The following is a 115,343-nucleotide window of genomic DNA, read 5'->3' as shown; positions in this document are numbered from 1 at the left end:
CGCGCGTGAAACTCGTCGAGCAACTGCATCCGGAAGTACAGAAGGCCTACCAGTTGCTGGCTCCGGCGTCGCGGCCCGCCGCGATCCGCTACCGCAGTTCGGTCGAGGCGATCGAGAATGCACCCGGTCCGGAATCGGTCGAGTTCTACGAGGCCGCACTGCTGGACGGGCTGGCCCGCCGCCGCGACGCCGAACTCGAGCGCGGGGTGTGTCTGGTCGGCCCGCACCGCGACGATCTAGAGTTGCGGCTCGGCGACCAGCCCGCGAAAGGCTTTGCCAGCCATGGGGAATCGTGGTCGATGGCGTTGGCACTGCGGCTCGGGGCCTACGAGCTGTTGCGCGCCGACGGCGCGGAGCCGGTGCTGCTGCTCGACGACGTCTTCGCCGAGCTCGACGTGTCGCGGCGCCGCGCGCTCGCCGGTGTCGCCGCCGCAGCCGAGCAGGTGCTCGTCACCGCCGCGGTGAGTGAGGACATTCCGGAGGACTGGGATGCCCGCCGCGTCGAGATCCGGATGATCGATGGCGAAAACGGACGAATTTCGGTGGTGCAGCAGTGACTGACGACGACGCGCCCGACGACGCCACTCCGTTCCCGCCCGAACATCTCGCCGGTCTGCGCGGCATGGACCTGGTGCGGCGCACACTCGAGGAGGCGCGCGGAGCGGCCCGCAGCCAGGGCAAGGATGTCGGGCGTGGCCGCGCGGCGCCGGTACGTCGCGTGGCCGGTGGTGGCCGGTCGCGGCGGAGCTGGTCGGGGCCGGGCCCGGACCGCCGTGATCCCCAACTCCTCGGGGTGGCGTCGCAGGATCTCGCGAAGTCCCGCGGCTGGTCGACGCGGGTGTCCGAGGGTGCGGTGTTCGGCCGCTGGCGTGCGGTGGTCGGTGACCAGATCGCCGATCACGCCAATCCCACCGGGCTCAACGACGGGGTGTTGACGGTGTCGGCGGAGTCGACGGCGTGGGCCACGCAGCTGCGGATGGTGCAGGCCCAGCTGCTCGCCAAGATCGCCGCGGCGGTCGGCGACGGTGTGGTGAAGTCGCTCAAGATCGTCGGGCCGGTGGGTCCGTCCTGGCGCAAAGGCCCGCGCAGCGTTCCGGGCCGCGGTCCGCGCGACACCTACGGCTGAGGCTCCCGGGTGTTCCGCTGAGAGCGCCGAGGCGGTGCGAGACGAGCACCGGGGGCGTCCTCACGCACCCGATGCCGTGAAATTCAGCGCACGGCGCATATAGATAGGTGAAAACATCGCCGTAGGATCGGTGCTGGCGTCGGTTGACGGTAGACTGTTCGAGGATCTGAGGTGGTGCATCCACCGCCTCCCGTGAACCCCAAGGAGACCCGTCCAACGTGGCTGCCCAAGATCAGTACGGTGCCGATTCGATCAAGGTGCTCGAGGGCCTCGAAGCGGTCCGCAAACGGCCCGGTATGTACATCGGTTCCACCGGTGAACGCGGTCTGCACCACTTGGTGTGGGAAGTCGTGGACAACGCCGTCGACGAGGCGATGGCAGGCTTCGCGACCAAGGTTGACGTGCGCATTCTCGAGGACGGCGGCGTTCAGGTCACCGACGACGGCCGTGGTATCCCCGTCGCGATGCACGCCACGGGTGTGCCGACCGTGGACGTCGTGATGACCGTCCTGCACGCGGGCGGAAAGTTCGAAGAAGGCGCCTATCAGGTGTCCGGTGGTCTGCACGGCGTCGGTGTATCTGTGGTCAACGCCCTGTCGACGCGGCTAGAGGCCGACATTCGGCGCGACGGCTTCGAGTGGTTCCAGACCTATGAGAATTCGGTGCCCGGGACGCTCAAGCAGGGTGAAAAAACCAAGAAGACCGGAACCACCATCCGCTTCTGGGCAGATCCCAATGTGTTCGAAACCACTGACTACGATTTCGAGACCATCGCCCGGCGGCTGCAGGAGATGGCGTTCCTCAACAAGGGTCTGACCATCGAGCTCACCGATGAGCGGGTCACCCCGGAACAGGTCGTCGACGAGGTCGTCTCCGACACGGCCGCCGCTCCCAAGACCGCCGACGAGAAGGCCGCCGAGGCGGCCGCCCCGCACAAGGTCAAGCACCGCACCTTCCACTACCCCGGTGGTCTGGTCGACTTCGTCAAGCACATCAACCGGACGAAGACCGCGATCCAACCCAGTGTCATCGACTTCGACGGCAAGGGTGAGGGGCACGAGGTCGAGATCGCGATGCAGTGGAACGCCGGCTATTCGGAATCGGTGCACACCTTCGCCAACACCATCAACACCCACGAGGGCGGTACCCACGAAGAGGGCTTCCGCTCGGCGTTGACGAGCGTGGTGAACAAGTACGCCAAGGACAAGAAGCTCCTCAAGGACAAAGACCCGAACCTCACCGGTGACGACATCCGCGAGGGGTTGGCCGCGGTGATCTCGGTGAAGGTCGCCCAGCCGCAGTTCGAGGGCCAGACCAAGACCAAGCTCGGCAATACCGAGGTCAAGTCGTTCGTGCAGAAGATCTGCAACGAGCAGTTGACGCACTGGTTCGAGGCGAATCCTGCTGAGGCCAAAACCGTTGTGAACAAAGCGGTTTCGTCGGCTCAGGCGCGGATCGCCGCGCGTAAGGCGCGTGAGCTGGTGCGGCGCAAGAGCGCCACCGACATCGGCGGGCTGCCCGGCAAGCTGGCCGACTGCCGCTCCACCGATCCGAGCAAGTCGGAACTGTATGTGGTGGAGGGTGATTCGGCCGGCGGTTCGGCCAAGAGTGGTCGCGACTCGATGTTCCAGGCGATCCTGCCGCTGCGCGGAAAGATCATCAACGTCGAAAAGGCGCGCATCGACCGGGTTTTGAAGAACACCGAAGTCCAGGCCATCATCACCGCGCTCGGCACCGGTATCCACGACGAGTTCGACATCTCCAAGCTGCGCTATCACAAGATCGTGCTGATGGCCGACGCCGATGTCGACGGCCAGCACATCTCGACGCTGCTGCTGACGCTGCTGTTCCGGTTCATGAAGCCGCTGGTGGAGAACGGGCACATCTTCCTGGCCCAGCCGCCGCTGTACAAACTGAAGTGGCAGCGTCAGGAGCCCGAGTTCGCCTACTCGGACCGCGAGCGCGACGGTCTGCTCGAGGCCGGTCTGGCGTCGGGCAAGAAGATCAACAAGGACGACGGCATCCAGCGCTACAAGGGCCTTGGTGAGATGGACGCCAAGGAACTGTGGGAGACCACCATGGACCCGAGCGTGCGGGTGTTGCGCCAGGTGACGCTCGACGACGCGGCCGCGGCCGACGAACTGTTCTCGATCCTCATGGGCGAGGACGTCGAGGCCCGGCGCAGCTTCATCACCCGTAACGCCAAGGACGTCCGCTTCCTCGACGTCTAGCCGGCACGGCCGACACCAGCACGCCCCGCGAAGTTTCCCAGCAGTCACCGCCTGGTGCGCTAGGTTCGATTCGAGTGGACAGCTGCCGCGAGGAGGACCACCATGGCGTACCCGGGCCAACCAATGGGTATCGGCGATCCGATAACCGTCCAACCGGTAGCGCGTGACCTGACGGCGCCGGGCGTTCTGGGTGTCACCGCGTTGGCGGTCATCGGGTTCGGTATGCAGGCCGGTCCGGTGTACACCGGCAGAAGTGCCGACGTGCTGGCTGCCCAGCCGATCGCCACCTGGACCGGCGCGGGCGGGCTTGCCTTGCTTCTGGCAGGCTTGCTGGCGATCCCCGGCACCAAGGTGCCCGCGCACCACTACCGCATCATCGCCGCGGTGCTGTCGGCCTTCGGCTTTCTGGCGGTCGCGATGGGCCTGGTGGTAGGACTGCTGAATCCGCCGCCGGAGACTGGAGTCGGCTGGGCGCTCTACGTCATCGTCGTGCTGGCCCTGGCGCAGACCGTGGTGGCCGTTCTCGCGGTGCGGGCCACCAAGACGCTACCCGAGCAACCGGCGCATCCGGATCCGGGGCCGCATGAACAACATCCGCCCGCTCACCGCGACTTCGGCGAAGTGACCACACGTTTCGGCGTCGGTGGCCCGTCGCAGCGCAGCATGTCCTACGGGCAGGGTCAACAAGCCGGTCAGAACGCGCCGCAGCAACATGCGCCGCAACAGCATGCGCCGCAGCAGGGCCCGCCACCCGGATACCGCGACCACCCGGATTTCGTCCCGCCCGCATCCCCCGCCGGAGGCGGAGCACAACCTGCACGGCAGGCCCCGTCGCACGAATCTCCCGGCGGCTGGGGACAGACCATGCCGGTGCAACCGGATCGTGGGCAAGGCGGCGGCGGTGCCGGGCCGGATCCGAGCCGCAACTACCCGCGCGGCGGCGAGGGACGCCTACCGGGTCTGTAAGGAGCGCCCGATGTACCGGAGCTCGTCGGCCGTCGCGACGATCGACACCACGGCCGAGGCCGAGCCCGTCCGCACGACGACCCGGTCCGAGCCGTCTTGCAGTTCCTCGAGCAGGACGTCCGTTCCATCCGGCAGTGTCGTCACGGGTCCCCTCGGCGGCACGACCACCATCGCAGTCACGCCACTGCGGACGGCCGATTCGATGACACCGTCGAACACCTCGAGCGTGTAGTTCCGGTCGGCCCCAGCTTGGAGCGAACCCCGGTTGAAATCGCTGACCCACAGCAGCCGGTTGTCATCGACATTGCCGACCATTTCTCGCCACTGACCGGAACGGTTGGTGCGGACGAGGACTCGCGCGCCGAGCGCCAGCGCCCGCAGCACCACCTGCTGTGCCAGGTGCAATGAACCACGGATCTCGACGCGGCCGATCCGCGGCCCGAACAGCGGCAGGGCAACCGCGCGGCCCGCGCGGTCGGCGCCGATCACCTGACCACAGCCTGCGGCCGGGATGTCGAGGCCGTCAAAGTCCGTACTCGGGCCGCCGAAACTGCACTCGGTGATGTCCCGCTCTGGCCGGGGCATCGGCAGGCTCGACATCAGCGCTAGGAACTGCCGTCCCGGAAGTGCGGTCACCGCAGCGATACCGGTGCGGGGAAGCGGTCCGAACGAGTCGAATCGCACGGTGCCGGTGACGCCCACCCGCTCGGCCGAGACGTTGCGCAGCGAGATCGCCACGGTGGTCGCGTAGCTGGGCACGGTCCACAATTCGCCGAGGGCCTGTGTCGTCAACATATCCCGGGACAGCCCGAAGCTGGTCATCCGGTAGTTGCCGTCAGAGCAGTACTGCCAATCCTCGTGCAGATTGGCCAGATTCGCGCCACCGCACAGCTGACCGACGGCCTGGCCAATTTCGGCAGCGGTGAGCACCCGGGCGCGCAGACCACATTCGCTCAGCCGGTTTGCGACCCGGCGGGTGGCCACCGCCGCGGTGCGCAGAATTCCCGACTGACCGCCACCGCGTAGGCCCACCGCCTGTGGGCACCGGGTCGGATCGAACCGGATGACCACCCATACCGAGCGGTGTGCGATCGCGGGCAGCGGACCGAGCACAGCATCGTAGACATGCGCGACCGGGGTGTGGCCCTGCGAACGCGAACCGTGGCTGATCACGTCGACCGTATCGAGTTCCACATCGAACTGCCGCAAGCAATCCACCAGCACACCCAGCCGAACCATCTCCCCGGAGACCGTCGACCCTGGCTCGAGCACCGTGAGATCCTCCGGGTTGTCCTCGATACCGATGACGGTGATGACCGTCCGCCCGTCCCACCGGAATCCGTATGTGACGTCGTCTGCGCCGGCGTAGTCGAACGCCGCCGGGACGTCGACATACGCCGACCGCCGGCTACGGGCCCGGCGATACACCCACCGGGCCGTCACCGCCCGCACCAGCCCCGTACCGCGTCGGCGCACTGTCAACAACAACATCACCAGTGCGGATAACCCAGCGCACGCCCACCACGGCCAACCGGTCCACAGATATGTGATGACGCCGAGAGCCAGCACGATTTCGAGCCGGATCAGCTCTGCCTGCGGCAGAATGCGCTGCGGCAGGATCTGCGAGGACGCCGCAAAAGGGTTCGGCGGCAGATGGTTTGACGTCTTCTGACGGAATGACGCGAGGGTTTGAGCCACAGTGACGAGTCCTGTCTTCAGGGTCGAGAAGCACCGTGAGAAGTAGTTGGGGCCAGTGTAAAGTCGGCTCCGGCCGCCGATCCGACGGGGGGAACGCGAGTGCCGGCGCAGATCACCACGAGAGCGCAGGTCAACGGGTACCGCTTCCTGCTGCGCCGGCTCGAGCATGCCCTGATCCGCGGTGACTCCCGGATGATCCACGATCCGATGCGCGGCCAAACACGTTCCCTGCTGGTCGGTTTGGTTATCGCGTTGATCATCGTCGGCGCGTGCGGTGTGCTGGCGTTTTTCAAACCCTCTCCAGCCGTTGGCAACGCCCACATCCTGCTCAGTAAGTCCAACGGCGCCATCTTCGTTCGCATCGGCGACCGCGCATATCCGGCCCTCAATCTGGCATCGGCACGCCTCATCACCGGGAGCAGTGAGGCCCCCGTGGTGGTCGATGACAAAAAGTTGGCCGCCCTCGACCGTGGCCCGGTAGTGGGTATCGTCGGTGCGCCCCTGGCCATCGCACCCGGTGTCGATTCGGTGAACTCCGGCTGGACAGTCTGTGACACAACGGAATTCCCGTCGGCGATACAAGGTACCGGCAGCCGCGTGGTGCGCACGACGGTGATTGCCGGTCCCACCGCACTGAGCAGCGATACACATACCGCGGCCGCGTCGGAGGCCGCGCTGGTGCGTGCCGACAACAAGCACTACCTGCTGTTCGACGGTGTGCGGGCGCCCATCGACGTCACCGATCCGGTGCTGATGAACGCGCTGCACCTCACCGCGGTCGAAGTTCGCGACGTATCCGTGGGACTGCTCAACGCATTTCCGTTGGTAGCACCCATTACTGCGATCACTGTGCCCGATGCGGGTGCGTCGGCACCGGCACCCCTGCCCGACACCGTGCATGTCGGCTCGATCGTGAAGACTTCGGATACCTCAGGTGAACAGTTGTACGTCGTGCTGTCCGACGGCGTACAGCCCGTCACCGCGGCGACCGCCGACATCATCCGATATGGCGACGCGTCCGCACGGCAGGAAACCGAAAGCCTCTCCCCCGCAGTGCTTACCGCTGTGCCCAAGGTGCAACGGCTCGCTGTCGGCCACTACCCGACCGTTGTCCCGAGGGTGGCCGGCGTGCGAGCTGATCCCGTGGTGTGCTTCACCTGGCGACGCGGCAGCACCGACACAACGGCGGCGACCCAGCTGATCGTGGGCCGCACCCTGCCCATTGCGGAGCAGGCCGCGACCGTGCCGCTGGCCGGTGCGGACGGCAGTGGGCCTGCGCTGGACGCGGTGTACTTCAAGCCGGGCACCGGAGAGTACGTCCGTGCGGTGGGTATGCAGCCCGACGCCGAAGCCATGGGGCAACTGTTCTACATCGCCGATACCGGCCAGCGGTTTCACGTCAAGGACACCGCCGCGGCTGCGGCACTCGGCGTGCACGGTTCGGACGGCCCCGACGGAGCACAGGGCTCCACACCGCAATTGGCACCGTGGTCGGTGATCTCGTTGTTGCCGGCAGGCCCGGAACTGTCCCGCGACGCGGCGCTCATCGCTCACGACGGTATGCAGGCCGACGCGGCAGGCAGCGTGGTCCCGGTGCCCGCGTCCTGAGGACTACAGCCGCAACGCCCGCACATACGAATACAAGCCCACGATCCAGAAACACAGCGGGAACACCATGGCGATCGCCAGGTATTCCAGCAGTTCGACCCAGCGCCGCATGACCGGCGAGAACTCCAGGCGCGGTGCGACGATCCCGCAGAGCGCCGACAATCCCGCCAACGCCAGCGCCGCGAACCCGGTTTGCAGCTCCCAGCCCTGCGCCGCGGTCTCGATGATCAACAGTACGGCGATGCCCAGCCCGGAGGCGATCAGAGTGGCGGACTGGACGAGGCCATGGTGGCTGCGGCCGCGCAGGCACAACGCCGTCGCGACTGCCACCGCGAATGCGGGCCCCTGCCACGAGAATCCATCGGAGGTATCCAGCGCCAGGTAGCACCCGGAGGCGGCCGTGAGCCCGGCGCTGATCAGAATCCCGGTGAGATAGTCATTGGCGAGCCTGACCCGCTCGAGCAGATGCTCTTCGGTCGGGATCGCCTGTAAACCCACCGCCCCGACACCGTCGACGGTGATGCCGCCGTGGGTGTCGATGTCGTCCAGCGGCTCGCCGGCGGTCGGTACGCGCGGCAGCGGCAACCGGGCCAGCAGGATGGTGACCCGTGGCGCGAGGTACAGCACCACCACCGCGACCGTTGCCACCGCGGCGCCGAGGACCCGGGCCTGCGGGTGCCACACATTGACCACCACCGAGATGAGCCCACCCAGTATCGCCAGCGCGATCACGAAGCTGTGAAACACCTGCCCGGTGCGGCAGACCTGCAGCGCCAGTTGTGCGGCCAGGGCGATCACCGCGAACGCCATCGGAAGTGCCGGAACGGCAAAGCCATTGGGAACAATGCACAAAGATCCGATGAACAACAACGGAATTGCGATGAGCGGCAGCGCGATCGACGGCAGCAGCACATCCGTGCGACGAGACGCCACACAGCCCGCTGCGATAAACGTCAACCCGACGCCCAGCGTGGCCGCGGCGGCGCCGATCCCCAGGCTCAGCTGGGGCAGCAGGCAGGCCCAGATCACCGCCGCGACAAAGGCAACAGCGAACGCCGCCAACGGTGTTCGGTGCGCGCTCAACCACAGCAATATCGGCGGCGGCGAGGCGTCGTGCTCGACGTCGTCGAACAACATGGGCACCGATACGGTGGAGGTGCCGCGAACGATCAGCACATCGCCGTCGTAGACATCTGCCGACGTCAAGGAGTGTTCCGGGTCGATCACCGCGCCGCCGAGAGGAGCGAGACTCCACCGGTCGGCGGTGACGTCGAAGCGGGTGTCACCGTGCCCGCGCGCAGATAGTTCACCGGAGGCGATATCCAGTAGATCGCTTATGTAGCCGCCTATTTCGATGTCGCCGGGTAGGCCCATGTCCAGGCGTAAACCGCCGACCAGAACCGTCACCCGGAGCAGACCGGACTGCTCGGCGCCGGTCGGAAACTCCAGATCCGCCGGCAGCGGAAGTGGGGACGGAGAGGTCATCAGAGGCGACCCATTCTTCGCGCGGTCAGTATGGTGATGTCTGGAAACTAGCAGCTGCAGAATTTCACTTGGCAGCAGGGGACGTTGGTGGGGACACAGGGTTTCGTTCGTCGCGCACGCGTTGCTGCGCCGCGGATGCCGGGTGGCGAGGTCAATCTTCAGGCGCCGCCGGAGGTACCGCGCGTCATACCGGGCAACGTGTTGATGCGGCTGCTACCCGTCGTCATGGTGATCGCGGTGGTCGGCATGATCGCGTTGATGTTCACCGTGGGCGGCCGCAACATGGCCACCAACCCGATGATGATGATGTTCCCGATGATGATGGTGCTCTCCATGGTCGGGATGTTATGGGTGGCGGCGGGCGCTCCGGCAAGGCCGCGGCTGAACTCAACGAGGAGCGCAAGGACTACTTCCGTTATCTGTCGAATCTGCGTGACGACGCCGAGCGGACCGCCGACGAGCAGCGTCGCGCGCTGGAATGGAGTCATCCGGATCCCCGCTCGCTGCCGGATGTGGTCGGCACCAGGCGCATGTGGGAGCGGCGCCCGGTCGATAGCGACTTCTGCCATGTCCGGCTCGGCATCGGCACCCACCGGTTGGCCACCCGACTACTGGCACCCGAGACCGGCCCCTCCGAGGATCTCGAGCCGGTGTCCACGGTGGCGCTGCGCCGCTTCGTCAGGACCCACTCGGTGGCCCACGCCATGCCGACGGCGGTGTCGCTGCGGGCGTTCCCCATCGTCGACTTCGACGGCGAGCCGGGACGCACGCGTGAGCTGGTCCGTTCGATGCTGTTGGAACTGGCTGCATTCCACGGCCCGGAACATGTGATGATCGCGGTGGTGACCGCCAATCCGGACGGCGAGAACTGGCAGTGGATGAAGTGGTTGCCGCAGACCCAACACGCCACGGACACCGACGGCCTCGGCACGTCCCGGATGCTGTTCTCCTCGCTGCGCGAGCTCGAGATCGCGATGGCTCCGGAACTGGGCCAACGCGGCCGGTTCAGCCGCACCATGCCGCTGAACCAGGGCACCAAACATCTCGTGGTCGTGCTCGACGACGGCTACGTCGCAGGCGATGAGCGGCTCGCCACCGAGGCCGGCATGGAGAACACCACCCTGCTGGACCTCAACGCCCCCGCCCAGCGGATCTCGGCCAAGGGCGGTTTGCATCTGGTCGTCGAACCGGAGTGGATCGCTGCCCGCACCGCAGCCGACGTCGAACGATTCGCAACCCCCGACCGGTTGAGCATCGCCGAAGCGGAGGCGTGCGCGCGGGGAATCGGCCGGTACCGGCCGGCCAACGCCGCTCACATCGTCAGCTTGGAATCGGAGCACCGCTCGACCGATCCGGGCCTGATGACCCTGCTCAACATTCCCGACGCGGCCGAGATCGTGCCGGAAGAGGTCTGGCGCAAACGCTCACCGCGCGAGCGCCTGCGGGTGCCGATCGGCTACACGCCCAACGGGCAGCCGCTGGAACTCGACATCAAGGAGTCCGCCGAGGGCGGCATGGGGCCGCACGGCCTGTGCATCGGTGCGACCGGTTCGGGAAAGTCAGAGTTCCTGCGCACCCTGGTGCTGGCGATGATCACGTCGCACTCGCCGGAGGTGCTCAATCTCGTACTCGTCGACTTCAAAGGCGGTGCAACGTTTCTCGGTCTGGATGCGGCACCGCACGTCGCGGCGGTGATCACCAACCTCGAGGACGAGCTGACCATGGTCGACCGCATGCAGGACGCGCTGGCCGGTGAGATGAACCGCCGCCAGGAACTGCTGCGCACGGCGGGCAACTTCGCAGGCGTCACCGAGTACGAACGGGCCCGCGCCAACGGGGCTGACCTGGACCCGCTGCCCGCACTGTTCATCGTGGTCGACGAGTTCTCCGAACTGCTGTCGCAGAAGCCCGACTTCGCTGAGCTTTTCGTCATGATCGGACGGTTGGGCCGGTCCTTGCACATCCATCTGCTGCTGGCCTCGCAGCGCCTCGAGGAGGGCAAACTGCGCGGGCTGGATTCGCACCTCTCCTACCGCATCGGCCTCAAGACGTTCTCGGCGGGTGAATCCCGCAGTGTGCTCGGCGTACCGGACGCGTACCACCTGCCCAGCGTGCCGGGTTCAGCGTTTCTCAAATGTGACGCCGACGAGCCGACGCGGTTCAACACCTGTTATGTCTCAGGTGAATACGTCAAGCCACGGGCGGTGTCGCACCGACCGCGCGTGGGGCGGGGTCAACGCCCCAGACTGTTCACCGCCGCAGTGGTCGCCGCCGACCCCGAACCGCCGCTCACCGAACTCGAGCCCGTCGACGACTGCGGATCTCCCACGCCGGTCAAGACCACCCTGCTCGACGTGGTCGTCAGCCGTCTCACCGGGCACGGCAGGCCGGCGCATGAAGTGTGGTTGCCGCCGCTGGACGACAGCCCGGCGATCAACGAACTGCTACCCGCCGCCGACTGGAGCTCACCGCTGAATCTGGACGGCCGCTTGAACATGCCACTGGGCATCATCGACCGCCCCTACGATCAGCGCCGCGACGTCCTCACAGTCGACCTGTCCGGGGCGGAGGGCAATTTCGTGGTGGTGGGCGGCCCGCAGTCCGGGAAGTCGACGGCGCTGCGTACCCTGATCATGGCCGCGGCGGTGACCCACACACCCGAGCAATTGCAGTTCTACTGCCTGGATTTCGGTGGCGGGACGCTGGCCGGCTTGTCGCGGCTGCCGCATGTGGGCTCGGTCGCCGGCCGGCTGGACGCCGACCGGATCCGCCGCACCGTGGCCGAGATGACCAGTCTGCTCCGCCGGCGTGAGGCGCTGTTCCGCGCTGCAGGTATCGAATCGATGCGCGAATACCGCAGGCGGAAAGCAGCTTTGGCTGAGCTGCCGCCGGCCGAGGCGGTCCGCGATCCGCTGGCGGCCGATCCGTTCGGCGACGTGGTCCTGGTGGTCGACGGGTGGAGTTCGATTCGCAGCGACTTCGAGGCCCTGGAACCACAACTGCAGTCACTGGCGGTACAGGGTCTCTCCTACGGTATCCACCTCGCGGTGTCGGCGACCCGCTGGATGGAGATCAGGCCAGCGGTCAAGGATATGCTCGGCACCCGCGTTGAGCTGCGGCTCGGCGATCCGGTCGACAGTGAAATGGGCCGTAAGGTAGCCGAATTGGTGCCGATTGGCGCTCCGGGCCGCGGCGTGTCCCGAGACAAGCTGCATCTGCTCATAGGTCTGCCCCGACTGGACTCGGCCTCGACGGTGGACGATTTGCCCGACGGTGTGTCCCGATCTGCCGATGCGATCGCCGCGCAGTACGGTGACCGGTCGGCACCGCACGTGCGGATGCTGCCCCACGACCTCGAGCGTGCGCCGGTGGTCCAGGCGGCCGTGCAACGCGGTCTGCTCGGCCACGGTCGCGTCGCGATCGGCATCGATGAAGCCGAATTGGCGCCGGTTGTCGTGGATTTCGACGTCCAGCCGCACTTCGTCGCACTCGCCGACGTGCAGTCCGGTAAGACCAACTTCCTGCGCACGGTCGCCCAGGGTGTGCTGGAGAACAGCTCGCCCGAACAGGCCAAGATCTATCTGGTCGACTACCGTCGATCGTTGCTCGGAGCCGTGGAGACCGAGCACCTCGCGGGTTACGCCACCTCGGCGCCGTCCTGCGGTGAACTCATGATGAGCGTCGCCGAGATATTGCAGCAGCGACTGCCCCCGGCGGACATCACGCAGCAGCAGCTGCGGGACCGGTCGTGGTGGTCCGGCCCGGATCTCTACGTCTTGATCGACGACTACGACCTGGTCGCGGTCAGCACCATGAACCATCCCCTGGCTCCGATCGCCGAATTCCTCACCCAGGCAAGGGATGTCGGCCTGCGGGTCGTGGTGACCAGGCGCAGTGGCGGAGCCGGCCGGGCCATCTTCGACCCGTTCCTGGGCAGGCTCAAAGACCTCTCCTGCAACGCACTGATCATGAGTGGCTCGCGTGAGGAGGGCACCTTGTTCGGCGGGGTCAAACCCACGGACATGCCGCCCGGGCGCGGCTACCTGGTGTCGCGGACCATGCCCGGCGGCGTCATTCAGTTGTCCCGGATGGCCGACCTGTGACCGTCCCTCAGAACCGGCCGACCGGCGTCGACGAGCTCACCCCGATCCAGACGGTGTCACCGGTACCTGAGCACCTCCGCATCGCGGTGTTGGGCGGGGGCACCCAGCTCGACATCACGTTGCCGGCTGACGTCAGAATCGCCGATGCCACACCGTATCTCGCGGGGCTGATCGCGCAGCGTGAGCGCACGGAGGACGAACCGGCCGCGGCCGGTCCCGAGCTGACGTCGCGCACCGTCCTGCACACACCCGGCGGGGCAGCCCTGCCTGCCGATGTCACACTCCGCGAGGCCGGGGTCCGGCACGGAGACATGCTCTATTTGACTGCACAGCGCACATTGCAGCCGCCGGCTCTCTACGACGATGTGGTCGACGCTGCCGCGCAACTCAATCGGGCCGCATCAGCAGCATGGGGACCGACGTCGGCGGCTGTGATGGCAATGGTCGCGCTCTATGCCTGCGCCGGGATCCTGTTGTGGATGTCGGTCGACCTGCGGTTCGCCGATCGGCAAGTTGTCGGGTGCGATGTGGCCGGCGTGCTGGCCCTGGTGGCGGCCGCGACGGTGGCCCGGCGGATCTATCGGTCGGACTGGATCGCGGCGGGTTTCGGTTGGGCGGCAATGCTGGTCGGCTTCGGAGCGCTGCGGGTGAGCTTCGCCGGTGTCGGCGGCTGGGGCGTCGTGGCGAGCTGTGCGGGCGTCGTCGCGCTGAACTACGCCTGCTACCGGTTGATTGGCACCGGACGTTGGGGATTCTTGGCCGGCGGAGGCTTCGCAGCGCTGGCAGGCACCGCATGGGCCTTGCGTACCGCATTCGAGGTCTCCGACCAGCAACTCGGGGTCACGGTGTGCCTCGCCGCACTCGCGTTGGGTTACGCGGTGCCGTGGTTCACGAGGGGTTGGGACCGATTCGTGGTGCGCGGCACGGCCGGTGCTGTGGGGCAGACCGATGAATTCGCCGATCCCTTCGATACCGAGCGGAACCGCACCGGGCCAGACCGTGTCCTCGCCGACACGGTGCCCAGCGCCGAGGAGGTGATGCGGCGCGGCCGTGAGGCAACTGCGGTGCGGTGTGGGCTGTACACCGCGGCGGGGTTGACCCTGGCGCTGGCCGTTGAAATGCTCTCGCGCGGCGCGACGAGTTTGGTCGCACTGGCCTTTGCGATGCTGTGCGGCATGGTCTTTGCGCTGCGGCTCCGCACAGCCCGTAGCGTCGCCGACCGAGCGGTGCTGCTCATGTTCGGTGTGGCGGTCGTACTGCGCGCAGTGGTGGCGGCGGCCTTCGGATCGTTGCCTGCCATGATCCTCGGGCTGGCGGCCCTTGGGGCGCTTCTCGTCGGCGGGGCGGTGATCGGCGTGCTGGCGACCACAAGCGGATCCAGGCTGCGACACCGGCGGGAACTGCTGCTGGACTACCTCGGCTACGTCGCGGTGGGCGCGCTCATCCCGGCGGCGCTGGGCGTGGTGGGGTTGTACGACGCCGTGCTGGGCCGGTAGCCGTGCACCGGTACAGACAGGGCCGACGGATTCTCGGCGTGCTGGCGGTGCTGGTCATCGTCGGATCGATCGAAACCCCGGCAGCATTCGCCGTCGACCCACCGGTGGTGCCCCCGGGACCGCCGCCTGCTGGACCGGTAGCTCCCGCCGACCCCACCGAGCAGAAGACGGTGTGCGCGGTCACCGGGACGCGGCCGGGCACGGACTACACGATGGCCCCGATCGCGGAGGCCATGCTGCGATACCGCGATGCCTGGGCGTATTCGACGGGTGCGGGACAGAAAGTCGCTGTCATCGACACCGGCGTGAATCCCAACCCACGACTGCCCGCGCTGGAACCCGGCGGCGACTACGTGTCCGGCGGGGATGGGCTGTCCGATTGCGACGCGCACGGCACACTCATCGCCGGGATCATCGCCGCGAAGCCCAGCCCCACCGACGCGTTCGCGGGTGTGGCACCCGACGCCGCGATTCTGTCGATCCGGCAGAACAGTGCCTCGTTCGCGGTCAAAGGGTTCGGCCAGCAGGACGATCGCAACGCGGTGTCCCCAGGCACCGGGCCTGCCGGTTACGGCAATACCCACACGCTGGCACTGGCCGTGACGCGGGCCGTCGATCTCGGCGCCACCGTCATCAACATGTCCGAATTGGCCTGTGCGCCCGCCTCGGTCGGCATCGATGATGCCGACCTGGGCCGAGCACTGAGATACGCCTTCGACCGCAACGTGGTGGTGGTCGCGGCGGCCGGCAACGTCGACAAACAGGGTCCGTGCGCAACCCAGAACACGATGACGGATCCGAACCTGCCGGTGCAGGCCGCGTGGCGGACAGTGCGAACGGTGGCCAGTCCGGCATGGTTCACCGATTATGTGCTCACCGTCGCTGCCCTGTCTCCCTACGGCGAACCGTCGGATTTCAGCCTGCACGGGCCCTGGATACAGGTGGCGGCACCCGGTGAGCAGGCGGTGTCCCTCAATCCTGCCGGCGCGGGCCTGACGAATGCGATCGTGGGCCAGCAAGGGTTGGCGCCACTCAACGGAACCAGCTATGCCGCACCGTATGTCGCGGGTCTCGCCGCACTCGTGCGGGCCAGGTTCCCGCAACTCACCGCGGCACAGGTGATGGACCGGATCAAACTGACCGCCCATACCCCCGGCCCGGGGCCGAACATTGCGACGGGCTACGGACTGATCGACCCGGTCGCGGCATTGAGCTCGAGCCTGCCCGCGGACCCGCTGGTGCCTCGGGTGGAGGCGCCGATCGCGGGGCCACCGCTCCCGGATGCCGTCAGCACCCGGGCTCGGACCATCTCGTTCACCGTCGCCGGCGGATGCGTGGCCACAATGGTTTTCGCGTGGGCCGTGTACGTCGCCTACCGCAGGCGATGACACGAGTGGGGCGCCCGGGCATCGCCGAACGCCCCACTCGAGACCGAATCAGAAATCAGCGGCGTTGGCGCGGTCCAGCGCCGCCATGAGGTCCTGCTGGTCGCGGCCGCGGTGGTTGCCCGCGGTCATCTCCTGCACCGCAGACTCCATCACACTCGCGAGCTGCTGGTGCGCACTCTGCAGAGCCTGGGCACCCTGGCCTTCGTAGACGCTGTAGAGCACCTTGAACACGGTGTCGACTTCCTGCTGCAGGGCCCGGGCGTCGGACAGTCCCGAGTCGAGGCTGTCGAGATGCATGTGGTTCTGCCCGAAGTCGTACTTGATGGTGCTGCCATCGAATGACATGGGAGTTCCCGCTTTCTGGGTCTAGGTCTGGTCGGCGTTGGCGATGCTGTGGATGTGGGTCTTACCCTTTTCGGCGATGTTGGTCAGCGTCTGGATCAGCGCGTTGTACTCGTCGTGCTGCTGGGTTTTCATGCTGCTGAACTTGCCTGCCGCGACGCCGTTCCACGGCCCGCTGACCATGGTCTCGGTCTCACCGGTCATCTTGGCGACGATGCTGCGGGCGCGGCCCATGGCCTCATCGATCTGGGTGATCTTGGCTGCTGCTTCCTGAGGGGTGAGTGCAACGACCATCTGCTGGTTCTCCTGTCTGGTACTGAGTTGTGCTACCGGATACGGCTTCCTACGTGTGTGGTGTCAACTCTTCCGTCGGCTACTGGGCGTCCCCCTCCCACCCGGCCGGTACGAGCTCGGCCAGTTGTGAAACGGCCTGCGCCACGTGATGATCCGATCCGGGTTTGATGGTGGTCCACAGTTGGCCGGTCGGCGACACGCTCGGCGCGGACACCAACCTGCCGCGCCTGGTGTAGAAGACGGCCACCGCGCCGGGTGTGCGGATCATCCGGTCAGTCGATGGGTCCAGTGCGTGACAGACGATCTCGCCGAACGCGACCCGTGACGCGAACGCAGCACCCAGCACCAGGGCGACGTGGTGCCCGGCGCCGAGCGCACGCAGCCGGTCGGCGAGGTACGTGGCTTCGTGACCACCGTTTAGGCACTCGGTGAGCTCCGCGGTCGGTGCGCCGAATCCGTCGACCGACGCCGGCCCGGCGGCGGGTAGTTCGGCCAGTACCGCGCGGATGAGTCCGGCCCGGCCGGCCCGGGAATCGAGCGCACGCAGCGTGACGCAGTTTCCGATGCGCCGGGCCGACACGCTCACGTGCCCTGCCTGCGCGACACAGAGCCTGGCCAGGCCGTCAGGCGTGACCAGGCGCACTGCCAATTGGCAGGACGGTCGGCGCAGGACCTGCACGAGGTCGGCGAGTTCGGGGAGCACCGCGCCGCTGCTGAGCAACCCGCGCGACGTCAGGCTACGGCCGGCGGCATCGTAGGCCCGCTCAAGGGCGCCGATGGTGCCATGCCGCGGTCGCATGGCCAGCACCACCGGAAAATCGGCGACACCGAGCCGGGTACCGAGGGCGTGGAGCTCATCGTCGTTGAGCTCGAAAAGCGATGTGGCCGTGGCGCTCACGAGTCTTGGCTCCCGCCGCCGATCACTGCGGGAGCCACCCGGTGGTCGGCGACATGCTCCAAGGCGGTCGGGGTCTCGTCTGGCGTGTCGGGCTGCGGCACCGGATCGACGAGACCGTCGAAGAACGTGGTGTCGGGCCCCGTGGTCTGCAGCAGGATCGGCTCGTCGTTGAATTGGGCGGCAGGCAGCCACGACGCCGGGGTGGCCGAAAGGCCCGCACTTGCTTCGCCGCCACCCTCGAGAACTTCCGGTGGACGTTGCGACTCGTAGTCGCGACCGCCGTCGTACCCGCGGGCCATCCCCGCCATCGGGGCGTACGGTGCGCCGGCGTAGCCGGACGCCGACGCCGCGCTCACCGCGGTCACCCGAGGCGGGGACTGAATCTCCTTGGAACCCGCGACATCCCGCGCGGTGCGCGGGTTCAGCGGCATGGCGGGAGCAGCGCCGCCACCCCCACCGTGCCCGGACGCGCCCGCGCCCGAGGACCCGGCCGTGGCGTCGGCCTTCGGATCAGCACCGGCATGGGCACCGTGGACGACCGACGGCGGCGGTGGTTCGTCCCACGCGGCGGCCAGGGACGCGATGGCGTCCTCGTACCGGTGCATGACGGCCGCGGCGTCCGCCTCGGCTGATGCTGCGGCGGCGTCGAATTCGGCGAACTGACCGCTGAGAACCGCGCCGTTGTAGGCCGCCAGCGAGGCCATCATGTCGCGCTGCGCCCGTGCCTCCACAGCCTCGCTGACACTGGGCATGGACAGGATCGCGGTCGTCGCGGCGACGGCGGCCTCCTCGGCGCGTTGCCCGTTGGCGGCAGCGTTGAGCGCCTTGGCCCGCAACCAGTCCCCGAGCTGCTGCAGGCGGGTCAGCACCGCCGGAGTGTGGGCGCTGTCCCACGACATGCGTATTCGATCGAGGAGTTCGTCGTACTCGTCCGCGGCCGCCGCGAACGCGGTCGCAACGCGCTCCCACGCCGCGCCCGCGTCGCCGACCGACGACGGTCCCGGACCGTCGGTGAGGTCGCGTGCCAACTGCTCGGCACTGCGCGACTCCCACACCACACCGGTGTAACCCACTTTGACGGGACCCCTCGAATCTGCTGCCGGTCAGGCGGTGAATTCCGCGTCGGCGTCGATCACCTTGCCGGTGTTGGTCCGTAAGGCGGCGGCGATCTCCCGGAGTTCGGCGATGCCTGCCTCCGCGGATTCTGTGTACGACGCGTGGACGGTGTTCAGCGTCGACGACGCCCGCGTCGACACCTCATCCCGACCTACCGGCACGGTGTCCAGGTGGGTACGTTCGGCCTGCAGCAGGTCGGAAAGGCGACCGGCGATCGCGTCGAGCCGTGCTCCCACCTCGGTCAATTGCTCTGTCTCGATGGATAATCCGGACATCGTCATCCCCCAATCAGTTTCGAATCCGGTCGATTCAGCCGTTCACGTGCCCCTGGTGTTCACCGGCTCGGCTTCCCCGATGACCGGCGGCGCCGCGGCCCCGAGGTCGCCGAGGATCTCGTCTCCGTGCTCAGTCGTGTGCAGGAACGCCGGTGCGGTGTGATGCCCGCCGGGGCGGCCGCCGGCGCCATGTGCCATCGGCGCCATCGGGCTGCCCATCATCGGCGTTCCGGTCAGACCCGCACCGGTCCGGGCCGGCCCGAGGGCACGTGCGGTGTCCTCACTGACCGGCGGCACCGGCGGCGTGGATCGGGCCGCCAGGGTCGTCGCACCCAGGGCTGAACCACCGCCCGCGCTGCCACCACCGGCGCTGCCGCCGCCGGATGCGTGGGCCAACCCGGCGGCGGTCGGCATGATGGCCGGTGTCGCGGCCGCCAGCGGATCACCGGCGCCCTGCTTGGCTCCGGTACCGGCGAGCTGCGAGGCCAACTGCGACGCCGTCTGAGTACCCTGTTGCGCGGCCTGGCTGACGCTGTTCATCAACGCGGAAAGACCCTGGGTGCCACCGGATGACGACGCTGCGGCGGGGGCAGCCGACTGCGCGGCGCTGGTCGCGGCCGTCGTCGGCGCATCGGTCACCGGTAGCGCTCGGCCGGCTTCGGTGACCTGCGCGGTCTGACCGGACAGTTCGGATTGCAACTCCGTCATGGCCTCGACAGCCTGGGTCACGGCATCCGTCGCAGCGTTCACCACTGCCGCCCAGCCCCACGGGAAGATGATGTTCGGGCCGATCGCGGCGAGCGTCGCCAAGAACTGGTTGATGATCGCGATCAGCCGGGCTTCGGTCTGACTGACGGCCGCGGCCGCCGCCGTCAACGAGCTGCGCAGTGCCTGCGCCTGCGTACTGAGATCGGCACCGTTCTTCATGGCCGCCACGGTCTTTGCGGCCGCCGAGGTTGCGCCTGCGCCTTCCCAGTTGCCGGCCAGATTGCCCATGGCGGTGGATAGATCGCCCGACGACGCGTCGAAGGCCTGAGATATGCCTTGGAACATGGTGGTGGGATCGAGTGCCTGGAACATGCCGGTGCCCAGAGTCCCAAGGGCATCGGTGATCGGCTGGATGAGCGCGGTCGGATCCATCGGGCTCGAGGGCTGGGCCGGCGGCTGATCGGGTGCGGGTGGGTGCGGCTGTGGCGGGTAACCCAGCTGCGCGAGAATCTCGTGCACCGGCCGGTTGAGGTACTCGCTGAGGTTCTGTTCCTGAGCCGCTATGGCAGCGCTCGCATCGAAACCCGGTAACTGCTGGGCAAATTGAGCCGTCGCCTGGTCGGGACCGGTTACCGTGACGATCGGCGCAGGAGTGGCACCCACAGCGATTCCTAGGCCGACGACGTCGAATCGGCGGCGGTCAGGGCGGTCTTGGCGGTCGTCGTGGTGCCGCTGACGCCGGCATGAACCGCACCGACGAGCAGCGTGCCCGCCAGGTTGTTGGCCTGCGCGGGCCCGAACGCCGCCAGGTAGGTGGCCCCGATCGGGCCGATCGCCACTGCCGCTGCCGTCAGCATGGCCACCGAATCAGCTGACGCGGCAGTACTGATGAGCTCGCCCGCGCCGGCGTTCGCCGCAGCGAACGCGTCCATCCCCGCTGGGACAGCGGTCAAAGAAGAACTCACGCCAAAACTCCCCAAGTTTTGTTTCGTTCTGTGTGCGGCACGCACCATTGCAGAGGGCGGTGACAGGGTGACACCCGGTCTCGAAGTCTAGCCCGCACCAGTCTCTTTGGCGAGGCATCACAGTTAAGCTCTTGTGCGCCAGATGAAGCGGAAAATCGGCTTGTACCACCACAGGATTCGGCCCACGGCAGCCGGCTGCGACGCGGCTGCACATGCGATCTAGGTGGGGTTTCCGTTTTCCTCTTGCGGCGGGTCGGCCCGCAATCGGTCGAACTCGAGCCGGAACTGGGCGACGAGTTGATCACGCCGGGCCAACGCCGCTTTGGCCGCCGTCTGCCCAATGTTCACAATCAATTCAGATAGCTCGTTGGGGCTCAACTGCGTTGCTGCACTGCCCAGAGTCAGGTCGGTCAGAGCACCCATGGCATCCACTTCCACCGACACCGCACGGTTGCGGGTGGTGGCGCGGACTCGGATGGCCTCGCAATGATCGTTGAGGCCATGCAGCAGGTCGCGCTGCAGCGAGATGCGGGCGACGACACTGTCGGCCAGCCCCGTCACACCGACCTCAGCCAGCTGTCAGGAAGCACCTCGTCGTCGCGGTCGGCGGCGGCCTCGGCGCGACGCAGGTCATCTTCGGTGGCTAGCTGCAGGTTTCGGATCACGACAGGGTCGACATCGTGTGCTGACAACTCGCGACGACGGGCCACCTGAGCGCGTGCAGCGGCCAGTCGGCACAGCCCCAGGATCTCCTCGGCGAGCAGTCGCGGATCCTTGTGCATCTCGCGGGCGTCAATTTTGAGTGCCAGGGGCAATCCGCGTTCGGTTGTGGTGACACTGATCCCGCCGGTGCGGGAGCGTGCAGACGGGAAATCCACCGGTGCGGCTCCTCGTGAAAGAGTTTGCTACTCGGCCAGATAACGGCGATTCGCGCCGGATGCTCCCGGCCCGGTCAATTCAGTACGATACCAATCGGGCGCCGATCTACGATGTGGAAGGACCGGAGGACGTTGGCCAATCACCATGGGGCGCCTGCCCAGCCGCCCTGGTTGCAGGGGTACCGGCCGCGCTCCAACGGGTCGCCGCCGGCGTTGCCCGCTGGCGACTTCGTATCGGAAGTACCGGTCAGAGCCGATTCCGTCCAAGACGTAGAAGTTGCTGACACGACTTTCAATTCGACCGATGGGCACTGGGCCATATCTGACGCGGATGCTGAATCGACCGTGTCACAACCGGATTCGTCCCTGAACTCGCACGACCCTGTCGAAGCGCGGGCCGCCGAGCTGCTGAATCTGCTGGGCCAGAACCGTCCCGGCGCTGACGAACCGGTCGATGAGGAACCGGTCCGGTCCGTCGACCTGCTGTCCGATGACACCACGCAGGAGCGCGGTGGTAGCCCCGAGTGGGATGTCCCAAGCTGGGAAGCGCCCGCTGCCCCGTCCCATCCCCAGCAGTACCCGTCGCAGCATCACACACTGCGGCCCCTCGATGAGGCCGCCATCGCCAACCGCGGCCGGTTCGCTCCCCGGTCCGGGTGGCGCCGAGCCGTCTACCGGGTGAGCGCGGGGCGGGTCAATCCCGGTGACTCGGCGCGCGACCGCCGGCGCGACGAGTTGTACGCACGTATCCGCCAACCTATTCGCGGTGATTTCCGGATCGCGGTGCTGTCCATCAAGGGCGGGGTCGGCAAGACCACGACCACCTTGGGTCTCGGATCGGCATTCGCCCGGATCCGCACGGATCGCGTCATCGCCGTGGACGCCAATCCCGACCGCGGCACATTGGCACAGCGCGTCGACGATCCGTCGCGGGCGACGGTGCGTGACCTGCTGAGCGATCCCAACATCACGCGGTATTCGGATGTTCGCGCCTACACCCGCATGTCGGAGAGCCGACTGGAGGTACTGGGCAGTCCGATCGACCCGGCGATCTCCGAGGCGTTCTGCGAGGTCGACTACCGCCGCACCGTCGACATCCTGCAGAGCTACTACAACATCGTGCTCACCGACTGTGGCACCGGCATCATGCATTCGGCGATGGCCGGGGTATTGGACCTCGCGCACGCCGTCGTCCTGGTGAGTTCCCCGGCCCTGGACGCCGCGCGCAGCGCTTCGGCAACGCTGGAATGGCTGACCCAGCACGGCTATTCGGGCTTGGCGCAGGAATCGCACCTGGTCCTCAGTGCGGCGCGGCCCGGCGCGTCGGCCGTGCATATGGAGAAAGTTTACGAGCATTTCCAGTCCAGGTGCCGTTCTGTTCACCTGATTCCGTTCGACTTCCATCTGGCCGAAGGTGGAGAAATCGACGTGGACTTGCTCAAACCCGCGACCTTCGAGGCGTATGTCGAACTGGCCGGGGTTATTTCGGAGAAGTTCGGCCTGCTTCGGTCGAACGTCTGAACGACGACACAGTCAGGACACCATGAGCGGACGCACCCGAGACGCGCAGCGGGTATTCGACGCGGGGGTTCTCTCGCTGGGGATTCCCATCAACGGTGTCGAGGCGGACCGCGACATCGATTACGCGAGACTGGCGTTCGCGCGGGCCACCGAGTACGACCCCGACATGTGCGACGCCTGGCTCGGCCGCGTCGCCGCAGGCGAATCCAGTCCTGAGATCATCTATCACCTCTACCGCACCAGCACGCTGACATTGTTCCGGGAGCAGCGCAGGCTGGGTCTGCCAGGCCGGGCACTGGCGGGGCGGTTTCAGACCAACCTCTACATCGACTACGACCTGAGTTCCTTCACCGAGATCTGGCTGGCCTACGCAGCGAGCATGATCGCCGGCCACGACTACAGCGAAGCCGAACACACGCTCGACGAGCTGGACCGCATCCGCACCAGAATGCCCGGCGGGGACGCGAACTCCACGGAGATCTGCACTTATATCCGCGGTGTCCTGCACTTTCTGACCCAGCGGTGGCCGGATGTCCTTGTCACACTGGCGAATTCAGCAAGCTTCACCGACGAGTTCATCGGGGCCGGCGCCAACATGATGGTGGGCAGCGCTTGTGCACAGCTCGGCCTGTTCGGTGAGGCGCTGCGTCGGCTCGAGCTCGCGGCGGCCGGCCCGATTCCTGCCGCGCGTCAGGCCTCCGACTTCTGCCGTGCGCTCACCTTGCGTGAGATGGGACGTGAGGATGACGCCCGATCGGTGTTCGAACGCATCTACAGCGAGGATCCGAGTTTCACCGCGAACATCGCCGCGCTACGCGATCCGAAGTACCGGCTCGTCATCACGGACCAGGAGACCATCGACTCGCGCACCGACAGGTGGGACCCGAAGTCGGCGCGTGCCTGCGTCGAGATCGCCGCCGAGGACGCCGCCGATCACCACGACTACCTGAGCCAGGCCCAGCAGGAACTCGACCGCCAGGTGGGGCTGGCCGAAGTGAAGACTCAGGTCGCCAAACTGCGGTCGACGGCGAAGCTTGCGAAAGTCCGAGAAGACAAGGGTCTCAGTTCGGTCCCGCGCAGCCTGCACCTGGCCTTCACCGGCCCGCCCGGCACGGGCAAGACCACCATCGCCCGTGTGATCGCCAAGATCTACTGCGGGTTGGGCTTGTTGAAGACCTCCTCGGTGGTCGAGGCCACACGCGCCGACTTCGTCGGTCAGCACCTCGGCAGCACCGCCATCAAGACCTCCGAACTCATCGATCGGGCGCTGGACGGTGTGCTGTTCATCGACGAGGCATACACCCTGATCCAGTCTGGTCTGGCAGGCGGTGACGCGTTCGGCCGGGAGGCCGTCGACACGCTGCTGGCCAGGATGGAGGACGACCGCGACCGGCTGGTCGTCATCATCGCAGGCTATGACCGCGAGATCGATCGCTTCCTGGCGGCCAACGAGGGTCTGGCGTCGCGCTTTTCGCGTCGGATCCGGTTCAACTCCTACAGCGCCACCGAGCTGGGCGACATCGCCCGGATGATCGCCAAGGCGCGCGACTCCGAACTCACCGACGACGCCTACCAGGAGCTGATCCTGATCTGCCGGCAGCTGTGTGACACCGAGGCGATCGATCAGACGGGAGTGGCCCGGCCCGCCATCGACATCGCCGGTAACGGACGCTTCGTCCGCAACGTGGTCGAATCCGCAGAGGAGGAGCGGGCATTCCGGCTCAGTGAGGATCCCGACGTCGATCTCGATGCGTTGAGTGAAGACCTGCTGATGCGGATAGAACTCGCCGACATGCGGGCGGCGTTGAAGAACGTGCTCGAGATGCACAAGGCCGGCGCATGAGCCACGAATACGACGACCCGACCCGGCTGATCCCGCGCAATCTCGAGCAGGCGGGCACGTTCAGTCCCGACGACCCGACGCAGTTCATCGTCCGGCCCGTCGGTCCGCCGGCCCGCTACACGCCCGTGCCGCCGGTTCCGTTGCAGACGCCGTTTGTCACCGGACACCATCCGGGTGCGATGCTCGGCCAACCGGTCGTGCCGGGTCCGGAGCACCTGCGGTTGATCGCCCCGGTGCAGCGGCGACCCACGCGCGGATGGCGCAGGCTGGTGTACGCCTTGACCGGCGGAGCGATCAATCCGGGTGAATCACCCTATGAGCGCAACCGGCGTGCTTTGGTCGCGCGGGTCAACCGGCAGGTACGCGGGGATTACCGGATCGCAGTGCTCTCGCTGAAGGGCGGAGTCGGGAAGACCACCACCACCGTCGCGTTGGGTGCGACGCTGGCGTCGGTGCGTGGGGACAGGGTGATCGCCGTCGATGCCAACCCGGACTTCGGGACGTTGGCTCAGCGTGGGCCGGATCAGACCCGCGCCACGGTGCGCGATCTGCTCGCCGACACGTCGATCCGGCGGTACTCCGATGTACGGGCGTACACCTCGCAGAGTGCGAGCCGGCTGGAGATCATGGCCTCCGAACGCGATCCCGCCGCTTCGGAGGCCTTCTCCGAAGATGACTACCGCCAGGTGATTTCGCTGCTGCAGCGGTTCTACAACATCATCCTCACCGACTGCGGCACAGGGCTCATGCATTCGGCGATGACCGGGGTCCTCGACGAGGCCAACGCCATCATCCTGGTGACGTCACCGGCCATGGACGGGGCCCGCAGCGCGTCGGCCACCCTGGACTGGCTGGCCCACCAGGGCTACGAACGCCTCGTCGCCAATGCGGTGGTCGTGGTCAGCTCCGCGCGCCCGGGCGCCACGTCGATGGATATCGAGCAGCTGATGCAATATTTCCAAAGTCGTTCACGTGCTGTTCATTTCATCCCGTTCGACGATCACCTGGCCGAAGGCTCCGAAGTGGTTCTGAGCTTGATGAATCGCAAGACGCAGGACGCGTTCATCGAGTTGGCGGCGACGGTGGCCGACGCGTTCAGCTATCGCGATCATGGCCAGTTCGTCCCGATAACCCCGGCCAGATGATGCACTGGAAGCGCTGCGACTGTTGCACGCCAAAAGAATCGGAGACTACAGTCTTCGCTAGCGCTGTGCCGGGCGATCCCGCCGCGACCGTCCGAAGACCAACCCAACTCAGTACCAATTCAACTCGGTAGGGGTCAGCTGTGACGTTGAAAGCGGATTTGGATCAAATGCGCACGGTCGCCGGGCATCTGGCGACGTTGGGTGCCGAGGTGACCGGGCTGAAATTCGGCCCGATGATGATGGGCACCGATTCCGCGGCACTGCAATCCGTCGGAGCCATGCAGCACATTCAGTACGACGTGCTGAACACCACGTTGATCCCGTCGTTCTCGGAGCGTCTCTCGGAGACCGGCGAGATCATGGTCAATTGCGCGGACAAGTTCAAGAACGCCGACGACACCAAGACTTTGGACATGGTGAGCATGTTCACCAATGCCACCGGCAATTGGGGTGAATGACAGTGGGATTCACCAAATCCCAGGTCCAGAACATGGATCCCAATGTCGTCTCCAACATCGCCGCCGGATGGGACAAACTCGGTACGACGCTCGAGCAGAAGTTCGACTCGTATGTGTCCCTGGTGAAAAACACTGCCAGCGGCGGCTATTGGGAGGGCAAGGCGGCCGAGGCCGCCCAGAACCGGGCCGGCGACGACCGCAAGGTCGCCGTGAAGCTCGTCGACGAGTTGCAGGGTGCGGCCAAGACCGCGCGCGGCGTCGCGACCGACATCGGCACGGCCCGTACCAATGTGCTCAACAAGGTCATCGCCATCTCCGGGCAGCAGTTCACCGTCGGGGACAACTGGTCGGTGACCGACACGTCCGGCATCAAGGACACCGGGCAGCGCGCCGCGCTGGCCCGGCAGTACGCCGGTGAGCTCACCACTCTGGTCAACGCCTTGGTCACCGCGGACTCCAACGGGGCCAAGACCATCAACGGGCTGGCCGCCAACCTGATCTCGAAGTTCACCAATCCGGCGTCGCTCAGCGGCCAGCAGGGCACCTCCGATGGTCAGGCCTTGCAGAGCGGGAAGATCCCGCCGGATGTGCTGCAGCGCCTCAAGGAAGCGGGCTCACTGACCCCCGAGCAGCTCAAGGCGCTGCAATCCGGTGAGCCCGTGGACATTCCGGCGTCGCAGATGGAATACATCAACGCCCTGATGCGCTCCCTGGACGGCAAGTCACCCGAAGACATCGAGAAACTGCTCAACTCGCTGCCCACCGATGCCCGCACGGGCATGGCCAACACGTTCCAGATCGCGTCCAACGGTCGCGTGACGGCGTCGGTCGAAGGCAACGTCGACGTCCCGACCAACGGCGGTTTCAACCTGCTCCCGCAGAAGATGCGCGACTCGCTGACCCGTAAAGACCTGGTGCAGTACGGATCCACCATGGCGGGCACCCAGAGCACCGGGTTCCCGATCCTTTTCAACACCATCAACGTCAACGGCGTCGGCACCAACCAGGCCATCGCCCGGATCGCGGGGATGGGCGACGCCAACATGCGGGCCGGCTCGAGCCTCGACGGCAAGGTCATGGATGTCGCGGGCCAGTATCTCGACGCGCAGGTACGCGCCGAGACCGGCCCGAAGGACACGACGATGTTCTCCATCGACGGTCACGGCGCCGACCCGAAGAAGGAGCAGATCACCGAGCAGATGTTCCACTCGGTCGGCGACGACAAGTTCGCCGTCGCGGCGGCCGTGACCGATCCGCACACCGGTCAGCGGTTGGTCGGAGACATCTTCCAGCACGAGTGGCCTGACAACGGCAAGACGGTCTCCGAGTTGTTCCACACCACCGCCGACGATGCCGTCGCCAAGCCGGGTGACCCGGTGGACACCAAGAACGCTCAGCTGCACGGTCAAATCGCCGAAGCCACAGCCGATTACATGGCCGATCACAAGAAGGACCTGCTGCGGGTCCCCGGCTATCAGGACAAGATTTCGGCCGGTCAGCTCAATCCCGATCTGATGCGCAACCTCGCCGACGATCTGGCGCCGTACTACAGCACCTTCGCCGGCGCCGAAACCATCCCTGGGGTCCATCATTTCGACCAGAAGAGCCAGTTGGCCAACATGTACGCGGTGCTGGCCAGCGACCCCGAGGCGGGCGTGAAGGCTGCGAGTTACACGTACGCGCAGGAGAACGCGCTCGCCGCGCAGTACGGCAGCGGCAACGGCGTGAGCACCTACGGTCAGCTCGCGGGCCAGATGCACAGCGCCCTGGTCGACGGGACTCTCGATGCGAAGACGACCATGGGTCAGAACGACGTCTACAACGCGCAGTGGCAGTACGCGGTGAACTCGGCGAACTTCGACACCGCGAAATCGGTGGCCACCACGGCATTTGACGCGGCCGGTATGAAACCGGGCAAGTGGGCCGTCGACATCATCGCCCCGCAGGCCAAGCTGGCGCTGATGGGCATCGTCGACCAGCAGGCCGTGACCAACCCGCAGAACGGCGTGCCGTACCAGCATGCGACCAACGAGGTCGACTCGAGCGTGACGATGCAGAACGTGCTCAACGGACTCGAGAGCAAGGATCCCGCCGTGGTCAATGATCCGGCGCTCGCGTCGCTGCGGGAGACCGAGCCCGACGGTGATGTGCACCTTGTGGTCCAGGGTTTGACCGAACAGGAGCTGCTCAAGGATCGGTTGAAGGCTGCGTACGGCATCGACCTGGAGCAATGGACCAACGAATACGACGTCGGGGCGCGCGCCGGAGTGATCCAGAGCAAGTCGGGCAAGTAACCCAGGCGTGACAGATCGGGCCGATTTCGTTACGGTCCGCGGTATGACTCGAGTGTCGTTGATCACAGGTGGCGCGGGCGGTATGGGCACTGCCACGGCCAAGGTCGTCGGCCGCGACCACGCCGTCGTCCTGTGCGATGTGCGGCAGGACCGGCTCGACGGCGCGCTGGCTGAGCTGCGTGACCTCGGGATCGCCGCGACCGCCGTCCACTGCGACGTCACCGATCGGCAGGCGGTGGATGAGCTGTTCGACACCGCCTCCGGCCTCGGGCCGGTCACTTCGGTGATCCACGCCGCCGGCGTGAGCCCCAGCATGGGTGACGGTGACCACGTGATGAGGACCAACGCGCTCGGCACGGTCAACGTCAACGAGGTCTTCTACGCCGCCGCCGGCGACGGCGCCGCGATCGTCAATGTGGCGTCGATGGCTGCGCATCTGCTGCCCGACGAGCTGATCCCGACCGGGCAGTTCCCGCTGGCCATGCGCGACGACGAGGCGTTCATGAGCAGCATGGCCACCGCGTGCGGGATCGGCGGTGAGCAGGCCCGCTCCGGGCTCGCCTACGCGATCAGCAAGAACTTCGTGAAGTGGTACAGCTCGTCGCAGGCCGAGCGGTTCAACGCCCGGGGACTGCGCATCGTCTCGGTGTCCCCCGGCTCGGTCGATACCGAGATGGGCCGGCTCGAGGAGCAGGCGGGTGCCGGCGCGATGGTCGCCGACGCCGCCGTACCCCGCTGGGGCAAGCCCGAAGAGATGGCGGAGCTGTTCGCGTTCTGCGTCAGCGACCGGGCCGGCTACCTGACGGGCACCGACATTCTCAACGACGGCGGCGTGGTCGCTTCGATGCGGGAACGGGCCCGCGTCGCGCAAGCCGGGTAGCCGGCTCGCTCGAAAAAGGCGGTCCGGCGGTAGCTGGGCGTTGTGACGAGATTGCTCCGACGCGTCTCAGGGTGCTGAGCTACTGACCAACTAGACTTTGGGGGTTGCCCGAGGTTGCTCTGGTCGCCCGGGCGTGCCTGACGAACGAGGATTAGATGACAGACACCACGTTGCCGCCTGGCGACGGCGCCTCAGACCGCGTCGAACCGGTCGACATCCAGCAGGAGATGCAGCGCAGCTACATCGACTACGCCATGAGCGTGATCGTCGGCCGCGCGCTGCCGGAGGTGCGCGACGGTCTCAAGCCGGTGCACCGCCGGGTGCTCTACGCCATGTACGACTCCGGCTTCCGGCCGGACCGCAGCCATGCCAAGTCCGCGCGTTCGGTTGCCGAGACGATGGGCAACTATCACCCGCACGGTGACGCGTCGATCTACGACACCCTGGTCCGGATGGCCCAGCCGTGGTCACTGCGCTACCCGCTGGTCGACGGCCAGGGAAACTTCGGCTCGCCGGGTAACGACCCACCGGCCGCAATGAGGTACTGCACCACCGGTGATGCGCTGGTCCGTCTGCCGATGGGTCACTCGGTGCGGATCGCCGACGTCGTCCCCGCGGCTCGGCCCAACGCCGAGCACGTGATCGATCTCAAGGTTGTCGATCGACACGGCAATCCGGTGGTGGCGGATCGGCTCTTCCATTCGGGCGAGCACCAGACCTACAAGGTGACGACGGCCGAGGGGTACACCGTCACGGGTACGAGCAATCACCCGCTGCTGTGCCTGGTCGATGTCGCAGGCGTGCCGACTCTCCTGTGGAAGCTGATCGAGGAGATTCGTCCCGGCGACCGGGTCGCCATCCAGCGCACACCGCCGGCTGAGTTCGGTCCTGCCGACTGGCACGAAACTCTGGAAGCACTGCTGCTGGGCGCATTTGTCAGCGAAGGTTTCGTGTCCGAGAGTCGCGCGGGTTTCAACAATCTCGACCGGGATTTCTTCGAGATCGTTGTTGCCGCCTATGACGCTGTCGTGGGCGGGCAGAGGTATGTGTCGTCTCGGACCATCGCATCGGGGTCCACGCTGCACGAGCTCGACGTGCAGAACCTGAAGGCGCTCAAGGCCTCCCGGCTCGGCGACATGCTCGGCCAGCGATCGGCAGACAAGGCCGTGCCGGAATGGTTGTGGCACTCGGCGACAGTGGTCAAGCGTGCCTTCCTGCAGGCCCTCTTCGAGGGTGACGGATCGTGCTCGGCCTTGCCGCGCAACACGATCCAGGTCTCCTATTCGACGCGTAGTGACCAGCTCGCCAAGGACGTCCAACAGATGCTGCTGGAGTTCGGGGTAGTGTCGAGCCGCTATCGGCATGCCACCGGTGAGTACAAGGTTGCGATCACCAACCGCGCGCAGGCGGAGCTGTTCGCCGCACAGATCGGCTTCGGTGGGGCCAAGCAGACCAAGCTGCAGGAGATCCTGTCGGCGCTGCCAGCGGCGGCCAAGGGTCTCGACGGCGATCACGTGCCCGGTCTCGGCGAGTTCATCCGCAGCCATGGCGGCGGCCGCTGGGCCGACAAGGAGTGGCTGCGCAAGCACAACATCGATCGCCTCGATCGGTGGCGGCGCAACGGAGCCGAGATCCTGTCGCACATCGCCGATCCCGATGTCCGTGCCATCGCCTCTGATCTGACCGACGGCCGGTTCTACTACGCCAAGGTCGAATCGGTGACCGACGCCGGTGTGCAGCCCGTCTACAGCCTGCGCGTCGACACCGAGGACCACGCGTTCATCACCAACGGGTTCGTCAGCCACAACACAGAGGCCCGGCTGACCCCGCTGGCCATGGAGATGCTGCGTGAAATCGACGAGGAGACAGTCGATTTCATTCCGAACTACGACGGTCGGGTGCAGGAGCCGACGGTTCTGCCGAGCCGGTTCCCCAACCTGCTCGCCAACGGTTCGGGCGGTATCGCCGTCGGCATGGCCACCAACATCCCGCCGCACAACCTGCGCGAGCTGGCCGAGGCGGTGTACTGGTGCCTGGAGAACTACGAGGCCGATGAAGAGGCCACCCTGGCCGCGGTGTGTGAGCGCGTCAAGGGTCCCGACTTCCCCACTGCCGGTTTGATTGTCGGCTCACAGGGCATCGAGGACACCTACAAGACGGGCCGCGGTTCGGTCCGCATGCGCGGCGTCGTCGAGATCGAGGAGGACTCCCGCGGGCGTACCTCGATCGTGATCACCGAGTTGCCGTATCAGGTCAATCACGACAACTTCATCACCTCGATCGCCGAGCAGGTGCGCGACGGCAAGCTGGCCGGGATCTCGAACATCGAGGATCAGGGCAGCGACCGCGTCGGCATTCGAATTGTGGTGGAGCTCAAGCGCGATGCCGTCGCCAAGGTCGTCCTGAACAACCTCTACAAACACACCCAGCTGCAGACCAGCTTCGGTGCCAACATGCTGTCGATCGTCGACGGTGTGCCACGCACACTGCGGTTGGACCAGCTGATCCGGCTGTACGTGGATCATCAGCTCGACGTCATCGTGCGGCGCACCCGCTACCGGTTGCGCAAGGCCAACGAGCGAGCCCACATCCTGCGTGGTCTGGTCAAGGCCCTCGATGCGCTCGATGAGGTCATCGCGTTGATCCGGGCATCGGCCAACGCCGACGTCGCCCGCTCCGGCCTGATGGAGCTCCTCGACGTCGACGAGATCCAGGCCCAGGCCATCCTGGACATGCAGCTGCGCCGGCTGGCCGCCCTGGAACGTCAGCGCATCGTCGACGATCTCGCCAAGATCGAAGCCGAGATCGCGGACCTCGAAGACATCCTGGCCAAGCCCGAGCGGCAGCGGGCCATCGTCCGCGACGAGCTCGCCGAGATCGTCGAGAAGCACGGCGACGACCGTCGGACCCGGATCGTCCCGGCCGACGGCGAGGTCAGTGACGAGGATCTGATCGCCCGTGAGGACGTGGTCGTCACGATCACCGAGACCGGCTACGCCAAGCGCACGAAGACCGACCTGTACCGCAGCCAGAAGCGCGGCGGCAAGGGGGTACAGGGCGCGGGGCTCAAGGCCGACGACATCGTCAATCACTTCTTCGTCTGCTCCACGCATGATTGGATCCTGTTCTTCACCACGCAGGGCCGGGTGTACCGGGCCAAGGCCTACGAGTTGCCGGAGGCCTCCCGCACCGCGCGCGGCCAGCACGTCGCCAACCTGCTGGCCTTCCAGCCCGAGGAGCGCATCGCTCAGGTCATCCAGCTCAAGAGCTACGAGGATGCGCCGTACCTGGTGCTGGCCACCCGCAACGGTCTGGTGAAGAAGTCGAAGCTCACCGACTTCGACTCCAACCGGTCCGGCGGCATCGTCGCGGTGAATCTGCGTGACGGCGACGAGTTGGTCGGTGCCGTGCTGTGCTCGGCCGAGGACGACCTGCTGTTGGTCAGCGCCAACGGGCAGTCGATCCGCTTTTCGGCAACCGACGAGGCGTTGCGGCCGATGGGCCGGGCCACCTCCGGTGTGCAGGGCATGCGGTTCAACGAGGACGACCGCCTGCTGTCGCTCAACGTGGTCCAACCCGACACGTATCTGCTGGTTGCGACGTCGGGCGGGTACGCAAAGCGCACCGCGATCGAGGAGTACACGGTCCAGGGCCGAGGCGGCAAGGGCATCCTGACGATCCAGTACGACCGTCGGCGTGGCAACCTTGTCGGAGCGTTGATCGTCGACGACGAGACAGAGCTGTATGCCATCACCTCAGGCGGGGGCGTCATCAGGACTGCAGCCCGCCAGGTTCGCAAGGCCGGGCGGCAAACCAAGGGGGTCCGCTTGATGAACCTCGGTGAGGGCGACACACTGATTGCGATTGCGCGAAATGCCGAAGAGGAACCGGATGCGGAAGAACTCGAGTCCCCCGAGTCCTCTGAGACGTAACGCAGCCGCCGAGGCGCACCTGGCCCTCGGCCTGAGCTAAGGAGCTGTTAGGTGACTTCACCGAGCGAGCCGGGGTACCCGCGTACGGGCGACCGGCCCGGCAGCGGTACCAACGGCTCAGGGGCCGAGGGCGGGGGCGTCGGTAACGTGCCCCGCCCGACGGGCAACATCACCGAGACCGGTGAGGTGCCACCGTGGCAGCGGGGCAAGGCTGCCCGCCCCGCCGGGCAGCCTGCCGAGCCGCGTCAGGACAGCGCCCGCAGTCCCGGGAGCCACTCCGCCGGCGTCGAGGCGCGGTTGCAGCGTTTCGTGTCGGGCGCGGATGGGGTCGAGGTCGAACGGCAGCGTCCGGAGCCACCTCGCCCTGAGCCACCTCGTCCCGAGCCGGCCCGCCCTGAACCGGCTCGTGCGGAGGCACCTCGCCCCGACGCGTCGCGGTCGGAGCCGGGCCGCACCGAGGCCTACGCCAGCGAGCTGCCCGACCTGTCCGGGCCGACGCCACGGCCCCCGCAGCGCAAGACTGCTGAGGCGCCCGCCGCGTCGCGCTCGTCGTCCTCCGGTGCCACCAGCCGCATCCAGGTCGCGAGTCGCACGTCGACCAAGGGACCCGTCCGGGCCAGCATGCAGATCCGCCGCGTGGACCCGTGGACCGTGTTGAAGGTGGCCCTGGTGCTGTCCTCGGCGCTGTTCTTCGTGTGGATGATCGCGGTGGCGTTCCTGTACCTCGTGCTCGGCGGTATGGGCGTGTGGAGCAAGCTCAACAGCAACGTGGGCGATCTGCTGACCAGCAGCGGTGGCAATGCCGGCGGCGAGCTTGTGTCCAGCGGCACGATCTTTGGCGGAGCGGCATTGATCGGCCTGGTCAACATCGTCGTGCTGACGGCGATGGCCACAATCGGCGCGTTCATCTACAACCTGACCACCGACCTCGTCGGCGGCGTGGAGGTGACGTTGGCCGACCGGGATTGATCCGGTTTGGGAGACGGGGCATCGGTACGGTAATCTCGCTGCTCGGTCGTCCCCAATAAGGGCCTATAGCTCAGGCGGTTAGAGCGCTTCGCTGATAACGAAGAGGTCGGAGGTTCGAGTCCTCCTAGGCCCACGGAACCGGCATTGCCGGTCGTGTCGGTACTGCCCAACCGGAGGTCCACCATGAAGTTGGTGTTGGCACTCGCGGTGGCAGCTGTGGCGGTGATCGTGTGGCGATCCCGACATGGCGCAGAGGTGTGGCACCAGGCGGCAGAGCCGTCCTGATCCCAGGCACGGGGCCTTAGCTCAGTTGGTAGAGCGCTGCCTTTGCAAGGCAGATGTCAGGAGTTCGAATCTCCTAGGCTCCACAATTTTCCAGTTCCCAGCCGCGGTCATGTCTATGACGGGGCATAGTTCAACGGTCGAACGGGGCTTTTGCAAGGCTCAGATCGGGGTTCGATTCCCGTGACTCCACCATCTTCCCTCGAGTCGGCTGGCTGGAAATCTTTGGCACCATCCGACACCGATCAGGTTTCCGGAACTGCGCGCCGAGTCATCCCGACGGTCTTTGATCGTGGGCAGTCTGTTCCTCCGAATTGGGAAGTGGATCGGCGCTGGTCCGAACAGCTCTTTCAGCGTGCTCGCCGTGCGTGTAGCGCCTTTCAAGGACTTCAGCGGGTACGAAGAGCAGTATGTCCGGGTCGTCGTCGCTATGGCGCCAATAAAACTCGTCGCCTGGCTTCAGGTGAAGGCTTTTGGCGAGCTTGGTGGGTAGCTTCACCTGCAGCTGCGAGCTCAGAGGATGGGGTCCGTAGGTGCCGGCCATCACTGCATGCTAAAAGTTGGTTTAATTTGTTTACAACACGCTGTAGTAGATACCCTTGTTGGCATCAGGGTGCTTGTACCTTGGCAACCAAGGGCTGACCCGGGTCCGATGATCCGGTTAGGCACTTTCCGCCTCCCGGACTCTCTGAGTCCGGGAGGTCTCTATTATCTCAAGACGATCCCGGGTGCTGAACGGGGCCGGAACCCGCTCGCGGCTGTGAAAGTTGCCGGGCCAATGTTCTCCCACATGGTTTGAGGGCATATGCGCGCGAGCTGCGATGTGGGAGCGATGTGAGCGCGGAACGCCGCGTAGGCAACAAGATCTGACATTTGGATGAAGTATGAGCTGCTTGACTTCAACGGAATTGGATCATCGACAAGCCTGTGGGCACGCCGGCGTATGGAGCCGGTCCCGTAGGCACTACCAGCCGGCAAATGACGGCGAGCCTTGCGGGTCCAGCGTCGCACCGCATCGTTCTCGCCTTGATCGTGCAGCAGTGAGAACACTTGTTTTTCAGCGGAGCTGGTGCGCTCCAGACGCTGGAGTAAGCCTTCCCAAGCAAGGTCAAAGTAATCGGTCTGTGTCGCTGCCGGATGGCGCGCCTTATCGACTACGACCGCGAATGCGCGAGCGTTGAGCATCCGCAGCTGCCGTAAGTGGGCTCGGTAGATGACGAACCTTTGGCGGGGGGCCAGGTTCAGTCCTCGCAGGTCACCTGAGTTGCGTAGCAGATAGTTGGCCTTGATTTCGGCGCGCATCGGAACCCGGAACGTGTCTCGAATACGGCGCCGAAAAGCAATGATTTCGTCGAATGACGCTGGCCAAAGATCGGCGTCGACCATTACGCATCCGAGTGTGTACGCGGCCGAACCGCCAGAATCGGGCAAGCCGGTATTCCCGGATTCATCCACATACGCAAATAGCACATGAGAAATGCTGCCATGGCTCTGAAGGGAACGCCCGCGACAACACGCGGCACCAAGGTGCGTTGTGGCAAGTCGGACCTCTACACCTACTTTCGTATCCACGCGATAGTCCGTAATCTATTTCGACAGAGGAGGTCTGCGTGGCGGTCCTGGGAATCAATGTGGCGGGAGCGGTGGCGTACTGTGCGATCCTGGACGGGGACGCGATCGAGGAATCCGAGCCCTTCAAACTCATGGTTCCCCCAGGAATGGCGGGTAGTGAGGGTCTGAGTGAGTTGGCGAATGCGGTTGAACTCCTCATCCGCGAGCGGGCGATTACGCGGATCGTAATCGTGAGTCCGGAGAACAATTACAGTGACACTTATGCAGCGTTGGTCCCGCGAATTGCCATTGAAACGGCAATTTTGATTGCGGGTGCGCGGGCACAGGTGCCCACGGCGCGGCTGTCTCGGCCTGATGTGCGGTCCAAGCTCGGCTTACCGCAGTCTGGGCAGTTGTCGACGCATAGTGCGCTGGTTCTGCCGGTGGTTGGCAAGCACTGGTCCAAAAAGCGGGACATCGCGGCGTTGGGTGCCCTGTGTGGAGGCCGGCGGTAATGGCGCGGGCACTGCTGCTTGGCGAGCGCATCGACAAGCCGACATATCAATTCCTGGAGACGATTAGCGAAGGCAACAGCGCCGAGACGTACAAGTGCTGGCACGAGATTTTCAATCGGCCCGTTGTCCAGAAGACGGTCAGCCTCCTCGGACTCCCGGATGCACTTGCGCTCAGCGAGCCAGGGCTGCTCAACAAGATCAAGAATGATCATCTTGTCCAGGTATGGGAGGCCCAGTGGACGCCCGGGCTCCCGAGAAATCTCAAGTGCATCACGTTCACCATGCCGTTTTACGCCGATGGCAGCCTTCACAGTGTGCTGGAAGCCCGTGGCGAGCTGTCGTTGTATCAAGGCATGGGGATCGCACGGCAACTGTTGACAGCGCTGCATTACTTGCATGTGGAGCAGCGGATACTTCATCGGGACATCAAGCCTGGCAATGTATTTCTCGACGACGATTTCAGTAGCGCGTACCTGGGAGATCTCGGTAATGCGGCCCGCATGGACGAGTTGGACGAGGCAGACGGCAATGGTGGAACGCGCTTGTACCGGCCGCCCGAGTTGGCGGTGCAGCGGTACGGGGTTGCTGGCGACATCTACAGCGCAGGATTCACCCTGTTGGAGTTGTTCGGTGGACCTCTGGACTACGCAATTTTGGACAACGTCGACATTACGAATCGTTTGAATCGCGGCCAGCGGGCGGTCGCTGACCGGCATTTCAGGTTGGGCCCGGTGATTCCAACAAAGTTGGAACGCTTGGTGCTGGAGATGGCTTCGCGAAGTGTCGCCCGCAGGCCCCGATCGGCCGCCGCGGCGCTACGGGCCCTTCAGCAGATCGGGTACGTCGACTGGCAACCTGCCGATGCGTCGGGTCGCCGGGAAGGATTTTGGCCGCCAGCGGAACCGAAAATTGCGCTGGCCGTGGAGGAGCGGACGATCCGTTCAGGTCGTGATGCCGGTCGGGTCGAGATAAGCGTGCTGCATCGAAAGGTGCAGTCAACGGAGTGGCGGCGCATTTCAGTGCTCTCCAAACGAGTTGCTCCTGGCGACAGGCGTGCACGTAGGGGCGTTTACGACGCCATCGTCGCGTTCTGTGCGAATCGGTGGCCAGTTCGCTGAAGGGCTGCAGCGCATTCGGGCGACAAGTGCATGAGTTCGCGCCTGATATGCGGTGTTGCTAGGGCCTTCAGCACGAATCTCGCGCACCCGTCATCTTCGTCGACGCAGATCAGCGTTCCGTCGCTCACGAGATCCCAAATCGCACGTGTGACACCACTGGCGCGCCATCCGACGTCCGGATCTTTCACGAACTGCAGTACCGGAAAGCCGGCGGTGCACCATACAGCGCGGTTGTGTGCCTCTTCGTTGAGCCAGTGGTCGAGGCTGCGCAACGCCTCATGAAGCGGCCAATGATCACGTGCATCTAGCGGCGTATCCGGTGCACATGCCAGTATTGATTCCAGAAGGAATGACATATGTATCCGAGACATATTTCTAATGTAGCGCTGCGGTATGACAAAAATGGATGACATTCCGGTCGACCGCGACGAACTTGTGGTCCGCAGCCGCGACAAGCAGGTCGGACTGCGCTTGCCGCTAGCTGTCGACCAGCGGATCGACGCCTTGCTTACCCGCGCGACGGCAGCGGGCGAGCGGAGTAATCGCAAAGAACTCATTGCGGCGCTGCTGGCCACCGCTGATCTGTCGGGCGAGGAGCTAGCCCGGATTTTTCGTCGATGGTGATGGCGGTGGATCTGTAGGGCGTGATGGTTGGTCGGGTGACGTCTGCGGTCACAGGGCATGGTGGGTTGGTCCCGTGTCGCCGGGTGGGGCGGGCTTTCCTAGGGCCGGTATGTCTTTCGTGATCGATCGGTCAGGAGGCCGGCTGTTATCCGAAGGCGGTGCGGATCGTCTGCCAGGCGGTCGCGATCGAGGTGGCCCAGCGCCAGGTGGCGTCGATGCGCAGCCGGAGTTGGCGGGCGCCGCGGGTGATGCGGGCCGCGACGTGCAGCACGCGGTAGCGGAACGTGGCGATCTCGGCGCGGGCCAGCGTCGGATCACTGGTGAATCCGATGAGCCGTGCCCAGATGACCAGGTCGGCGGCGGCCAGGACGATCTCGAGCCAGGCGGCGTTGGCCCAGAAGCCGTGACACGGCAGGTTGCGCAGGCCGGCGTTCTTGAGTTCGCGGATGCGGTCCTCGACGCGGGCGTGCTGGCGGTGCCGCAACTCCAGGCCGGCGACTTGGCCGGCCACGACACCGGGCGGTGTGTCGGTGATGAACGCGGTGACGCGCATCCCGTCGGTGTCGGTGAACCGCAGCTGGGCGCCGGGATGCGGTCTCTCTTTGCGCAGGATCAGCCGGGTGCCCGGCGGCCAGCTGTTGAGGTTGACCAAGGTGGTGGCCTCGGCGACCCAGGCGCCGTCGCGCAGCCCACCGTCGGTGTCGATGGCCGGGTACCAGCCCTCGGCAAGGTTGAGTGTGTCCACGGCGTCCTGGACGCGGGCGTCGACGGGGTAGCCGAAGGAGAATCCGACCCCCTGCTCACGGCAGGCGTCGGCGAATCGGTGGGTGGCTCCGGCGGTGTCGCAACGCACCAGCACCTGGGGCCGGTCGGGATCACCGCCACGACTCGAGTCGGGCCGCCACGGCGCGGGCAGCGCTGCCAGCGCCTGGGCCAGGACGATGACGTGGTCGCTGGCGGTGTTGGAGCCCGCGTTGCCGCTGCGCAGCAGCCCGGCCAGGGCTTCCCCGCCGGCGATCTCGGGGCGGTCCAGGAACGCCAGCAGCGGATGGTGCCCGAACGACTTCTTCCAGGTCGGCGTCGCGCCGTGTTTGTTGTCGGAGTGATCGATCACCAGGGTGGCGTCGATGTCGATGTGCAGCCAGCCACCCGGTTCGGGGGCCGCACCGGCGGCCCAGGCCGCCGCCCGCGCGCTGGCGCGGGCCGCGCGCACCGCAGGCAGGTGTGCAGCGTCGATGCGCTCATTGACCAGCCGCCACATCGTGGTCGTGGAGGCTTTCGCGCCGAACGCGTGCTCACGGTCGCCGCACAGTTGGCCGACCCCGTCAATGCAGTCCGCGCCGTCGGCGACCGCCGCGGCCAGATCAGCGAACACCTCGCCGGGTGCGTAGCTCCACGGCCCGCGGTAGGTGTCGGCCAAAGCCCCGGTGACCTGCGCTGATAACCCGGTCCGGTCGGCCAGTTCCCGCAGTAGGCCCATCCCGGCGTGCGACACGACCCCGTGGCCGTCGGCTGACACTTTCACCCGCGATGCGGCCGCGATACTCTTCACCTGCGAAGTGCCTTCCCGTCAGGATGGTTGAACCCTAGAGAAGTCCAATTATCCCTTGCAGGACAGGCACTTTCGCTTATCTACACGCCGTCACCAGCGATAATCCCCGAAAAATCTGGGCTAGGTCAAATGCTCCGCCGATACCGGATGTCGAAGAACGGGGAGGTGCTTCTGGATCGAGATGATGCTGGAGCAGGCGTCATTCAATTGGTGGCTCATAGGCCGGGACCACGCACCACTCGTTGAAGTTGCGGTTACGGGGACGCCCGAAGCGCGTCGTGGACCCAACACCAACCGCAGAACCGGTCGCGCTCGACCCCTTGCGGTGTTCGCCGACGAAACCAAGCACACAATCACCGCAAGCGTAGGTGCGGAGTTATTACTCGCGCTATGTCATCCGTTTGTCCCAGCGGCTCTTCTCGAACCTGCCCCCAATCGGTGCCGCCTTCAGGAAGTGTTCCGGCTACGTGGAAGTGAACATGAGGAATCGTTTGGTGCGCTGGTACTCCGTTGTTCTGCCAGACCGCGATGCCCGGTCGCTCGTAAGCAATGTCGATCGCCTCGGCCGCGGATCGAACACCGAGGGCTAGCGCGGTGAGCTCCGCGTCAGTCAGGTCCAGAATCGTCTCGCGGTGAGTAATCGGAACAACGAGCAGGTGCGGCAACCCCCGCTGTTCTCGGGTTACCAGTACGGCGATCTGATCGGTGCGGGCGGCAATCGTGAACGCTCGCCGACCCGAGAGATAGTCGCAGAACGCGCACCGGGGTCTGTCGGGCACCTCGATTGCTGTTTGGTCACTCATGACGGCTTCAGTGAAGTCAAGAAGGCTTGCAGCTCAAGCCGATCCAACTTCTCGTAGTCTGCTGGCCGAACAACGATACGCAACTCCTCGCACACTCGCTGCCGCCTTGACGCGAACATGAACGACAAGACGGTGAAGCGCAGCGAATCCTGTGTGGGAACGATGCTAGACATGCGCGACATACCGCCGCCGATAACGGGCATGCACACAGTTCGACCATTCGAGGAACGCCCGATCTCTTCCCACAGACGGTTCAGGCTTATCCACAGACCGTCGGGCGTCCCTTGCACGTTGTTGTTGGCATCCATGGTGGTGATGGCGAGAAAGTACAGTTTCCGATTGGGGTGGCTGATCGTGGCGACGGTACCCAGCTCGTAACGGGACGTCTTGCCGACTTTCGTGATGGTACCGACGGGAACCGTAGCTGCCAGCGCGGCATCAAGATCCGCATCAAGTCTGGCGACATCGTGGTCATAAATGCGCGAGAGAGCTTGAGCCTGCAGGCTGGTGGGCGCGATGATGTTCGGAGGGAGGGTATCGAATGTGTCGCAGGTGGGAATGACGATGTGCTCGGTTCCGAAATCCAGGATGTCGCCTTTGACGACACGGATGCGCGTGGCGGGTGTGTCGTAGGTTTCCTCGATCGGGCGCGGCCAGGCATACCAAATCGCCACCGGCAGTCCCAGGCCTGCGATGGTGATGACGACTGGTGACCACCAACCGTGTTTGGAGAAATGAAACGCCCAGTCCAGGACTTGGCCGGCGGCAGAAACAACGCCAATCCAGGCGAAAAGCGTTGTTGCGCAGCGGAATATAAATCTCCGATTGAGCAGGTCGTCCCGCAGCGCTTTGCTCACAGGCCGAGGCTCTGGTAGATGTCCGACTTGTAGTAGTGGGGACCGGTATTGCCCCTGGTGGCAAACGCTGGCGCATAGTTGTCTAGGGCAAACTTGATGATTGTCGGCTGAAACGACACCGAAAGCGTGTAGTAGTCATCGTCAATGAGCGGCTCGGGGATCACTGTACGGTCGACCGTTCGTTTGCCGTCCAGGTTCGCAACCACGATCGGCAGGTCGAACTCGATCGCCACCTTCACTTCATGCGCAAGAAATGACTTGCCGTCACTTCCCTTGCGCCGGCCGGTGGCGCTTCCCAACAACACGATCTGCTTGGCGTTCTTCATCCGTTCACGCAGGTTGCGCTTGATCGTTTCGGGCTGGCTGGTGTCCCGCGCCTGGTAGAGGTCGTGGGCGTCGAAGAAGTTGAAGTCGATGTGCTTGTTGTCCCGCCACGCTTCCATCAGCCGGTAGCAGTGGATGTCCTCACTGGCGAAAGCCACATAAGTCTTGTTCCGATAGCTCACTTCGCATACCCCCATTTCGTTGATGGCTATGCGGCCACCATCGCCAGCGCTGGAGCGTCCATAGCTGCCGAGCGTCAGCGTCAATTATTGCCGAGGGGACCGACACCGCAGTCGCGCGCCCCTGCGGCCCGGATCCCGTGTCGCGACCGACCATCGTCATCCATGGCTCCGCGACGAGAAGGGACCTGATGGGCTCATTACGTCACCTTGGCCGAACAAGCGCTCATCGCCGCCAGCCAGTGGATGTATCCGGTCGACTCCTGTCTCGGGCTTAGAAAATTGCCGAGCCAACCACTGTCGATACCGAGCGACCTGTTCATCGGGCGAATCATGGGGCGGTACGAAACGGCGCGCCGGACTGCCATGTGTCCCTGTGGAAAGGATCTGCAGACGGCAAGATCCAGTGGTACCTACTACATACCGTGAGATCGCGTTTCACAATGTCGTTCAGGCGCGATGGGCTTGTTGCTAGATCTACTCGACGTCGATTGGCGGCTGGCCGGCGAGAAGCCATACTGGGTGACGCGCGATGAGCTGTCGCCCACCTTCTATCTGCCGAGCCGTGACACCTGGCTTCGTGCCGAAACTGACGACGATGATGCGGCCTACTGTGCCTTCGAAGACCTCGAAGAACTGGAGTTCGGTGACTATCCGGACGGACCTCCGGAGGGCGGTTGGAATCTCGACGATGTGGCCCCATGCGGCGAGGATGAGAGTCGCCCGCGCCATGATGACATCCTGCTGGTCGCCGTTTCTGGGATTCCTGACCCTGCGAAGTTCGAGGGAGCTTCTACTTCGGCAACTACGGTTCGATGCTCCTGCCCACCGACCAAGGCATGGATGCGGCGTATCTGTGGACCCGATGCCCAGAGTGCGGGTACGTCGATGCGCAGTACTGTGGGCGTGCTGAGCGACTGAGATGTGGTCATGGGGACGCGATCTGGGCAAGGACTACCGAGGCAGTGACCCGTTCATCTTGGCCAGCTACGCAAGTGCGCGCCTGGCGGTTCGTGCGAAATACTCAGCGCGATGTGCCTGCGGATCGATCAGCTCAGGTCATCGCGTAGTGCCCGTTCGGACCGACCAAAGCCCCCCGCTGGCGCCATGCCGACTGCTGGCTGCGTAGCGAGCGAGCCACTGCGAGCCACTGATCGCAGCCGGCCCCAACCGTCGGGCGCGTCGAGTGATTCTGCCGATACTGACGTCGCATCCGTCCCGTCGACAGCCAGGAAGCGCGGCCGCGGCCACAGTCGAGGCGTTTCTGGATTCGCAGCTTCTGCCAAGTGAACTGGCCCTAACATCCTTTGCGACGTTCTGCGCGAAAAGTGAGTGTATGTCTCGTCGCTGCGCGTACGGGTTGCTCCTGGCTCAAATCTTGCGGATCGTGTGTGCCGGCTGACGTGACCGCTGTGCGCCGCTAGGAAGATCGATCCCGTCGCTGGACGTGCGTAGTGGGTTCTCCACAGAGGCGGGCGCGCCGGCAAGGTCGCTCTCACCGGGTGCGCGTTATGAAGGCGAAGGCGCTCCGATGCGGCCGCGCGCGATTCGGTCTGGGCTTCTTGGCCCGAGAATTCCTGCCGGTCACGTTGTGTTGCGGCGACGAGTGCTTCGCCGTAGTTCAAGGACTTCGCCGCGGAGCGCCGCGTTTTCGTCACGGAGACGTTGGTTTTCACGCTCCAGTTCACGGACGCAATCAACGACGACGAGCAATTTCGTTCGGTTCGCAGCCGGTGTGGCCTGCGGCGATGGTCTGGATTGTCACGGGAAGACCGCGGTTGCTGACACAACCTTTCATTCGTCAGTCGCGAAATCATTTGCGCTGGAACGTCTTCAGCAACCTCCCAGAAATTGGTGAGGACGTTGCTAGGGTCGGCTCATATGAGCTACAGCCAGAGAATTGTCACAGCCCTGGCCGCGCTTGTGGTGTGCAGCGCGGCCGCGTGCGGGAGTCAGACCACCGAACAGGCGCCGACAAGCACCAGCCCGGCGACATCGTCGTCCAGCGCGAAGCCCGCCGCACCTGCCGCCCCCACCCAACGCACCGCCCCGGCCGCGCCGGGCTCGGCGGTCCCGATGATGCCCAACCCGAACGGGGACGGCTCGATGGTGCCGTGTGAGGGCACGATCTGCACGAATCCGAATCACGGTGCGGGCGACGATCCTGCCGGCAATCGCGGTGCGGTGATGCCGAATCCGAACGGGGACGGCTCGATGGTGCCGTGTGAGGGCACGATCTGCACGAACCCCAATCACGGTGCGGGTGACGATCCTGCGGACAACGGTGGTGCGGTGATGCCGAATCCGAACGGGGACGGGTCTGTGGTGCCGTGTGAGGGGACCATCTGCACGAACCCCAATCACGGTGCGGGTGACGATCCTGCGGACAACGGTGGTGCGGTGATGCCGAATCCGAACGGTGACGGGTCTGTGGTCCCGTGCGAGGGCACGATCTGCACCAACCCCAACCGCGGCGCGGGTGACGACGGCACGGATAATCCGATGGTGCCGCCATTGGAATTCACTGACTCAGTCCACGTCTCGGCCTCGCCGGAAGACGTCTACACCGTTGTCTCCGACGTGACTCGCACCGGCGAGTGGAGTCCGGTGTGCAAGGAATGCTGGTGGGACGAAGGCTCCGGACCGAAAGTCGGCGCCTGGTTCACGGGCCGCAACGTCACACCGGAACGGGAGTGGCAGACCCGCAGCCAGGTGGTAGTGGCCGAACCCGGACGCGAGTTCGCGTGGGAGGTCAACGACGGCTGGGTGCGCTGGGGTTATGCGATGGCCCCCGAGGACGGCGGCACCCGGCTGACCCAGTCCTGGGTGTTCCTGCCGCGGGGCCTTGCCGGCTTCCGGGAGCGCTACGGTGTCGACGCCGACGCTCAGATCGCAGCGCGCAGTGACGCCGCATTGTCCGGTATCCCCGTGACCCTCGCGGCGATCAAGGCGGTTATCGAGCGGGCCTGACCATCGCGAATTCGACGAAACGGTCGTGAAAGCCGCACGCTGACGACCGTTTCGTCGAATTGGGCGAATGGACCTCGCCGCTACGGCTTGGGCGCGACGTCGACGCTCGGGGGCAGCGTGGCGGGTGGCTCGGGCCGCTTGGTGCGACGCACGACGGAGAAGGCCACCGCTCCCCCGGCCAGCACGGCGGCAGCCACCGCGGCGATGAGCCACGGACGACGGCGGTGCTTGGGCTTGGCCGGCGCCACATCGGCGAGCAGGTCGGGCAGAACGTCCGGCAGTGCCTCCAGCTTCTCGGCCACAGCGGCCAGCTGGCGGCGCAACTGGCCGTCCTGGTAACGCCTGCGGGCGCTCGCACCGGCCGCCGCGGCCGCCTGCATGCTCAACCCCGCCACGCCCCGGGAGATGTCCACGGGGCCCACCGCGGTGTACTTCAGGCCGCGGGCCAGTCGTTGGTTGGGAGCCAGCCGGTCATCGGTCGTCGCGGTCATCTCGCACCTTTCTGCCGCCGTGGGAAAGCTGCTCCCCAGACTGCCATCCCGACGGCGTTCGAGTGGGTAACTGGCGGGTGCCGGTTGGCGTCGAGGACCGTAGTGGCAGACTCATGCCCCGTGACGAGTCCTATTCAGACCGCGACGGCGACACTGCACACCAACCGCGGTGACATCAAGATCGCACTGTTCGGAAACCACGCTCCCAAGACCGTGGCCAACTTTGTCGGGTTGGCGCAGGGCACCAAGGACTACAGCACCGAGAACGCCTCGGGTGGCACGTCCGGTCCGTTCTACGACGGGGCCGTTTTCCACCGCGTCATCGACGGCTTCATGATCCAGGGCGGCGACCCGACGGGCACCGGCCGCGGCGGCCCGGGCTACCAGTTCGCCGACGAGTTCCACCCGGAACTGCAGTTCGACAAGCCCTACCTGCTGGCCATGGCCAACGCCGGGCCCGGCACCAACGGCTCCCAGTTCTTCATCACGGTCGGCAAGACGCCGCACCTGAACCGCAGGCACACCATCTTCGGTGAGGTTGTCGATCCGGAGTCGCAGAAGGTGGTCGATGCGATCGCCACCACCGCGACCGATCGCGGCGACCGTCCGACCGAGCCGGTCGTGATCGAGTCGGTCACCGTGTCCTGACCTTTTAACGTCCGCCACACGACGCGACGCCCTCGTACGCGGGGGCGTCGCGTCGTGTGTGGGGGCAGATCAGTAGCCGGCGGCTTTGAGGGCGTCGAGCACGTCGAGAGGGTCGGTTCCCAGGTCCCACCGGGTGAAGACGACGAGCCGGTCATCGACGGTGTCGACCTCGAGCAGTCGGACCTTCCGCCCGATCCGCCGGAACTCCGTGATGCGGATCGACCTGATCTCATTGCGGCGAAGTGTTCGGGTGCGCAACCAGCCACCGATGGCCAAGCCTTCACCGGTGATTGCCAGTTTTGGTCGTGCGCGCAACGAGAAGCTTGCAAACGTGAGCAATCCCACCCCGGCAATGCCGGCCAGAACACGTCCCGGGGAATCTGTGATGACGGTCACAGCCGCTGCAGCCATCATAAGTCCGGCTATGCCGCAAGCTGCGATTCCCAACGTCGGCGGGCTCCACTGCGTTTGCTGCACGGGTTCTTCACACCCTCTTACCGTGGCTAATGAAGTTATCCACAAGTGCTATCCACAATGGGGATGAATCACAACGGTGTGATTGGGCGGCCGCAACGTTGCTGAGTCCGTAACCCTCGGATCGTAAGATGAATTCATTATCAGGTCGGCACAGCTCAGTGCCAGCGCATCGTGAGCAACAGACCGGTGATCATGAAAGCAAACGCGATCGCGTAGTTCCACGGACCGAGGTCGGCCATCCAACGCAGGAACGACGGGGTGTCGATCGGATTGGTGGCAGCGAGCTGGAACACCAGCAGCCAGATCAGACCGAACAACATCAGTCCGATGAACAGGGCCACGAACCAAACGCTGGACGGTCCGGCCTTGACCTTGACCGGTGTCCGGCTCACCGGCTTGATGGTGAAGTCGTTCTTCTTACGGACTTTGGACTTGGGCATGGGTACCTTCACGGACAGTCGGCGTCACACGGTGCGACGATGGAGCAGGATGCTTCACGACACTAACGTAGCTGCACGTCCAGGAGATAAACCGATGGACCGACCGGACCGATCTCGGTGGCGCTTCGGCGTGCCGGTGGTGTGCCTGCTGGCCGGTCTGCTGCTGGCCGCCACCCACGGCGTCTCCGGGGGCGGTGAGATCCGTCGTAGCGACGCTCCCCGCCTCGTCGACCTGGTACGTGAGGCCCAGCAGTCGGTCGAGCGGCTCACCGTGCAACGCGACGCCTTGGCAGGCCAGGTCGACAGCCATCACGGCGGAACGCCCGGTTCACATGCCGCGCTGGCCGCCATCACCGAACGCGCCGACGCGTTGGCCGCCCAAGCCGACGTCACCCCCATGCGCGGTCCCGGGCTGGTGGTGACGCTCAACGATGCTCAGCGCGACGCCCAGGGCCGATTCCCGCGCGACGCCTCGCCCGACGACCTCGTGGTCCATCAGCAGGACATCCAGGCCGTGCTCAACGCGCTGTGGAGTGCAGGTGCAGAAGGTGTCCAGATGCAGGACCAGCGGATCATGCCCGGCTCGGCGCCGCGGTGCGTCGGCAACACACTCCTGCTCAACGGCCGCACCTACAGCCCGCCGTATGTGATCACCGCGATCGGCGATGCCGGCGCCATGCAGGCCGCGCTCGCCGCCGCCCCACTGGTCACGCTGTACAAGCAATACGTGGTGCGCTTCGGCCTGGGCTACACCGAGGAACCCCGGGCCCAGGTCGACCTCGTGGGGCACACCGGGCCGGTGCGGATGCGGTATGCCCAGCCGGCGGGCCCGATCGGCTACTGAGCCGGTAACCTGGGCCGATGCAGGTTCTGGTCGTCGACAATTACGACAGTTTCGTGTTCAACCTGGTCCAGTACCTGGGCCAGCTCGGGGTGCACGCGCAGGTCTGGCGTAACGACGACACGCGGCTGGCCGGCGAGGCCGACATCGCGAAGGCCGCACAGGACTTCGACGGGGTGCTGCTGAGCCCCGGTCCCGGCACGCCGGAACGTGCAGGCGCCTCGATTCCGCTGGTCCGGGCGTGCGCCGAGGCCGGTACTCCCCTGCTGGGCGTGTGCCTGGGGCATCAGGCCATCGGTGTCGCGTTCGGCGGCACCGTCGACCGGGCACCCGAACTGCTGCACGGTAAGACCAGCGTGGTCCACCACGCCGATGCCGGTGTGCTGCAAGGACTTCCGGATCCGTTCACGGCCACCCGGTACCACTCGCTGACGATCCTGCCCGACAGCGTGCCTCCCGAACTCGAGGTGCTCGGGCAGACCGACAGCGGCGTCATCATGGCCGTCCGCCACCGCGAGCTCCCGATCCACGGCGTGCAGTTTCACCCCGAATCGATCCTCACCGAGGGCGGCCACCGGATGCTGGCCAACTGGCTCGGCATCTGTGGATTCCCGCCGGACGAGAACCTCGTGCGTCAGCTCGAGGACGAGGTCGCCCGCGCGGTCGCCGCCGCTACGACGCGAACGCCAGTGTGATCGGGTCCCCGAAGTTCACCGGGGTCCCCGGCGACGGGCTCTGTGTCACCACCGCATTGGTCCGCTGACCGCTGTTGGACACGTCGGGCGCGCGGTTGAGGTTCCCGGTCCAGCCGTATGCGTTACGCAGGTTGGCCTCCACGTCGGTCCAGAATCCCCCGCGCACGTCGGGCATGATGAATTGATTGCCGCGGGACACCCGCATCTGGATCAGGGTGTCCACCGGCACGTTCTGCCCGGCGGCGGGCTCGACACCGATCACCTGGCCCTTGGGCTGCGGACTGTCGACATCGACCGGCACCGTGTTGGGGAAACCGGCGGCGTTGAGGATCTGCTTGCACACTTCTGGGCTCTGGCCGGCGCAGTCGGGCACAAGCTTGCTACCCGGACCCGAACCCACCGCGATGGTGATCTCGTTGGTGATCGCCGCCGTCTGGTTGGCGGGCGGGACCGTCGCGATGACCTTGTCCTTCTGCTCCGGCGTCGATGCGCTGGGCGTCTCCTTGGTCTTCGTGAAGCCGGCCTTTTTGAGCTTGTCCCGGGCCTGCGCCGGGCTCAGACCCGTCACATCCGGCACCAGCGCCTGCTGCGGCCCGGTCGAGACGACGATGGCGACGTCATCGCCCGCGCTCGCCTGTGCGTTGGCCGCCGGATCGGTGTTGATGACCTTTTCGGGCGGAACCGTGTTGTCCGGCTGACGGTCGATGTGGGTCCGGAAGCCGCGGTTCTGCAGCGCAGCCACCGCGTCGTCGGCCGTCTGGCCCGTCACATCCGGCACCTGCACGTCGCGGGGGCGGTCGCCGATCATGTTGATCGCCACCGTCACCACCACCGTGAGCACGGCGAGCACGGCCACCGCGATGAGCCAGCGGCCGATCGAGGCGTTGCGGTCCCGGCCGGCAGCCGTGGGTTGGATCGGTGCGGGCATGTGCTCGGTCGGCGCGCTGAACGACATCGGGCCGGACTGCGTCATCATCGACGTGCGTTCGGCGTCGGTGAGCACCTTGGGCGCGTCCGGCGCCTCACCGCTGTGCACCCGCACCAGGTCGGCACGCATCTCCGCCGCCGACTGGTACCGGTTGTCGGGATTCTTGGCCAGTGCCTTGAGCACCACGGCGTCGAGTTCGGGCGGGATGCCCGGATGCCGCGTCGACGGCGGCACCGGATCCTCGCGGACGTGCTGATAGGCCACCGCGACAGGTGAATCACCGATGAAAGGTGGCTCCCCCGTGAGGATTTCGTACAACACGCAACCGAGCGAGTACACGTCGGAGCGCGCGTCGACCGACTCGCCGCGCGCCTGCTCGGGCGACAGGTACTGGGCGGTGCCGATGACCGCGGCGGTCTGCGTGACGCTGTTGACGTCGGCCAACGCGCGGGCGATGCCGAAGTCCATCACCTTCACAGCGTTGTTCTTGCTGATCATGATGTTGGCCGGCTTGACGTCGCGGTGGATGATGCCGTGCTGGTGGCTGAAGTTCAGCGCCTGGCAGGCATCGGCGATGATCTCGATGGCGCGCCGCGGCGGGATCGGCCCGTCGTTGTGGACGATGTCGCGCAGTGTGACGCCGTCGACGTACTCCATCACGATGTAGGGCAGCGGCCCGTTGGGCGTCTCGGCCTCACCGGTGTCGTAGACCGCGACGATGGCCGGATGGTTCAGCGCCGCGGCGTTCTGTGCCTCGCGGCGGAAACGCAGGTAGAAGCTGGGGTCGCGCGCCAGGTCCGCGCGCAGCACCTTGACCGCGACGTCACGGTGCAGGCGCTGGTCGCGGGCCAGATGGACTTCGGACATGCCGCCGAAGCCGAGGATCTCACCGAGTTCGTATCGGTCGGAAAGGTGCTGAGGGGTCGTCATTGCAGTATCTGTTCCGGGGCAGCAGATTGCTGCGGCACGATCGCCGGCAGCGCTGCGGGCGACTGGAAGGGCGTCGTCTGCGTCACCGTGTTGGTGACCGTGGGCGGCGGCGACTGTTGTTCTTTGCGGTCCTGTGCGTTGAGCACGATGAGGATCGCGATCACGATCGCCAGCGCACCGAGCACGCCGGCAGCCCACAGCAGGGCCCGCTGGCCGGACGAGAACGTCCGCCGCGCCGGCGCCGGTCGATGGGTGCCGGTGTTGGTACGAGGTCGCGCAGCGGTCGCCGGGGCCCGCCCGGTCATATCCGCCGCGGCGCGGGCCTGTGCAGCCGACGGCACGGCAGCAGGTGCGGCGCGGCCCAGCGTCGGGGCCTGGTTGGGCCGGGGTGGGCGCCGGCCGGAGCGCACGGCGGCGACGGCGTCGGCGAACGGGCCGCCGGACTTGTAACGCATGCCCGGGTTCTTCACCAGCGTGATCTCGATCAGCTCGCGCACGTTGGGCGGCAGATCGGCGGGCAGCGGCGGCGGCGTCTCCTTGATGTGCTTCATCGCCACCGTCAGGGCACCGTCACCGGTGAACGGGCGCTTGCCCGACACCGACTCGTAGCCGACGACACCGAGTGAGTACACGTCGCTGGCGGCCGTGGCGTCGTGCCCCAACGCCTGCTCGGGGGCGATGTACTGGGCGGTGCCCATCACCATGCCGGTCTGCGTGACGGGTGCGGCGTCGACCGCCTTGGCGATACCGAAGTCGGTGAGCTTCACCTGTCCGGTCGGGGTGATCAGGATGTTGCCCGGTTTGACGTCGCGGTGGACCAGGCCCGCGGTGTGGGCGACCTGCAGCGCACGCCCGGTCTGCTCGAGCATGTCCAGGGCGTGCCGCAACGACAGTCGGCCGGTGCGTTTGAGCACGGAGTTCAGTGGTTCGCCGTTGATGAGTTCCATCACCAGATACGCGGTGCGGCCCTCGCCGTCCAGCTCTGTCTCGCCGTAGTCGTACACGCTGGCGATGCCGGGGTGGTTCAGCATGGCCACGGTGCGAGCCTCGGCGCGGAAGCGTTCGACGAACTCCGCATCCGTCGAGAACTCGGCCTTGAGCACTTTGACCGCGACCCGGCGTCCCAGCCTGGAGTCGACGGCCTCCCACACCTGGCCCATACCGCCGGTGGCGATGAGCCGCTGCAGCCGGTACCGGCCCGACAGCGTGACGCCGACCCGCGGGCTCATGCGTGCACCTCCCAGACTCGGTTGACGCATGCCGAACCGATGATCCGCTCGCGCGAACTCACGATCCGCCCGCAAGCGTCACTCATGATCCCTCCCGCAGGGCCGCCGCAATGGTGGCACGTCCGATCGGGGCGGCCAGTGCGCCGCCGGTGGCCGACAACCGGTCCCCGCCATCCTCGACCAGCACCGCGACCGCGACCTTGGGGTCCGTGGCCGGTGCAAAGGCGATGTACCAGGCATGCGGCGGAGTGTTACGGGGGTCAGTCCCGTGCTCTGCCGTACCGGTCTTCGAAGCGATCTGCACGCCGGCGATGGCTCCCTTCTGCTGCGTCACCTGCTCGGCGCCGACCATCAAGTTCGTAAGTGTAGCGGCGACCTGCGGTGACACCGCCCGGCGCTCTTGGGCGGGGGCAGTGGTGCTGATGGTGGCCAGGTCGGGTCCCTTCAGGCTATCCACCAGGTAGGGGCGCATGGCGACACCGCCGTTGGCGATGGTCGCGGCCACCACAGCGTTCTGCAGCGGGGTCAGTGCCACGTCGCGCTGCCCGATGCTGGACATGCCCAGTGCCGCGCCGTCGTCGATGGGTCCGACGGTGGATTCGGCGACCTGCAGCGGGATGGCCGGCGGTGAGGTGTCCAGGCCGAACGCCTGCGCGGTGCTCTTGAGTTTGTCGGTGCCGGTGTCGATGCCCAGCTGCACGAACGCGGTGTTGCAGGACTTGGCGAACGCCTCGCGCAGCGACACCGTCGCGCCGGGACCGCATTGGGCGCCGCCGAAGTTCTCCAGCGTCGCGGTGCTGTCCGGCAGGTTGGTGCGCGCTGCCGAGGTCAGCTGGGTGTCCGGGGTGGCACCGGCCTGCAGGGCCGCCGCGGTGGTGATGACCTTGAACGTGGAGCCCGGCGGATAGGTTTCGGAGATGGCCCGGTTGAGCAGCGGTGAGGCCGGGTCGTCGCGCAGCTTCTCCCAGGCCGCGGCTTGCGCGTTCAGGTCGTGCGACGCCAGCAGGTTGGGGTCGTAGGACGGCGACGACACCATGGCCAGGATCTTGCCGGTAGAGGGCTCCAGCGCCACGACAGAGCCCTTGCACGGGCCGTTGTCGCAGCCGTTCTGCATGGCGTCCCAGGCCGCCTGCTGGACCTGCGGCTTGATGGTCGTGTCGACGTTGCCGCCGCGCGGGTTGCGGCCGGTGAAGAAGTCGGCGAGTCGGCGGCCGAAGAGGCGCTCGTCGGAACCGTTGAGGATGGTGTCCTCGGCGCGCTCCAGCCCGGTGCTCGAGTAGCCCAGCGAGTAGAAACCGGTGACCGGCGCGTAGACCAGCGGGTTGGGGTACACCCGCAGGAAGCGGAACCGGTTGTCGGTGGACACCGAGTAAGCCAGCAGCTGTCCCCCGGCGGTGATCTGCCCGCGCTGGCGCGAGTACTCGTCGAGCAGCACACGCTGGTTGCGGGGATCGGCGCGCAGCCCGTCGGCCGTGAAGACCTGGGTCAGGGTGGCGTTGGCCAACAACAGCACGATCAGCACCATGATCGTGACGGCAACACGGCGCAGCGAGGTGTTCATACCTTCTCGATCACCTCGGTTTTGGCCGCGGCGATCGGGGTGGCGTTGGGCTGCCGGGTGGTGGTGATCGGCCGTCGGGCGCCGTGCGAGATGCGCACGAGGATGGCCAGCAGCACATAGTTGGCCAACAGCGACGAGCCGCCGTAGGACATCCACGGCGTGGTCAGGCCGCTCTCGGGAATGAGCTTGGTGACGCCGCCGACGACGATGAACAACTGGATCGCCAGCGTCGAGGACAACCCACCTGCGAGCAACTTGCCGAAGCTGTCGCGCACGGCGATGGCCGTGCGCATGCCGCGGATGATCAGGATCGTGTAGAGCATCAGCACGCCGGCGAGCCCCACCAGGCCGAGCTCCTCACCGATCGCGGAGATGATGAAGTCGGTCGAGGCCTCCGGAACCGTGCCGGGCTGACCGTTGCCGAGTCCGGTGCCGAAGATGCCACCGGTGGCGAAGCTGAACAGCGACTGCACCATTTGGTAGCCGGCGCCGTCGGGATCGGCGAACGGATCCCACCAGTTCTGCACGCGCACTCGCACGTGGCCGAAAATGTGATACGCCACAACGCTTCCCGCGGCGAACAGGGCGAGCCCGATCACCACCCAGCTGAGGCGTTCGGTGGCGATGTAGAGCAGCGCCAGGAACGACGCATACAGCAGAAGCGAAGCGCCCAAGTCCTTTTCGAAGACCATCACGCCGACCGAGGCGATCCAGGCCAGCAACAGCGGGGCCAGGTCGCGCGGCCGGGGGAGATCCATGCCGAGGACGTGCTTGCCTGCGCTGGTGAACAATTCGCGCTTGGCCACCAGCACGGCGGCGAAGAATATGAGCAGCAGGATCTTGGAGAACTCGGCCGGCTGAATCGAGAAGCCGGGGAACTGAATCCAGATCTTGGCGCCGTACTGCTCGGAGTACTTGGCCGGCAGGATCGCCGGAATCACCAGCAGCACAAGGCCTGTCAGGCCGCAGACGTAGCCGTAGCGGGCCAGCATGCGGTGATCGTGCAGAAAGATGACCACCACGGCGAAAACCGCGACTCCCACCAGAGTCCACAACATCTGCTGGTTGGCGGTGCCGCCCAGACCGCCCGAGCTCGCGGTGCCTTCGGCGAGATCCAGCCGGTGGATCATCACCAGGCCCAGTCCGTTGAGAAGTGCGACCACCGGCAGCAGCAGCGGGTCAGCGTAGGGCGCGAAGCGGCGCACCGCCAGATGGGCGACGCCGAAGAGGGCGAGGTATCCGACCGTGTAGCGCAGCAGGTCCCAGGTGATGCCCTGTTCCTGATTGGCCTCGACGATCAGCAGCGCGACAGTGGTGATCAGTGCCGCGAACCCCAGCAGAAACAGTTCCGCGTTGCGCCGGTTGGGTAGTGCCGGCGTCACGGTAACCGGTGACTGGGGTTGGGTGGTCATGACACCGCCCGGCAGTCCGTCCCCGGTACCTGCGACGGGGGAGGTAGCGCTGTCGCGGTGGGCGTTGATGGCGGCGCGGGCTCCGGGGACACCGATTCGCCCGGTGGGCGCGCAGCGGGCTCTGACGCCTCGGTAGAGGGCGCAGGAGCCGGCGGGGCCGTTGTGGTCGTGGGCGCGGGCGGCGGGGTCGACGACGGGGCCGGGCCGGGCGTGGTGGTCGGTGCAGGCGGCGGCGCACTCGTCGTGGTCGGCGAGGTGCGCGTGACGCACACCGGCAGCACCGAGCTGCGCGCCAGCTCATGGATCTGGGCGATGGCCTCGTCCTGCGTGCCGCCCGGCAGACCGGCGATCACCTGGGCCCGCTCGGAGGGGCGCATGTCGCTGACCGCCATCAGCCGGCACCCGAGATTGTTGCGGTTGTCGTCGGCGCCGATCAGGGACAGTTCATTGCGGGCGTTCAGGCAGCCCAGCCCGTACGGCTCCTGCAGCGAGACTCCGAGAAACGAGCCCTGGATACCACGCATGATTGCCACGATGCCGTCGTGCTCGCCGACGTAGTAATTGCTACGGATGATCTGACGGCCGATGGCCAGGCCCGCGAGCACCACCAGGACCAGCACGACCGCAGCGATCACGTAGCGGCGCCGGGAGCGGGGCTTGCGGGCCGGTTCAGCCGGTTGGGGTACCACCTTTTTCGGCTCGTTGCGGCGCGGATTGAAGGCCGAGGCCCGGCCCGCCGCGGTGTTGGGCGGGATCGTGTCGTCGTCGACGCCCGAAACCGCACCGGCCAGGATCGGCTGGGTCTGCCCGTAGTCGTAATCGACGACGTCGGCGACCACCACCGTCACGTTGTCGGGACCGCCGCCGCGCAACGCCAATTCGATCAGCCGGTCGGCGCTGTCGGTGACGTCTTCGATCTGCAGCGCCTCGTGGATGGTCTCCTGGCTGACCGGGTCGGAGAGCCCGTCGGAGCACAGCAGGTAGCGGTCACCGGCCTTGGCTTCGCGCATCGTCAGCGTCGGCTCGACCTCGTGGCCGGTCAGCGCCCGCATGATCAGCGAACGTTGCGGGTGGCTGTGCGCTTCTTCGGCGGTGATGCGGCCCTCGTCGACCAGCGTCTGGACGAACGTGTCGTCCTTGGTGATCTGGGTGAGCTCACCGTCGCGCATGAGGTACCCGCGTGAGTCACCGATGTGCACGAGGCCGAGTCGGCTGCCTGCGAACAGGATCGCGGTCAGCGTCGTACCCATGCCCTCGAGCTCGGGATCGGCCTCCACGTGCGCGGCGATGGCCGAGTTACCTTCGGCGACCGCCGAATTCAGCTTGCCGAGCAGGTCGCCACCGGGCTCGTCGTCATCGAGGTGGGCCAACGCGGCGATGACGAGCTGGGAGGCCACCTCGCCGGCAGCGTGTCCGCCCATGCCGTCGGCCAGCGCGAGCAGGCGCGCGCCCGCATACACCGAGTCCTCGTTGTTGGCGCGGACCAGACCGCGGTCACTGCGCGCGGCATATCGAAGCACGAGGGTCATTTCGCTCCTCGCGTGCGCGGGGTCATTTCGCTCCTCGCGTGCGCGCCGTCACGGTCGAAGCTCGATTACCGTCTTACCGATTCGCACCGGCGTGCCAATGGGAACCCTTACCGCTGTTGTCACCTTCGCCCTGTCAAGGTATGTGCCGTTGGTCGATCCTAGGTCCTCCACGTACCACTCCGAACCGCGTGGTGACAGTCGGGCGTGGCGCGTCGAGGCGTAATCATCTGTGAGCACCAGTGTCGAGTCGTCGGCACGGCCGATCAGCACCGGCTGAGAACTCAGCGTGATGCGGGTCCCGGCGAGTGCGCCTTCGGTGACGACCATCTGCCTGGCGATGTGCCTGCGCTGGCGGCTGGGCAGCAGCGAGCCGCGCAAGGCCAGCCCCCGACGCACCATGACCGCACCGGTCGGCGCATAGATGTCGGTGCGCAGGATCCGCAACACCGACCAGATGAAGAGCCACAGCAGCAACAGGAACCCGACGCGCGTCAGCTGCAGCACTAACCCCTGCATCTGACATCCTCTCCGTACCCGTCCCAATGACGTCGTTCCGTGCCCTGCGGCAACGTCACGATACTTGGGCGGCGACTGGCATGAGGGTGAAGCGGGTTGCTAGCCACCCCGGTGTGTCCGGTCCGAGACCTCAGTGCACGCGCACGATGATCTCGGAATGGCCCAGCCGGATGACGTCGCCGTCGGCCAACTGCCATTCCTGCACCGGGGCGTTGTTCACAGTGGTGCCGTTGGTGGAGTTCAGGTCCGCGAGCAGGGCCACCTGACCGTCCCACCGGATCTCGAGGTGACGACGCGACACCCCGGTGTCCGGCAGCCGGAACTGGGCGTCCTGGCCACGGCCGATCACGTTGGCGCCTTCACGCAGCTGGTAGGTCCGGCCGCTGCCGTCGTCGAGCTGCAGGGTGACGGTCGCACCGCCGGCGTGGTAGTCCGCGCCCCCGTATCCGCCCTGACCGGCGTCCTGGCCGTAGTCGTAGTCACGGCCGCCCTGGTCGCCGTAGCCGCCGTAACCACCCTGGTCGCCGTAGCCCTGGTCCTGGTAGCCGCCCTGCTGCTGGTCGCCGTAGCCACGGCCGTAGTCCTGCTGGCCGTAATCCTGCTGCGGTTGGCCGTAGCCGCCGCGCTGGTCGCCGTAGCCGCCGCCGTAGCCACCTTGGTCGCCGTAGCCACCCTGGCGAGGATCCGGCCCCGGACGGCCGCCGCCGCCCGGCTGCTGACGTCCGTAGTCATAGTCGGCGCTGGGCCCCGGGCCCGCCGGGCCGCCGTAGCCGCCACCCTGAGGAGGGCCGTATCCGCCGGGCTGCTGGCCGTAGCCGCCGCCGCGCTGGTCGTAGTTCTGGCCGCCGCCGTAGCCGCCACCGCCGCGCTGGTCGTCCTGCGGGGGATAACCGCCGCCACGCTGGTCCGGGTAGCCACCCTGATCGGGGTAGCCGCCGCGGTCACCGTAGCCACCCTGATCGGGGTAGCCGCCCTGGTCGGGATAACCACCGCCGCGGGGTGGGTAGCCGCCGCCCTGCTGGTCCTGCTGGGGATAGCCGCCGCGCTGGTCGTCCTGCGGGGGGTACCCGCCGCCGCGCTGGTCGTCTTGAGGGGGATAGCCGCCGCCGCGCTGGTCGTCCTGCTGGCGTCCGTACCGGTCATCGAAGTAGTCGTCGCCAGGCCGACCTTGTCCCTGGCCGCCGCGGTAGCTCGGATTGTCGGTCATAGATGGTTCTCCTGATTCTGCGGTGAACGCCTGGTCGCGATGTACTCGTGCGGATTCGCCGACGGTGGAATCGGGGTTGACCGCGCCGTGTGCGCGGAACTGTCCGGTGTGCAAGTGCGGTGATTGCTCGAATCTGACGACCACATCACCATACGTTTGCCACCCCTGATCATGGATAAATCCCCCCAGATGTTTGGCGAATGCGGATGCGGTCAGGTCAGTATCGGCGCTTACCTTCTGATAGTCAGTGTCACTGAGGGTAATTACGTAGTCGTTCGGTGCCAAAACTTGGCCGCCGCCCACGGTGCGGGCACCGGCCTGCGCCTCGCGGCGCAACATCGACTCCACTTCCTGTGGAACGATCGAGCCGCCGAAGACCCGCGCGAATGCGTCACCCACGGTTGACTCGAGCTTGCGTTCGATGCGGTCGACAAGACCCATATCACCGCCCGCCTTCGCTCGTTGTCGTTCGTGGTGCGCACCGGCAACCGAAGCCACCGCGTGTCGCTCTGGCCACACTGCTCACATGAATGGTATCGGCCCTGCGCCATCGTGCGGGACCAACAGAACTCTGAGAATCAGATCGCAGCAGGTCAGTGACCTGATCTTGATGACGCGAAACATTTCCCGCGCTGGTCGGGGCCGTGAACGTCGCGGTTTGGGAACCGCGCGACGGCAGTGATACGCTGCCCCGGTCGCTCGGGCGAGTGGCGGAATGGCAGACGCGCTGGCTTCAGGTGCCAGTGTCCTTCGGGACGTGGGGGTTCAAGTCCCCCTTCGCCCACAAAATTGCGGTTCGCACGAACCGCATGGCGCTCAGGCCACGAACTCATCGGGTTCGTGGCCTTTGTGTTTGGTGGGTATCCCCCGTTCAACGGGCACCTCCACGCGTGTCGAACCCCGCCGGTCAGCCCCGTTGCTCTGCGATGATCGGGCGGTGACGGCGAGTCAGATTGCTGTGAACAGGGATGCCGCGATCACTGACGCAAGTGGGGACCGGCTGGGCCGCAAGGAATTTGCGAAGCATGTTGCCGGTCGGATCGCTGCGGCCGGCGATGGCTCGAGCGTGGTCTTCGGGTTGGCGGGGGCGTGGGGAAGTGGCAAATCCTCAGTTCTGAACATGGTGAACGAAGCGCTCGACGGCGCAAAGACAAGCGATGCCGACGATGCGGTGGTCTGGAAGGTCATCCAGTTCACGCCCTGGGCCGCTGATGACATCACCTCCCTCACGGCCGAGTTCTATGCGGCGATCGCCGCTGCGATGCCGTCGAACCCCGTCGGCAGACGTGCGCGGGCACTTCTGACCCTGGCTCCGATCGGAGTCGCGGTAGGCAAGGCCGCCGCCAAGTCGCTGGCCGAGAAATATCTGGGAAAAGGCGCGGTCGACGATATGGCCGACGCGGCTGTCGATGAAATCGCCGACAAGCTGGACAAATTCAAGGTCGAGCAGGACCCGTTCGTCCTGAGGTTCAAGCACATATCCGAAGCCATCTCCCGGGCGCGCCAGAACATCCTGGTGATTGTCGACGACGTCGACCGTCTGCATTCGGACGAGTTGCTCACGGTGATGAAGGCCGTCCGGCTACTGGGGCGGTTCGACGGCGTGCACTACTTGCTCTCTTTCGATGAGGAGACACTGCTGGGTGTTCTGTCTACGTCGTCGCTTGCCAACGGAAACCGAGTTCGCGCCCGGCAATATGTGGAGAAAATCGTCCAGTACCCATTTGTGTTACCTCCCCTGCAGAACGCATATTTTGAGAGCCAAATGAGGGAAGCGCTGGGTGAAGTCGCCGATATGTATCGGATCGATCCGCATCAGAAAGATGCCGCCATCACGGACATCATCGATTCATTGCCCGACGAAGATGTCGACACCTTGACCATCCGGGCCATCAAGCGGCTGGCCACTCAAACCGACATCTTGCTGACCCTGGCCGGCCAGGGGGAGTTGGACTTCAGAGACGCCGCGCTGGTCACCTATCTGCGCACGTGCTACCCGCAGGTTTACACGAAGCTGTCCCAGTGGCGTGACGACCTTCTCGGATCTGCCCAGCAGGGTGACCCGGTGACGCCCGAGAAATGGCACGAACGCATCTCGGGTGCGTTGGCCGACCGCAACCAGAATTGGCCGGAGGACCCCGAGAAGTCGGCGCGCATCTATGCGTTCCTGAAAAAGCTGTTCCCGCAGTTGAGCGGCGACGAGAACGACAACTTCGCCCCGCGGATCTGCGACAGCGACTATTTCGATCGGTATCTGGTATTCGGAATTCCTGTGAAGGACATTCCCGACAGCGGAGTTGCGGACGAGTTCGGGCTACTACTGCGCGGTGGTGAACCGAAACCACCGTCGCTAATTGTCGATAACATCGGCAGCGGGCTGATCTTGAGGAAGATCCGGCGACGACTGGGCATGGCCGCCCAAGCTGAGAGCGCCCATGCAGAACACGCGGCCCATTTCCTCGCAAACCGCATACCCCGCACAAACCTCATCACCGACGGGTGGAGTCCCGTTATGTACGCGCTACTGGCCCGCGCCTCCCACGGGGACCGGCCCGGTTCGACGGCGCTCGAGCGGTTCGTCCACGTTTTCGGACGGCCATACACTGCCGACATCCTGGCCTACCCCATCTCGGTTGCAGGGATCGACGATGGCGCGATCAACGCGACGAGTAACGCGTTTCGCGACGAGGTCCTGGACATTTGTCGACGCGACTTGGAGTCCGACGTCCTCGCTGCAGACCCGCAGGCGGAGACGATTCTCGACTTCACCAACTACCTCGACGACGGGCTGTGGCAGGCGCTGCGCGAATGTGCCGAGCGAATGCTGAGTGGCGGGCGCGTCGCGCCATACCAACTTGCCGGCCGGTTCATCAGGGTAGTCGTCCCCGAGCCCGGCAAGATATCACTGCACAAGCCGACGGGCAGCTTCTATCTCTTCAAAAAACTTGTGGCCGAGAATGATTGGCGAGTCGATGACATTCCGGCATCAGCATTGACCGATCCCGTTCCGGACGACAATTCGCTCGCGAACAGAATTCGGATCGCTGCGCACAGGATGAAGAACCCGCCCAAACTCATACTGAGGCGTTAATGGCCGCCTCACCTCACGGCATGTAATACCCCCGGATGCGGTAGTAGCGCCCGCGCCCGCCGACGGCATTGGCGGCTTGCAGTCCCGACACCACCGCGGCCTCGATGCAGCCCGCGTTGATGCCGGTGTCGGTCCAGTCGCCGGCCAACACGAGGTTGTCGTAGCCGCTTTCGTCGGGGCGCAGCCGGTATTTGTCCGAGCCGGGCACCGACTGCACGTAGCGGTCTGACGGATCGATGTTCACGCTGAGGTACTCGGACGTGAGCAAATCCCGGAGAAACCGACCATCCCGCACGGCGTTGGGGAAGTAGACGCCGAGCTTTCGGTCGACGAACTCGGTGGCATCCGCGTGAGCCTGCCGAACCAAAGGCTCTGGGTAACAAGAAGAGTCATCGCACGAAGGCAGGCTGCCGCAGAAGTACGCCACAGAGCGGGGGCGGTCGTCGGCCGGCCACTCTTCGGCCCACAGGGTGTGTGGCATGGAGGCGAACGTCTCGAAGGGACGCTGGTAGGCGGTGACCGTGGCGCCGGGACGCTCCCAGCCCAGCGTCTTCTCGTCGGGCTGCAACCACAGCTGCATGCCCTGGGTTGCGACGGTGCGCACGTGGGTGGTCATCTCGCGCCACTCGACGCGGTCGCCGAGCAGCTCGTCGGCCACGGTGGGCAGCATCCCCAGGGATACGGCGAGCACGGCGTGGTCGAAGTCGACGCCGCGGCGCAGCACCCGCGTCTCGGCGTCGTCGCGAGCGCCGAAGTGGGACTCCAGATCACGGCGAGCACCACCGACAAGCTGCTCGGCGCGCGGCTCGGCCGGAAACACCGGAAGGCCGCGAACGGTGATCAGCGGGTCGTAGTGCTCGATGCCGTCGGCAAGCGCTACCTGCCGGCCCATCGTGATGGCCTCCACGTGCTGGCGGCGCGCGTCGAGGTGCAGCGCGTCGAGGCGGTGGAAGAACTCGAACACGACGCCGCGCCGCCGCAGGGCTTGGTACAGCGGGGCGATGACGACGTCGCCCATTCCAGCTGTCATCTTCCAGAACAGAGATCCCTTGTAGCCGAACAGAACCTGGCCCAGCAGGAACGTCATCACCCCCGCGGCCACGGCGGGTTGGTCAGGATCGGCGTCGCGGTAGCCGAACACCAGGTCGTACAAGCCGCGCACCAGCGGTGACTGCAGCGCGTCGGGATGCCCGCCGTGGCGCACCACCCAGTCGCCGAACTCCTCGTCGTTGATCGCGCGGAATCCGTTCGGATGCGTGATCAGGTGGTCGGCGAGGATCCCGCGCACCACTGCAACCACCAACGACAGCAGCACCCACAGCCGCCGATGGTCCAGTCGGTTCTCCCGGTCGATCGAGTCGCCGATCGCCTCGAGTGCTGGGCTGAGCGCGGCGACAGCCGAATCGGGGCGCAGGTCTTGGTCGGCCACCGCCAACATGGCCGCCGTCAGGGCACGGGCGACCAGGGAGGCCAGGCCCAAAGACGAAGACACAGGACGCTGCGATGTGGGGGAGAGCACCAGGGCACCGGGTCCGGCGTCACGCAACGACTCGACGAACGCGATGGCCAGTTGCAGCGCCTGCGTAACGAAGGCGGCAGCTGTGACCTCCCGGCCGGTGTCTTCCGGATCGCCGGGTAGCCCCGGGGTCACAGGATGCGTGCCGAACCACATCTGCCAGCCGCCGCCCCATTGCTCGGCCAGCGCCGGATTGTCGGCCGGGATCAACGCGTCGCGCCACGTACGAATCGGCGCAGTGGGATCTGTTGTCTCCCTGTCGAGTTCGGTGTAACACTCGCGCAGCAACCCAAACGCGTTCTCGTAGGACCCCAGCCACACGTGCAGGCCGTGTTCTTCGATGCGCCCGTGGACGCCGCGGCTGGACGCCCCTTTGCCGCCCAGCCGCCAGCCCCGCTGATACAGCGTGATCGAGTCGAACCGGTTCTGCCAGCCCGGCTCGCTCAGCCGCCAGGCAGCGCTGAGACCCGCGACGCCGCCACCCAGGATGGCGACCTTGCCTCCCGGCCGCCTCACCCGATCATCGTCCGGGCCCGTGTCACGTCCGGCCACGCATTGTCGGCGGGGAAGTGAGCCAGTGCCGTGGTGAGCAGAGCCCGGCCGGCGGCAGGGTCCAGCACGAAATGGTCCAGGGCAGCGCGTAGTTCGAAGATCCGGGCATCCTGCGAGCGTGCGGTGGCGATGGCTGATTCCAGATCGCGACGACGCTGCTCGGGGTCATCGCTGGTTGACGCGCCCAGCCGCAGCAGCTCGGCGTCGTAGAACCGCATACCGGTGGCAGCCGCCAGATCCAGGCCGGTACGCAGGCGGGCGCGGGCCTGCTCGAGATCGCCCGCCGCGACCAGCAGCCGAGCCAGGATCGCGTCGTAGAACGTGATCAGCGCGATGACGCCGACGGCTCGCCAGCCCTCCACGAACGAGGTCAGCATCGCGATGTGCGGGGCCAACACCGCCGGGTCGCCGTCATAGGCGGCCAGCGCGCTGAGTGCGCCGACCGTCGCGAACTGGGCCTGACCGACCAGCGCCCACGAGTCGAAGCCGTGGGCTTCGCCGATGGTGGCGAGGTCGACGGCGACCGCGCCCGCCCGCTGCAGGTCACCGGCTTCGATGCGGATCAACACTTCGATCTGGCGGGTATATGCCAGGCTGAACGCGCCCTTGGGGAACGGCAGCTCGGCACAACGGTTTTCGGCGCGGCCCAGTTCAGCCTCCATCCCGGCAACGTCGCCGTCGAAGCAGCGGGTCAAGGCCAGATGTGTGTACAAGCCGGCGGCGGGGTCGTTGGGCATGAACAGCAGCGCGTCCAGCGCGCGGGTCCCGGCGGGAGTCAACGCCGCTGCCGCCAGTTCCATCTGGGTGCGCGCCGCATCGAATTCGCCGCGGTACCAGGCCAGCATCCCGAACGCGAAGTCGTTGACCGGGAGGAACGCCTCACGCGGACCGATCAGACTGCCGCGGATCGACTCCACCAGCCGCTGTGCACGCGCGATGTCGGCCTTCATCGTGTAGTAGGGGTAGAGCGACATCACCGTCGAGAGCAGATCGTCGTCCTGTAAGTCGCTGCTGCACAACGCAAGACACCTCTCGAAGTCCGCGGCGGCGTTGGCGCTGAACACGCCCTCGGCGGCCTGGGCGAGCAGGGCCCGGCCCAGTCGCAGACCGATCTCGAGGCGGTCGCGGTCGGGACCCGGCGCCGAGCGCTCGGCAGCGGAGACGGCGTAGGTCAGGTAGGTCAGCGCTTCACGCAGCGCGCCGCGCTGGCGCGCGTTGGCGGCGGCCTGCGCATAACTGCCTGCAGCCTCGGTGAAGCGCTCCGCACGTTCGTAATGCCGGGCGATCAGCGGCCAGTCGGGATTGCCGTCGGCCGCCGCGGAGATCAACGCGTCGGCGATGCGGCTGTGCAAGCGGCGTTGTGAGCTGGGCGGTGATATCTCGGCGGCCAGTTCCCGGAGCAGCTCGTGGCGGAAGCGCCAGCTGTCGGGACCCAACGGGTCGAGCACCCGGGCGTCGAGGAGTTCGGCGATGACCGAGTCCAGGGTGGCCTCATCGAGATCGACGACCGAAGCCAGCACCGCACGCTCGACACGGCTGCCGATGATGGCGGCGGCCTCGACCACCGGCAGGGCATCCGTGCTGGACTGCAGCCGCGCGAACAACGCCTCGTAGAGGGTGTCGGGTACTCCCGCCGAGCTGAACCGATCACCCGGTTGGGCGCGCAGTTTGGCGACTACTTCTTCGATGTAGAGCGGAACACCGTCGCAGCGGTGTCGCACCGCCGTGCGGTCCTCGACGCTGGCGGCGGGGAACAACGCCACGATGAGTTCGTCGGCCTCATCGCCGGACAGCGGTCGCAGCTCGAAGATCTGGGTGCACGACGCGTCGGCAGTCACCGGCTGTCGGCTCGTCATGACGATCAACACGCGCCCGCCGAGGTCTTCGCGTACCAGCGACGCCACGACCTCGGCGGTGTCCTCGTCGAACCAATGCAGATCCTCGACCAACAGCAGCGCCGGCTCGTTGCCGCGCAGGCACGCGAGCAGATACCGCCGGACCGCGTTCTCGATCTGCTCGAAGAGCCGCCGACCCTCCGAGGTCACCGGCTGATATCCGGCCGTGGGCTCGATACCCAGGACCGGGGCCAGCAGCGGCACCATCGCAGTGGGGTCTAGGCCGTGCCGGGTGATCTCGTCGGTCAGCAGCGACAAGCGTTGCACGGCATCGGATCCGGTGCCGATGCCGCATCGTCGTTCCAGCAGACGGCGGATCGGCCGCAGTCCGACGTCGGTATGGAACGGGGAACCGTGCAGCTGCAGGACGGCCGCGCCGCACTCTTCGGCCAGGGCCACCGCCGACCACGCCAGCCGGCTCTTGCCGATTCCGGCGTCGCCGATCAGCGCCACGCCGGGCTTGTCCAGGGCGCCGTCCCGCGCGGCCTGCCAGCTGCGCTGCAGATACGCGGTTTCGGCGCCGCGGCCCACGAGAGGACCCGTCGTCGGGTGGGCGACCTCGCGTTCGGCGTCGACGCGATAGGAGTTGACCGGCTCGGCCACGCCCTTCACGTGCTGGGGCGCGTTCGGGGTCAGCTCGAACCGGTCGGCGATCAGCGGTTCGATCGTGTCGGACACCGCGACGGTGCCCGGTGCGGCGATGCTGTTGATCCGCGCGGCGAGGTTGGCTGCCAGCCCGTAGACGTCGTCCTGGTCCCGGTCGAGGTACACGACGCCTCGGTGGACGCCCACCCGCACGGAGATGTCGAAACCCAGCTGGCGGCGCACCCGCGCGCTGAGCGCCGCCACCTCGCGCGTGATGTCGAGGCCGGCCTGCACGGCGCGCACCACGTCGTCCTCGTGAGCGTCGGGGTGGCCGAACAGTGCCAGCAGCCCGTCGCCCTTCGTGGAACCCACGTGTCCTCCGTACTCGCCCACGATGCGCAGCACGTCGTCGCGGTAGCGTCCCACGAGCGCCCGGTAGGTCTCGGGTTCGATCCGTGTCGACAGTGCCGTCGAGTCGACGAGGTCGACGAAAGCGATTGTCAGACGCCGGATTTCGCCTGATCCCTCAGGGGCGGTCAGCAGGTGCTCGGCGTCGGCGTTGTCCTGGTCCACGGCCAGGATCTGTCCGGCGAGCAGCTGTGCGGTCGCGCGGTCTCCTTCGGCGGCGGCTTTGAGGGCACGGTCGAGTAACTCGTCGACTCCGGTCGGATCGTCCTGGCTCACAGGTTGATTGCCACGTCCACGTCGATGTCGGCGGCGGACCCGCCCGTCAGCGTCACCTTGCCGATGTAGAGGCCACTCGCCAGGCCGGCCCCGTTGACGACGAGGGTGAACTGGCCTGCGCCGGCGGGGAGCACGCCGTTGGTGGGTTCGAAGCTGACGCGGAAGCCGGCCACCGGTTTGGTGGTGGTCGGACCGCCGAGTTGCAGTGTCGTCAGCGTCAGCACGCGGTCCTTCTGATCGTCGACGTCACCGGGATCCAGTGTGAACGTCTCCTTGCGGATGGGGTCGGCGAATTGGGCCGGCCCGGCGGCCACGGTCTGGAAGATCTCCGAACCGCGCAGATACGCGATGGTGGTCAGCTTGATCGCCGACTCCACCCAACGGTCCTTGCCGTAGTCGTTCTGGTCGATCAGCGTGGCTGCGTCCTTGGCGACATCGGCAGCCTGCTGCACGCCTTGGCTCAGCACGGTGCTGACGTAGTCCGCGAGGATCAGCACCCCCGGGTTGGGGCGGACGTCCAGCGCCGTCTGGGCCATCTCGATGCTGCCGGTGAGCGCGATCTTGGCCAGCGCGCCCATGGTCTTGAGGGCGTCCCCGGCGGTGTACGCCGGTGCGTTCTGAGCGGGATTGTTGATCTTGCTGAATGCGTCGACCGCCTCCACGCGCGCCTGTTCGACGATGTTGTCGGCGGTGGCCGCGAAGGCCGCGGCGATATCGTTCGGATCGTCCATCAGATCCCGCCTCCCGGTGGATTGCCCTGTCCGGCAGGCGGCGGGGTTACGTTCTCCTCGGCGGTGTCGTAGACCTTCAGCCAAAATTCGTTGAGCTGGGTGCCGACGTTGCGGGTGACGGCGTCGACGTCTGAGCGGGCCAGTCCGTCCATCCACCGCTTGACGGCGTCACCGAGGACACCGCTGGCGCGGTTGATGGCCTCCGTGGTCAGCATCGCCGTGTCGTTGACGGTGTCGGCGAAATTGGGTGGCAGCTTGGGCTTTTCCGGGTTCACGTGGCCCCCTATTGGTAGGCGGAGGAGTTGTCGGGGGACAGCAGCAACGGCAGCATCGCCGGCGGCTTGTTGGGGTTCTGCATGTGCTTGCGGGCCGTCCCGCCGAGCATCTCCGACGCGACGGTGCCCCAGCCCATCAGGCAGGCCAGCGCCGCTGTCGCGGTGGGGCTCAAGCCGTTGACGCGCTCCAGCTTTGAGGTACGGATCCGAACCCCGTTGGGCTGCAACGGGGAAACCCAGATGTAGCCACTGTCGACCTCGACGTACATGCTGTCGTGCTGGCGGTCGCTGTCGAGGTCGTAGTTGATGTAGAGAGAACCGTCGGGCAGCTGCTGCTTCCAGAAGATCAGGGCGGTGTCGAGGTAGTACTTCGTGCACTCGCCGCTGATCCGTTCGACGAGTCTGCTCCAGCCGTCGCTGAACTGAGGGTTCTGGTTTTGCATCTCGCAGAAGAAGCTGCAGCAGTTGTGCCAGTTGATGGGATCGACGATCTTGGCGACGTCGGCAACGGTCAGATCGTCGGCGGTGTCGTCGGTGGTGATGTACGCGCAGTATTTCCCGTCCACCTTGCGCAGCGCACCGAAACAGGGCTTCGACGCCCGAGCGAACGGACCGCCGACGAACATCTCGGCGCTGAGGACCCAGTCGGCACGGCTGTTGATGTCGTCGATCTGGGATTCCAGTCGGAACGTGAGGTCGTCGATCGGTTCATCCGTCCAGCCGGCCAACGTGCGGTCCAGGACGGTCAGCGGCGAGATTCCCTCGGGTGGTCCGGTGAGGCGGTAGATCTTGTCGAGGACGACGGCTGCGTAGGTGGCCCTGGCCAGGATCGGGTCGCGGTCGTCGGTCTCCTCGTCGTCGTGACGCTCCGCAAGGTCGTCGACGGCGGTGCGCAGGTCGGGGAAGGTGAACGCCCCGCTGTCAGACGAATGGGAGGCCTGGCTCTGGACCAGAACCTGCAGCTCCTGGTACCAGCCGGACTGGCCGAACCCGGTAGAACCAGGTAGGAACCGCCCGACCATGTCGATGACGGCCGAATCGATGGCGGCATCGCGCCCGGTATCCCCGGCACGCAGGCGGGTCTTTGCGTTGACAACTTCTTGGTCGATAGCTCCGAAGAGGGCAAGCTGCGATTGAAGTTTCGACATCAGCGGCCCTCCGGTCGAATGCGGCCTTAGCATACGCGTAACAGGCGTCAATTTGGCCGAATCGACGAGGGAACGACCACATGAGCAACGGCGGGCCGCAGGGCGAGGGCACCTTGTCCGACATCCCCTGGGCAGCGGCATTCGACCCGGCGGTCAACGTCCGCGCGCTCGGCGAGATTCAAGCGCGAGGCTTTCGCGCGGCGTCCAGCATCGTCGACCGGTTCGTCCGGATGAGCAGACCCACCGCCCCGGCTGCGGGTCCCGGCAGCGCCGAAACTCCCTCGCAGGCAACGCAATCACGTGAGCAACCGGCGTTCCCCGATGTCGATCAGGTCCTCGTGGCATGGCAGAAGATGCTCGGCCAGGTTGTCGGATCACTGCGCTCGGTCGCGTCCGCGCCACCGGACACCGCGACGCTGGACTTGGTGAATTCACGTGCCGGCGGCCAGCTTCTGCTCGAGACGGCCGGAGCCGCTCCCGTCTGCACCGAGGTGTGGCTGCACAACAGCGGAGCGGAGGACCTGGGCACCGTGGCGCTGCGCTGCAGTGACCTGTTGGCGCATGACGGCTCGGCGATACCCGCGGCCAGAGTGCGCTTCACTCCGGGCACCGTTCCGATGGTCGCGCGCTCCAGCCGCGGGGTGATGATGGAGATCGACATACCCGACGGCGCCACGGCCGGGTGCTACCGCGGAACCCTGCTCGCCGACGGGCATCCAGATGTCTGGCTGCCGATAGCGCTGACAGTGACCTCCAGCGCCCCATGAGCAGCGCGACCGACCGCGACGAGTTCATAGCCGTTGTCGAGGACAGGCTGCGCGGCGTGGGCAAGCTGGTGCGGCGGTCGATGCTCGATGCCTTGCCCGAAGGCGAACCCGCACAGTGGCTTTACACGCCGATGCGGGAGTATCCGGCACGGCCCGGCAAGGCGCTGCGGCCTGCACTGTGCATGTCGGCGGGCCGCGCGTTCGGCGCCGACGCGGACGATCTGCTCGGGTTGGCGGTGGCAATCGAATTGCTGCACAACGCTTTCCTGGTGCACGACGATATCGCCGACGGCAGTGAGATGCGCCGCGGTAGGCCGACGCTGTCGGCCGCCTACGGCGTCGCTGCCGCGCTCAACGCCGGTGACGGCCTGGCCGTGGTGGCCGGGCAGGTCCTGCGCCGGGCCGTGCGACGCCTGGACCGCGACCTGGCCGACCTGATCTGGGCCGAGTTCGACACGATGGCCATGCGCACATTGGAAGGTCAGGCCACCGAGGTCGGCTGGCGGCTGGACTCCGTTGACAACCTGGTCCCCGAGGATTACCTCAACCTCATCATGCACAAAACCTGCTGGTACACCACGATTCATCCGCTGCGGGTCGGGGCGATCGTGGGCAGCGGCGGCACTGTCGAACTCGGTCCGCTGGTGCGCTTCGGCTTTCACTTCGGCGCGGCGTTTCAGATTCGCGACGATCTGCTCAACCTTGTCGGGGATGAGGAAACGTACGGCAAGGAGATCCTCGGCGACCTCTACGAGGGCAAACGAACCCTGCCGCTGGTGCACCTGCTCAGCGTGGCCGATGATGCCGACAAGACGCTGGTGCGGCAGTTCCTGAATCTGTCACGCCCGCAACGGTCGCCCGAGATGGTGCGGACCGTGCGCGCGATGATGGACCACTACGGCAGCATCGCGTTCACCGCCGAATTCGCCGAAGGCATCCTGCTGGTGGCCGAGGAGTACTTCGAGCAGGCGTTCGCCGACGCCCAGCCGGGGCCCGACCTGGACTTCTTGCGTGCCCTGGTGCCCTATGTGTGGGCCAGATGGCGCTGAGAGTTCACTGACTCTCCACCGGATCGGCTGCGCCTGCGTTGGTCGCTGCGTCAGGATTGCGGTATGGCCGAGATTGATTTCTCGCTGTTGGATGTTCCCCGCCCTGAGCCAGTGCCCGATCCCGAGGCCTATCTGCACGCCGCCATCGCGTGGCACTTCGGCGCGGACACGGGCTCGCCCTTCTGGCTGCGTGTTGCACGGACACTGAACTTCGACCCCCTGACCGACGTGCGCGGGTTCGACGACCTGCGGCTGTTCCCGAATCTCGTCAACGAACTGCGCAGCGTGCCGGTGCAGGACCTCATCCCGCGCGGCTACGGATCGCCGCCTCCGGTGCCCAAGGTGTTCGAGTCGGGCGGAACCACCGGGGCTCCCAAACGTACGGCGCAACTACCCGATTGGGTCGAGCAGGTCACCCGGTGGCAGATCGAGGACTTCACCGCAGGCGGGTTCCTGCCCGGCTCGGGTCTGCTGTTCATGATGCCCGGCGGGCCGCATGGGGTCGGCCACTTCTCACGCGCGGTGAGCGAGCGGCTGGGCTCGGTGTTCTTCCCGGTCGACATGGATCCGCGGTGGGTCAAGAAGGTCATCGCGCGGGGCGCCGCGGGGGAGGCCTCGGCGTACGTCGAACACCTGCTGGAGCAGGCCGGGTTCATCCTGCACACCCAGAACGTGGCGAACCTGCACACCAGCCCGCCGCTGCTGGAGGCGATGGCCCGCGACGACGCCATGGTGGACCTGATCAACAGGAAGATCCGCTTTGTGCTGCTCAGCGGCGCCCACGTGGACCTGGACACCCTCGACCTGCTCCGCGACATCTTCCCGGCGACGACCTTCGCCATGGCCTTCGGCAGCACGATGATCCTGTCGCAGGCCATGACTCGGGTCGACGGGGACGCGTTCATCTTCGACCCGCGCACGCCGTACGTCGTGTTCTGGGTCATCGACACCGAGACAGGGGAGAGGGTGCCGTACGGCAGGCGCGGCCGGGTGGTGATGAACCACATCAGCAAGGGCGCATTCATCCCGAACAATCTCGAACGCGACACGGCCATCCGAATGCCCGGGCCCGCCGGGCAGATCGGCGATTCGGTCAGCGAGGTCGCTCCCGTCGCGATGTTCGAAGGCGAACCCGCCATCGAGGGTGTCTATTGAACGTCGCATCGGAAAGAGCCGAAAAGGCAAGCAGTCCAGTGCTTTACCTCGACGCTCTGGGGCCGGGTGGCGAGTACCGCACCCGCACCCGCGACGTGATCACCGACGTGACCGGCACGCCGGTGGCCGAGCTGAGTGTCGTGCCGCCGCTGTACGTCAACCGCACGATACGGGCGCAGCGTCAGGCGGCACCGTTGCCGACGGCGCGGCGTGAGAGCGCGTTGGCCGACGCCGCCGACATTTTCGAGACGGCGCTGAGCGGCGGCCGCGATTTCGACGAGTATGTCGCGATGGTGAGTCGGGTGGCGGGTCTGCCGGTCACGGTCGCGCGTGCCAGTGCCCGTGGTGTCGCCGAGGCTGTGCGCGGCGCCGTGGGTGCGGTGACGCCGGCCCGCCCGGTCGGGGCTGTCCTCGACTGGCGCGATGAACGCACCCGGCGGGGAAGGGCGGTGTGGGCGCGGCGTGGCGACGTGCTGGCCGTACACGCGTCGGGAAACAGTCCGGGCGTGCACGGGTCGTGGGCGCAGGCCCTGGTACTCGGCTTTCGAGTCGCCGTGCGCCCGTCGCGGCGTGAGCCCTTCACCGCGCATCGCCTGGTGAATGCGTTGCGGCAGGCCGGCTTTCGGCCCGAAGATGCGGTTTACCTACCCACCGACCACGCCGGTGCGGCCGAGATCATCGCCGCAGCCGATCTGGCTGTGGTGTACGGCGGGCAGGACGTCGTCGACAAGTACGCGCGCGACCCGACCGTGCTGACAAACGGGCCGGGCCGCACCAAGATCCTGATCACCGCCGAAATGGATTGGCACGCTTACCTCGATGTGATCGTCGACTCGATCAGCGGGCAGGGCGGCATGGCGTGCACCAATGCCACCGCGGTGCTGTACGAGGGGGATCCCCGGGCGCTCGCAGCGGCGATCGCCGCGCGGCTCACGACGATCGAGCCGCTGCCGGCCTCCGGTGAACGTGCGATTCTGCCGATCCAACCGCTGGATTCGGCGAGGCGCGTCGCGGACTACCTCGGGGCCAAAGCCCGCGGCGCAGAACCGCTTCTGGGTGCCGACCAGGTGGTCGCGGATCTGGGCGACGGCTCGGCTGCGCTGCGTCCCGCTGTGCACATGCTCGAGTGCCCCGATGTCGACACGCTCAACACCGAGTTGGCGTTCCCGTGTGTGTGGATCGCCCCGTGGTCCCGCGCCGACGGCGTGCTCCCGCTGCGGCAGTCGCTGGTGGTCAACGCGATCACCACCGACGAGGAGCTCATCGATGCACTGCTCGACGAGCCGACCGTGGCCAACGTCTACGCCGGCAATCACCTCACCTCGCACACCGCTCCAGCCATTCCGCACGATGGCTATCTCGCCGACTTCCTGATGCGCACCAAGGGAATGATCCGCGACTGACGCCGCGGAACTGCATTCCCGGTCGTTGAGCGCCCACTTTTACGACCGGGAATGCAGTTCCGGCGCACAGGAGGCAGTTCCGGCGCACAGGCGGGAGTCAGACCAGGCGGCAGTCAGACCGGGGCGACCCGATCCGTCCACGGCAGCTGTTGCTCGAGCTGAGCGGCCAGCTTGAGCAGAAGCGATTCACCGGCCAGCGGCGCGACGAACTGGACACCGAGCGGCAGACCCTCAGCGGTCCAGTGCAGCGGCAACGAGATCGCGGGCCTGCCGGTGATGTTCGCCAATTGGGTGTACGGCACCCAGCCGAGGTTCTTGTCCACCATGTCGTCGACAATCTTGGTGTAGCGCAACAGACTTGCCGTGCGGGTCTTGATCAGCGCATCCGCGGCGTGTTGCACCACCCCGGGAAGGTCGAACTCGCCGATCCTCGGCGGCAGCGTCGCCAACGTCGGCGTCAACAGCAGGTCGTGGGACTCGAAGAAGGTGCTCAGCCGGCGCGTGTGTTCGTGGCGCCGCTGCACGGCAGCCACGTACTCGACGCTGCTGGTGGCCCGGCCCAGAGCTGCCATGATCAACGTGTCGCGCTCGAACAGGTCGTCGCCGGCCCCGGTCAACCGCTTGGCCTCGGCGAGTTCCCAAGCGGTGTAGACGAACCAGGTGAGCAGGAAGTCGCGGGCCAACGCGGCGTCGTCGAAGGGAGCGTGCGGAAGCTCCTCGACATGATGGCCGAGTTCGGTGAGCGCACCCACGGTGGCCGCGACCGCCGCGACCGCTTCGGGGTGCGGCGCCGGATTGATCGCGCTCGGCACCCGCACGCCGATCCGCAGCTTTCCGGGATCCGCGCCCACGCATGACGCGAACGACTCCGCCGGGACGGCCGGCGAATACGGACCCCACGGCTCACCGCCGCTGAGCACGTCGAGCATCGCCGCAGTGTCGCGCACCGTGCGGGTGACGACGCCCTGGACGGCCGCACCGTGCATGGATTCCGCGGTCTCCGGGCCCGACGGGACCAGGCCCCGGCCGGGCTTGAGGCCGACAAGTCCACATGATGCCGCCGGGATCCGGATCGATCCGCCGCCGTCGTTGGCGCCCGCGCAGGGCACGATCCCGGCGGCCACCGCCGCCGCGGACCCGCCCGATGAACCACCGGGTGTCCGGGACAGATCCCAGGGATTGCGCGCCGGACCCCACGCGACCGGCTCGGTGATGCCTTTCGTGCCGAACTCCGGTGTGTTGGTTTTGCCGAAGATGACCAGGCCCGCATCGATCCAGCGCCGCACGACAGTGGCGTGCTCGGCAGCGGGCCGTGACATCAGTGCACGTGACCCGGCCGATGTCGGTATGCCCGCGTAATCCTGGCCGAGGTCCTTGATGAGGAAAGGGACACCGGCGAACGGACCGCTGCGGTCATCCGGCGCGGAGGCCGGGATGTCGCGCACGATCGCATTGATCCGCGGGTTGACCGCAGCGGCCCGTTCGCGCGCCACGCTGAGTAGCTCGGCCGATGAAACCTGTTTGTCTGCAACAAGTTTCGCCAGTCCCGTGGCGTCGTACGCCCGGTACTCATCGAAGTCCATCGCACGAACGTATACCGCCCGGGCGCTGCGTAGTGACCTATCGTCTTACCGACGCGCGTCGATGATCCGCGCCGTCGCGGTTGCGGTGGCGACGACCTCGCCGGTGGGGTCCTCGAGCGAGCCTTCGAGTTCAGCCAGTTCGCCGCGGACCGCCACCACACGACCTCGCCCGATCAACCGCCCCGGTGCTGCCGGACGCACGAACGCCGTGTGCAGCTCCAGAGTCTCGATGAATTGTCCGGGTGGCAGCGTGGCGAGCAGAGCGGGCCCGACGGTGTCGTAGAGCATCGCAGACAGGAACCCGCCCAGGACCTCGCCGAAGGGATTCGTGAAGGCCTCGATCCCGGCGAACGCGACGGTGATCGACCCCTGCTCGGGATCGGCATCGACAAGTTCGAACCCGAGTGTGCGGGCTGCGGGCGGTATCGGTGCCCGCCCCGCCACGCTGTCCCAGAACAGTCCCTCGCGTTCCATCGTCAGGCAGCGAGCAGCTCGTCGATCTGATTGATCGCCTGTGAGGCGCCTTCGACCACACCCATGTCGAGCACCTGCTGAAGAGCGTCGGCGGAGGCGAACGTGCTCATGTAGACCGCGCGGGTGCCGCCATCGTGCTCGGAGAAGGTGTAGACGTTGGTCGACACCGGCATGTCAGGGTTCGGGTTGAAGTCCAGATCGGCGAAACCGTCGACGAAGGAGAAGCTCGTCGGCTCGTCGACGGCGGTGATCTCCCAGTATCCGGCGTGCTTGTCGCCTTCCGGGCCGGTCATGAAGTACGTCATACGGCCGCCGGGGGAGAGGTCGTGGTCCACCACGGTCGCCGGGTACGTCGGTGGGCCCCAAACCTTTTCGAGCTGACGCGGGTCGGCGTAGACCTGCCAGACGCGCTGTACCGGTGCGGCGAAGTCGGCCGTGATGGTGAGGGTCAGGTTGTCGAGGTCGTGGTTCACGTCGGTCACGGGCATGGTTCAGTCCTCCTGGATCGGGTCGGATGAGAGCAGTTCGTCGATACGGGCGATGCGGCCACGCCACACCTGTTCCAGCTCGGTGAGCATGGACGCCACCGACCGCACCGCCGCCACATCGCCGTTGGCCAGTTGCTCGCGACCGCTGCGTCGCTTGGTGAGCAGGCCGGCCTTCTCCAGCACGGCGACGTGCTTTTGCACCGCGGCGAAGCTCATGTCGTACTTCGCCGCGAGCGTGGAAACCGAGTGTTCCCCGGCCAGCACCCGGCGCATGATGTCGCGCCGGGTGCGATCGGACAGCGCGTGGAACAGGGCGTCGGCCCGGTCCTCGTCGCTCTCGGTCACCACATCAACATACAACCAAATGGTTGTACGTTGTCAAGCCTTCGCGTCGAAACTCGTGCGCAGGCACCCTCCGCAGCGCTCTTACACTTCTCGACAAGAGCCCGCTCCGCGCTCCTTTTCAGGGAGGTCCGCCCATGTCCCAACCCGGTTATCCGCAGCAACAGCCTGGCTATCCCCAGCAGCAGCCCGGCTATCCGGCGCCGTCAGGTCAGCCGCAGTACCCGCCCCCGCCGGCCGAGCCGCTCTTCCAGGTCTCGGCGATGACCCACATCGGCGCACTCGTGTTCTGGTTCAACCAGACCCGCCACGTCACGGGTACCTACGCCCAGTGCGACGCGGCGTTGCGCAGCGCGCTGACACAAAACCTGTTGCTGGGGTGGTGGAGCTTCCTGTCGATCCTGGTTATGAACTGGATTGCCTTGGCCCACAACATGAATGCGCGCCGCAAACTTCGTAAGGACGCGCAGCAGGCGGAGGCCTACGCCCAGTGGTGGTACCAGTACATCGCGCCGACCGTCCCGCCCGGCCGCTAGTCGAGTGACTCCCAGAAACCGCTGAGGGCGGCGGCGCCGCGCGCCGGATCCTGCACCATCCACCAATGCCCCAGGCCCTCGAGGACCGCGGTCTCGGCGCCGGCCCGCGTGGCCGCCCGCCGCCGCACAGCCTCGGAGCCGATATAGGGATCGTCGGTCGCCAGCAGCGACAGGCCCGGGCGCGCCCGAGCACTCTCCAGCGTCTGGCCGGCCTCGGCCATCGCCGGTTGGCGCGCCGAGCGGTACAGCGCCAGGATCGCCTTGCCCATGTCCGCGCCCTGAACCGCGGCGATCTGCGCGGCGATGTCGACGGGTATGCCCAGCGCGGCCATCTGGGTCGCGCGGTCCTCCACGGTGCCGCCGAGCATGGCGTCGACGGCCTGTTCGCCCGCGTCGGGCGTCTGCCACACCTGGGCCAGGTCGTGCCAGACGTACTCGGGGTCGAACAGTCCGACGACATCGCTGGCCCAACTGCGCACCAGTTCGGGCCGGTGCATCACCGCATTGAGCACATGGCCGCCGCCCCAGTCGTGCCCGACGAGGTCGATCGGGCCGTCGATCACCTCCAGCTGTGCCTCGAGCCAGTCGCGGTACTCGAGGTACGTTGCGGTGAACCCGTCGGGCAACGGAGCGCCGAACCCGGGTGGGGACAAGCGGATCACGTCGTCGCGCCCGAGCGCAGCCACGAGCGGATCCCACAGTGCGTCGGACTCCGGATTGCCGTGCACCAGAACCACTGTCATAGCGTCATCCTCGCCGCTGAGACGGGAGATCTCATCGGTTCGGCGAAATCGATGTGGTGGCCCTGCAGCCAGGCCATCGACCGGCCGCCGTTGCGTTCCATGCGTCTGAACACGACAGGCAGGAGCGCGTCGCGGATCTTGCGCGCAACCGGACCCGCGGCCTTGGAGTTCGCTGATCGGGCACCGTATTTGACGATCCGCTCCACGCGGGCGCGGCGAGCCGATTCGAAGAGGGCGAAGGCCGCGCTGATATTGCGAGTGTCGCGCAGGCATTTCGCGAGGATGACGGCGTCCTCGAGCGACATGGCGGCCCCCTGCCCGGCCGACGGCGCGGCCGCGTGGGCAGCATCGCCGATCACGATCATCCGCTCGTTGGACCAGCGCTCAACGACGGGCATGTCGTAGGTCGCCCATCCGAACAGCGGTCCTGGAGCGGCATCGATGATCCGGGGTGCGGGGCCGACGTCACCGTCCATCAACTCGTGTAACCATGTGCGCCACTGGTTATCTGGCAGTCCGGAGAGAACACCGTCCGCAGGTTCGCGGGCCATCGGCGGGTTCGCGAACCACACCGTGCCGCCATCGGGCGTGGCCATCCACGCGAAGAAACAGCGGGTACCGAATTGCATGCGGAATTCGCGGGGCGGCACGTCGACCGGGAAACCGGGGATGTAGCCGCCGATGTTGAGCACCGGCACATAGCGTGGCGCCACCGCCGCGGGGTCGATGAGGGTGCGGACCCGGGAGTGAATGCCGTCGCAGCCGATCAACAGATCCCCGGTGGCGTGGTCGCCGTCGGCGAAATGAGCCTCGACCCCGCGCGGCGTCGTATGGGCGTCGATGAGTTCCTTCCCGGTCGCGACCTGGACACCGTGTTGGGCGGCGACGCGGGTCAGCGTGCGGTAGAGCTCGTCGCGCTGCATCATCTGCGACAGCTGACCGTCGGCCCGCGGACCTGCGAGCGGCATACGGCCGAGGTACCTTCCCGTGCCGTTGACGAAGCTGATGGTCTCCAGGTCGAACCCCAGCGCTTCGACCGGTTCGGCGATGCCCAGCGCGCGCAGTGCGTCCATGCCGTTGGCCTGAAACGTCAACCACGATCCGCCGCGGCGCTCGATCGACGGCTGCCGTTCGAACAGCGTTGCGTCGATGCCGATGCGCTGCAGGGCGATCGCGAGGACCGGGCCGGCGACGCCGGCGCCGATCACCAGTGCGCGTGTCATGTCGAAATCCCCTCCCCGACCGCGACAGTGAAGTATCTTGATAGTCAAGCGAAAATTAGTATGGAAGTCGAGTTACTTGATTGTCAAGACGAGTGGAAGCCGAAGAGGCACTGTCGAATGCGATCGCGCGCTATCAGGCCGCCGTCGATGACTTCGACCGCGAAACCGCGCGGGTGCTCGGTGTCAACGAAACCGACTTGCGCTGTCTGGAGATCCTCATCCGGGAGGAGAGCGAGGCGACGCCGCGGATGCTGGCCGACCGGCTGGGCCTGACCACCGGCAGTGTGACGACGATGCTCGACCGGTTGGAGAAACTCGACTACGTCACCCGAACGGCACATCCTGGCGATCGGCGCAAGGTGATCGTCACCGCCACCGACAGCGCGAGGCGGCGGGCCTACGCGCTCATCGATCCGCTGATCGCCGACGGCACCCGGCTGCTACGCGACTACACCGTCGACCAGCTCCAGCTGGTCATCCAATTCCTCACCCGTACCGCCGATTTACAGGATCGGCATATCGAGCGGCTGCGCGCCGACGGTTAACTGGGACCGCTGGGCACATGAACACGACACGCATAGCCGCCCGTAGTGTCGTGTTCGACGGAATACTGATAAGCCGCCGTGACATCGTGACGCCAGGAGATGCTAAAGAAATGAGCTCCGACAAGCCGACCATCATCTACACGCTCACCGACGAGGCGCCGCTGCTCGCGACGTATGCGTTTCTGCCCGTCATCCGTGCCTTCACCGACCCGGCCGGCATCAACGTCGAGACCAGCGACATCTCGGTGGCGGCTCGCATCCTGGCCGAGTTCGGTGACTACCTGACCGAGGACCAGCGCGTCCCGGACAACCTGGCCGAGCTGGGCAAACTGACGCAGCTTCCGGACACCAACATCATCAAGCTGCCCAACATCAGTGCCTCGGTCCCGCAGCTGGTGGCTGCCATCAAGGAACTGCAGGAGAAGGGCTACGCCGTCCCGGACTACCCCGGCGAGGCGAAGACCGACGACGAGAAGGCCATCAAGGACCGCTACGCCAAGGTGCTCGGCAGCGCGGTCAACCCGGTGCTGCGTGAAGGCAACTCCGACCGCCGCGCACCCAAGGCCGTCAAGGAGTATGCCCGCAAGCACCCGCACAGCATGGGCAAGTGGTCGCAGGCGTCGCGGACCCACGTGGCCACCATGAAGGAAGGCGACTTCTACCACGGTGAGAAGTCGCTGACGCTCGACAAGGCGCGCAAGGTGCGTATGGAGCTGGTGACCGGTGACGGCGAGACCATCGTCTTCAAGCCCGAGGTTGCGCTCGACGCCGGCGACGTCATCGACAGCATGTACATGAGCGTCAAGGCCCTGCGCGATTTCTACGAAGAGCAGATGGAAGACGCCTACAAGACGGGCGTGATGTTCTCGCTGCACGTCAAAGCGACCATGATGAAGGTCAGCCACCCGATCGTGTTCGGCCACGCCGTCAAGATCTTCTACAAGGAAGCCTTCGCCAAGCACGGCAAGTTGTTCGACGAGCTGGGCGTCAACGTCAACAACGGCCTGTCGGACCTCTACGCCAAGATCGAGTCGCTGCCCGCCTCGCAGCACGAAGAGATCATCCGCGACCTGCACGCCTGCCACGAGCATCGGCCCGAGCTGGCCATGGTCGACTCGGCCAAGGGCATCTCGAACTTCCACTCGCCCAGCGATGTGATCGTCGACGCGTCGATGCCGGCGATGATCCGGCTCGGCGGCAAGATGTACGGCGCCGACGGCCGCACCAAGGACACCAAGGCCGTCAACCCGGAGTCGACGTTCTCCCGGATCTACCAGGAGATGATCAACTTCTGTAAGACGCACGGCCAGTTCGATCCGACGACGATGGGCACCGTCCCCAACGTCGGTCTGATGGCGCAGAAGGCCGAGGAGTACGGCAGCCACGACAAGACGTTCGAGATTCCCGAGGACGGCGTCGCCAACATCGTCGACAACGAGACCGGCGAGGTGCTGCTGAGCCAGAACGTCGAGGCTGGCGACATCTGGCGCATGCCGATCGTCAAGGACGCGCCCATCCAGGACTGGGTCAAGCTGGCCGTCAACCGGGCCCGGATCTCGGGCATGCCGGTGGTGTTCTGGCTGGACCAGGAGCGTCCGCACGAGGCCGAGCTGCGCAAGAAGGTCAACCTGTACCTGAAGGACCACGACACCGAGGGCCTCGACATTCAGATCATGTCGCAGGAACGCGCGATGCGGCACACCATCGAGCGGGCGATGCGTGGTCAGGACACCATCGCCGCGACCGGCAACATCCTGCGTGACTACCTCACCGACCTGTTCCCGATCCTGGAGCTGGGCACCAGCGCCAAGATGCTCTCCATCGTGCCGCTGATGGCCGGTGGCGGGCTCTACGAGACGGGAGCCGGCGGCTCGGCGCCCAAGCACGTGCACCAGCTCGTGGAGGAGAACCACCTGCGCTGGGATTCGCTCGGTGAGTTCCTCGCACTGGGCGCCAGCCTGGAGGATCTGGGCAACAAGTCCGGCAACAAGAAGGCCGCGATCCTCGCCAAGACGCTCGACGCTGCGACCGGCAAGCTGCTGGACAACAACAAGGGCCCGTCGCGCAAGACCGGTGAGCTCGACAACCGCGGCAGCCAGTTCTACCTGGCGATGTACTGGGCGGAGGAGCTCGCGTCCCAGACCGACGATCCGGAGCTGGCCAAGCACTTCGCCCCGCTGGCCAAGGCGCTGGCCGAGAACGAGGACACCATCATCTCCGAGCTCGCCGCAGTGCAGGGCAAGCCGGTCGACATCGGTGGCTACTACGCCGCCGACCCGGACAAGACCAGCGCGGTGATGCGGCCCAGCGAGACGTTCAACTCGACCCTGGAAGCCGCAGCGGAGTAGGGCTGGCGGCCGGCACAGGCCTGACCTGGGCGACCCCAACCCGATTTCACCCGATGTCGGTGCCGTGGCCTATCTTGGACCGTCTGGCGAACGACATGGGGGAAATCAGGTGGAGGACAACGCGGCGCTGTCGGCCGCCGAGTTACTCGAACTCAACCGTGAAGTTCAGGGCTCGCGCGCAGTCCGGCTCTTGGCCACCCTCAACCTCGGCGTGTACGCGACGCTGATGGAACGTCACCTCTCGGGTGGCACGGTGGCCGAGACCGACCTGGTGGTGCGTCTCGAGCGTGACCTCGCCGCACTCGGCGACTCGGAGCAGTCCGGGTTGGCCCTCATCAAGAGCTGGGCCAGCCAGGGCTGGCTGCACCGGGTGGCCGACACGCGGGCCGGTCACGAGCGCAACGTCTGCTACCTGACCCAGGACGCGCGCCGAGCGTTGGACTTCGTGCGTGGCGTGCGCCGCAACGACACCATCGCGACCGGTGGATCGATCAACGGCATCGCGTCGCGGCTCAAGCAGGTGGCGGTGCGCGTCGGCAACGACCCTGACCGGATCCGGGCCGGCATCGAGGCGGAGATCGCGGCCCTGCACGCCGAGCTCGATGAGCTCGACGCCGGATTGCGGCCGGATCCCGATGTCACCGCCATGTACGACGAGGCGCGCGCCATCGCGATGCAGATGGAACGCCTGATCACCGACATCGGCCTCTACGGCAGCATGATCGAGCAGGCCACCGCCGCACTCGACGATCCGATCGACAGCAACGCCGACTACCGCGACCGGCAACGTCGGATGTACGCCGACTACCAGGAGGCGTGGGATTCAGCGGGCCGGGACTCGCACCGCGCGTTCCTGCGGATGATCAACGATCCGCAGCAGCGCGCCGAGTTCGAGGCCGACATCGCCACCGTCGCGGCGACGCTGCCCGAGCTGGACCCGGCGCTGCGCAAGGTGATGGCGAGCTTCTTCGAGTTGGTCGGGCACCAGATCGACGAGGTGGAACGTATCCAGCAGCGCTGCGCTCAGCGAGTCAAGCGGTTCACCGCTTTCGGCACTCTCGAGCAGAGCCGCGGGGTGGCGCGGCAGCTCAACGACGCCATCGGTGCCGCCCGCGCGCTGCTGAAGGTGTCGCTGACGGATTCACGCCTGGACCTTGACGTGCCGCTGGCCCGGCACACCATCAGCTCGATCGGCGCACTGAGCTTCCGAATCAACGACCTGTCCGCGCCCAAGCCCGCGCAGGTCGCTGACGGTGAGGTGGACCTGTCGACGTTCGCCGCGCTGACGACCCAGGTCGACGCACCGGCGATGTCGGAGATGATCAACACCGCGCTGCGCCAAGCCCCGGTGTCGCTGCCGGACGCGGTGGGCATGCTCGATTCGGCGTACCTCGGTCACGTCATCGTGCTGTGGTCGTGGGCGCTCAAGCAGCCGCGGTCGGCCGGAGATTCGCAGACCCCCGCGTCCACCACGGTCAGATTCCAATCCCTGGACGGCAGGGACCGCGAAATGGAGGTACCGCACCTCGTGTTCACCGAACCGATTCTGGGGGCCGCATCGTGACCCGGCGAGAAGCGCAGGCGGATCGCGCATGAGTGATTCACCGATCGATTTCGCGTCACTGCCGGAGGTCGACCGCAACGGCCGGGCCTCGCAGCAGCGTCGCCCCCGCTTCGACGGCGACGTCAGCGCCATGCCGGACCGGGCCTGCTGGGCCCTGCAGCACCTGTTGACGCGGCGCTACATCAGCAGCGAATCCGACACCGACGTCTACAGCTGGGTCAAGGAGTACCGCTCCGACCTGGCCGTGCGGCTGTCCGAACTCGACCTGCAGTTGCGCATCGTCGACGACATCGGGATCGCCTTCATCGAACAGGCCCGCTACGAATCCGCCAAGGGCATCAAGCTGTTACGCCGCGAACCGCTCGGCACCTACGATTCGATCCTCGCGCTGCACCTGGCGCAGATGATGCGTGCGGGTGGCGACCAGAGCTTCCTGATCACCCGGGACGAGATCCACGGCCTGTTCTCCGGCGTGCTCAACGACACCGACCGCGACACCGTCACGTTCACCGCACGGATCGATGCGGCCATCGCCCGGCTTGCGGGCCTCGACATCCTGCGCAAGACCCGCGACGACGAGGACAGCTACACCGTCAGCCCCGTCATCAGCGCCATCATGACGGCGTCGGTGATCACCGAACTGCAGCAGCAGTTCGAAGCTCTGCTGAATGGGAGTGGTGACGATGCCGTCCGCGACTGAACAGTTCCACCTGTCCCGGCTGCAGATCATCAACTGGGGGGTGTTCGACGGCTACCACTCGATCCCGTTCAGCGCGGGCGGCTCGCTGATCGCTGGTGCCTCCGGCAGCGGTAAATCCTCACTGCTGGACGCTATTTCGCTCGGCTTCCTGCCGTTCAACCGACGCAACTTCAACGCCTCCGGTGACAACACCGCGGCGGGGTCCAGCGCCGGCAGGCGCACCGTCGACAAGTATGTGCGCGGCGCGTGGGGGCAGCGCAGCGACGGCGGCGCCAGCCAGGTGATGTACCTGCGCGGTGACGGGACCACCTGGTCTGCAGTCGGTGTGACATACCGCAGCAACACCGGGCGCACCATCACCGGCCTGGTGCTCAAGTGGCTTACCGGGGAATCCCGCTCCGACTCGTCGAGCCGGTATGTCCTGGGCGAGGGTGATCTCGATATCGAAGACGTCTGCAACCGTTGGGCCGCAGGGCGTTTCGACACGGGCGTGTTCAAGGGTATCCGGGGCGAGCGCAGCGACGGGAAAGGTGACGGCTGGAAGTTCACCACCAAGGTGGAATCGCAGTACCTGGCTCAGCTGTACGCGGCCATCGGGATCCGCGCATCCGACGCCGCACAGCAGCTGCTCGGCAAGGCCAAGTCGCTGAAAAGCGTTGGCGGGCTTGAACAATTCGTACGTGAGTTCATGCTCGACGAGCCCGACAGCCTGGCCCGGCTGCCCGAGGCGCTCAAGCAGATCGACCCGCTGGTGGAGGCCCGCGAGCTGCTGGCCGTCGCGCAGCGCAAGCGCAAGATCCTCGGCGACATCGAGGCCATCCAGATCCGCTACGCCTCGGAATCCTCCGACCTGGGCATCATCGATCTGGTGGACCAACCGTTGGTGCGGGCTTACACCGACCATGTGCGGCTCAAGCAGTGCCCGGCCCAGATCGAAACCCTGGACGCCGACGTCACCCAGCTGGACAACGAGCACGCCGATCTGACCAGGCAGCTCAATCTGGCCAAGGCCGAAGGGGATTCGCTCAACGCGCAGATCAACGGCGCCAGCACCAACGTCGGCCCGCTGCAGGCGCAGGTGGCCGCCGCGGAAGCGCAGGCCGAAGAGGTCTCGCGGCGGCGCGCGGCCTACGAGGAGCTGGTGGGCGCGCAGGGCATCGAGCCGCCCGAGTCTGCCGACGAGTTCTGGAATCTGCGTGAGGAATTGACCCGGCAGGCCACCGAGATGCTCGGCAAGCTGGAATGGGGCCGCGACGCGTCGACCGATGCCGAGTACGCCCAGAAGTCGGCGCGCATCGTCCGCGACAACGCCGCCAAGGAGCTCAAGCGGGTCGAGCACGTAGGTTCGGCGCTGCCCGAGTCGGCCGTCGCCATGCGCGAAAACATCTGCAGCGCAGTCGGTATCGACCCGGCCGAGCTCCCATACGTCGCCGAACTGCTGGACCTGCGCCCCGAGGAAGCGCGCTGGCGGCTGGCAGTCGAAAAGGTGCTTCGGCCGGTCGGTCTGCGGCTGCTGGTGCCCGATCAGCACTATGCCAAGGTGCTGAGGTTCGTCAACGAGACCAACATGCGCGGCAGGCTCGCGCTGCATCACGTCCGGGTCACCGCCACGGGTCGTGTCGCGGAGCCGAATACGTTGGCGGGCAAGCTGTTCGTCGTCGACCCTGCGCATCCCTGCGCGGCCGAGGCAGCCGACGTGATCGCCGCCGCCGGTGACCACATCTGCGTCGACACTCCCGATGTGTTCTCCCGGTTCCGTCGCGCGGTGACCGACGCCGGCCTGTACAAGGATTCCGACCGGTTGGCCATCAAGGACGATCGTCGGCCGATCAAGCCGTCGGAGTACATCTACCAGGGCGACATCGCGGCCAAGCTGGACGCGTTGACCGCCGAGCTGACCGAAGCCGAAAACGCCTTCCAGCAGGCACGCCACGCCGCAGATGAGATCGCGCGCCAACGGCAACAGTGGCGTGATCAGGCCGCGGCCTGCAAGGCGATCTACGAGCAGTATCCGCAGTGGAGCCAGATCGACACCGAGACCGCCGACGGTCACGCCGACCGGCTGCGCGAACAGTACGAGCTGCTGCTGGCCGACAATCCCGACATCGAGGCGCTCAGCGCGCGGGCCGAGGAGATCTGGAGTGACATCCAGACCCTGATGACCCGGCGCGGCGCCATCCAGACGCGTCGCGACGAGCTGGACAGGCGTCGCACCCGCCTGCTGGAACTGCAGGACCGGCTCGCGCCCGCCGCGGTGTCCGAACCCATCAGTGAGCTGCTGCACCGCTACGCCGCCGAGATTCCCGTGGAACTCGAGCTGCTCAACCCCGAGCCGCACCGCGATGCGTTGTTCAACGCGATCCGCCGCGAACGTGACCAGCTGACCGAAAGCCGCAGGCGTTCATACGACGAACTGGCCCGCATCATAACCACTTTCGATACCTCGTTCCCCGACGCGATTCCGAACGACTCCGACGACTTCGACGAGCGCGTGCACGACTACGTCGCGGTGTGCCGCCACATCGACGAGCGCGAACTGCCCGACGCCTACGAGCGGATGATGCGGCTCATCACCGAGCAGGCGCCCGACGCGATCCTGACCCTGCACCGGGTGGCCGAACAGGAGACCCGCCGGATCAGCGACCAGATCGCCCGAGTGAACACCGGGCTGGGCGCCGTCGAATTCAACCGCGGCACAAGGCTGACACTGCGGGCCACCCCGCGCAGCCTGGCTGCGGTCTCGGAGCTGACCGACATCGTCAAGGCCATCTCGCGGCGCATCGCCGAGGTTGGCCTCGGTGACAAGAAGGCCATCCTGGATCAGTACGCCGACATTCTACGGCTGCGAAACCGGTTGGCCAGCAACACACCTGAGGACCGGGCCTGGACCCGGGATGCGCTCGACGTGCGCAACCGATTCGCGTTCGACTGCGCGGAATGGGATGTGCGCAGCGACGAATTGATCCGCACGCACAGCAACGCCGGCGACAACTCCGGCGGCGAGCAGGAGAAACTGATGGCGTTCTGCCTGGCCGGCGCCCTGAGCTTCAACCTGGCCAGCCCCGACAGCGGCGACAACACCCCGGTTTTCGCGCAGCTGATGCTGGACGAGGCGTTCTCGAAGTCCGATCCGCAGTTCGCCTCACAGGCGCTGGAAGCGTTCCGCAAATTCGGTTTCCAGCTGGTGATCGTGGCCACCGTGCAGAACGCGACCACGATCCAGCCCTACATCGACGGCGTGGTGATGGTGTCCAAGACCGAAGCGACCGGTCGCAACGCGCGACCCGTCGCCACCGTGGTCACCAAGACCATCAGCGATTTCAGCGCTCTGCGCCGTGATCTGAAGGTGCCCGAGCCGGTCTGATGTTGGCGCTGGGGTCGTCGAGTTGCAGCGTCCCGAACGTGTCGGTGACCGCTGCAATAATGAGTTATGCCGTCGGGTGCAACACCTTTCGACGCTGACGCGGTGAGTCCCGCGCAGCGGTTAGAGGTGTTGTTGGAGGAGTTGGCCGAGCTGGTCGGGCAACGCAACACGATCGACGGACGCATCGTCGACATCGTCGCCGAACTGGAGCGCGACGAGTTGTGTGGTGCCACCGGTGCTCGCTCGATCGCGGCGTTGGTGGCCTGGAAAACCGGTGTCACCCCCAACAACGCCGACACGGTGGTGGCGGTCGCGCGACGGGCCGAGGACTTCCCGCTCTGTGTCGAGGGCCTGCGGGAGGGCCGGTTGTCGCTGGATCAGGTGGGGGTGATCGCCGGCGGTGCGGCCGACGGCTCCGATGCGCACTACGCCGAGCTGGCTGCGGTCGCCACAGTGACCCAGTTGCCTACCGCGGTCAAGCTGGAACCGCGCCCCGAACCCGAACCCACCCCGGAAGCCGAGCCGGAACCCAAACGCTCGTTCCGCAAAGAGGTCCACGCCGACTCCACGACCTACCGGATCACCCTGCCGCGCGATGAGGCAGCGACCGTCGATGCGGCGATGCAGTCGCATCACGACGCCCTGATCGCGGCGTGGAAACGCGACCACGAGGATGGGGACCAGGCCTCAGAGCATGCGCCGCCGTTCCCGAACACCGTGGATGCCTTCATGGGCCTGGTCGAGTCGGGCTGGGACGCCGACGTGGCAGCCCGCCCGCACGGGCAACACACCACCGTCGTCGTACATGTCGACCTCGACCGCGATGGGGAGAAGCCGGTTGCTGCCTTGCATCTGGGGCCGGTGCTGTCCGATGAGGAGCGGCGCTACCTGACCTGCGACGCGACGTGCGAGGTGTGGTTCGAACGCCATGGGCAACCGATCGGGGCGGGGCGTAGCGCCCGCACCGTCAACCGCCGCCTGCGCCGCGCCTTGGAGCATCGCGATCGCTGCTGTGCGGTGCCCGGCTGCGGCGCTACCCGGGGACTACACGCCCATCACATTCGGCATTGGGAAGACGGCGGGCCCACCGAACTCGACAATCTCGTGATGCTCTGTCCTTACCACCATCGGTTGCACCACAAGGGCGGCATCACCATCACCGGCCCCGCCCACCAACTCACGGTCACCGACGCCACGGGCCGGGAACTCCATCCCGGCTCGCTGGCGCGGCCACCGACCACACCGCCACCCGATGTTCCGCCCTATCGCGGGCCGACCGGCGAACGCGCCGATTGGTGGTGGTACACACCCTTCCAACCGGAACCACCACCATCGCCCAACTAGGTGAGTGACCCGGCGGGTCGGATAACACTGGCCGCCAGCCGAATTCGCCTATGGTGGGGCCGGTCGACCCGAGGTTTTCGAGCCAAGGGCGGATGGCGGTGCACGCCAACAGCACGCGATCACGATGGGGTCGGGGCCTACCTTTCCGTGCCGCTCTGCCGTCGCAGCTGAACCGTCCCCTGTGCGCGCACACCAGCGTTCGATTCCGCGGTGTGCCGCCGTGACCTACCTCGGTGGAATTCGCGTGGTACGTGCCGAAATTCGCTCCGACGTCGGAGCTCCCTAATTAAGCGGCAGGCACTACGCCGGTTTGACGCCGACGGTGATCAGGTCGGAGATCGGCGTCCAGATCGGCCGGCGGACCCGGTGCTGGTCGGCAACGGTGAACCCGGCGCCCGCGAACAGAGCCAGCAATTCCGATTCGGACGGGTTGTGCGCGGGGCTCCACACCGCCGCGGAGAGTGCCTGCAACACCGGAATCGGTTGGCGCGGACTGATGGTCGTCACCGCGACGATACCGCCCGGGGCCAGCACGCGGTGGAATTCCGCCAGCGCGGCGGGCTGGTCGAAGAAGTGGAACGCCGACGTGGTCACTACGGCGTCGAGGAATCCGTCCTCGAACGGCAGTTCCTCGGCGGGGGCCGACATCCACCGCACCCGGTCGGACCGTTTGCGGGCCTGCGCCAGCATGCCCTCGGACATGTCGATGCCGTACACCTCGTCGGGCAGCAACTCCCGCTGGATGCGGTCAGCCAGGATGCCGGTGCCGCATGCGATGTCGGCGATCCGCGCACGCGAGGAGCACGAATCATCGTCAGTCGATCCACGCTGCCGCAGCTGGGCGATGACCTCGTCCTGTGCGGGCCGGTAGACCCACCGCTGCAGGCACCGCTGGTCGTAGGCCGGGGCGGCGAAGCTCCAGAATCGGGTGACGGTGTCGTTGAATCCGCGGCGCTGCGTCGTTGTCACCGGTCCGAGTGTAGGCGCGCGATCACGGCGGGCTCATCGCCGAGCGGATGACCTCGAAATCGTGCTGATCGATCGCGAACACGCCGAACCGGAACCGATATCCCCAGCGCTTCTTGTCTTCCACGAAGTCGAGGTGGTCGATCAGCGGCCGGATCGGGGCTTCCTCACATGCTTGGAAATCCATCGCGCGGCGCCACGGGCGGAAGTCCGGGGCCACCTCGGCTTGATACGGCTCGTCGTCGCTGACCTGGCCGATCGCGGTGAACGCCTGCAGCGGTGGCCCGTCGGGGAATGTGGTCCTCGGTGAATAGAAGATGATCCAGTCCCCGCGCACCATCTTGCGCAGCATGTGCGGCTTGCCATGGTTGGCCTGGGTGAAGCCGCCGGCCACCCCGCGTGCGACGTGGTCACGGCTGACCGTGTTGATCCAGTACGTCATGACGGCACGCTACGGCGGGCCACCGACAGATCGGGCTCAGCGCAGCGTGTAAGCCGTCATGGACAAGGACCCGAAGGTGTAGCCATTGATCAGTACCCCTGCGGAAGTGGTTGCGGTGCAGGCAAGTCCGGCGAAATACAGGAACGGGATGAAGTGGTCGGGGGTGGGCACGGCCAGCGGATAGTCGCGGTGGGCGTCGAGGGTGAGGATGTCGGCGGGGGAGTCGAGCACCTGCTCGCGCGCGGCGTCGTCGAAACGCTGCGCCCAGTCGTAGCCGTCGTCGGGACGTGCGGCGTCCATCCCGGCCAGGTTGTGCACGATGTTGCCGCTGGCCAGCACCAGCACGCCGCGTTCGCGCAGTGCGGCGAGCTTGGCTCCGAGCTGCAGGTGATAGTCGGCGGGTTCATTGGCGTTGATGGACAACTGCACCACCGGGATCGACGCGTCGGGGAAGGCGTGCACCAGCACCGACCACGTCCCGTGGTCGATGCCCCAGCTGTCCACGTCGGCGCCCACCCAGGTGGGATGCACGGTGTCGCTGATCTCCTCGGCCAACTCCGGCAGGCCGGGCGCCGGATACTGCACGTCGAACAGCTCACGCGGAAATCCGTAGAAGTCGTGGATGGTGCGTGGCCTGGGCATCGCGGTGACCGCGGTGGCATTGATGTACCAGTGCGCGCTGACCACCAAGATGGCCCGTGGCCGGGGCACCGAGCGGCCGAATTCCCGCCAGGCTGCGGTGTACCGGTTGGATTCGATGGCGTTCATCGGGCTGCCGTGCCCGATGAACGCCGCTGGCATCACAGACCCCATCTGACCAGGCTAACGCCGCAGGCCGCTCAACCGTCCAACGTGTCGTAGCCGACCAGCTCGTGCAGCCGAATCAGTCGATGGCTGACTAGCGTTCCGGGTCGGGTACACCGGGAGCTCTACTGTCGCCGATGGCCGCGACGCTCCCCGCTAATGGCGCCCGTTCCGTCTCCGACAATCCACCCCATACACCGAATGGCTCAGCGATGGTCAGCGCGTGCTCGCGGCACTGCGCAAGCACCGGACAGTCCAGGCACAGCCGTTTGGCGCGTTCTTCTCGCACCCACCGGGCACGACCGCGCTCGCCATCCGGGGCAAAAAACACTGACGAATCAACACCTCGACAGCGCGCACGTAATTGCCATTCCCAATGGTCGCCATTGGGTCCGGGCAACTGCTGTGGCAGTCGCATGCCAGCTCCTCACGAACCTCAGCCGGAGCCTTCCAAGTGCCACGCCTCGCACGGTATGACGAAGGGGCCCGGTGCAGTTGGTGTCCTCGTTTACTTCGGGCGCGACGGCCTCTTGTCCTCGGCTCGAACTCAGATTTCGAAGTATCGGAACGAGTGGGACTCCAAACCGTCAGGGTTGGGTCCGTAGGTCGTTACCATCCGCGCGTAGACAGGCGCCCAATATCGCCCTGTGCGGTGGGGATTCACGCGAGCCGAGTCGCCGGGGCCCAGAATGACAGATTCACCGTCACACTCGATGTGGAGTTCGCCTTCCACAACGACGGCCGTCTCAGAGTGAGGATGGAAGTCCTCCCAACCGCATCGGTCCAGCTCCCACTCCATGAGTATGAAGTCATCCCACGCACCGACAGGGTCAGCGTTTATGAACCTGCACCGCAATCTGGGCCACTCGTTCTTCATGGGCTGCATGGTCTTTGCCGGCCAAGAATCGATTGCATTCCCCACCGGCAGCATCGACGGCTGGGCGGTCGATTTCGTCACATCTCTCCGTTCGTCAGAACATCTGCATGGCAGAAGTTCTGGTCAAAGTTTAGGAAGGTCATCTCAATGCGGAACGGCGCTCAATGAAGCGTCGAACCTGTCCGCCTTTCTGGTACAGACTTTGCAACAGCTACGCCGATGAGTGCCATTCCCTAGGCTCTCCGATACCGAACAGCTACCTCGGTGCCACTCACGGCGTGTATTTCGCAGGCGACCCCGCAGGACCGGTCCCGCCGTGGCCGTTGTCTTCAAACGCCGGCCTTGATCAACAATGCATCAACCATCGTGAAGAACATCGAGCTGAAATCGCTTGCGTTCGGGTCGGTCATGTATTGAAGGGCTGCCCCGTCGTAGATCATCAAGAAAGACCGCACGAGTGTCGTGAAGTCGATAAGGCACTGATCACCGTTGTTTTGGGCCGCGGCAGCGAAGGTATTTCCCAGCTCCACCACATAGGCGGGATAGATCTTCGCTGCCAGCGGACTTACCTCAGCGTTACGGGTTGCCCACAGAATGAGTTCGATCTCGGCGAGGAGGCTTGCAGGTTGTTCGGTCAAAGAACGCCAGTACTCTTCGGCCACTTGTTCCACGGCCTTACGGAGTCCCAGGTGAACCGAAATCCCGTGGGAGAAGAGGTTCAAGTTCTTCAACCACGCCTCGGCGGACGCGTCCATGAGTTCGCTCTTGTCGTCGAAGCAATAGTGCGCGGTGGCCAAGGGGGCGTTGGCCTCCTTGGCGATGGCCCGCATGGTCACCGACTGAACGCCTTTGCGTCTCATGAGTTCGAGGGTCGCTGAAATCAGCTGTCCTCGTCGTTCGTCTGCGGGCACCCGCATAGCCACCCCTCCAGGTACGAGACTGAGTCGGCCTCAAAACCTCACGTTCTGCTGATCAATGTGCAGGTTCAGTCAGCTCCTTGGGCCGGCGGGTCTGTTCGCGGGCCTGTGGTTGTGCCTGTTCCAGGTAGGTCAGGAAGCCCAGGTGACTTTCGTACCGGGCCAGGACGTCTTCGATCACTTGGTCGTGCGTCACGCCCATGAGGTCATAGCCTTTGGAGCCGGTCTGGGTGAAAACCTCCACCCGGTAGTAGGCATCGGTTTCAGGGAACATGCGCCCACCGAATACAGGAACGGGAGCTTCCACAGCCTGGACCTGATATACGAAGTCGCTGTGGTCCGGAATGCCGACCACCAATGTGTAACCGGGAATGTCTATCTCGGCGTTCGGCTCGATATCGAGGCTGGCTTGGTGGCCTTGCTCAATGAACTCCGCCACCAGTTCGGTCAGTGCGGGATGAACGGTGTCTTCCATAAACTGGGCGGCCTGTTTCTTGGACGGATAGGACCACATCCCGCGAAGCCTGTGCCGCCAGGTGTGGTCGGCCGTATGACCGTTGGTTACCGCCATGGACGACCGGCGCAGCACCCGGCCTTCAAGTTGGGCGCGCTCCACCCGCAGCGCTTTGGTGAAGGACGCCATGACAAGCCAGGCGATAATCGTCACGGGAAGGGCGAAGATGAGCGTGGCGTACTCCATGGTGGTCACGCCACCTGCCACCAGCATCGCGATGACCAGCAGCCCGGTGACGAGGGCCCAGAACACTCGCAGCCATTTTGGCCCGTCTTGCGACGGATCAGGAATGGTGGAAGAGAAGTTGGACATCATCATGGCACCGGAGTTGGCGCTGGTGATGTAGAACAGCACGCCCGCCAACGTGGCCAGACCGATCAGAATGGCTGCTCCGGGGAACGTCCCGAGCAACGCGTACCAGCCCTGTTGGGGGTTGTCCATGGCCAGTTGAGCGAACGCAGTGTTCCCTCCCAGGACCTCGTGCATAGCGCTGTTGCCGAAGATGCTCACGACCAAGAAGTCGCACAGCACCGGGACAGTGATCGCAGCAATCACGAACTCGCGCAGCTGATGGCGCTAAGTGAAAGTGCTCAGTCTCGCTAATTGAAAGTGCCCAGTTGGCAGCGGTGGTTCGGCGTGTCGTCGGACTGCTTGTCGGGGTTCTGCTCATCGTCAGCGGAGTTGTGTTTCCGCTGATGAATGGGAGGGCCGTCGTTTGCTGTCGCTGGAGGGTGATGTGGAAGCGCATGCGCTTCGGGAGCAGGGTTGGTCGATATCGGCGATCGCTCGCCATCTCGGGATCAATCGCCGAACCGTTCGGGCCTATCTGGCTGGGGAACGAGTACCCGGGCAACGCCAACGCTCTGAACCGCTGGTGATCGATCCGTTCGTCGAGTACTGCCGGATCCGCCTGGCTGACGATCCGCACCTGTGGGCCTCAACCCTGTTCGACGAACTCGTCGAGCTAGGTTTTACCGGCTCGTATCCGTCGCTGACCCTGGCAATCCGAAACCTGGGGCTGCGACCGCATTGCGAGCCGTGTCAGTCGGTCAAGGGCCGCGACGTCGCGGTCATCGATCATCCGCCCGGGGTCGAGACTCAGTGGGACTGGGTCGAGCTGCCCGATCCACCAGCATCGTGGGCGGCTGACCGGCATGCCCACCTGCTGGTCGGGGCGTTGGCCCATTCGAGCCGCTGGCGCGGGGCGCTGGCCCGGCCGAGGACTTCGCGCACGTCGTGGAAGCGATCGAGGCGGTCAGCATCCGGTTGGGTGGGGTCACCCAGCGGTGGCGGTTCGACCGGATGGCCACGGTATGTCATCCCGAATCGGGCCGGATCACCGCGGCGTTCGCCGGGGTGGCCAAACACTACGCTGTCGCCGTCGATGTGTGCCCGCCACGACGGGGCAACCGCAAGGGTGTGGTGGAGAAGTCCAATCACGCTGCCGCCCAACGCTGGTGGCGCACCGTCACCGACGACACCACGATCGAGCAAGCCCAGGCGTCGCTGGACCGGCTGTGCGTGAAGCTCGACGGGCGCCGCCGGCGCCGCGACGGGCAGGCCACCACCGTCGGCGCCCTGGCCGATGCCGAACCACTACGGTCACTGCCGACGGGTTCGTATCCGGCCGAGTTGACCGAACACCGCATCGTCACTCCACAAGCGTTGGTGTCCTGGCGGGGCAATCAGTACTCGGTGCCGCCGGGGCTGGCCGGGGCCACGGTGACCGTCACCCACCGCCTGGGCTCTGACACCGTGCAATTGACCACGGCATCGGGAGCCGTTGTTGCCGCGCACCGCCGCGCGGTCGACGGCAGCGGCGCGGTGGTGCGCGATGCCGGTCACGTCGTCGCGCTCGAACAGGCAGTGCTATCGGGGTTCTCGACGGCCAGGCCTTGCACTCATAAGACCCGGCGACCGCCCTCGGTGGCCGCCGTTGCCGAGGCCGCGCGGCTGCGTGGTGCCCCGGCGAACGATCCCGCCCAGAAGGTAGTGATCGATCTGGCCGTCTATGCGGCGACCGCAGCACGGCTATCCGTTGTTCCCCAACACCATCCAACCGAACAGAACCAGGAGTAACCCCCTTGAGCAAAACCGTCCCACAGATGAGCGAAGCCCGCCGATACCAACAACTCCGGGCACATCTGTCCTATCTGAAACTCGGCGACGCAGCCGAAGCGCTACCCCGCATCCTCGATGCCGCCCGCGCCGAAAACCTGTCCCTGACCGCCGCTTTGGAGCGGCTGTTGGAGATCGAGGTCAACGCCACCGAAGCCCGCCGGCTGACCTCACGGTTGCGGTTCGCCTGTCTGCCCGAACCCTGGACCATGGCCGATTTCGATTTCGCCGCCCAGCCCGGGTCGACGCCAAACTGATCAACGACCTGGCCAGTCTGCGCTTCCTCGACGACGCGGCCAACGTGCTGTTCGTCGGCCCACCCGGGGTCGGCAAGACCATGCTGGCCGTCGCGTTGGCCCGCGGCGCGGTCGAGGCCGGCCACCGGGTGTATTTCACCACCGCCGCCGACCTGGCGGCCCGCTGCCACAAAGCCGCCCTGGAAGGCCGCTGGCACACCTGCATGCGGTTCTTCGCCGGACCGAAACTGTTGGTGATTGACGAACTTGGCTACCTTCCGCTGCCCGGCGATGGGGCATCCGCGTTGTTCCAGGTGATCAACCAACGGTATCTGAAGTCGAGTACGATTCTGACAACCAATGTTGGGATCGCTGACTGGGCAACCGCTTTCGGAGACGCCACCGTCGCAGCCGCCATGTTGGACAGGCTACTGCACCGCGCCACCGTGGTCGGTATCGACGGACCCAGCTACCGGCTGCGCAACCACCAAGCCACCGCCGAAACGATGCGTAAGGCGGTCGCCGCCCATGTCAGCTGAGACCCGTTCCTGCCAAGCCTGCTGGACCGAATTCACCGCCACCACACCGACCAAGATCTACTGCTCAGACCGCTGCCGCAAACACGCCTGGGAGCAACGCAAACACAGCGACACCGCCGCCACCGTCACCGAGGCCCGGCCACCCGCCCCACAGCCGGCCGCCACCCGTTCCTGCCCGCATTGCGGCGAACCCATCACCATCGTCGCTTTGCTGACCACTCCAGAAGCTGCCCGCCCCAGCACCCCCGGCGACGGCACAATCGTTCCCCTGCAACGACGAACCTGCTAACCTTAGCCACTCAAGCCAACTGGGCAATTTCGCTTAGCATCTCTGGGCAGTCTTCTTTAGCGCCATCACAGCGTCCGACCACGTGAAATACGTGCCAGGAACAGGGCTACGAAAGGTCCCCAGGCCAGCCAGAAAGCCCAGAAGAACAGAGTCCAGGCACCCATCCACTCTGAGCCGCCCGGCTCGTAGGCGAAGGTCTGTAGTGTGCGGGCCGGCAGGGTGAAGATAAAGCGGCCGATGTTCTCCAGCAGGGCGTTGAGCAGGAAGGACGTCTGGCCGGTCACCAAGATGTAGAGCAGCGTGGCCGCCGTGGCCCAAATGTTCAGCTCGGCTATCCAGCGGATTCCTTTGTCGACGCCCGAGGTGCACGCACCGATGGTCACCACTACGGCGACAATTACCAGTGCGATCTGCAGAGCTAGGCCCTGTTCGAGGCCGAAGATGATGGAGAAGCCGACATTCAGTAGCACCACTCCGATACCCAGTGCCGTGGCGACCCCTACGACCGTTCCTACCAAGACGACGATATCGACCGCGTCACCGACGCCGCCGTGGACCCGTTTGCCCAGCAACGGGTATATGGCGGACCGGATCGACAGCGGCTTGCCCTTCCGGTAGGCGAAATACCCCATGGCCATGCCCAGCAGCGCATACATGGCCCAGCCGGCTATCCCGTAGTGGAACATGGTCCACACCACCGCGTCCTGGGCGGCGGCGGGCGTCTGGCCTTCGCCGGCGGGGGGATTCATGTACTGGGTGATGGGTCCGGTGACGGAGAAGAACAGCATGTCGATTCCCACGCCGGCGGCAAACAACTGGGCGACCCACGTGAAAAGTCGGTATTGCGGGCGGGAGTGATCGGGGCCCAGCCGGATGGAGCCAACCTTGGACAGTGCCACCCACAGGATGTATCCGAGGACGACCGTGACCGTGAGGACATAGACCCAGCCGACGTTTGCGGCGAGCCACGACATGGCCGTTTTCATGGTGTCCTTGGCATTGCGGGGAGTCGCTATCGCCCAGATAGAGAAGGTTAGGATGATAGCTGCGGCAATGATGAGCACTCGCCAGTTGACTCTGGGCCCGCCGCTGTCCGCAAGTTTGGCGGGCGGCTCTTCAGCCTCTTTGTTGGTGATACTCAATGGTCCAGCTCCATTTCTGGGTTCAGGCCGCGCGCATTGCAGTCGATGAAGTTGTGTCCTCAGCCTTTTCGCCCTGGTGTCGAAGGCGTTGATCAAGTCAGCGCCGCCAGGGAGAGAGGAGAGATAGGTAGTCACCGGGCCCGAGCCTCCGTCGTGTGGCTGAGAGGAGGCGGACCGCTTACGAACAACCAGGTGTGACGTCAGTCACCTACGGCGACGGGCACAACTGTGACATAGACACTGGTTTAAGTCAACCGTTTAAGACGGTCGTTAGTGATGTCGGACCTGGATCAACTCGGGCATGGGTGGGCGCCCGCCGGCCTGTCGGGGGGCGCGGTCGGAAGATTCTGGAGACGGGCTGACTCTGCGGCGCCGCCGGGCGTCAGCATGGCCGGAGGGGTTAGCTGCGTGGCGCTGGATTCAGTGCGGAGCCAGATTCGAATGGGATGCACGCGAGCGGTAGCCGTCAGGGGTAGCGGAACTTACACGCCGGCTTTGACCAGCAGTGCGTCAACCATCATGAAGAACAAAGCTCGGTAATCAGCGGCTGTCGGATCGGTCAGATACTGGATGGCAGCCCCGTCGTAAACCATCAGAAAGGATCTGACGAGCGCCGGGAATCCGATGAGGCATTCGTCACCACTGTTACCGGCGGCGGAGGAGAAGATGCGTCCGAGTTCCGCTTCGTAGGCAGGGTAAATTTTCGTAGCCAGCGGGCTGACGGCGGCATTCCGCGTTGCCCAGAAGATGAGTTCGAACTCGGCGAGCAGGCTCCTTGGTTCTTCTTCCAACGCGCGCCAGTAGCCGTCTGCCACCTGTTCCACTGCCGTACGGAGCCCCAGCTCAATCGAGGCGTCTTTGGAAAACCGGCTCAAGTTCTTGAACCACGCCTCGGCGGCCGCGTCCATGAGCTCGTCCTTGTTGCTGAAGCAATAATGTGCCGCAGCCAAGTTGGCGTTGGCCTCCTTGGCAATCGCCCGGATGGTCACCGACTGAACACCCTCGCGACGCATCAGTTCAACGGTCGCCGAGATCAGTTGTTCTTTTCGTTCGTCTGCCGGCACCCGCATGGCACGCTCTCCAGTTTCCGAAGATGTTGTTTGGCTACGCGAAGCTTATCCACGCGCTGTCTCGAACCATTGACTCGAACGAACGTCTTAGTGCTCCGGTCTCCGCAGTTCGGTGAGCCGTCGTTGCGGCGAGGCGACAAGCGGGAGCATGGTCGGCGCACCTCTTGACGGCGTGCATCTCCGATTGCCCGACAACTATTTCAGAACTGTTGTCCAGCAACAGATTCCACGCGCCCGGTGACCACTCCGGCGGAGAGGATGGGCTCGACGTGAGTGACGTGTTCAACGATGTAGGACAACGGAAGACGACCACCCGGGAGCCACAGCGGGCGACCCCTTCCTGTGCACTCGCTCAGCCAACCTATTTGGTGCCGGGAGGGCGGGTCATGCCGGGTTAGGCTCAAGGCGGCCGTTGCACGTGGAACACCGAAGGAGGCTCGAGGCGGTAGTGGCACAGTCCAGTACGCAGCGGCACGCATGGCAAACGCGGGCCGATTACGATCGAGTCTCCGCACCGACATTGACGGGTAATCCGTGTGCAATGGTGGTGGAATTTGACGCAGAATCACGCGTAGTCGACGGCGGGACTGATAAATGACATACGGCGGGTACGGGGGTGGCCCGACAGGTCCGTTCGGCAATGATCCGTTCGCCGGACAAGGCGGAGGCTTTCCTCCCGCAGGTCCACCGGGATTTCCCGGCGCACCGGGCGGTCCGCCCGGTTTTCCGCCGCAGGGGCCCCCTCCTGGCTATCCGCCGGGGCCGCCGGGATACGGACCACCGCCCGGCCCACAGTCGGGTCAGACCAACGCGTTGGCAACGCTTTCGATCGTCTTCGGCGTCGTCTTCGCGCCCATCGGTGCGGTACTCGGGCATCTGGCGCTGTCACAGATCAAGAAGACCGGTGAGAAGGGCCGTGAACGCGCCCTGATCGGTCTGACAGTGTCCTACCTGATGATCTTCGTGGCGATCATCGCGCTTGTCGTGTTCCTGGTGCTGAACAAGAACGACTCGTCGTCCTCGACTACGACGACCACCACAACGACATCGAAGACCAGCACGTCGAAAACCACCACCAAGCGGTCGACGACGCGCACCACGGTGCCTGCGCCGCCCCCTCCGCCGCAGCCCCAGCAGGTCCACGTCACCGATCTGCGGGCCGGGGACTGCATTCAGATAGAGGAGCATGGGGCCTCTCCGAACAACCCCGACGCCAAGGCCGTCACGATGGTGCGGTCGGCGTGCCTCGCGATCCCGGGGATCTATCGCGTCGACAAGGTGGCACCGACCAACGTGTGCACAGACCAATTCATCGCAGATGCGGACCAGACGATCTTCGCCTGCATCTCGCCTTACCGCGGCTGACATGGGTTCCGCGCGGATGCGAACGGACCGCTGCGACCGCTCCGGCGGAAGTTAGCTGACGGGGTCCGAGTCGAGATGTCTCCGATAGAGTCGTGCAATGCCGCCCGACCGGTGTTCACAGCAACCACAGCGGGCTGCTGCCGACGCATTCGCGCGGTCGCCGACGCCTGGATGACCGGATCGCAGAACGGAGGATTGGGGCGGTCATGAGCAATCCGAACCCGTTCGATTTCAGCGACTTCGGGCCACCGAAGCGGCCGAGCCAGCAGGGCGCACCGGCCGGTGCGCCGTCGGCGCCGCAGTCCGGCGGTTTCGACCCGTGGGCAGGGCAACCTCCGGGCCAACCGCGCACACAGCACACGCAGCCTCAGGACGCGTTCGGCGCCGCGCCGGATACCGGTAACTACGGCGCCGTCGACGCGTTCGGTCAGCCCGCCGCCGTCGCACCGGGAGCAACGCTGCAAACCGCAGGCCCACCGCTGGTCTGGTTCGCGGTGGCGCTGGGACTGGCGTTGCTCGGCGTCATCGTCGGCATCCTTGGCGCGGTCCTTGGGCTCGGCTGGCCGACCGCGGTGGCCGGGTGGCTGCTGGCCGGCCCCATCGCGATCGGCGCGCTGGCCCTCTACACCCGGGTGGACACCCGCAGAAGGACCGAGTTCATCTATTCGGCGCCAGGTTGGACGACAACGTTGTATTGGGTGGTGTTGGCGGTGTGCCTCGTCGGCATCGCCATCGGCGCCTGGCAGATCGCTCTGTGGGCAGGCAGGTTATAGGGGATGGTTCGGGGGATCACCAGGTCGAGGACCATGAGGTTCACCGTCGCGGCCGTGCTGGCCGCGGCGGTCGTATTGATGGGCTGGGCGCCGGTCGCCTCGGCGGAAACGGCCTCTGGCGGGGCAAAGCGGTTCGGCGCGTGCCTGGCCGCCCAGAAGACGGGCGACCTGCTGCTGCTGTTCGACGAATCGGGCAGCCTTCAGCAGACCGACCCCGACGGCGCCCGGGTGGACGCCGCCCGCTATCTGTTGCAGACCCTTGGCCGCTACGCCGACCGGGTCGACGCCAAGCTCGATGTGGCCGCCGCCGGATTCTCCGACACCTATAAGCCGGAACACGACTGGAGCGAGCTCACCGCCGCGACCGCCGACTCGACGGCACAGCAGCTCGACGAGATCAAATCGAAGAACAACGGTCTGGACACCGATTACTGGCAAGCGCTCGACGGCGCGCGGCAGGCGTTGGCCGCACGCGGGCAGGGCCCCAACGGCGGGCAGCGCTGCCAGGCCATCGCGTGGTTCTCCGACGGTCAGATCGACTTCACTCCCCGCCAGGTGACCAAGCCGTATGCCGAGGGGGTGGACCTCAGCACGCAGGCCGGCGTCGAGGCAGCCAAACAGAAGTCGATCGACTCGATCTGCCGCGCGGGTGGGCTGGCCGACCAGATCCGTTCGGCCGAGATCGTGACGCTGGCCGTCGGTCTGGGCGCCAAGGAGACGCCCGCCGACTTCGACGTGATGAGCGCGATCGCCACCGGCAAGGGTCTGAACGGGATGAAGTGCGGCAACATCACCGATCCCGTGCCCGGCGACTTCTATCCGGTGTCCAACATCGACGACATGCTGTTCGCCTTCGACTCGCTGACCCCGGATCCCGGCATCAACACCCAGGGCCCGGTGTGCCAGCTGCAGGTGTGCCCGGAGGCGCGACACAACTTCGTGCTGGACAAGTCGATCAAGTCGGTGAACATCCTCGGCTCGGGTGATGTGACGGGCGTCGTCCCGTACCTGGTGTCACCGTCGGGACAGACCGTCGAGCTGCCCAAGAAGGACGGCAAGGTCAACGTCGAGGTCGGTGGCACGCCGGTCAGCTACGAATGGCAGTCCGAGACTGCGCAGTCCATCGCGATCAACAACGCGGGCAGCGGCGAGTGGGCGGGCCAGTGGGCCATCGTCTACGTCGACACCACCGGCGAGCATGCCGACGCGGTGTCGAAGGTCAACATCCACATCAGCACCGACATCTTCCCGGCGCTGCTGAAGGCCGACAAGGTCCAGTGGCGCAGCGGCGCGACCGTCGACGATCTGACCTTCGGATTGGTCGACGCCAAGGGCAAGCCGGTGCCGACCGACAGTCTGGCCGGCACCGCGGAGATGACGGTCCAATTGGTGCCCGACGGCAAGGAACCCATCTCGCTGCTGGATGCGGCGGCCAAGGAGGACATCGGCAAGCCGGTCAAAGCCGACCTGTCGAAGGTCAACCCGGGCCGCGCAACGCTCAAGATGTCCCTCGTCGTCACCACGGCGCCGGCCATCGACCCGGCCGGCGTGCAGATCGCCCCTGGCACCAAACTCTCGCCGCAGGACAAGACCGAGACCGTGCAGATCCTGCCGAAGCTCGGGCTGCCCACACCGGGTGAGCGCATCGATTTCGGCACCGTGCAAGCGGCCAAGGGCGTGACGGCGCAACTGGCCATCACCGGCCCGGGCTGTGCGTGGATCGCCGACGGCGAAGCCATCAAGACCACGGCCAGCCCCGACGACATCGGCACGCCAACCCTGACGTCGCCGTCCAACTCGTCGAGCAATTGCCTCAAGGTCGAGGAAGGACAGACCGGGCAGCTGCAGGTCACGCTGCGCACCGAGCACGACGGCCACGGCGGCCTCAACGGCACGGTGCCCGTGCACGTCGCGGCGCTCGACCACCCCGACGACGGGCAGGTTGTCGACGTGCCGTTCGTGGCCTCGCTGCTCAAGCCGCTGAACACCACCAATTTCGTGCTGGTGCTGATCGCGGCGCTGCTGCTGGGCCCGGGCATCCCACTGGGCCTGCTGTACCTGTCCAAGTGGTGGGTGACCAAGATCCCGAACACCCCGCTGCTGGCCGAGCGCATCCCCGTCGAGGTCAACCAGGACATGACGCTGCGCAACGGGGAACCGTTCGCCATGGCCGAAACCGATCTCGTGCAGCCGGTGACCGGGTTGACCGACGGGGTTCGGCGGCTGTCGGTGCTGGGCGTCACCCTCAACGCCGTGATGGGCCGCAGCCCGTTCGGCGCAGGCCGCGTCGTGGTCGACGCGGGCAACCTGCTGAGCGTGAGTTCGGAGCTGCCGGGCACCGACGGCACGGGGCTGCATGCGGTGCTGCCGCTGGCCGTGCACAACACCTGGGTGGTGTTGCACGATCCGCGCGGACCGTCCTCACAGGCCGAGGTGCTGCTGCTGGTCAGCGGCAACACCGACACCGCCGCCAGGGAGAAGATCTTCGAAGAGGTGGCCCGCCGACTGCCCGAGCTGCTCAACGGGCTACGCCTGCGTGCGGTGCAGGCCGGGCAGGCCTCGCCGTATGACGATCAGGGGCAGGGCGGCTCACCGTTCGGCGAGGGCGCCGGCGGGGGTGCCCCGACGGGTTATGACCCGTTCGGTGGCGGGGGCGGTCCGGCGCCGATGGCTCCGGTCGGTTCCCACGCTCAGGCTCCGCAGGGTGCGGATCCGTTCGGTGGCGGGGGAGCGGCGCCCGCCCCGCCGACCCCGCGTCCGCCCGACCCGCACGAGGTGACCCAGCACGCCCCGGTGAACTACCGGCCGGGCGCCAACCCGCCTCCGCCGGACCCATATGAGGTGACCCAGCAGGCGCCCATCACCTACCAGCCGGGCGGGTACCCGCCGCAGCAGCCGCCTCAACAGCAGCCGCCGCAGCAACAGCAGCCCCCGCCCGATGACCGGCGCGGTGGCCCGCCTCCCGCGCCGCCTCAGCGGTATGACTCTGATCCGTTCGACCCCTTTGGTGGAGGAGCCTGATGCGTCGATTCCTGGTAGTCGGATGCGGTGGTTCGGGTGGCGCCACGTTGGCGTTCATGATGGACCAGCTGCGTTCTGAGCTGCACGCCGCCGGCATCGAAAAGCTTTTGGCTGGTTGGCAATTCGTGCACATCGACGTCCCGAGCGCGGCGGAGTCCGGACCTGAGGGGCTGGCGAACGTGCCGACCCAGGGCGGCAGCTACATCGGCTGCGGTCCGCAGGGCAGCAGCTACGCGATCCTCGACGGGGCGCTCTCGCAGCGGCTGGCCGCGGGTGGTGCGCTCGACACCATCGCCACCTGGGCGCCGCGCAATCCGCAAGAGGTGACCAACCCGATCTCGGCCGGCGCCGGGCAGTACCGCGCGATCGGCCGGATGATCACGCTGAGCAAGGCCAGCGAGATCCACGCCCGGCTGCAGTCGGCCTGGGACACCTTGTTCCGGGTCGAGACCATCTCGGAGATGGCCAACGCGAGCGTGCCCGGCATGGGCCGGTTCGACCCGAACGAGCCACCGCTGGTGCTGGTGGTGTCGTCGATGGCCGGCGGTGCGGGTGCCTCGATGGCGCTCGACGTGTGCCGGCTGCTGACCCTGGTCACCGGACTCGACCCGAAGCTCATGGGTGTCTTCATGGTGACGCCCGACATCTTCGACTCGTTGCCGGAGAGCGCCCGCACCGGCGTGCGCGCCAACGCCCTGGCGATGCTGGGCGAGATCGTGGCGAGCCAGGCCGGGGCTGCCCGCGAGCACGACGTGCGGATCTTGCGGGCGCTGGGTCAGCATCACGGCGACGGCGAGCCCATCCCGTTCGCGCGCGTGTTCCCGGTCGGCCGCTACATCGGTGCGGACCGCACCCTGTTCGGCGACGGCTCGCAGAACGCCGTGTACCGCGGCCTGGCGCGGGGTCTGGCCGGGTTGATGATGAGCGGCAAAGCCAGCGATCAGTTCGTCTCCTACGACCTCGGCAACACCGCCTCGCCCGTCGGCGACCGCGACGTGCTCGGCTGGGGCATCTCGTCATGGGATGTATTGCCTTGGGGCACTTATGGTTTCTCCAGCCTGAGCATGGGCCGCGATCGGTACGCCGAGTACGCGGCGCAGCGGTTGGCCCGCAGTGCAGCCGACAAGCTGCTGTTCGGTCACATCCAGCACGGCAACCCGGCATCCAGCAACGAGCAGCTCGACACGCTGCTCAGCAGCCAGTGGCAGACCCACTGCGGTGAGCTCCGGATCCCCGACGCGGCCGGTGACGAGCAGACCCGGGTCGGCATCCTGGGCAACTGGATCGCAACCGGGGCGTTCGCTCCCGAGGCCGTCGCCGGTGCGGTCAACAATCTGATCGAACGGCAGCTGCGCGGTTTCCTGCCCAATCCGCAGGGCATGGCCGCCGAGCAGTGGGTACCGATCTTCCGTCAGGCGGTGCTCAACCGGCGGGCCGACCTGGCCCGCACCTGCGCCGAGATCGGCTACGCGATGGCCTACAGCTGGCACCGCGAATTCGCCGAGCACCTCGAGCAGGTGGTCGGCGCGGCCGCGGCGACTCTCGGCCTGCCGTACGCCCGCGAGCTCGTCGACCGGTTGCGCAGGCACATCGACGACGTGCTGGCGCCGGGCGTCGCGCAACTGGGCGCGATGGGCCCGCCCGACATCGTCGCCGTGCCCCCGCAGGTCGACGCCGCGCTGCGGTCCCTGCGCGGCGTGATGACCAACGCCGATCAGGTGCTGGCGATGGCGCTCGACGGGTTCCGGTCCTCGGTGCGTCGCCAGCTCTACGCCGATGCGGCCGCCCGGATCGCCGACGTGATGCGGGTGATGGGCGCCGAACTGCTTGCCCCGCTGCGTGATTCGCTCGGCGAGGCGATGATCCTGCTGGAGAAGGCGCGCGCCGAACCGCCGTCGGACGTCGGCCTGGCGCGGCTGTCCACCGACCAGTACGTGGCCTGGCCCGCCGACTCCGACGAGCTGGTGCCCGCCCGCTTCGCCGAGGCCAACAACGAAGTGCTGCTGATCAGTTCGGCGGCCTTCAAGCAGCGTTACGAGACCGACCTACCCAAGGCGGTCGCCGGGGCGCACGCGATGATCCCGCTGCGCACCGCCGTCGACGACGCCAGCACCCGGGTGATCCTGGGGCAGTGGCAGACCACCGGCGGTGTCTCGGCACCCGGCGGGCTGACCGAGGTCACCTCGACGTGGGTGACCCGGGCGCTGGGCACCGACCCGGAAACGGGTCGTCCGCGCGTTCCGGCCATGGCGCAGTTCGATATTCACACCCGTCCCGCCGAACTGCTGGCGCGTGCCCGGCTCTACGTGGGCCGGCCGGGCGAGGCGTTCGAGGAGTTCTGCCGGGTCTCGCTGCGCGACTACGTGCAGGGTGTCGGCGCCGCGGAATCCGAGATCAGCACGCGCCGCCGCGACATCGCCACCAAGTTCAACGAGGCGCTGTCGCTGGCCCGCCCGCTGGCCAGCGTCAACGATCAGGCGCTTCAACGCGTGCACCCCGGCCAGCAGGTCGAGTACCGGTACAAGTTCTCCGAGGTGCCGTTCGCCGGGCAACCGGTGGCCGACGCGCTGGCCGAGGTGTTACGCGCCAACCCGCGCATCGACCAGGCCACCAAGGACAACTACGGCCGTTCGCTGTCCGACGAGGACAGCGTCACCCGCATCGACATCTTCGGCTCGTACCCCAACTACTCGCCGTTGGCGTTCGACTCGGTGCTCAAGCCTGCCGCGCAACAGTGGGCGCAGACCGCCGGACCGGGCCGCGGCCAATTCTGGCGGTACCGGCGCTCGCGGCCGCTGTCGGCGTCGCTGCCGATGACCGACGACGAGCGACGCACCATGGCCGCAGGCTGGTTCCTCGGCCAGATCCTGGGCCGCATTCAGATCCCGGCCTCGCCGTACAACGACCCCGTCCGCATCTACGACGGCGCCGACAACCAGTGGCTGGCGTTCCCCAACCCGCTGCTCACCCCGCCGTCGGCGTTCACCGCGTCCTACGACTGGCTGCCCGCAGTGCTGGAGGGCATCCTGCTGGCCATCGCGACGTCGCACGAGCCGCCGGTGATGCGGTCGCTGCGGCCCTACAGCGTGTTGCGTGAGCTTTACGATTCGCACAGCCAGGACCCGGCCAGCGGCATCGTCGAGTTGTCGGCGGCCGGCCTGCTGCGGGACTTCCTGCGGTCGGGGGCCTCCGGACAGGGCGTCACCTCCCGGATCGGCCCGATCGCGGCCGCTCAGACTCCAGAGGAGCGCCGTGCCGCGGCGGAGACCTGGCTGGGCAGTGTCCGCGACGTCGCCGCGCAGTACCTGCCCGCCGACACCCCGGGAGCCACCCCGGACGGTGCGTTCACGACCATCACCACGCGGTCCAAGGCATCGAAGACGCCGATCTTCCGTGATGTCGCCCCGGACGTGTACTGGGCCACCGATGTGCTGATCAAGCTGGTCAACCGGGAGGCCGACGCGCTCGCCCGCGGCGAGCAGGCCGGTGCCGCGGCGTTCCTGGACGACGTCGGCGGTTCGGTGGTCATCCCCGACGGCGGGACGTTCTGACGATGTCGCTGACCGTCCTGCTGGCACCGCCTCGCGCATGCGAAGAGGTGCTCGCCGTGCTGGCCGACTACTCGGCGGTGGGGCTGCTGAGCCCGTTCGCCTGGGTCGACGCCGGTGATGTCGGCGGCGCCTCCACCCCGGCCACCCTGATCCGCGACGGCCACGCCGAACCTGTTGTGCTGCAACAGTTGCTGACCGGTGAGCGCTACGACCGGATCCGCGTGGCCGTGTTGGTGCCCATCGAGGCGCCTGCCGCCGAGCGGGTTCCGCTGGCTGCCGAGCAGGCCGTGGAGCAGATCGTGCGCAGCACGTCGATGGGCGCGCGGATCAGCCTGCTCCGGCTGCTGCTCACGCCGGGGCATTCGGTGCCGACGGCCCCGGATCTGGCGCTGGTGCTCGAAGGCTGGCACAACCTGCTGATCGCGCCGGAGGATTCCGCCGCGCCCGGTCTCGGCGCGGTGCCGTGGGGCCGGCTGACCGATCCCCTCGACGTCGCCCAGCAGACCGCGCCGGTGGTCGCGGGGATCGCAGGCCTGTGGGCCGGGGTGGACGACAGTCCGTTCGACACCATGGAGATCCTGCCGGGTCAGACCGTGCGCGCGGTGCGGGCGTTCTACCGCAGGCTGGACACCACCGCGGTGGAGAGCACGCTGCGCACGCAGCTGTTCGACCCGACAGGGCGGCTGCCGCTGCCGCGCGGTGGGCAGGTGCCCGTGGTCTATGTCGAAGACGTTCCCACGGCCGCACAGTCGATGGCCCGGGCGTTGTGGACCAAACACCGCGACGTGCTGCGCGGGCCTCGGCTCGCGGCCGACGCCGCGCCCACCCAGGCGATCGGCATCTGGGCCGCGCTGAAGATGTTCTTCAAATTCATGGGCGCCGCGCTGCGCAGCGCCCCGTCGGCGTGGCTGTCGGCGGTGATGGGGTCGGTGACCTCGGTGGTGGCGACCACCGTGCAGGGCACCGTGTTCGGCCGTACCGACTCGGCGTTCGCCGTCGTCGCCGATACCGCCAAGGCCGACTGGCAGGACCTCAACCGCAGCGCGGAGACCCTGCAGACCGCGCTGAGCGGGCAGGGCGCGCACCTGGCGCAGCAGGATCTCAGCGCGTTGTGGACCGACTTCGTCAACGGCGCGCTGACCCTCGCCGATGGCGGTCGCCGGGCGGCGGGCCTTGACCCGATCGCCGTGGGATCGGCGGTCGGCGTGGTGTTCAACGCCGCCGACGTGGTGCCGAGCGCGGCCGACGAGTTCCGCGGGATTCCCACCTCGCTGGCAGCGGTCATCGGCGTCACCGCCGTCGAAGGCGCTGACGTCCTTGGCGCCGCCAACGTCCGCGAACGCCTGCAGAACGCCTACTCCGACCCGGCGGCCGGGGTGGAGGCCCGCAACACCGGGACCGAGTTGGACCGCTGGCAGGCCGCCGCGGCGAAGAGCTATGCCTGGCAGGTCGGCACGATCCTGGCCGACTTCATGCAGCGGGCCCGCGGCGAGGTGGCCGGCCTGGTGTCCCAGATCCAGTCGATGGGTGACCGCAACGCCGTCGACGAGCAGCTGCGGCAGCGGCAGCAGGCGGTCAGCACCATCCTCAAGACGTTCACCGTGGCGCTGTTCGTGGTGCTGCTGGCATTGATCGGGGTCGCCGCCATCGGCTGGTCGAGCTGGAAGTTCGCCCTGATCACCGGGGCGTCCCTGATCGTGCTGTACATCGTGGTCTCGCTCGGGTTGTTCATGCTCAGCCAACGCGACCTGTTTGCCGAGATGAACCTGCGAAGATCGCAGCTCAATCAGCTGGAGACCATGCATGCGAACCTGCGCAACGCGGTGCAGGACCTGAGCCGGCTGACGTCCGCCTACGGTCAGCTGCTGGCGTGGTGCCGCACGCTGGGCGCGGTGTTGCGGGCCCCGTTCGGCGTCGCGCCGCCGGCTCGCGCGGCCGTCGGGCAACTGGTCGACGGACTGCCGCGGTCCACCCAGATCGGGGTGGCCACGCCCAGCGCCGACCAGGCCGACAACGCGACCCACGGCATCCAGCGCAGGCTCTACGCGCTGGGCTGGCTGACCAAACCGTGGGAGGACATGCTCGGCGAGGCGGCGGGCCGGCTCCGTGAGGAGCCCGCGGCACTGTTCAAGCTTCCTGGCGTCGGGTCGGGGTCCGGGCTGGACCAGTGGTCGTCGGCAGTGTTGCAGGGCCGGGTCCGGCCTGCCGGGGCCGATGCGCTGTGGGCCCGCGTGGAGCAGATGTTCGCCGACGAGGCCGGTGGGCAACCGGGTGGCCTGGCCGACGCGCTGACCGGCACGGTCGCGGTGCCGACGCTGGCTCGGGAAGTGCCCGCGCAACAGTTCGGTGCCGGATTCACCGACCACCGCCCGGGCCGGGCCGCGCCGTTCGACGCGTCGCTGTTCACCAACGCCGCGGTGACGGCAGGCCGGTCCGGCGTCGCGGTCGACGACGCGGTGGTGATCCGGGCCGGGCTGGGCTACCGGGCAGTCGTTGTCCAGGCCAGCGACGGTCTGCCGCCGTACGATTTTGCTTTGTTCGAGATGCCGGTGCCCGTCGCGCCAGGTGGCGAGGACGAGCCCACGATGATGGTTCGACGCACCGAATCCGATGCGCCGCCAGGGGAGGACATGGTGTTCTGACATGCAGGATTCCAGCAGCCCCGATCCTTTTCACCGGGAGGATCCCGACGACGCCGACCCCCGGCTGGCACCCCTGCTGGCCTGGCGCCAGCAACTCATCGATTCCGGTGCGGTGGCGGCGCGCAGCTTCAAAGAGGCACATCTTCGTCTGGTGCTGAGGTCCGGCCGCACGGACGTCGAACAGATCCGGGCGATGCTGCCCGGCTCCGTCGCCGAGCACGCCGACGAAATGGCCAGGGTGCTCTCCGAGCTGGACACGTCGTCCACCGAGCAGACGTCGATCACCGGCAGGCACCGCACCACCGACGCATCGGCCGGCGCGGCGCTCCCGTCGCCGACCTTGCCGCCGGCCGGGACGTCGGGGACCCTGCCGCCTTCGACGCCGGCGGTCCCCTCCGAGCCGGCCCCACCTGCCGCGCCGGCGCCACCGCCCGCCGAACCAGCACCGGTGGCCGAAAGCCCGCTCACTGCAGCCGATTTCACCCCGTTCACGTTCGGGCAGCAGCAGTCGCCCCGGCAGAGCATCGCGTTGCGCCGCAACGCAGCCGGCGGTGCCATGGAGATCAGCTGGCCGCCGCTGCAGGGCTCCGACGGCGTCGTGCTGTACCGGCTGGTGAGCTCCGAGGACAACCCGCCGTACTCACCGGATCGCGCCGATCTGGTGGCCGCCACCGATACGACGTCGGCGGCCGACACCCGCCCACCCGGCGCGGCGGTCCGGCATTACCAGGTCTGGATCAACGTCGGCGCCACCCGTGCCGAGGCCCTGACCGCGCAGCCGATGCTCTACGCCGCCGGCGTGCTGGTCAGCCCGATCACCGATTTCGCCATCCGGGAGGACTCCGGCCGGGTCATCGGCCAGTGGACCGTGCCGGCGGGGGTCAGCGCGGTATACGTCTACCGGGTGCCCGCCGCCGAGGCCGGTCGAGACGGGCCGCAGTACCGCATCCTCGCGGGCAGCGACAACCTCAACGGCTTCGTCGACTCCGAGCCCGTTCGTGGTGAGCGCTACCAGTACCGCGCCCGCTGCGCGGCCAACGTCGACGGGGTGCTGCGGCTGTCGGAAGCCGTCGAGACCGACATCGAGATCTCGGCTGTGCTGGCCCCGGTCACCGACCTCGCCGTGGCGACGGGTGTGGACGGCTCGTCCTTCGACCTCACCTGGACCCCGCCGGTAGGCGGGCGCATCGTCATCTACCGCACCCAGGACGGACCGAACGCCGGTGCGGAATCGGCCGAGCTGCCCGAAGGCGCGCTCGAGCAGGTCGGGCTGACGCCGGAGCTGCGGCTCACCCAGCCCGTGGTCACCCAGACCGGGCCCGACGGCAGGCCCCGCGCGCTGATGGCGGGGGTGTCCTGGCCGGCCGACTGGAGCCGCGCCTACCTCACTCCGGTGACCATCCTGGCCGGCCGGGCCCTGGTGGGCCGCACGCTGTCGTCGGTGCGGACCGGCGCGATCCGCGACATAGAACTGGCCGAGTACTGCAACAAGCAGGTGCTCACCTTCGACTGGCCCGACGGCGCGGCCGGTGTGGTGCTGTACCTGGCCCCCAAGGGCTACGACCCGCGCGCCGGGTTGACCGGCAAGTCGTTCGAGATCTCGCTGGAGGAATACGAGAAGTACGGCGGGATGCAGCTCACCGGGCAGCTGCCGGTCGGCGGGTGCTCGCTGCACCTGGCCCCGGTGGCGTTCTCGGGGGGCCGGCGGGTCACCGGGGCGATCGCCAGCGTCGAGTACCACGGACTGCTGCGGCTGCAGTACGCCGTGCGCATCGGTCGGGACCCGCAGGGTTTCCCGACGACCGCTACCATCGCCATGCGCTCCGAGCACGACCTTCCCGGCTCACCCGCGTTCGTCCTGGTCAACAACCCGCAGCGGATACCGCTGAGCGTCCATGATGGCCAGGCCGTCGACGTGGCGCCGCTGGATGCGCAAGGCCAGTTCGCCGACCGTCCGTCGAAGGAACTGCGCTGGTCGCAACTGACGACCTCCGGTACCGGCGAGCTGTGGGCGGCCAACGTCCGTGGCCTGCAGGGCTGGATCCGGTTGTTCGTCAACACCCCGTCGGCTGAGCGGCTGCGGGTGATCGCCCTGCTCGATCCTCCGGTGGACAGCCTGCGGTTGACTGCGATGGCGCAATGACCTCACGCTATGGCCAGCTGGCCTACACGTCGTTCGATGCTGTCGGTTCGGCCGGCGGCTGGCAGGTCAAGCAGACGACCGGCGACCTCACGCCGGAAGAGACCCAGCAGCTGATCGCCGGTGTCCGCACGGTATTCCGGCCGGTGCAGCCGCTGCCCGATTATCCGACACCCGAACAGCTCGAGCAGGGACCGCGACGGCTGGCCTACGGCAGGGTCGAAACCGGTACGGGGTACTGGCACACCGTGCCCGCGGGGTCCGACAGCACCGGCCGGCCCGGCAACGTGTTCGCCCACGTCGTGCTGGACCGCACCCCGCTGTCTTCGCCGCGGCGGCGGCCGATCCAGTGGTGGCGCTCGCCGCAGTGGGCCCGTCCGTACGGCGCGGCGGCGGTGAGCAGGGCGACGATTCCCGACAGCCCACCCGAGCCGGGCACGGTCGTGACCAAGGACAGCGTGGTGGCGTTCGCGCTGGACACCACCACCTGGCGGCTGGCGACGCTGTTCGCGCTGCTCGATGCCGTGGCCGGGGCGCTCGACGGCGGCGCACCGGTGGTCCTCGGTGCGGAGTCGGTCGAATCGGCTGCGCAGTGGATCGGGCTGGTGAGCTTTCTGATGTCACCGGGAACCGCCGCGGGCTTGAGCTTTTCCACGTTCGACCGGGCCGACCAGGTGATGCTGGCGTTGCACAGTGGCCAGTTGCTGACGGCCGTGCCGATCGGTGATCTGGATGCCGTGCCGGCAGGCGTGGTCGTGATCAGCGAGACCGAAGCGGTATCGATGGGCGAGCTCGACGGCGAGCCGCACAAGACCGCACGCGGGCACACCATCGAGGCCACGCACTTGTCGGCGATGGCCCAGGTGGTGCTGCTGGAACCACATTCGGCGCGGCGGTTGCTCGACGACATCGACCGGATCGCCGAGCAGGTCAACGACGAGGGCCTGCACCCCGCCTGGCCGACGGCCATGGTGGTGGCCGGCCGCCCGGAATTTGCTGACGCTGTCGAAGAGGCACACGAGGTGATCGCCGCCCACTCGCCTCCGGATGTCCCGGCCGGGTCGCAGGCAGCGCAGACCATCGCCGACGTGCTGTCGGCGGTCGTCGGCACCAGCACCGCCGACGCCTGGCGTGCGGTACAGGAACTGCCCGACGGACCCGCCGCCGATTTCGCCGATGCGACGTATCTGAGCCGGGCCATCACCGATGACACGTGGCTCGGCCAACTCGGGCCAATCCCGTTGGGGCACAGATTGTTTCACGGGAAACCAACGCCTTCACAGGTGCAGTCGGCCATCGGCCCCGGGCTTGCCGCGGCCCGGGACCAAGGTCCCGAACGTGAGCTTCGGGTGATCGAACTGCTGCTGCGGGCCGGGGTTGACGACGACCGGCTCGCCCCCGCCCTGCTCGACGACGTGGTGCCGCACCTCGACGATCCGGCGCGCGGCCCGAAGATGCGTCAACGCGTCGACGTCGACGGCAGGTTGGCGATCGGCGCGGCTTTGCTGCGGGCCGGTGGCGATGTCGAGGGCACCGCGATCAGCGACAACCTGCTCGATTGGTTGGCCGATGCGACACCCTTGCCTGGTGCCGACGAGTTGGCCCACGCCAGCCCGTGGGACCCGACCTGGATCCGGGCGGCGCTGCGCGGTATCCGGGCCGGCCGGCGCGGATCGGTCGAGCCCGGTGATTCCGGGGCGCAGCTGTGGTGGCTGCGGGCGACCGCGTCCCCGCATTTCGAACAGGCCGTCGCGGAGTCGGTGTGGGACCCGGCCGACCTCCTGCTGGCGTTGGGCGCCGACCCGATCACCGGGGCCGGCACCGTGCGCACACTGGTGGGCGCGCCGGACTCGCCTGCGCTGACCGAGCTGGCCGGCCGGGTGATCGACGGTAACGGCGACAGCACGGCCGTGGCCTGTGCGGCAGTGCGATACATCGAACCGCAGATGTGGATGCACCAGCGGTATGTGGAGACCCACCAAAGCGCCTACCTGCCGTTCTGGGAGCAGGTGCTGGCCACTACCGAGCCCAGCGCCGTGCACCACGACTTCGCCGTGCGGATGCTGACGTTCGCGTTGCTGGGCGTCGTCGCCGGCCAGCCCTACCCGCAGGCCTGTGCGGCGTTGGCGGCTGATTCCGGTCTCGGCGGCGAGGCCATCGCGCGGGTGACGCCGCTGGTCGACGGCTACGAGGTGGCGCCGCAGGCGGTGCTGGCGGTGACGCTGCTGCGTGTCGCGTCGGCCGAGGATGCCCAGCAGCAGCTGGACGTGATCGATCAATTGATGGGGCAGCTGGCCGAACGCGTGGCGGCGGGCATGCCCGGTGAGGAGAGCGACGTCGACGCGGTGACGATGCTGATGACACAGCTGTCCGGGGATGCCTCGGACGGCACGGTGCGGCGGTACCGGAAGATGGTGGGCAGGCTGCTGGCCCGGCGCTATGACGCACAGCCGTCGCTGGCGGCCCGATTGCGGGGGAGTCGCTGATGCCGATCTACGTGGTGAATGCACGCAACCAGCGGGTGCAGATACCCAGCCAGGCGCTGTCGGTGGCCATCACCGGCGCCGTCGGCGGTGCCGCGCTCGAGGTGCATGGCGGACCCGATCAGCCGGTGGTGCGCTCGAGCGCGCATCAGGCGTTGCTGCCCAGTCTCACCGGCCCCGTCATGGTCGCGGTGCGCCCGGTGGGCACCGACCGGTTCGGCAGCGGGACGGTCATCCATCTGGCGATTGCCCACGACAATCCCGGTGATGTCGATCCGGTCCAGGTGATGTTCGACCCGATCGACGTCAGCGGTGACACCGGGCTGACGTTCGCCAAGCTGACCCCCGACGGCACACAGATCGACATCTCGGTCAGCGCCGTCGCCGATACCCAGCTGAGCCCCCTGGCCACCGCCGCCCGCACCTCGGCGCGCAAGATCACCGGCCGCGGGCCGGGCGAGTCCGACGGTGCGGTGCTGATCGCGTTCGACACCTCGGCCTCGATGCGTAGCTGGTTCGCGGACGGCAGCGTGGTGGCGGCCACCGAGATCGTGGTCGGCGTCGCCGACGCGGTGGGTGTGCGCAACATATCGGCGGTCCTCGTGGGTGCGGACGTGGTCCCGGTGACCGCGACGGGCAGTGCGGAACTGGGCGAGGCGCTTCGGCGGGCGACGCCGCGCTGGTCGGCAGGCGCCCGCTGGTCCCGGCTGGCACCCGGGCGCTCCCGCGTGGTGGTCTGCGCGGACTACCCCACAAGTGCGGTGCGGCAACGGTTTCCGGTCATCGCGCTGTCCAACGACCGCAGGCTCGATGCCGCGGGTGCGCGCCTCCCGGCGCCGCGTCCGGGCAACGAGGCGACGGCCGAGTTGCTGGCGCATCCGCCTGTGCTGGACCGGATCACAGCGTCGCTGGCGAAGGCCCTGGCCCCATGAGTTTCAGCGAGGAGCCGGAGGCGGATCGCGCATGAGCAAATGCCCGCGCTGTTTTTCGGCGCTCAATCCGAACCAGCATCTGTGGACGTTGTCCGCTCAGGCCGGCGGCACGCGCTACC

At 66.6% G+C, this 115,343-nt stretch carries 92 protein-coding genes, 3 tRNA genes and 6 pseudogenes (2 of these 101 only partly in view); 54 read left to right on the top strand and 47 right to left on the bottom strand.

Translation table 11 applies throughout. The features are described 5' to 3' along the window. The 4 genes from recF to BTO20_RS36575 form a co-directional block, all read left to right on the top strand. A protein-coding gene (recF, locus tag BTO20_RS36590; protein WP_087083205.1) for a DNA replication/repair protein RecF crosses the window boundary here: on the top strand, positions 1–557 show its 3' portion. Its footprint begins 598 nt before the window's first position; 557 of the gene's 1,155 nt are visible here — the last part of the coding sequence; the start codon falls outside the window, past its left edge; the stop codon is at positions 555–557. After that, the gene (locus tag BTO20_RS36585; protein ID WP_087081375.1) at positions 554–1,126 is read left to right on the top strand and encodes a DUF721 family protein; all 573 of its coding nucleotides are present in this window, start codon (positions 554–556) and stop codon (positions 1,124–1,126) included. The genes recF and BTO20_RS36585 overlap by 4 nt, the downstream gene beginning before the upstream one ends. A gap of 218 nt (positions 1,127–1,344) precedes the next feature. Then, complete coding sequence (gene gyrB, locus BTO20_RS36580) at positions 1,345–3,357, top strand: DNA topoisomerase (ATP-hydrolyzing) subunit B (RefSeq protein ID WP_087081373.1); 2,013 nt, start codon at positions 1,345–1,347, stop codon at positions 3,355–3,357. Positions 3,358–3,459: 102 nt separating this feature from the next. Beyond that, the gene (locus BTO20_RS36575) at positions 3,460–4,323 is read left to right on the top strand and encodes a DUF5336 domain-containing protein (RefSeq protein WP_087081370.1); all 864 of its coding nucleotides are present in this window, start codon (positions 3,460–3,462) and stop codon (positions 4,321–4,323) included. On the opposite strand, the gene eccE is transcribed toward BTO20_RS36575, so the two are convergent. Then, positions 4,309–6,021 carry a type VII secretion protein EccE gene (gene eccE, locus BTO20_RS36570; protein ID WP_232490979.1) on the bottom strand — a complete coding sequence of 571 codons (1,713 nt, stop codon included), beginning with the start codon at positions 6,019–6,021 and terminating at the stop codon, positions 4,309–4,311. The genes BTO20_RS36575 and eccE overlap by 15 nt on opposite strands. Before the next feature lie 99 nt (positions 6,022–6,120). Between eccE and eccB the strand changes: the two genes are divergently transcribed. Next, the gene (gene eccB / locus BTO20_RS36565; RefSeq protein ID WP_087081368.1) at positions 6,121–7,629 is read left to right on the top strand and encodes a type VII secretion protein EccB; all 1,509 of its coding nucleotides are present in this window, start codon (positions 6,121–6,123) and stop codon (positions 7,627–7,629) included. Between the two features lie 3 nt (positions 7,630–7,632). Here eccB and eccD (BTO20_RS36560) read toward each other — a convergent pair whose 3' ends face one another. Continuing rightward, on the bottom strand, positions 7,633–9,114 hold the full coding sequence (eccD, locus tag BTO20_RS36560; RefSeq protein WP_087081366.1) for a type VII secretion integral membrane protein EccD: 1,482 nt from the start codon (positions 9,112–9,114) through the stop codon (positions 7,633–7,635). Between the two features lie 87 nt (positions 9,115–9,201). On the opposite strand from eccD (BTO20_RS36560), the pseudogene eccCa reads away from it, so the two are divergent. The 3 genes and pseudogenes from eccCa to mycP all read left to right on the top strand — a co-directional run bounded on the left by eccCa (position 9,202) and on the right by mycP (position 16,101). Beyond that, positions 9,202–13,217: pseudogene (gene eccCa, locus BTO20_RS36555) on the top strand (type VII secretion protein EccCa). Further along, positions 13,214–14,713, top strand: coding sequence for a type VII secretion integral membrane protein EccD (eccD, locus tag BTO20_RS36550; RefSeq protein ID WP_087081364.1), 1,500 nt, complete (start codon positions 13,214–13,216; stop codon positions 14,711–14,713). The pseudogene eccCa and the gene eccD (BTO20_RS36550) overlap by 4 nt, the downstream one beginning before the upstream one ends. A 2-nt stretch (positions 14,714–14,715) precedes the next feature. Next, on the top strand, positions 14,716–16,101 hold the full coding sequence (gene mycP / locus BTO20_RS36545) for a type VII secretion-associated serine protease mycosin (protein ID WP_087081362.1): 1,386 nt from the start codon (positions 14,716–14,718) through the stop codon (positions 16,099–16,101). A 48-nt stretch (positions 16,102–16,149) separates the two neighbouring features. Here mycP and BTO20_RS36540 read toward each other — a convergent pair whose 3' ends face one another. From BTO20_RS36540 to BTO20_RS36500, 9 genes are all read right to left on the bottom strand, one after another. Next, positions 16,150–16,446 (bottom strand): hypothetical protein, encoded by a 297-nt coding sequence (locus BTO20_RS36540; RefSeq protein WP_064942906.1) that lies wholly within the window; start codon positions 16,444–16,446, stop codon positions 16,150–16,152. 21 nt (positions 16,447–16,467) lie between these two features. Continuing rightward, complete coding sequence (locus BTO20_RS36535; protein ID WP_087081360.1) at positions 16,468–16,737, bottom strand: WXG100 family type VII secretion target; 270 nt, start codon at positions 16,735–16,737, stop codon at positions 16,468–16,470. A gap of 79 nt (positions 16,738–16,816) precedes the next feature. Then, positions 16,817–17,635 carry an ESX secretion-associated protein EspG gene (locus BTO20_RS36530; protein ID WP_087081358.1) on the bottom strand — a complete coding sequence of 273 codons (819 nt, stop codon included), beginning with the start codon at positions 17,633–17,635 and terminating at the stop codon, positions 16,817–16,819. Beyond that, a complete protein-coding gene (locus tag BTO20_RS36525; protein WP_087081356.1) occupies positions 17,632–18,708 on the bottom strand; it encodes a PPE domain-containing protein in 1,077 nt (358 codons plus the stop codon). Before BTO20_RS36525 ends, BTO20_RS36530 begins: the two co-directional genes overlap by 4 nt. A 30-nt stretch (positions 18,709–18,738) precedes the next feature. Beyond that, on the bottom strand, positions 18,739–19,026 hold the full coding sequence (locus BTO20_RS36520; RefSeq protein WP_157680417.1) for a PE family protein: 288 nt from the start codon (positions 19,024–19,026) through the stop codon (positions 18,739–18,741). Between the two features lie 42 nt (positions 19,027–19,068). Beyond that, positions 19,069–20,397 (bottom strand): WXG100 family type VII secretion target, encoded by a 1,329-nt coding sequence (locus BTO20_RS36515; protein ID WP_087081352.1) that lies wholly within the window; start codon positions 20,395–20,397, stop codon positions 19,069–19,071. Between the two features lie 8 nt (positions 20,398–20,405). Then, the gene (locus BTO20_RS36510) at positions 20,406–20,699 is read right to left on the bottom strand and encodes a hypothetical protein (protein WP_087081350.1); all 294 of its coding nucleotides are present in this window, start codon (positions 20,697–20,699) and stop codon (positions 20,406–20,408) included. A gap of 219 nt (positions 20,700–20,918) precedes the next feature. Next, the gene (locus BTO20_RS36505) at positions 20,919–21,260 is read right to left on the bottom strand and encodes a hypothetical protein (RefSeq protein WP_087081348.1); all 342 of its coding nucleotides are present in this window, start codon (positions 21,258–21,260) and stop codon (positions 20,919–20,921) included. Further along, on the bottom strand, positions 21,257–21,577 hold the full coding sequence (locus BTO20_RS36500; protein WP_232490978.1) for a hypothetical protein: 321 nt from the start codon (positions 21,575–21,577) through the stop codon (positions 21,257–21,259). The genes BTO20_RS36505 and BTO20_RS36500 overlap by 4 nt, the downstream gene beginning before the upstream one ends. 603 nt (positions 21,578–22,180) lie before the next feature. Here BTO20_RS36500 and BTO20_RS40860 point away from each other — a divergent pair. From BTO20_RS40860 to BTO20_RS39675, 11 genes and pseudogenes are all read left to right on the top strand, one after another. Beyond that, a pseudogene (locus BTO20_RS40860) lies at positions 22,181–23,098 on the top strand (nucleotide-binding protein); the annotation flags it as partial. Between the two features lie 22 nt (positions 23,099–23,120). Next, complete coding sequence (gene eccA / locus BTO20_RS36490) at positions 23,121–24,941, top strand: type VII secretion AAA-ATPase EccA (protein WP_087081344.1); 1,821 nt, start codon at positions 23,121–23,123, stop codon at positions 24,939–24,941. A gap of 62 nt (positions 24,942–25,003) precedes the next feature. After that, positions 25,004–26,086, top strand: a pseudogene (locus tag BTO20_RS36485) (nucleotide-binding protein); the annotation flags it as partial. Positions 26,087–26,226: 140 nt separating this feature from the next. After that, positions 26,227–26,544 carry a hypothetical protein gene (locus BTO20_RS36480; protein WP_157680416.1) on the top strand — a complete coding sequence of 106 codons (318 nt, stop codon included), beginning with the start codon at positions 26,227–26,229 and terminating at the stop codon, positions 26,542–26,544. Continuing rightward, a complete protein-coding gene (locus BTO20_RS36475; protein ID WP_198344196.1) occupies positions 26,541–28,838 on the top strand; it encodes a TPR repeat region-containing protein in 2,298 nt (765 codons plus the stop codon). Before BTO20_RS36480 ends, BTO20_RS36475 begins: the two co-directional genes overlap by 4 nt. 43 nt (positions 28,839–28,881) lie before the next feature. After that, entirely contained in the window at positions 28,882–29,718 is an 837-nt protein-coding gene (locus tag BTO20_RS36470) for an SDR family oxidoreductase (protein WP_087081336.1), read from the top strand. A 155-nt stretch (positions 29,719–29,873) separates the two neighbouring features. Further along, the gene (gene gyrA, locus BTO20_RS36465) at positions 29,874–33,650 is read left to right on the top strand and encodes an intein-containing DNA gyrase subunit A (RefSeq protein ID WP_087081334.1); all 3,777 of its coding nucleotides are present in this window, start codon (positions 29,874–29,876) and stop codon (positions 33,648–33,650) included. A 51-nt stretch (positions 33,651–33,701) separates the two neighbouring features. Beyond that, complete coding sequence (locus BTO20_RS36460) at positions 33,702–34,619, top strand: DUF3566 domain-containing protein (protein WP_087081332.1); 918 nt, start codon at positions 33,702–33,704, stop codon at positions 34,617–34,619. Between the two features lie 59 nt (positions 34,620–34,678). Next, positions 34,679–34,752, top strand: a tRNA-Ile gene (locus BTO20_RS36455). A gap of 162 nt (positions 34,753–34,914) precedes the next feature. Next, positions 34,915–34,987, top strand: a tRNA-Ala gene (locus tag BTO20_RS36445). Between the two features lie 206 nt (positions 34,988–35,193). Continuing rightward, the gene (locus tag BTO20_RS39675; RefSeq protein WP_157680415.1) at positions 35,194–35,394 is read left to right on the top strand and encodes a hypothetical protein; all 201 of its coding nucleotides are present in this window, start codon (positions 35,194–35,196) and stop codon (positions 35,392–35,394) included. Between the two features lie 215 nt (positions 35,395–35,609). Here the strand turns inward: BTO20_RS39675 and BTO20_RS36430 are convergent, their stop codons facing one another. Then, positions 35,610–36,356, bottom strand: coding sequence for a DUF3800 domain-containing protein (locus tag BTO20_RS36430; RefSeq protein ID WP_232490977.1), 747 nt, complete (start codon positions 36,354–36,356; stop codon positions 35,610–35,612). A gap of 155 nt (positions 36,357–36,511) precedes the next feature. Between BTO20_RS36430 and BTO20_RS36425 the strand changes: the two genes are divergently transcribed. From BTO20_RS36425 to BTO20_RS36410, 3 genes are all read left to right on the top strand, one after another. Beyond that, the gene (locus BTO20_RS36425; protein ID WP_232490976.1) at positions 36,512–36,967 is read left to right on the top strand and encodes a hypothetical protein; all 456 of its coding nucleotides are present in this window, start codon (positions 36,512–36,514) and stop codon (positions 36,965–36,967) included. Then, entirely contained in the window at positions 36,967–38,085 is a 1,119-nt protein-coding gene (locus tag BTO20_RS36420) for a protein kinase domain-containing protein (RefSeq protein ID WP_087081326.1), read from the top strand. Before BTO20_RS36425 ends, BTO20_RS36420 begins: the two co-directional genes overlap by 1 nt. A 402-nt stretch (positions 38,086–38,487) precedes the next feature. Next, complete coding sequence (locus tag BTO20_RS36410) at positions 38,488–38,709, top strand: hypothetical protein (protein WP_232490975.1); 222 nt, start codon at positions 38,488–38,490, stop codon at positions 38,707–38,709. A gap of 145 nt (positions 38,710–38,854) precedes the next feature. Here the strand turns inward: BTO20_RS36410 and BTO20_RS36405 are convergent, their stop codons facing one another. The 4 genes from BTO20_RS36405 to BTO20_RS36390 form a co-directional block, all read right to left on the bottom strand. Beyond that, positions 38,855–40,261 carry an IS1380 family transposase gene (locus BTO20_RS36405; protein ID WP_087081322.1) on the bottom strand — a complete coding sequence of 469 codons (1,407 nt, stop codon included), beginning with the start codon at positions 40,259–40,261 and terminating at the stop codon, positions 38,855–38,857. A 353-nt stretch (positions 40,262–40,614) separates the two neighbouring features. Continuing rightward, positions 40,615–41,064: an HIT family protein gene (locus tag BTO20_RS36400; protein ID WP_087081319.1), complete on the bottom strand. Its 450-nt coding sequence runs from the start codon at positions 41,062–41,064 to the stop codon at positions 40,615–40,617. Beyond that, entirely contained in the window at positions 41,061–41,921 is an 861-nt protein-coding gene (locus tag BTO20_RS36395; RefSeq protein ID WP_087081317.1) for a macro domain-containing protein, read from the bottom strand. The genes BTO20_RS36400 and BTO20_RS36395 overlap by 4 nt, the downstream gene beginning before the upstream one ends. Next, positions 41,918–42,511, bottom strand: a complete 594-nt coding sequence (locus tag BTO20_RS36390) for a TIR domain-containing protein (protein ID WP_232490974.1) — start codon at positions 42,509–42,511, stop codon at positions 41,918–41,920. The genes BTO20_RS36395 and BTO20_RS36390 overlap by 4 nt, the downstream gene beginning before the upstream one ends. A 372-nt stretch (positions 42,512–42,883) precedes the next feature. On the opposite strand from BTO20_RS36390, the gene BTO20_RS39670 reads away from it, so the two are divergent. Next, positions 42,884–43,345, top strand: coding sequence for a hypothetical protein (locus BTO20_RS39670; protein ID WP_157680414.1), 462 nt, complete (start codon positions 42,884–42,886; stop codon positions 43,343–43,345). 1,031 nt (positions 43,346–44,376) lie between these two features. On the opposite strand, the gene BTO20_RS40040 is transcribed toward BTO20_RS39670, so the two are convergent. Further along, positions 44,377–44,559 carry a hypothetical protein gene (locus tag BTO20_RS40040; protein ID WP_198344618.1) on the bottom strand — a complete coding sequence of 61 codons (183 nt, stop codon included), beginning with the start codon at positions 44,557–44,559 and terminating at the stop codon, positions 44,377–44,379. Between the two features lie 367 nt (positions 44,560–44,926). Between BTO20_RS40040 and BTO20_RS36370 the strand changes: the two genes are divergently transcribed. Next, positions 44,927–45,394 carry an SRPBCC family protein gene (locus BTO20_RS36370; protein WP_408632221.1) on the top strand — a complete coding sequence of 156 codons (468 nt, stop codon included), beginning with the start codon at positions 44,927–44,929 and terminating at the stop codon, positions 45,392–45,394. Positions 45,395–45,474: 80 nt separating this feature from the next. Here the strand turns inward: BTO20_RS36370 and cwsA are convergent, their stop codons facing one another. Further along, entirely contained in the window at positions 45,475–45,885 is a 411-nt protein-coding gene (gene cwsA / locus BTO20_RS36365) for a cell wall synthesis protein CwsA (RefSeq protein ID WP_087081311.1), read from the bottom strand. 102 nt (positions 45,886–45,987) lie between these two features. Between cwsA and BTO20_RS36360 the strand changes: the two genes are divergently transcribed. Further along, a complete protein-coding gene (locus tag BTO20_RS36360; RefSeq protein ID WP_198344195.1) occupies positions 45,988–46,533 on the top strand; it encodes a peptidylprolyl isomerase in 546 nt (181 codons plus the stop codon). A gap of 69 nt (positions 46,534–46,602) precedes the next feature. On the opposite strand, the gene BTO20_RS36355 is transcribed toward BTO20_RS36360, so the two are convergent. Continuing rightward, on the bottom strand, positions 46,603–47,010 hold the full coding sequence (locus tag BTO20_RS36355) for a PH domain-containing protein (RefSeq protein WP_087081309.1): 408 nt from the start codon (positions 47,008–47,010) through the stop codon (positions 46,603–46,605). Positions 47,011–47,165: 155 nt separating this feature from the next. Continuing rightward, entirely contained in the window at positions 47,166–47,450 is a 285-nt protein-coding gene (crgA, locus tag BTO20_RS36350; RefSeq protein ID WP_064942868.1) for a cell division protein CrgA, read from the bottom strand. Between the two features lie 94 nt (positions 47,451–47,544). Between crgA and BTO20_RS36345 the strand changes: the two genes are divergently transcribed. Next, on the top strand, positions 47,545–48,294 hold the full coding sequence (locus BTO20_RS36345) for a DUF881 domain-containing protein (protein WP_087081307.1): 750 nt from the start codon (positions 47,545–47,547) through the stop codon (positions 48,292–48,294). Between the two features lie 17 nt (positions 48,295–48,311). Further along, positions 48,312–48,986: an aminodeoxychorismate/anthranilate synthase component II gene (locus BTO20_RS36340; RefSeq protein WP_087081305.1), complete on the top strand. Its 675-nt coding sequence runs from the start codon at positions 48,312–48,314 to the stop codon at positions 48,984–48,986. Here the strand turns inward: BTO20_RS36340 and pknB are convergent. The 7 genes from pknB to BTO20_RS36305 form a co-directional block, all read right to left on the bottom strand. Beyond that, complete coding sequence (pknB, locus tag BTO20_RS36335; RefSeq protein ID WP_087081303.1) at positions 48,964–50,844, bottom strand: Stk1 family PASTA domain-containing Ser/Thr kinase; 1,881 nt, start codon at positions 50,842–50,844, stop codon at positions 48,964–48,966. The two genes, BTO20_RS36340 and pknB, sit on opposite strands and share 23 nt — an antisense overlap. Beyond that, positions 50,841–52,073: a protein kinase domain-containing protein gene (locus tag BTO20_RS36330; protein WP_087081301.1), complete on the bottom strand. Its 1,233-nt coding sequence runs from the start codon at positions 52,071–52,073 to the stop codon at positions 50,841–50,843. The genes pknB and BTO20_RS36330 overlap by 4 nt, the downstream gene beginning before the upstream one ends. Before the next feature lie 82 nt (positions 52,074–52,155). Continuing rightward, the gene (pbpA, locus tag BTO20_RS36325; protein ID WP_087081299.1) at positions 52,156–53,634 is read right to left on the bottom strand and encodes a D,D-transpeptidase PbpA; all 1,479 of its coding nucleotides are present in this window, start codon (positions 53,632–53,634) and stop codon (positions 52,156–52,158) included. Further along, positions 53,631–55,046 carry an FtsW/RodA/SpoVE family cell cycle protein gene (locus BTO20_RS36320; protein WP_087081297.1) on the bottom strand — a complete coding sequence of 472 codons (1,416 nt, stop codon included), beginning with the start codon at positions 55,044–55,046 and terminating at the stop codon, positions 53,631–53,633. The genes pbpA and BTO20_RS36320 overlap by 4 nt, the downstream gene beginning before the upstream one ends. After that, complete coding sequence (locus tag BTO20_RS36315) at positions 55,043–56,575, bottom strand: PP2C family protein-serine/threonine phosphatase (RefSeq protein WP_087081296.1); 1,533 nt, start codon at positions 56,573–56,575, stop codon at positions 55,043–55,045. Before BTO20_RS36315 ends, BTO20_RS36320 begins: the two co-directional genes overlap by 4 nt. Before the next feature lie 48 nt (positions 56,576–56,623). Next, positions 56,624–57,091 carry an FHA domain-containing protein FhaB/FipA gene (locus tag BTO20_RS36310; RefSeq protein WP_018602954.1) on the bottom strand — a complete coding sequence of 156 codons (468 nt, stop codon included), beginning with the start codon at positions 57,089–57,091 and terminating at the stop codon, positions 56,624–56,626. A 130-nt stretch (positions 57,092–57,221) separates the two neighbouring features. Next, entirely contained in the window at positions 57,222–58,739 is a 1,518-nt protein-coding gene (locus tag BTO20_RS36305; protein WP_087081294.1) for a DUF3662 and FHA domain-containing protein, read from the bottom strand. Between the two features lie 260 nt (positions 58,740–58,999). Here BTO20_RS36305 and BTO20_RS36300 point away from each other — a divergent pair. Both BTO20_RS36300 and BTO20_RS36295 read left to right on the top strand, forming a co-directional pair. Continuing rightward, positions 59,000–59,082 (top strand) — tRNA-Leu (locus BTO20_RS36300). 153 nt (positions 59,083–59,235) lie between these two features. Then, a complete protein-coding gene (locus BTO20_RS36295; RefSeq protein WP_157680413.1) occupies positions 59,236–61,389 on the top strand; it encodes a KAP family P-loop NTPase fold protein in 2,154 nt (717 codons plus the stop codon). A gap of 13 nt (positions 61,390–61,402) precedes the next feature. Here the strand turns inward: BTO20_RS36295 and BTO20_RS36290 are convergent, their stop codons facing one another. From BTO20_RS36290 to BTO20_RS36270, 5 genes are read right to left on the bottom strand one after another with little or no spacing between them, the layout of a single operon-like run. Then, positions 61,403–63,421, bottom strand: coding sequence for an FAD-dependent oxidoreductase (locus BTO20_RS36290; protein ID WP_087081290.1), 2,019 nt, complete (start codon positions 63,419–63,421; stop codon positions 61,403–61,405). Then, entirely contained in the window at positions 63,418–66,621 is a 3,204-nt protein-coding gene (locus BTO20_RS36285; RefSeq protein WP_087081288.1) for an ATP-binding protein, read from the bottom strand. The genes BTO20_RS36290 and BTO20_RS36285 overlap by 4 nt, the downstream gene beginning before the upstream one ends. Next, a complete protein-coding gene (locus tag BTO20_RS36280) occupies positions 66,618–67,352 on the bottom strand; it encodes a hypothetical protein (RefSeq protein ID WP_087081286.1) in 735 nt (244 codons plus the stop codon). Before BTO20_RS36280 ends, BTO20_RS36285 begins: the two co-directional genes overlap by 4 nt. Next, on the bottom strand, positions 67,352–67,627 hold the full coding sequence (locus tag BTO20_RS36275) for a hypothetical protein (protein WP_087081284.1): 276 nt from the start codon (positions 67,625–67,627) through the stop codon (positions 67,352–67,354). The genes BTO20_RS36280 and BTO20_RS36275 overlap by 1 nt, the downstream gene beginning before the upstream one ends. A gap of 8 nt (positions 67,628–67,635) precedes the next feature. Beyond that, complete coding sequence (locus BTO20_RS36270; protein ID WP_087081282.1) at positions 67,636–68,775, bottom strand: hypothetical protein; 1,140 nt, start codon at positions 68,773–68,775, stop codon at positions 67,636–67,638. A gap of 80 nt (positions 68,776–68,855) precedes the next feature. Here BTO20_RS36270 and BTO20_RS36265 point away from each other — a divergent pair, with 80 nt between their 5' ends. The 4 genes from BTO20_RS36265 (at position 68,856) to BTO20_RS36250 (ending at position 73,149) form a co-directional block, all read left to right on the top strand. Next, positions 68,856–69,542: a hypothetical protein gene (locus BTO20_RS36265; RefSeq protein ID WP_087081280.1), complete on the top strand. Its 687-nt coding sequence runs from the start codon at positions 68,856–68,858 to the stop codon at positions 69,540–69,542. Continuing rightward, positions 69,539–70,591: a polyprenyl synthetase family protein gene (locus BTO20_RS36260; protein WP_087081278.1), complete on the top strand. Its 1,053-nt coding sequence runs from the start codon at positions 69,539–69,541 to the stop codon at positions 70,589–70,591. The genes BTO20_RS36265 and BTO20_RS36260 overlap by 4 nt, the downstream gene beginning before the upstream one ends. A gap of 63 nt (positions 70,592–70,654) precedes the next feature. After that, positions 70,655–71,746, top strand: coding sequence for a phenylacetate--CoA ligase family protein (locus BTO20_RS36255; protein WP_087081276.1), 1,092 nt, complete (start codon positions 70,655–70,657; stop codon positions 71,744–71,746). Between the two features lie 38 nt (positions 71,747–71,784). Next, entirely contained in the window at positions 71,785–73,149 is a 1,365-nt protein-coding gene (locus BTO20_RS36250; RefSeq protein ID WP_087081274.1) for an aldehyde dehydrogenase family protein, read from the top strand. Between the two features lie 113 nt (positions 73,150–73,262). Here BTO20_RS36250 and BTO20_RS36245 read toward each other — a convergent pair whose 3' ends face one another. From BTO20_RS36245 to BTO20_RS36230, 4 genes are read right to left on the bottom strand one after another with little or no spacing between them, the layout of a single operon-like run. Beyond that, the gene (locus tag BTO20_RS36245; RefSeq protein WP_087081272.1) at positions 73,263–74,732 is read right to left on the bottom strand and encodes an amidase; all 1,470 of its coding nucleotides are present in this window, start codon (positions 74,730–74,732) and stop codon (positions 73,263–73,265) included. Positions 74,733–74,777: 45 nt separating this feature from the next. Then, positions 74,778–75,206, bottom strand: a complete 429-nt coding sequence (locus BTO20_RS36240) for a PaaI family thioesterase (RefSeq protein ID WP_087081270.1) — start codon at positions 75,204–75,206, stop codon at positions 74,778–74,780. Between the two features lie 2 nt (positions 75,207–75,208). Continuing rightward, complete coding sequence (locus tag BTO20_RS36235) at positions 75,209–75,694, bottom strand: SRPBCC family protein (RefSeq protein ID WP_087081268.1); 486 nt, start codon at positions 75,692–75,694, stop codon at positions 75,209–75,211. Between the two features lie 3 nt (positions 75,695–75,697). Then, entirely contained in the window at positions 75,698–76,039 is a 342-nt protein-coding gene (locus BTO20_RS36230) for an ArsR/SmtB family transcription factor (protein ID WP_064948431.1), read from the bottom strand. 134 nt (positions 76,040–76,173) lie between these two features. Here BTO20_RS36230 and BTO20_RS40035 point away from each other — a divergent pair, with 134 nt between their 5' ends. Then, on the top strand, positions 76,174–76,572 hold the full coding sequence (locus BTO20_RS40035) for a hypothetical protein (protein WP_198344194.1): 399 nt from the start codon (positions 76,174–76,176) through the stop codon (positions 76,570–76,572). On the opposite strand, the gene BTO20_RS36220 is transcribed toward BTO20_RS40035, so the two are convergent. After that, positions 76,569–77,315, bottom strand: a complete 747-nt coding sequence (locus tag BTO20_RS36220) for an alpha/beta fold hydrolase (protein WP_087081266.1) — start codon at positions 77,313–77,315, stop codon at positions 76,569–76,571. The two genes, BTO20_RS40035 and BTO20_RS36220, sit on opposite strands and share 4 nt — an antisense overlap. Then, entirely contained in the window at positions 77,312–78,538 is a 1,227-nt protein-coding gene (locus BTO20_RS36215) for an FAD-dependent oxidoreductase (protein WP_087081264.1), read from the bottom strand. Before BTO20_RS36215 ends, BTO20_RS36220 begins: the two co-directional genes overlap by 4 nt. Before the next feature lie 92 nt (positions 78,539–78,630). Between BTO20_RS36215 and BTO20_RS36210 the strand changes: the two genes are divergently transcribed. The 6 genes from BTO20_RS36210 to BTO20_RS36185 all read left to right on the top strand — a co-directional run bounded on the left by BTO20_RS36210 (position 78,631) and on the right by BTO20_RS36185 (position 88,403). Further along, positions 78,631–79,083: a MarR family winged helix-turn-helix transcriptional regulator gene (locus BTO20_RS36210; RefSeq protein ID WP_232490973.1), complete on the top strand. Its 453-nt coding sequence runs from the start codon at positions 78,631–78,633 to the stop codon at positions 79,081–79,083. A 110-nt stretch (positions 79,084–79,193) separates the two neighbouring features. Continuing rightward, entirely contained in the window at positions 79,194–81,431 is a 2,238-nt protein-coding gene (locus tag BTO20_RS36205; protein ID WP_087081260.1) for an NADP-dependent isocitrate dehydrogenase, read from the top strand. Between the two features lie 109 nt (positions 81,432–81,540). Continuing rightward, a complete protein-coding gene (locus BTO20_RS36200) occupies positions 81,541–82,995 on the top strand; it encodes a DUF3375 domain-containing protein (RefSeq protein ID WP_087081258.1) in 1,455 nt (484 codons plus the stop codon). A gap of 28 nt (positions 82,996–83,023) precedes the next feature. Continuing rightward, positions 83,024–83,695, top strand: coding sequence for a DUF4194 domain-containing protein (locus tag BTO20_RS36195; RefSeq protein WP_087081255.1), 672 nt, complete (start codon positions 83,024–83,026; stop codon positions 83,693–83,695). Continuing rightward, positions 83,679–87,059 (top strand): ATP-binding protein, encoded by a 3,381-nt coding sequence (locus BTO20_RS36190; protein WP_087083193.1) that lies wholly within the window; start codon positions 83,679–83,681, stop codon positions 87,057–87,059. The genes BTO20_RS36195 and BTO20_RS36190 overlap by 17 nt, the downstream gene beginning before the upstream one ends. Before the next feature lie 66 nt (positions 87,060–87,125). Beyond that, the gene (locus BTO20_RS36185) at positions 87,126–88,403 is read left to right on the top strand and encodes an HNH endonuclease signature motif containing protein (RefSeq protein WP_087081253.1); all 1,278 of its coding nucleotides are present in this window, start codon (positions 87,126–87,128) and stop codon (positions 88,401–88,403) included. Positions 88,404–88,703: 300 nt separating this feature from the next. On the opposite strand, the gene BTO20_RS36180 is transcribed toward BTO20_RS36185, so the two are convergent. The 5 genes from BTO20_RS36180 to BTO20_RS36160 all read right to left on the bottom strand — a co-directional run bounded on the left by BTO20_RS36180 (position 88,704) and on the right by BTO20_RS36160 (position 91,414). Beyond that, the gene (locus BTO20_RS36180) at positions 88,704–89,372 is read right to left on the bottom strand and encodes a class I SAM-dependent methyltransferase (protein ID WP_087081251.1); all 669 of its coding nucleotides are present in this window, start codon (positions 89,370–89,372) and stop codon (positions 88,704–88,706) included. A 22-nt stretch (positions 89,373–89,394) separates the two neighbouring features. Continuing rightward, a complete protein-coding gene (locus tag BTO20_RS36175) occupies positions 89,395–89,811 on the bottom strand; it encodes an EVE domain-containing protein (RefSeq protein WP_087081248.1) in 417 nt (138 codons plus the stop codon). Between the two features lie 36 nt (positions 89,812–89,847). After that, positions 89,848–90,612 carry a 4,5-DOPA-extradiol-dioxygenase gene (gene ygiD, locus BTO20_RS36170; protein ID WP_087083191.1) on the bottom strand — a complete coding sequence of 255 codons (765 nt, stop codon included), beginning with the start codon at positions 90,610–90,612 and terminating at the stop codon, positions 89,848–89,850. 97 nt (positions 90,613–90,709) lie between these two features. After that, entirely contained in the window at positions 90,710–91,033 is a 324-nt protein-coding gene (locus tag BTO20_RS36165; protein ID WP_087081246.1) for a WhiB family transcriptional regulator, read from the bottom strand. Positions 91,034–91,162: 129 nt separating this feature from the next. Continuing rightward, a complete protein-coding gene (locus BTO20_RS36160; protein ID WP_232491303.1) occupies positions 91,163–91,414 on the bottom strand; it encodes a cupin domain-containing protein in 252 nt (83 codons plus the stop codon). 40 nt (positions 91,415–91,454) lie between these two features. On the opposite strand from BTO20_RS36160, the gene BTO20_RS40030 reads away from it, so the two are divergent. Continuing rightward, positions 91,455–91,715 carry a hypothetical protein gene (locus tag BTO20_RS40030; protein WP_198344617.1) on the top strand — a complete coding sequence of 87 codons (261 nt, stop codon included), beginning with the start codon at positions 91,455–91,457 and terminating at the stop codon, positions 91,713–91,715. A gap of 106 nt (positions 91,716–91,821) precedes the next feature. Here the strand turns inward: BTO20_RS40030 and BTO20_RS36155 are convergent, their stop codons facing one another. Further along, entirely contained in the window at positions 91,822–92,409 is a 588-nt protein-coding gene (locus BTO20_RS36155; RefSeq protein WP_087081244.1) for a TetR/AcrR family transcriptional regulator, read from the bottom strand. A 55-nt stretch (positions 92,410–92,464) separates the two neighbouring features. After that, positions 92,465–93,478, bottom strand: coding sequence for a BCCT family transporter (locus BTO20_RS36150; RefSeq protein WP_232490972.1), 1,014 nt, complete (start codon positions 93,476–93,478; stop codon positions 92,465–92,467). 181 nt (positions 93,479–93,659) lie between these two features. On the opposite strand from BTO20_RS36150, the pseudogene BTO20_RS40855 reads away from it, so the two are divergent. The 4 genes and pseudogenes from BTO20_RS40855 to BTO20_RS36135 all read left to right on the top strand — a co-directional run. Then, positions 93,660–93,722 (top strand): annotated as a pseudogene (locus BTO20_RS40855) (hypothetical protein); the annotation flags it as partial. Positions 93,723–94,159: 437 nt separating this feature from the next. Next, entirely contained in the window at positions 94,160–95,002 is an 843-nt protein-coding gene (locus BTO20_RS40850; protein ID WP_232490971.1) for a Mu transposase domain-containing protein, read from the top strand. A gap of 26 nt (positions 95,003–95,028) precedes the next feature. Further along, positions 95,029–95,816, top strand: a pseudogene (gene istB, locus BTO20_RS36140) (IS21-like element helper ATPase IstB). After that, positions 95,806–96,105 carry a hypothetical protein gene (locus BTO20_RS36135; RefSeq protein WP_087072533.1) on the top strand — a complete coding sequence of 100 codons (300 nt, stop codon included), beginning with the start codon at positions 95,806–95,808 and terminating at the stop codon, positions 96,103–96,105. The pseudogene istB and the gene BTO20_RS36135 overlap by 11 nt, the downstream one beginning before the upstream one ends. A gap of 68 nt (positions 96,106–96,173) precedes the next feature. Here the strand turns inward: BTO20_RS36135 and BTO20_RS36130 are convergent. Next, positions 96,174–97,247: pseudogene (locus BTO20_RS36130) on the bottom strand (BCCT family transporter); the annotation flags it as partial. Between the two features lie 482 nt (positions 97,248–97,729). Next, complete coding sequence (locus BTO20_RS36125) at positions 97,730–98,317, bottom strand: TetR/AcrR family transcriptional regulator (protein ID WP_087081242.1); 588 nt, start codon at positions 98,315–98,317, stop codon at positions 97,730–97,732. Positions 98,318–98,911: 594 nt separating this feature from the next. Between BTO20_RS36125 and BTO20_RS36120 the strand changes: the two genes are divergently transcribed. The 9 genes from BTO20_RS36120 to BTO20_RS36080 all read left to right on the top strand — a co-directional run. Beyond that, positions 98,912–99,682, top strand: a complete 771-nt coding sequence (locus BTO20_RS36120) for a DUF4190 domain-containing protein (protein WP_087081240.1) — start codon at positions 98,912–98,914, stop codon at positions 99,680–99,682. Positions 99,683–99,888: 206 nt separating this feature from the next. Further along, the gene (locus tag BTO20_RS36115) at positions 99,889–100,455 is read left to right on the top strand and encodes a COX15/CtaA family protein (RefSeq protein WP_087081238.1); all 567 of its coding nucleotides are present in this window, start codon (positions 99,889–99,891) and stop codon (positions 100,453–100,455) included. 33 nt (positions 100,456–100,488) lie between these two features. Continuing rightward, the gene (locus BTO20_RS36110; protein ID WP_198344193.1) at positions 100,489–103,476 is read left to right on the top strand and encodes a vWA domain-containing protein; all 2,988 of its coding nucleotides are present in this window, start codon (positions 100,489–100,491) and stop codon (positions 103,474–103,476) included. Beyond that, complete coding sequence (locus BTO20_RS36105; protein WP_087081236.1) at positions 103,476–107,027, top strand: tubulin-like doman-containing protein; 3,552 nt, start codon at positions 103,476–103,478, stop codon at positions 107,025–107,027. Before BTO20_RS36110 ends, BTO20_RS36105 begins: the two co-directional genes overlap by 1 nt. Positions 107,028–107,029: 2 nt before the next feature. Beyond that, the gene (locus tag BTO20_RS36100) at positions 107,030–109,669 is read left to right on the top strand and encodes a hypothetical protein (RefSeq protein WP_087081234.1); all 2,640 of its coding nucleotides are present in this window, start codon (positions 107,030–107,032) and stop codon (positions 109,667–109,669) included. 1 nt (position 109,670) lies between these two features. Then, positions 109,671–111,812, top strand: a complete 2,142-nt coding sequence (locus BTO20_RS36095) for a hypothetical protein (RefSeq protein WP_087081232.1) — start codon at positions 109,671–109,673, stop codon at positions 111,810–111,812. Continuing rightward, positions 111,809–114,295, top strand: coding sequence for a GAP1-N2 domain-containing protein (locus tag BTO20_RS36090; protein WP_087081230.1), 2,487 nt, complete (start codon positions 111,809–111,811; stop codon positions 114,293–114,295). Before BTO20_RS36095 ends, BTO20_RS36090 begins: the two co-directional genes overlap by 4 nt. Further along, complete coding sequence (locus BTO20_RS36085) at positions 114,295–115,224, top strand: hypothetical protein (RefSeq protein WP_087081228.1); 930 nt, start codon at positions 114,295–114,297, stop codon at positions 115,222–115,224. Before BTO20_RS36090 ends, BTO20_RS36085 begins: the two co-directional genes overlap by 1 nt. 31 nt (positions 115,225–115,255) lie before the next feature. Beyond that, positions 115,256–115,343 carry the beginning of a hypothetical protein gene (locus tag BTO20_RS36080; RefSeq protein ID WP_064948404.1) on the top strand. It continues 1,070 nt past the right edge of the window, so 88 of the gene's 1,158 nt are visible here — the first part of the coding sequence; it begins with the start codon at positions 115,256–115,258; its stop codon lies beyond the right edge, outside the window.

This window comes from Mycobacterium dioxanotrophicus, assembly GCF_002157835.1.
In the GTDB taxonomy this organism is placed as follows: Bacteria; Actinomycetota; Actinomycetes; order Mycobacteriales; family Mycobacteriaceae; genus Mycobacterium; species Mycobacterium dioxanotrophicus.
The sequence above is the reverse complement of the archived record's forward strand: the minus strand, read 5'-3'. Positions and strand labels throughout refer to the sequence as shown.

What these genes read in the sequence shown, in the direction of transcription:
- BTO20_RS36575 (WP_087081370.1), top strand. Translation starts at nt 3,460, where the DNA reads ATGGCGTACCCGGGCCAACCAATGGGTATCGGCGATCCGATAACCGTC.
- eccD (WP_087081366.1), bottom strand. Translation starts at nt 9,114, where the DNA reads ATGACCTCTCCGTCCCCACTTCCGCTGCCGGCGGATCTGGAGTTTCCG.
- BTO20_RS36540 (WP_064942906.1), bottom strand. Translation starts at nt 16,446, where the DNA reads ATGTCATTCGATGGCAGCACCATCAAGTACGACTTCGGGCAGAACCAC.
- BTO20_RS36535 (WP_087081360.1), bottom strand. Translation starts at nt 16,737, where the DNA reads ATGGTCGTTGCACTCACCCCTCAGGAAGCAGCAGCCAAGATCACCCAG.
- BTO20_RS36520 (WP_157680417.1), bottom strand. Translation starts at nt 19,026, where the DNA reads ATGTCCGGATTATCCATCGAGACAGAGCAATTGACCGAGGTGGGAGCA.
- eccA (WP_087081344.1), top strand. Translation starts at nt 23,121, where the DNA reads ATGAGCGGACGCACCCGAGACGCGCAGCGGGTATTCGACGCGGGGGTT.
- BTO20_RS36475 (WP_198344196.1), top strand. Translation starts at nt 26,541, where the DNA reads ATGACAGTGGGATTCACCAAATCCCAGGTCCAGAACATGGATCCCAAT.
- BTO20_RS36470 (WP_087081336.1), top strand. Translation starts at nt 28,882, where the DNA reads ATGACTCGAGTGTCGTTGATCACAGGTGGCGCGGGCGGTATGGGCACT.
- gyrA (WP_087081334.1), top strand. Translation starts at nt 29,874, where the DNA reads ATGACAGACACCACGTTGCCGCCTGGCGACGGCGCCTCAGACCGCGTC.
- BTO20_RS36420 (WP_087081326.1), top strand. Translation starts at nt 36,967, where the DNA reads ATGGCGCGGGCACTGCTGCTTGGCGAGCGCATCGACAAGCCGACATAT.
- BTO20_RS36410 (WP_232490975.1), top strand. Translation starts at nt 38,488, where the DNA reads ATGGATGACATTCCGGTCGACCGCGACGAACTTGTGGTCCGCAGCCGC.
- BTO20_RS36400 (WP_087081319.1), bottom strand. Translation starts at nt 41,064, where the DNA reads ATGAGTGACCAAACAGCAATCGAGGTGCCCGACAGACCCCGGTGCGCG.
- BTO20_RS39670 (WP_157680414.1), top strand. Translation starts at nt 42,884, where the DNA reads ATGGGCTTGTTGCTAGATCTACTCGACGTCGATTGGCGGCTGGCCGGC.
- BTO20_RS36370 (WP_408632221.1), top strand. Translation starts at nt 44,927, where the DNA reads ATGGTGCCGCCATTGGAATTCACTGACTCAGTCCACGTCTCGGCCTCG.
- cwsA (WP_087081311.1), bottom strand. Translation starts at nt 45,885, where the DNA reads ATGACCGCGACGACCGATGACCGGCTGGCTCCCAACCAACGACTGGCC.
- crgA (WP_064942868.1), bottom strand. Translation starts at nt 47,450, where the DNA reads ATGCCCAAGTCCAAAGTCCGTAAGAAGAACGACTTCACCATCAAGCCG.
- BTO20_RS36345 (WP_087081307.1), top strand. Translation starts at nt 47,545, where the DNA reads ATGGACCGACCGGACCGATCTCGGTGGCGCTTCGGCGTGCCGGTGGTG.
- BTO20_RS36340 (WP_087081305.1), top strand. Translation starts at nt 48,312, where the DNA reads ATGCAGGTTCTGGTCGTCGACAATTACGACAGTTTCGTGTTCAACCTG.
- pknB (WP_087081303.1), bottom strand. Translation starts at nt 50,844, where the DNA reads ATGACGACCCCTCAGCACCTTTCCGACCGATACGAACTCGGTGAGATC.
- BTO20_RS36330 (WP_087081301.1), bottom strand. Translation starts at nt 52,073, where the DNA reads ATGAGCCCGCGGGTCGGCGTCACGCTGTCGGGCCGGTACCGGCTGCAG.
- pbpA (WP_087081299.1), bottom strand. Translation starts at nt 53,634, where the DNA reads ATGAACACCTCGCTGCGCCGTGTTGCCGTCACGATCATGGTGCTGATC.
- BTO20_RS36320 (WP_087081297.1), bottom strand. Translation starts at nt 55,046, where the DNA reads ATGACCACCCAACCCCAGTCACCGGTTACCGTGACGCCGGCACTACCC.
- BTO20_RS36315 (WP_087081296.1), bottom strand. Translation starts at nt 56,575, where the DNA reads ATGACCCTCGTGCTTCGATATGCCGCGCGCAGTGACCGCGGTCTGGTC.
- BTO20_RS36310 (WP_018602954.1), bottom strand. Translation starts at nt 57,091, where the DNA reads ATGCAGGGGTTAGTGCTGCAGCTGACGCGCGTCGGGTTCCTGTTGCTG.
- BTO20_RS36305 (WP_087081294.1), bottom strand. Translation starts at nt 58,739, where the DNA reads ATGGGTCTTGTCGACCGCATCGAACGCAAGCTCGAGTCAACCGTGGGT.
- BTO20_RS36280 (WP_087081286.1), bottom strand. Translation starts at nt 67,352, where the DNA reads ATGGACGATCCGAACGATATCGCCGCGGCCTTCGCGGCCACCGCCGAC.
- BTO20_RS36270 (WP_087081282.1), bottom strand. Translation starts at nt 68,775, where the DNA reads ATGTCGAAACTTCAATCGCAGCTTGCCCTCTTCGGAGCTATCGACCAA.
- BTO20_RS36265 (WP_087081280.1), top strand. Translation starts at nt 68,856, where the DNA reads ATGAGCAACGGCGGGCCGCAGGGCGAGGGCACCTTGTCCGACATCCCC.
- BTO20_RS36260 (WP_087081278.1), top strand. Translation starts at nt 69,539, where the DNA reads ATGAGCAGCGCGACCGACCGCGACGAGTTCATAGCCGTTGTCGAGGAC.
- BTO20_RS36255 (WP_087081276.1), top strand. Translation starts at nt 70,655, where the DNA reads ATGGCCGAGATTGATTTCTCGCTGTTGGATGTTCCCCGCCCTGAGCCA.
- BTO20_RS36245 (WP_087081272.1), bottom strand. Translation starts at nt 74,732, where the DNA reads ATGGACTTCGATGAGTACCGGGCGTACGACGCCACGGGACTGGCGAAA.
- BTO20_RS36240 (WP_087081270.1), bottom strand. Translation starts at nt 75,206, where the DNA reads ATGGAACGCGAGGGACTGTTCTGGGACAGCGTGGCGGGGCGGGCACCG.
- BTO20_RS36235 (WP_087081268.1), bottom strand. Translation starts at nt 75,694, where the DNA reads ATGCCCGTGACCGACGTGAACCACGACCTCGACAACCTGACCCTCACC.
- BTO20_RS40035 (WP_198344194.1), top strand. Translation starts at nt 76,174, where the DNA reads ATGTCCCAACCCGGTTATCCGCAGCAACAGCCTGGCTATCCCCAGCAG.
- BTO20_RS36220 (WP_087081266.1), bottom strand. Translation starts at nt 77,315, where the DNA reads ATGACAGTGGTTCTGGTGCACGGCAATCCGGAGTCCGACGCACTGTGG.
- BTO20_RS36215 (WP_087081264.1), bottom strand. Translation starts at nt 78,538, where the DNA reads ATGACACGCGCACTGGTGATCGGCGCCGGCGTCGCCGGCCCGGTCCTC.
- BTO20_RS36205 (WP_087081260.1), top strand. Translation starts at nt 79,194, where the DNA reads ATGAGCTCCGACAAGCCGACCATCATCTACACGCTCACCGACGAGGCG.
- BTO20_RS36195 (WP_087081255.1), top strand. Translation starts at nt 83,024, where the DNA reads ATGAGTGATTCACCGATCGATTTCGCGTCACTGCCGGAGGTCGACCGC.
- BTO20_RS36190 (WP_087083193.1), top strand. Translation starts at nt 83,679, where the DNA reads ATGCCGTCCGCGACTGAACAGTTCCACCTGTCCCGGCTGCAGATCATC.
- BTO20_RS36185 (WP_087081253.1), top strand. Translation starts at nt 87,126, where the DNA reads ATGCCGTCGGGTGCAACACCTTTCGACGCTGACGCGGTGAGTCCCGCG.
- BTO20_RS36175 (WP_087081248.1), bottom strand. Translation starts at nt 89,811, where the DNA reads ATGACGTACTGGATCAACACGGTCAGCCGTGACCACGTCGCACGCGGG.
- ygiD (WP_087083191.1), bottom strand. Translation starts at nt 90,612, where the DNA reads ATGCCAGCGGCGTTCATCGGGCACGGCAGCCCGATGAACGCCATCGAA.
- BTO20_RS36165 (WP_087081246.1), bottom strand. Translation starts at nt 91,033, where the DNA reads ATGCGACTGCCACAGCAGTTGCCCGGACCCAATGGCGACCATTGGGAA.
- BTO20_RS36160 (WP_232491303.1), bottom strand. Translation starts at nt 91,414, where the DNA reads ATGGAGTGGGAGCTGGACCGATGCGGTTGGGAGGACTTCCATCCTCAC.
- BTO20_RS40030 (WP_198344617.1), top strand. Translation starts at nt 91,455, where the DNA reads ATGAACCTGCACCGCAATCTGGGCCACTCGTTCTTCATGGGCTGCATG.
- BTO20_RS36155 (WP_087081244.1), bottom strand. Translation starts at nt 92,409, where the DNA reads ATGCGGGTGCCCGCAGACGAACGACGAGGACAGCTGATTTCAGCGACC.
- BTO20_RS36135 (WP_087072533.1), top strand. Translation starts at nt 95,806, where the DNA reads ATGTCAGCTGAGACCCGTTCCTGCCAAGCCTGCTGGACCGAATTCACC.
- BTO20_RS36125 (WP_087081242.1), bottom strand. Translation starts at nt 98,317, where the DNA reads ATGCGGGTGCCGGCAGACGAACGAAAAGAACAACTGATCTCGGCGACC.
- BTO20_RS36120 (WP_087081240.1), top strand. Translation starts at nt 98,912, where the DNA reads ATGACATACGGCGGGTACGGGGGTGGCCCGACAGGTCCGTTCGGCAAT.
- BTO20_RS36115 (WP_087081238.1), top strand. Translation starts at nt 99,889, where the DNA reads ATGAGCAATCCGAACCCGTTCGATTTCAGCGACTTCGGGCCACCGAAG.
- BTO20_RS36110 (WP_198344193.1), top strand. Translation starts at nt 100,489, where the DNA reads ATGAGGTTCACCGTCGCGGCCGTGCTGGCCGCGGCGGTCGTATTGATG.
- BTO20_RS36105 (WP_087081236.1), top strand. Translation starts at nt 103,476, where the DNA reads ATGCGTCGATTCCTGGTAGTCGGATGCGGTGGTTCGGGTGGCGCCACG.
- BTO20_RS36100 (WP_087081234.1), top strand. Translation starts at nt 107,030, where the DNA reads ATGTCGCTGACCGTCCTGCTGGCACCGCCTCGCGCATGCGAAGAGGTG.
- BTO20_RS36095 (WP_087081232.1), top strand. Translation starts at nt 109,671, where the DNA reads ATGCAGGATTCCAGCAGCCCCGATCCTTTTCACCGGGAGGATCCCGAC.
- BTO20_RS36090 (WP_087081230.1), top strand. Translation starts at nt 111,809, where the DNA reads ATGACCTCACGCTATGGCCAGCTGGCCTACACGTCGTTCGATGCTGTC.
- BTO20_RS36085 (WP_087081228.1), top strand. Translation starts at nt 114,295, where the DNA reads ATGCCGATCTACGTGGTGAATGCACGCAACCAGCGGGTGCAGATACCC.